Consider the following 115,343-nt stretch of genomic DNA (forward strand, 5'->3'; position numbering starts at 1 on the left):
GTATATAACTGTACTGTGGCAAAGGGGATCGGATTTCCATTCGGCAGCAGCACTGTCCCCTGCACGACACCAACGGAGGTGTTGGGTGAGGCTTGAAGTGCTAAATTGACACTCTCTTCTTCATGTCCATCTACGGTAACTGGAGCACTTGGTTGAAGTTTATACAAGTCGGAAATCGGCAAAACAACACCTCCTTTCACCAATCGTTCAACTCAATATATGCTTGGGCGTTTATAAGCGACTGGTCTATTGACGATACTCTTACTTTTTAAGCAGTTACTAACCTGAACAACGTCGAAAAAGCTTTCTGTCGATGATTTTGCCTCTTGCTTATGTATTTGGCATTCCGAATAAGCTGACTATCGTGTAGGAGAGCTTTCATGGGGACGGTAAATCGCCGCCCCCAAACCAAAGGGATGATCCATGAGTTTGACATGACATCACAACAGAGATGAATGAATTCTAAACAAATTTACAATGTTTTTCTTGCCGTTGTGTGATTAAATCCAAAAAGTTCCTAAGATAATAACCAAGAGAATAAATAAAACCAGGACAATACCTACTGTATTCCCATAGCCGTTGTAACAAGGTTTTTCGTAACCCACTGATATTTACCTCCTCGCATTTTGGAATAGTACAGTTTATGAGCATAGACGCCCTTAGACTGGACATTTCGGTAATAATGTTCAGAATGTGCGAATGTATCATGGAGATAGATTTCTGATCAACCATTTAATTCATTTCACGAACTATCACGCCCCTGCAGGAAATAAAAAAACGCGGAATTGAACCCCCGACCTACGCATTACAAGTGCGACACCGTAGGTTTCGGAAAGGTTCTACAGGGTTCCGGAGGTCTATTAGTTATGGGCTTTTATGCGCCTAAATCCGTTTAAGGTTCTCGAAGTATTTCTTGGCCGTTAGAAGATTTGTTAGAAGTTCTGTTAGAAGACTGAAGCCCGTGAGCTAATACTTCGGGGATTTTTAATGGGTATTCGGATTTTATAGTTGAAATCAATGATATAGCATCAGCAATGTAAATCGGGATATATGGTTGAATCGTCTAAGCTAACGTTGTATTCGGTCGGGCTGTGCCACATTAGCAATCCATGAGAAACCGGGCATGCCGTTGGATGATAAAATTTTAGACATAGAGGAGGCTGCATATGGAACGTGTAATCCTGATGATGAATGTGCAAGAAAAACAGGGAGGAGAGTCAATCACATGGCAAAAATCGTTTTCGCGTTGAATCAGTCTCTGGACGGGTTCGTCGACCACATGGCACTTCAGCGCGACCCCATGCTATTCCTTCATTTCATCGAAGACGTGCGCGGTCTGACGGGTATGCTGTACGGGCGCCGTATGTATGAGACTATGCGATATTGGGACGAAGACCCTTTTGAATGGGATGCGCAGGAACGGGAATACGCAGCTGCGTGGCAAAGCAAACCGAAGTGGGTGGTGTCGAGGACGTTAAAGTCCGTCGGACCGAACGCTTCTCTGATCGAGGGCGACCTCTCAGCGGCCATACGGGGGCTGAAGGCTCAGCATGAAGGGGACATTGAAGTTGCCGGGCCGGAGTTGGCGCACAGTCTAACGGAGCTCGGTCTCGTTGATGAGTATCGACTCTATCTCCATCCCGTCGTGCTGGGTCACGGCAAGCCGTTCTTCGCCGGACCGCGTCCGCCCCTGCGCCTCGTGGCAAGCGATCGCATTGGCGAGCAGGTGATCAGGTTGACCTACGTTCCAGTTTAGTTTTGCGGTTGGTCCAGCGACCTAAGGGGACGATAGTTCGATAAACAGCGGCGGTCTATGACTTTATTTTTTCATTCTTGGCTACCGCTGTTTAGGTTACTGTGTGTTAGTCTAGAACTTATTTTTCAAAAGGATATTGAATCCCTAATTGATGGCGAAAAACCCACTTCAATTGACTAAAAGGGTAGAAAAATGGTAAAAGATCGGCCAAAAACACGAAAAAGACGCCGTCTCCGAAAACTCGGAAAACCGCGCCGTTATTGACTTTCTAAGGATGCTGGTGAAGGGAATTGAACCCCCGACCTACGCATTACGAGTGCGTTGCTCTACCCCTGAGCTACACCAGCGAATTTGTTGAAGTTATCATTCGTTTTTGGAACAACAAAATATATTATATTCCTTCGGCGGGAAAATGCAAGCCCCTCATTAATGGAAAAAACACCCTATAGGAGGGGTTGCATTACCCGCCTAATTTCTCCTGCACCGATTGGATCTTCTGCTTGCTTGAGGATGCCCGGTCGCGCCGGTCGTCGATTTTGACAGAGGTGGATACCCGCTTGGCACCCGACAAGAACGGCGCCTCGTGCAACGCCTCGATCGCACGCCAAATCATAGGGAGCTCCCCTTCAATAATCGTGCTCATCGAAGTCAATTCGTACGTAATTCCCTCCTGTTGCTTCAATATACGCTGCATTTCCGCCACATATGAGCTTAAGCTGGTCGTTGCCGTTCCGATCGGAATGACCGTTACTTCTGCAATTGCCATCACAATAACCTCCCTCGAAGCATTCCATTCATCCACAACGTGGTTGAATCCGATATAGATATCATATCAATTCCGGGGCGTCTTTTCAAAATTTCGCAAAGTCGTCAACACACAATATCTTGTATGTCCAAGATCAAATTTTTATATGGGTCATACGATCCGTTGTCAAAACGCAACCGATGCGGAATCCGCGCAAAAACCGTCGCATTTGGTCACAATCCATGGAATCTTGAGCAGTTTTGACGGTTGGCCAACTAGCATATTACCTGTCCGTTTGCTATAATTCTCCTTGCGTTTATTTTTAAGAAATCGGTTTACAGATACAAGATATTGGGTTACATTAGATTAACGACAACCAAATATAGTGTATACAGGTGCCGCGCTAGCCTATCAGGCAGCCCGGCTTAATAGGGAAGCATGGTGAAAATCCATCACGGACCCGCCACTGTAAAGGCCTCGGGGCTGTTATGCATATGCATATGCAGCTGCCGGCAGTTTGGCAATACGTCACTGAAGTTCCCCGAAAGCGAACTTTGGGAAGACGCCGAATATGTACGGCCTAAGTCAGGAGACCTGCCTGTATACTTCAGACACCGACCTACGGGGTTATAGGGATGTGTTCGTGAAACTTGCGTCTGTACATAACATCATGCCCGAATATGGGCTTATGTCAGCTTTATTCAAACCATCCACAGCGCACGGACATTTTCAAGCCTGCCCTTAGGTTTTAGAAAATGTTTTTTTCATGTTCTTTTTTCAATTTCCCCCAAAGAAAGCGAGGATTTTTTGTATGCCCCAGCTCGTAGTTAAACCAAACAACCGTCAGCTTGCCTTTGATGAAATTCGCCTCTCCGTCTATGCCGACCGGATCCTGAAGGGATTGGACATGCTAGACAAGGAGCGCCTGCTTCGAGGCGTGAATTCCAAACTCCGCGGTGAGCAAGTTACCGGCGAGGAAATCAGCAATGCCTTTACGATGTCCGCGCTTGAGCTCGTATCCAAGGAAGAGCCTGACTGGAAATTTGCGGCGGCTCGTTCATTCCTGACATCTTTATATAAAAAAGCGGCCCACAACCGCCGCTACAAAGCCTATCCGGAAGAGCCTTACGGCGCTTTCTATCCGCTCATTACGGAGCTCGTCCAGAAGGGCATCTATCGTGAAGACCTTCTGACCTGCTACACGAAGGAGCAAATCGAGGAGCTTGGCGAGTGCATTGATCCAAGCCGCGACCTGCTGTTCGATTACATCGGTCTCTTGACGCTGGCCGAGCGTTACCTTGCAACGGATTTCGACGGGCGCGTGATGGAGCTCCCGCAGGAGCGCTACATGGTCATTGCCATGTTCCTCATGCACCAGGAGCCTGAAGACAAACGCCTCGAGCTTGTTAAGGAAGCGTACTGGGCAATGAGCAATCTGTACATGACGGCCGCAACGCCAACGATGTCCAACGCCGGCAAGAAGGTCGCAGGCCAGCTCTCCAGCTGCTTCATCGACACCGTTGACGATTCCCTGGAAGGCATCTTCGATTCCAACACCGACGTAGCCCGTCTTAGCAAAATGGGCGGCGGCATCGGCGTCTACCTCGGCAAGGTCCGCGCACGCGGCTCCGATATCCGCGGCCACAAGAACACCAGCTCCGGCGTCATCCCTTGGATCCGCCAGCTGAACAACACGGCGGTGAGCGTTGACCAGCTCGGCACACGCAAAGGCGCCATTGCGGTCTATCTGGACGTGTTCCACAAGGACATTTTGTCCTTCCTTGATCTGAAGCTGAACAACGGCGATGAGCGCATGAGAGCCCATGACGTGTTCCACGGCGTATGTCTGCCTGACCTGTTCATGGAGGCTGTTGAAGCCCGTGAAGAATGGAGCCTGTTCTGCCCGCATGAAGTGAAGAAGATCATGGGCTGGAAAGATGAGAACGGCCGCCCGCTCGGTCTTGAGGACTTCTACGATCAAACGCCGGGTCAAGGCGCGTTCCGCGAGAAATATGCGGAGGCCTTGGCGAATCCGAACCTGCCGCGCATTACCGTACAAGCGATCGATATTATGAAGCGGATCATGAAATCCCAGCTGGAGACCGGAACTCCGTACATGTTCTACCGCGATACGGTAAACCGTGCGAACCCGAACTCCGCACACGGCATGATCTACTCTTCGAACCTGTGCACGGAAATCATGCAGAACCAGTCGCCAACCGTGGTTGAGCAAGAAGAGCTCGTCACCAAAGACGGCCAAACCCGGATCGTGATTTCGAAAATCCCTGGCGATTTCGTTGTCTGCAACCTGAACTCCATTCACTTGGCGCGTGCAGTGCCTGCCGGCGTGTTGGAGCGGCTCGTACCGATCCAGGTTCGCATGCTGGACAACGTAATCGACATCAACAATATCGAAGTGCTGCAAGCTCAATATACGAACAGCCAGTACCGCGCTGTCGGACTCGGCACCTTCGGCCTGCATCATCTGCTGGCTCTCGAAGGCATCCGCTGGGAATCCGACGAAGCGGTTGAATACAATGATAATCTGTACGAACACATCAATTACCTGCTCGTGAAGTCCAGCATGGAGCTGGCCAAGGAAAAAGGCCACTATCCGAAATTCAAAGGCTCTGCCTGGGAAAGCGGCGAATACTTTACGTTCCGCGGTTACACCGACGGCGAGCATGAAGGCAAATTCGTAACGACCGAGCAGTGGCGCGAGCTGCAGAAGGAAGTTCAAGAAAATGGCGTCCGCAACGCGTGGATGTTCGCGATCGCACCGAACGGCTCCACGTCGATCATTGCCGGTTCTACGGCAAGCATCGACCCGCTGTATGAGCTGCTGTCTTATGAAGAAAAGACGACATATAAAGTAGCCAACCCGGCTCCGGATCTGTCTGAAAAAACAATCTGGTATTACAAAACAGCCTTCCTGATCGACCAGCATTGGTCCATTAAAATGGCTGCTGCCCGTCAACGTCATGTGGACCAGGCGCAAAGCTTCAACCTGTATGTTCGTCCTGACATCCGGGCATCGGAATTCCTGGACCTGCACCTGCATGCCTGGAAAGCCGGCATCAAGACAACGTACTATGTGCGCAGCCGTGCGCTGACGATTGAAGAATGCGAAAGCTGTGCTAGCTAACGAACCCACCCAAACCCTCCCTTCCAAGGGAGGGCCCCAAGGGCTCTGCCCTCTGGACACCCGCAAGCTTGTGAAATGAGACGGATGCGGCGCTTCTTCCAGGTACTTTGGTGCTAGGAGCGCTTTCTCCCTGCGGGAACGCTGGAATGTTGGTGCAGGGACGAATGATTTCATGCGTGCTTTGATGGTGCGACTTCCTGCAAGGATCGCTCTCCCTTTGGGATTCGCTGCTCATGCGGCGCGAACACAATGAGCGGGCTGCTTGCGTGTTTGGTGCGACTTCCTGCGGGGATCGCTCTCCCTTCGGGATTCGCTGCTCATGCGGCGCGAACATAATGAGCGGGCTGCTTGCTTGTTTGGTGCAACTTCCTGCAAGGATCGCTCTCCCTTCGGGATTTGCTGCTCATGCGGCGCGAACACAATGAGCGGGCTGCTTGCGTGTTTGGTGCAACTTCCTGCAAGGATCGCTCTCCCTTTGGGATTCGCTGCTCATGTGGCGCGAATACAATGAGCGGCTGCTTGCGTGTTTGGTTCAACTTCCTGCAAGGATCGCTCTCCCTTTGGGATTCGCTGCTCATGTGGCGCAAACACAATGAGCGGGCTGCTTGCGTTTAGTCGAGCGCGAAGCGAACATCCGTTGAGTAAGCAATAAAAAAGACTACAAGGGTAAGGGTATCCAATCGGAGGAGTTTACGTCCGCCTTTGGGAGCCCTTTGCACCCTTCACAATACATTCAGGCAAAGGGCGGACAACAGCGGCCGGAGAGTGGATACCCGTCCTGTTGATACCCGCCCTACTATAAATGCAAGGAGAGAATGGTTATGCAAATGCAAAAAATATTCAATACCGAAGCACCTAACCGCTCCACACGGATCATTGAGGGCGAATGCTCAGGGATCCTCAACTGGAACGATATTCGGATGCCTCATATGTACAAGCTGTACAAGGTGCTGCTGCTGAACCACTGGATCGCGGACGAAATCCCGATGTCCAAGGATGCGCAGCAATTCCCGCACCTTGATCCGGAGGAGCAGCGCACCTTCAAGATCAACATCTCCCTGCTGGCTGTGCTGGACTCCATGCAGACGATGTTTGTCAGCGACGTGAAGCGCTATTTCACCGACTCCTCGCTTGAGGCCATCTCGGCCATTATCGGGCAGCAGGAAGTCGTTCATAACCAATCCTACTCCTATGTGCTCTCCTCGATCGTTACGGAGCAGGAGCAAAAGGAAATTTTCGAATACTGGAAGCATGATCCGGTTCTGCTGGAGCGCAATCAGTTCATCTCGAACATTTACCAGAGCTTCCGGGACAATCCGTCGCCGCAATCCTTCTTTGAAGCGATGGTCGCCGACCTGATTCTCGAGGGCATTTTCTTCTATAGTACGTTCGCCTTCTTCTATAACCTGGCCCGTGATCAGAAGATGATGGCAACGAGCCAAATGATCTCCTACATTCAGCGTGACGAGAACCAGCATTGCTACTTCTTCGCTGAAGTGTTCAAGCAGCTGCTCAAGGACTTCCCTGAGCTGAACACGAAGGAGAACATCGATTACGTGTACCGCACGATCGATCGCGCGGTCGAGCTGGAGACGAACTGGGCGCATTACACGCTGAGCAATGTGCGCGGCATTGATCTGAACGAGCTGTCCGATTACATCAAATACATCGCCAACCGCCGCATCACCATGATGGGACTGGAGAAAGCGTACGAAGGCGTGGACGTGAACTGCATGCCATGGATCAAGCCGTTCTCCGACGAAGCGCTGAATGCAACGAAGACTGACTTCTTCGAAGCGAAGTCCCGCAACTACGGGAAAGTCGGCGACGACAACGGGTTTGACGATCTGTAAGCTGTACTCGCAGGTAAGCCCGGATCTGCCAAGCTTTTATCTCTCATAGACAAAACCTCCGCTATCCCTGCAAAGGGATGGACGGAGGTTTTTTACATGGATGACAGGGTGGATGATGAATTTACTTCGATGACATGATGGATGCCATCATGATTTTACTTGGGCGGATGAACTGTTGAATATATTTGGATGGGCTATATGGATGAATTACTTGGACGGGTTACATGAATGAATTCCCTCTGGACGCGATCCCTCTTCCTGCCCGCCTTTTCTTATCCGGCAGCCGCCCATACCTCGATCTCGACCTTCAGCTCCGGCATCGCAAGCCCCGGCACATAAGCCATCGTCATCGCCGGCGGCCGACCGCCATGGAACTTCGCCCACACCTCATGGAAATGGCTCCAATCGACCTCTTCCACTGCCCAAATATTGATTTTGACGATATGGTCCGCCGTGAGCGATTCGGCTTCCAGCAACCGCTGAATATTCGCAAGCGTATGCTCCACCTGCTGCTTCATGTCATCCGGCAGCTTCCCTTCCGGATCGGTTCCGACTTGGCCGGAGAAGACCAGCAGCGCGGCTCCATGCGGCACCTTGGTGACATGGGTGTACGGACCGAGCGGCGGCGCAATGACGGGCGGGTTGCAACGTTCAATTCCGGACCGCTTCTCCTCATCGGCTTCGTTTAGGATCGCCAGCGTTTGATGGTCCTCCCACCGTCCGTTGATGTTGACGTTTTTACGGGCGATGCCTTCCTTATGGAACCCGGCCTTCAACAGCACGTTCATCGAGCCGAGATTATGCGGCATGACTCCCGCCTCGATCCGGTGGAACCGCAGCTCCTCGAAGGCATGGCGGACGACCAGCCGTACGGCTTCCGTCATGTACCCCTGCCCATTGAATGACTTATCCAGAAAATAGCCGATCCAGCAGCTCTGCAAATTCCCACGCACCGGCTCGGTCAGCATGACTTCACCGATGATCTGCCCGGTGTCCCGCAATACAATGGCATACAGATAGCCTTGATCCGTTTCCCGATCGTCCACCGCCTTCCGGATCCGTTCGATCTGTCCCTCCTTGGTAAAAAAATGCTCGTCCCGCTTGCCAGTAAACCGCTGAAAAAACTCCCGATTCTCCTTCTCCAGCTTCAGCAGAGCCTCGGCATCCGAAAGCTCCACCGGCTTCACAACAATACGTTCCCCTTGCAGCTGCATGCAAATCTCTCCTTTTTCGATAGGATGATATGGCCGCATCTCCTATGCGGCAAAACAAAAAAACACCATAGGTTATACCTGTGGCGTACGCTGCCGATCCATGCACCACAGGTAAGCGACCTGTGGCGTTTATTCCACTGTATCCTTACATGATCATGAGGCCGATCGCAGGATAACGGTCGCGTTCAGTTTCCAATTGTGGACACACTTCTCCCGTGATTGGCCAAGATCAAAGAAAACAGCGGTGGAGTATCCGATGCCGGGGGACAACGAAACAAGCGATCTCTTCTTCATCCGAATACTCCTCCTCTTCGTTAAAAAATGAACTTTCCTAACCTGCCGTACGTTCTTAATCCCCCATAGAATACATCATTTCAAAACGGTTGGCAAATCGCCGCCGCATCCCCTTACCATCCCGATTCTACCTGGACTGAAGGTCTAATCGCAGCTATGGATTTATGACGACAGGAATATTCCATAACAACAATAAATTAATATTAATCAATATTAATTTATTGATAAACGATAAAAGTCGTGTTATTATGATGAACAATAAATAAGCGAGGTGCATGTTATGAAACAAGGAACAACACTCTTTTTAAGAATCGCGGTTATTCTGATTGGAATTCCGGTTCTTGCTTTGTGCATATTTGTGGTGCCTAATATCGCGAGTTTCGCGGCTGAATTGTATCCGGACCATGTTTATCTAAAATATCTCGTTTCCATCGATTTGTATGCATCGGCGATCCCCTTTTACTTAGCTCTGTATCAGGCTTTTAAGCTGTTAAACTACATCGACCAGAATAAAGCCTTCTCCGAATTGTCCGTGAAGGCATTAAAGAGTATTAGGAACTGCGCCATTACGATCAGCATTTTGTATGCGGCCGGCATGCCGCTCTTCTATCTCCTGGCGGAGAAAGATGATGCCCCGGGGATCATCGTGCTCGGACTGGTCATTATTTTTGCTTCATCCGTGATCGCCGTCTTTGCCGCTGTTCTCCAAAGACTTTTACAAGAAGCGATTCATATCAAATCCGAAAATGATTTAACGGTCTGAGGTGAAAACAATGGCAATTATAATCAACATTGATGTGATGCTGGCCAAACGGAAAATGAGTGTTACCGAGCTGTCGGAGAGGGTAGGAATCACCATGGCAAACCTGTCGATATTGAAGAACGGAAAGGCCAAAGCGATTCGCTTCTCAACGTTAGAAGCCATTTGCAAGGCTTTGGACTGCCAGCCCGGAGATATTTTAGAATACCGCGATGAAGACGTCCAGGTTAAACGGGATTCATCAGGGAGTTAGTTCAATGAATCCATTCCAGAAGGGGAGCTTGCTCATGGACCATTCAAAAATGGAGACGCGCAGCATGAGGGCACTACGACAGCTCGTTCGTTTTGGTTGGGAGCAGGCCTTATCGTGCTTGTTTCCGGTCGTTATTTTTGCCTCATTGGCCTTTACGAAATTCGTGCCGCTTCCCTTCCTTCCGCGCTACGACTGGCTTCTCATTATCTGCCTGCTGATGCAGTGGTGGATGGTGCGTTCCGGGCTTGAAACACGGGATGAACTCAAAGTGATCACGTTGTTCCACCTGATCGGACTCGCTCTTGAAATTTTCAAGGTTCACATGGGCTCTTGGTCATACCCGGAGGAGGGATATTTTAAAATCTTTGGCGTGCCTCTGTATAGCGGATTCATGTACGCAAGCGTAGCAAGTTATCTGTGCCAGGCTTGGAGGCGGCTGAAGGTTGAACTGGTGAAATGGCCTCCTTTCTCGCTCGTTGTAACGCTGGCAGCCGCGATTTATTTAAATTTCTTCACGCACCACTATTGGATCGACGTTCGATGGTGGTTATCCGGACTCGTCATCCTCGTCTTTTGGCCATCCTGGGTCACCTACGAGGTGAACGGGACTCGTTATCGGATGCCGCTTGCCCTTTCTTTTGTACTTATCGGATTTTTTATATGGGTTGCCGAAAATATCGCAACATTCTTTGGCGCGTGGAAATATCCAAACCAGGCCGAAGCCTGGAGTCTCGTTCATCTGGGGAAGGTGAGCTCATGGCTCTTATTGGTGATTGTCAGCTTTCTGATCGTGGCAACGTTAAAGCTGGTCAAAGGAAAGGGAAAGCATTCCGACAGGAAAGATCACTGGTATAACGGTTAGGGACCCTGCTATTAAAAAAGTCGAATCCTTACATGGTAAGGTTCGACTTTTTTAGTGCAGCGTTCTGCTGAAACACGGGTTTTACGAATAAAATCACGCTATTCCTCATCGTCCGCAAACAGTTCGCGCAGCATCGCTCCCCGGTTGTTTACGAATTCCTTGGTGATCATATAATGGTCCGTCTCCTCCAGGCTGGACTCCTCTACGCCCTCAGGGGTCAGCTTATAAATGACCGAGTCCGGGTAAGCCATGACAATCGGGGAGTGCGTCGAAATAATGAACTGCGAATCCTCCTGAACCAGATCATGGATTCTCCGAAGCAGCGCCATTTGGCGAAACGGGGACAGCGCCGCTTCCGGCTCATCCATAATGTACAGCCCGCTCCCGCGGAACCGGTGCAAAAAGGTGGCAAAGAAGGATTCCCCGTGCGACTGCGCATGCAAGGATTTTCCTCCGTAGGAATCGTACAGCCCGGGAATCTCCCGCTCCATCGCATCCACCTCGGACGCAACGTTGTAGTAGCTCTCCGCCCGGAAGAAGAAGCCGTCCCGCGGTTTGCGGACGCCCCGGACCGTTCGGATGTATTCATACAGCCTCGAATGGGTTTCCTCGGTAGCGAACGAGAAATTCATCGTTCCCCCTTCCGGATTGAAGCCGAGTGCCGCCGCAATCGCCTCCAGCAGCGTCGATTTGCCCATTCCGTTCTCCCCAACGATGTAGGTGACCTTCGGATGGAACGTCAAGCCGTCCATCGCGTTTACAGCCGGCAGATTGAAAGGATATTCCCGAAATGAAGGTATCCGGTCTCTCATAAGCACAACGCTTCGTAAATAAGCCAGCATGGCAGAGCTCTCCAAGGGCCTTCCCTCCTTGCGTCCTATGATTAAAATCTACGATTCGGCGGGTTACATAATGCTCGGCACCTGCTTATCCTGCATCTCCCTATACGACAAGCGCGCATGACGGCTTCATGAAGATAGCCTGCCATGCGCGCAGCATAAGCTTCGTGGTGAACGAAAAGCCGGTCCTTTTGCCAAAAAGGGGGGCCTTTCTATTCCTGCACGATGAATTGGTACAGCTCGTCCACCTTATCCTCGGTAAGATCACCGCTGTTGTCGAATACTTTGATCGACGTCTGCGGAATGTCCCAATTCACTTCCGGCACGAAATCCACCCGCTTCTTGAAGTCATCCCAATGGTCCAGCTTCCACTGGTCCCGCTCCGTTTGGCGATCGATAATCCGCTCCTTCTGCAGATCCATATCCTTTAACGTCACCACGATCACCTTCACGTCCACATCGCTCTTCGTCAGGCCAGCGGCCGTGATGACCTCCTTGATCCACTCGCGGTTCTTGAGCTCGGCGGTAAACGGCGAAATCATGAATACGTTCTGCCCCGCATTCAAATTCTCGATGCAGATATCCTTCGTTGTATCATATTCGAGGTCGCGCAGATTTTCCTTATAGAAGGAAGAGTCCCGGTCATTCGGATCCAGTCCGTTGCTTTCCAGGAATTTTTCAACAAAACGGCCGCCTACCGTATCGCGGTCAAGAAAAGCGGCCGGTATACGTACCGCAAGCTTCTTGGCAACGGTGGTTTTCCCCGTCCCTGCGACTCCGACAAAAAACACTAGCTTCTGCAATTGCTATCCCTCCACGGTTTGATGTATATAGGTTTGATGTATATAGGTTCAAAGTATCTTGGTTCCATCTATCAAGTGGCCAGCAGCGGCAAGCGGTTAACCGCGCCCGGTCCGGTAACGAGTCTCCTCGATCAGCTCCTCTATCGCTTGAGCCAGGCGCTCTTGAAGCACCTCCGCTACATCAAAGCCGCCATCCTCCGTACGAGCCACCTGGGCGTCCACCGCATACACGCCGCCGAGAATATGGCGGGCTCCGATTGAGGAGAGCACGGGCTTCAGTGAATAATCAATCGCCAGCAAATGTGCCAATGAACCGCCGATAAAGAGCGGAAGCACGATTTTCCCGGCCAGGCCCTTCTGCGGAATCAAATCCAGAAACGTCTTAAGCACCCCCGTATAGGAAGCCTTATATACCGGACTCGCTACAATGACGGCATCGGCCTCGGCGACGAGGCCGTTCGCTTTGACGATATGCTCGCTCTCGAATTTGGTATGGATCAGATCCTCAGGCGGAAGTGAAGCAACATCAATCCGGCTCACCTCGAAATTCGCGGCAGTCAGCGCCTGCTCGGCATATTCCATAATCGCATTCAAGCGGGAGCCTGCTGTCGGACTCCCGTTAATGATGACAGCTTTCGCCATTTTTCTCACCTCGGTTATTTTCATAATGTTTCCGTCATCCCCTCCCGGACGCCCTCGCTAATGTCCCCCGTCGGGAAAGATCGGACGGTATGTATGCTCCACTTCCATATACCAAGGCTTTACATAAACGCACCCGCAAAGTCTTCGTTCATCAATAAGGGCCGTCAGCCCTCCCGGAACGTTACGGAATGTCAAATCAGAGCAAATTAGTCAGAATTATTATCATCGTATCAATGTGTCTGCGTCTTTGTCAATGGACGCCTACGACATATAACGCTCTGCAGGCAGTGCATGAACATGGACGATTCATCAGCCGGTAAAAATGGTTGCTTTCTCTGTGTTCTCTGCTGTCTGTGCTGCTTGTGCTTTCCCTGTGTTCTCTGCTGTCTGTGCTGCTTGTGCTTTCTCTGTACTCTCTGTGTCCTCTGCGTTCTGGGCAAGCAGGGGAGAATACATCATAAGCGCATGATTCTCCGTAATCCATTCATCGTCAAGCAGCTCGCCTTCCCGGCTGAACACCTTCCGGCCGATCACGTTATGCCGCGCATATCCGCCCCACGCTTCCTGCGTGATGCGGTGCTCCCGCTCATACACCTGATAGCGGTACAGCGGCTGAGCCGTACAGCGCCACTCCCCGATCAGCTCCTCGTCTGATACATATACCGACAGCTGATAAATATCCTCCGTCGGATTATAAATCTGTAGATCCAAATAATTGTAAGCACAGGTCGCTCCGCTGCCGAACGGCTGGGTGCGGCCAGAATCCGGAAACACGTCGTAGCTGTGGCGATGACGCTCTGTCACCTGAAGCGGCGTATGCAGCGTCATCCAGTATATCAAATTCGAGAGCTGGCACAGGCCTCCGCCGATGCCTGCCCTAAAGCCGCCGTAAAAGAGCACCATGCCATCCACATAACCTTTGCGCCGGGTAGGACGGCCGATCATTTTCCAATAGGACATGGTTTCGCCGGGACGGATGAGAAGGCCGTCCAGACGTCGCACCGCAAGGCGCAGATTGATTACTTTATTATGCTGGTACCACATGTCGACATCCTTCAGCCGGCGCATCAGCGGCGTCCGATGCTTGAAGACGGGATAGTGCAGCGGCTCGGAAGACCTTATCCGTGCCATGCCTCTTCTGCCTTGCTTCAGCCATTCCCAATAGCGCCGGCAGGTAAAATACTGTTTTCCCGCCCAAAGCCTTAGTTTAGAGCGTTTCACCGGTTTCATGACTTCCCATTCTCCCCTCGCGGACCATTCCCGTTAATCCCAACACTTCCATCAATTTGGAAACAGTTTAACACACTATTTGCAGGATGTTGTGAATATCTTGTAATGAGGCCGCACCCCGAACTGGGCGAATGCATAGAGATAAAACATCACCGTGGATGCAATGTCATCTATGCCCGAGGAGGATTGTCATGAATGCTGAGCAGCCCATCCCTTATATCGGCTTCAAAACGGTATGCAAGGAGCAGCCTATTGCGTTCCCGCCGCAGCATCAACCCGTTCAGCCCGGTCTTGAAAGCTTGATGAAGCCGGTTCCCATTACGGAAGACCCGGCTTATCGCGGCAGCGGCAAGCTGGAAGGCAAAGTCGCCATCGTGACCGGAGGAGACAGCGGAATCGGCAAGGCGGCAGCCATTGCTTTTGCCAAGGAAGGCGCCGATCTGGTCATCCCCTACTTATATGAGACATCGGATGCGGAAGTCACCAAAGCCCGAATCGAACAGCTTGGGCAGCGCTGCATCCCGATTAAAATCGATTTGCGCTACAAAAAAAATTGCGAGGCTGTCATCCGGCAAACCCTTGCCGAGTTCGGCAGGCTGGACGTGCTCGTTAACAATCATGGCGTCCAATATGTCCAGCAGAGTATTTTGGACATTACGGAGGAGCAGCTGTACCAGACCTACCAGACGAATATTTTCCCGTTCTTCTTTATGATTCAGGCCGCTCTGCCGCATCTGAAAGCCGGCGCTTCGATCATTAATACGGCATCGATTACCGCCTACGCGGGCTTCAAGGAGCTGATCGATTATTCCTCCACTAAGGGGGCGATCGTCTCGCTTACCCGGTCACTGGCCCTCTCGCTGGTCGATCAAGGCATACGCGTCAACACGGTTGCGCCCGGCTCGGTCTGGACGCCGCTTATTCCTTCCAGCTTCCCGGCCGAGGAAGTCGCCGTATTCGGCACCGATTCGCCCATGAAGCGGGCGGCACAGCCCTATGAGCTTGCTCCGGCTTATGTATACCTGGCCTCCTCCATCGATTCATCGTTTGTGACCGGTCAAGCAATCCATGTAAACGGAGGTCAGATGGTGACCAGCTAATCCGGGGCCGCTAACTTCAGAAGCTCCATAGCTTCAAAACTTTGTCATCATATACAGAGGATGTGTCGGTATGAACAATGGAAATGCCAAATGGTCCAGTGGACGGATGGACGTCGGACTCTACGCATTAAACAAGCTGGCCAGCGCCGGCGTCGTACTGTTGCTGCTCACGGTAATCGGTCAGGTATGGCCCGCCGGGACGGAGAAGCCGGCCGAGCTGCTCGGACTTTCCATGGAGCAGAAGGAATGGGTCTACGGCTATGCGCTGATTGCCTCGCTGGTTGCCGATGCCCTGCTGTCCCTTCTGCCCAAGCGCGCCAAAAGCCTGCAAATCGGGCTGTATGCGGCGGCCGGATTTGGCTTCTTCGCCTTGTTCAACGGCGGAAGCCCGGACCAGTTGTGGATCCGGGCCGCCTTGGGAGCAGTGACGCTGCTGCTGTTTCTATGGGGGAAGCATGCCTTCCCTGCCCATTCTTTGATCACGCCGATCTTTGCCATTGCCGTACCGCTGCTGTGCTGGGCGATCTAAACGCCCGTGCCGTTGGAAGCGTATGTTTTAGAGGGCATCGATGACGTCGCCGGCAAGGATGGAAGCCGGGTGCCCGCGGCGTCTGGCCGCCTCTTCGCCGGCGCGCCCGTGCAGCCACACGCCGAGCGCAGCGGCACCGGGACCGGAATATCCTTGCGCCAGCAGGCCGGCGATGATGCCGGTCAGCACATCCCCGGTTCCGCCGGTCGCCATGCCGGAGGTGCCGGTTGTGTTGATATAGGCGCTGCCGTCCGGTGAGGCGACAATGGTACGCGCGCCCTTGAGGACGAGCGTAACCCCGTACCGGTCCGCATATTCGGTAGCGACGCCGATTCGGTCCCGCTGCACCTCGGCCGTAGAGATGCCGAGCAGCCTGGACATCTCGCCGGGATGCGGAGTGAGCACCGTTGCCGCCGGACGAACCTTCCAGGCGTCAACGACGTCTGCCGATGACAGCATGTTCAGCGCATCGGCATCCACGACCATCGGCCCGTCCCAGCCTTCCCACAGCTTGCGCAGCCATCCGGTGTCCCCCTCGAAGCGGCCAAGCCCGGGACCTACTGCCAGTACGTCCCGCGTCTTGGCCAGCTCCAGCACCCGCTCGGCGGAAGCTTCGTCCCAATAGCCTCCGCTCTCCTCGCCTGTAGCGGGGGCGAGCATGACCTCCGGGGCCGCACCGCTTAGCGGCAGCACCAGGCTTGCGGGCAAGGCCCAGGTCACGAGACCGCAGCCCGCGCGCAGGGCCGCCCGGGAAGCGAGCAGGCCTGCACCGCTCATCGTGCGGCTGCCTCCTACAGTAAGCACGTGCCCGTAGGTGCCCTTATGCCCTTCCGGAGAGCGGGGGCGGGCAACATCGGCATCAAGGACCGTCCGCAGAACATGCGGCGTCAGCAGGTAGGTGCCGATGCCAAGGTCCCGGCAGAGGGAGGCGGGAATGCCGATGGATCGCACGACCACACGACCCGCGGCCCCGGCGCCGGGATATTGCACCAGTCCCCGCTTCAGAAAGGCGAGGCACACCGTCACCTCGGCCGAGATGCACGGCTCGTGCAGCGCGCCGGTGTCGGCGTCCAGTCCGCTCGGAATGTCCGCGGCCACGATCGGAAGGCCGCTCGCATTGGCGGCCTGGATCAATTCGGCGTAAGCCCCGCGGGGGGCGCCCGCCGATCCCGTGCCCAGCAGCGCGTCCACGATCCCGGTGAACGCGCGGAAGTCCACGGCATCTCTGCCGTGGACCAGGACCTGGATGCCGAGCGCAGCTGCGGCATCCCGCTGCAGTGCCGCCTCGCCGGCAAGCGTCGACGGCTCGGCGGCGTAAAGCAGCGTGACGCGCATGCCGGCGTCACGCAAATAGCGGGCGGCGGCTGCGCCGTCGCCGCCGTTGTTGCCCTTGCCCGCCAGGATGAGCCAGTGCTCCTGCCCGGCCGCTTCGGCCGGCAGAAGCTCATCCACCGCCACAGGCGGCGGGCAGGCAGGGCCCAAGCCCCGAAGCGGCGCTGACGCGCCCGCTTCGGATGCGCCGGCGGGCGTACAGGCGCCCCGCCGCGCAGCACCATCCGCAGCGCCGCATTGCGGCGCAGCATCATTCGCCGCCGGGCCATGCCAGGCTTCCGCCATCCATCCGCTTCCGGCTCTCTTGTGCAGGCATAGCTTCAGCACTTCCTCTGCGATCACCCTGCCCGCATTCTCCATCAACGCTGCCGCCGGAATGCCGATCTTCTCGATCGTATGGCGGTCGAGCAGCCTCATCTGCTCCGATGTTACAACATACATCCAAGCTCTCCCCTTCGCTTCGATATATTCCTGTGCTTCGGTTCTGGCACAATCGCCCTGTGGTTCGCTTGTTCGCTGGATCGAACCATCACCGATTGAAACATGCCTCCAAAGGATCAAGGATTCCAAAACCTTGGGCTGCTTTTATTGAAGCTTGTTCGACACAAATTCAGCTACAGCAGAAGGCTCAGGCGTATCTAGTACGCTACCGTGAAGCGGGCCCGGATAAACTGCGGATCCTCCAGCTCGTCGATCATGGCTACCGCATAATCCTCCGCGGATATGCGGCTTGCACCGCTCTCGTCCGTCACCAGCCGGTCCATCCCGATGCGGAACTGGCCCGTGCGTTTCCCCGGCTCTATGATCGCCGCCGGGCTGACATATGTCCATTCAAGACCGCTCTGCGCGTACAGATCGTAAGCATCCGCATGGGCACGCGCGAGCGTCCGGATCTCCTCAGGAAATTCGGGCGTCTCCATGAGCGGAACGCCGCTGTCCGTGATCAGGCTGCCCGCGCCGCCGACGATGAGCAGACGGGATACGCCGCCGCGTCTTGTCCCTTCCACGATCGTGCGGGCCGCAGCGACCAGCTCTTCCTCCTGTCCGAATGACGGGCCGAAGGCGGAAATCACCGCCTCATGACCTCGAATGGCCTCTTCCAGCGAGGCAGGGTCCATGACATCCGCCTTTTGCTTTTTCAGCCGCTCATGCTCGGTGTCAAGCCCTTCCGGGTTGCGCATAATCGCCGTCACCTCATGGCCGCGCCGCAAAGCCTCCTCTGCAATTCGCCGCCCGATCGTACCGCTTGCTCCTATCAATGCTATGTTCATCATTCATCGCTCCTTCTGTTCACAATTATAGTACATTTCAGTCGATCGAATATGGAACAATCCATTCACCACCAAGCTTCTTTTGGCAGGCTGACGAAAGACGCAAGACGCGCCTTCTATTTACTTATCCCCAGTCTGCGGGGTTCAAACTCCCACAATTTCATTTTTTCTCCAAACATAGAGACTATAGACCTATATAAAGCATGATGTACATTTCCGATAGTAAACGTAAGTGCATAATTACGAAATCCGATTGCATATAAAATCGATCATCCGCCCTGACAACGTTTCTTCGATTGTCGAATTATGCTAGGTATACCCGATTTTTTATTAAAGGAGCCATTCAACAATGAAAAAGCACGCCCTTCGCTTCCTGACGCTCTGTCTCGCTTGCGGATTGCTGATGCTGACCGGCATGTCCGTCCACCCCGGGCCTGCGAAGGCACAGTCCCATCTCAAAGCCACCTGGTTATGGCACACCTCGATGATCCAAAGCTCGGCGGATGATATTATCGGCTTCGCTTCCCGTCAAGGCGTCAATCTCATCTATCTCCAAATGAATCAAGATGTACGTCCCGAGCATTACCGCAAATTCATCCGGCTTGCCGGGGAGAACGGAATTCAGGTTCATGTGCTCGGCGGCGCGTCGAATTGGGCATTGGAGTCGGAGCGGCACCGGATCGATACGTTCCTCAACTGGACCGCCGAATATCAGGCTGATGCCGCTCCGGAAGAACGCTTTACCGGCATTCATGTCGATATCGAGCCGCATACGCTGCCCCAATGGAAAACGGACCGCGACTGGCTCGTTGAGCAGTGGCAATCCAATGTCCGCTATCTGGTCAGCCGGGCCCACTGCCTGGACCTGCCGGTCGGCGCGGATATTACGTTCTGGCTGCATACGTATAGCCTTCCTGATCAATCGATGACGATCAGCCGCTGGATGATCGGCCAGTTCGATCAAATCGCGATTATGGCTTACCGCGACACGGCTGCGAATATCTATAACCTGGCGGCTGCGGAGCTTAAAGAAGCAGATGCCCTCGGAAAAGAAGCGCTGATCGCCGTCGAAACGAAATCCAGCAATGAAGGGGAGTTTATCACCTTCTACGAGGAGGGCGTCTCCTTTATGGAAGAGCAGTTGCTCAAGGTCGACGCCATGGCGGGCTCACATTCCTCCTTCTCCGGTGTTGCGATCCATGAATACCGAAGCTGGAGAGCGCTGTACGAATCCGGCCGATAAGAGGGTCAGCCCCTTGCCTGTAAATTGCCGATAAGCTTAGATTTCTGCAATGTCAGCAGACAACATAAAAAAGATGGCGTATTCAAGAGGCTGTTCCTCTGACGCCATCTTTTTTGCTGGCTTCCCAATTCGTCCATTCCGCCGTGCATCTCGCCCGGTCCGATCTCAAACGGTTAACAAGAGAAGCAAGACATATCCCACCGTCATCTTCGCGCGGCAAAACGGCGCTTTTTTCACCTGCATTTCCATGATCCCGCCCCTCCCTCTCTTCCCTGCAAGCAGTGATGATTTAGTTCAATATATGCGGCTCGCCCCCTTTTGTTTCCCTGAGGAAACACTGTTTATTTGGGGCAATACCAAAAACCTAAAAGTAATGCGTTTCACCTTTACAGGTCGTCAGGATAGCGCTTCAAGACTTCTTGCAAATATTCCTCGGCCTCTATGATCAGGCGGCGCTCTCCGGCATTCCATCGGTCTCGATTATGGTCGACCGACGTAAAGGCGGAGAGAATCCGTTCGTCACCCTGTGTCGCGTGGCGGACCATTCCCTGCCATTCCTTCGCCAAGGTTCTGGCTAATTCGGACTCGACGGGAACGCCGGATGCGTTATACGCTGCCGCTTGGAGCGATATTTTTCGGAACCTATTGTAAAAATCCAGGGCCGCCTGCTCCGAATCAAAAACTTCCTGAAACAAACGCAAGTCTTCTTCCGAATATTCGTACTCTCTCCACGTCGACATATCGACCTCGTCCAGGGATCGCATAAGATGGGATAACAGCTCCCAAGGAACCTCGTAACCTTCGCTCATCAATTCCTTGGCCACATGCAAGCCGTCAAGCTTGGCCTGTATGCTCTCTTTTTGCGAATACAGCACCGATGCCTGATAATCCAGAATACGCTCGATATCTTTGACCTCAGTGCCTACGATCAATTGTTCTTTGATCTTGCTTAATGAAAAGCCGATCGCCCGAAAGAACATGATCTGTTCCAGCAAATATAGTTGTTTTTCATAATAAACCCGATGCCCCGACTCGTCCCGTTCCGCCTTCAGTATCCCTTCATTGTCGTAATACTGAACGGTTCGCGGCGTGACTCCCGACAATTGGCTGATTTCTTTTACGGAATATTTTTTTCCCATAATCCCATCCCTTACTCGAGTTTATCTAAGAAGGCTTCTATCGTTTCAGACAACGCATCGGGATATTCCCCGTTAATGGCATGAGAGGCATCTTCAAAAAGCACCATCTTGCTCAAAGGGTCTCTCAAGGAATTCACGCCGGCCTCATAAGACTTCTTCGAATCGTGCATCGTTGACTTTCCGGCCAATATACCGAGCACCGGCATCTTCAATTCGGTTAATTGTTCCGGCTTGATGGTTTCCGGCATGGGCAGCTTGCTCTTAAACGTCCGCATCCCGGTTTCGATTAATTTGGCGGTCGGGTCGCTATCATCCACTTCGGCTCCGCCGGAGATATAACTGAGCATCTTCTCCCGGATCGGTTTGGGTACAATGGGAACGGTCGCAGGAATGGATGCTAAGATCATTTTAAAGGGAATCGGGCCGAACACATAGACCGGATCCACCAAGATGAGCGACTGAATGTTACCGGGATGCTTGAGTGCCGCATTAGCCGCGCTCCACCCGCCGAACGACAGTCCCAGCAAATGGAGTTCCGATTCCGGCAGCTGGTCCAACACTTGCTGCAGCCAGGCGGCTTGATCAGCAGCCGTACGAATGCGGCTTGTTTCCGTGCTCAATCCAGGCTCTCCGATCAAATCAAGCGTATATACGGGGCGATGCTCAAGGAAATCGTTCAGGTTGGCTTCCCACATGGGGGTTGCGGATCCCTTTCCAGGAAGCAGCAGCAGCGGCGTTTTATCCGGCGTGTCACCGTTTTGGAACTTGTAGACCTGCACCTCTCCGAAATCCGTACGGATCTTCAGGGATTCCGCCGGTTTCGGCAAGTAACCCATCGCCTCTCGATAAGCCGTCATATATTCCTTCCGCCCTTCCGCAGTAACAAAGCCGCTCATCGAACCATCATCTCTGAATAGAAAACCGATTAGCGTCAGTATAGCCAGGATTGCAAAGAGAATGCTGCCCAGGACGATCCATCTTTTTTTCCGTTTCATTTCATATCCCCTCCTGAGGCCACTATAGTCTATAACGTAACGTTATAGGCAACCCCCGCTGAACTCTTGCCTACTCGCGTTCTCCCCTTCCAGGGTTAATCATAATTATGTCGTTTGCGTTTATGTCCCCTAATCTGTCCCTATCGATCTTCGAATCGGCTTGAAATCATTTCCTTCTTATGCAATAGTGAAAATAGAATAATGAAGGAGGGATCCGCTTGTCCCTTACGGATTGGATTTATGATCTGTTCGGCTCGCTGAACGGGCTGCTGGCGGTATTGCTTGCTGCTGCCGTATTTTCGGGCCTATACATATATAGCGCATCACGCCTGCTGGGAGCGCGCAAGGACTCGCTCTCCCGCATCCGGCAATCCCTATCGCTCTATACGAAGCTGGCAGGCCCGCTTAGCACCCTGATTGATCATCCGGGCCGAAGCACTGTTCCCGAGGAGCAGCTGATCCGGCTGCTGCAGGAATGCAAAACCGCGGATCGGCTGACACACGAGCTTCACGGGCAGATCGATATCTTTCTGAGCGATCGCGATGAGTCGAGGCTCATGATGCTGTATAAGCAGCTGAACCGCGAGATCAATCAATTGGTGCAGGAGCGCGACGAGCTTGTAAAACGGCTGGAGCAGCCTGGCTGGGGCATGGGACTGTGGCTGCTGCTGAAGCCGGCCATACCGGCTTTATCCCTGGCGGCGGCTATTGTGTGGACCGCAAACCTTGTCCAGGGACTACAGGAGCACCAAGGCTGGACCAACCCTTATGTATGGTGCTTATGGCTGTCGAATATGATTGCTACCGTTTCTTTTTACCGGCTGCTCATGGACTCCCGCAAGAAATCCCACGGGCTGATCTACATCCTGCTTCATCTGCTGATTGCCGCTTTAGCCTTGCTCAATCTGGTATGGGCCGAAGCCTCGCCCTATGTACTGACTACCCAGATTCTCCTGTACATTGCCGGATTTCGCTTCACGGTGACGCGCAGAAGACGGGAGCGTCCGTATGCGGGGCATCCGGAGCTGCTTGATCAGTTCGTGCAGCAGCCGGGCACCGCTCAGACTGGCGGCGATCCGGATCCGGCATCCCCGGACGAAGAAGGCGGACGCTAAAGCAGCCGCAGACTTCCGTGCTTATGCCGCAGGCTGGTGCGCGTTCATACCATGTGCGCGACCTGCCGACGGTACCCGGCCAACCAGGTTATAATGGATACAAAAAAAAGCACCTCCGCTTCGTAAGTTAGCTTACGATACGCGGAAGTGCTCTTTTTCTCTATGTCACTTGTACTTCACGTTGACAATCCGGTTCTGCCGGCCCCAACGATTATTTCACGTTGGCACTCCGGTTCTGCTGACCCGAACCCCGGGACTGCCCTGCCGATTTGGCCGCTCCGGAGGCCGTATTCTCAAACCGCTTACGCTCCGTTCGTTCCATCTGAACGATTTGTCCCTCATGCACCACAATTTGCAGCGAACCAAATTCCATGTCGTTTAGCAGACCTGCAATGCGTTCAAGCCACTTTTCATCTACTTTAAGAGGTTTAGCCATGGATACGCCTCCTTAACGGGCAGGGCCCAAAATATGTGAATATGCGGATGCTTGATCTGTTTATGCTTGCGGGGGTACAAGATAACATTCCTGCATCCAAAGGTTTATTCTTTCTTTTCCAACCCGTATACTATGAATTAACTTTACATTAGCACGGGATGGAAACGACTGTCAATGGACATTTTTCCGAGTAAGCCAATTTTTAAATAATAAGGTGATTAGCGCCAAAAGCAGGAGCAGAGAGGCTGCGGCAAACGATGCCGAGAACTGGTATTCATTGTATAAAATCTCGACATGCAGCGGCAGCGTATTGGTCTCTCCGCGGATATGACCAGAAACGACCGAGACTGCGCCGAACTCGCCCATGGCTCTCGCGTTGCACAGAACGATACCGTACAGTAGGCCCCACTTGATGTTGGGCAGCGTCACCCGCGTGAAGATTTGCCAGCCCTTCGCGCCGAGCGTCACGGCCGCCTCCTCTTCCTTCGTGCCCTGTTCTTCCATGAGCGGAATGAGCTCCTTGGCCACGAACGGGAATGTCACGAACAGCGTTGCCAGCACGATGCCGGGAACGGCAAATATGATTTTGATATCATGGCTCGCAAGCCATGGGCCAAACCAGCCCTGACGTCCGAAGACCAGCACGAAGATCAGCCCGCCGATCACCGGCGATACGGCAAAAGGAAGATCGATCAGCGTAACGAGCAGCTGCTTGCCCTTGAAGCTGAACTTCGTAATCGTCCAGGCTGCGATGACGCCAAAGATCGTATTGAGCGGCACCGCAATGGCGGCCACCAGCAAGGTGAGCCGAAGCGCGGATAGCGCATCCGGGTCGGACAAAGCCGCGATATACACATCCCAGCCCTTCTTAAGCGCCTCCGTCAGCACCGTGACGAGCGGCAGGACGATCAGCCACAGCAGCACGAGTCCGCCCAGGCTGATCAACGTCCACTTCACCCAGCGCTTCTCCTCGGCCGCCGGGGACGCCGAGGCCCCCTTCTTCACGGATGCCGCCGCAGGAACAATTCCAGCCATCGTCATTCCCTCCTTCCAAGGTCAGCGCGCGGTCTTCCGCGTCCAATGCTGCAGGATGTTAATGCCGAGCAAGAGCACAAAGGAGATGAGCAGAAGCAGCAAAGCCACTGCCGTTGCCCCGGCGTAATCAAACTGCTCCAGCTTCGACATGATCAGGAGCGGCGCGATCTCCGTCTTCATCGGCATATTGCCCGAGATAAAGACGACGGAGCCGTATTCCCCGATGCCGCGGGCGAAAGCAAGGGCGAAGCCCGTCAGCAGGGGCGGGATCAGCGTCGGAAGGATAATCGTGCGGAAGGTCCGCCATCTCCCCGCGCCAAGCGTTGCAGCCGCTTCTTCGGTATCCCGCTCCGCGTCCTCAAGCACCGGCTGCACCGTTCGCACGACGAACGGAATGCCGATGAACATCAGAGCCAGCGTAATGCCTAGCGGCGAGAACGCGGCTTTGATCCCGAGAGGTTCAAGCAGCGACCCGATCCAGCCATTGGCGGAATAGATCGCCGTCAGCGCGACGCCGGCCACCGCCGTCGGCAGGGCGAACGGCAGGTCGATCAGCGCATCCCACAGCTTTTTGCCAGGAAAGTCATAGCGGACCAGCACCCATGCCAGCAGCAAGCCCAGCACGGTATCCGCGAGAGCCGCCAATGCGGCCGTCGTCAGGCTGACCCGATAGGATGCCAGTACCCGCGGGTCGGCTGCGACCGACCAGAACTTCTCCCAGGTCAGCCCCGTCTGATTCAGCAGCAAAGCCGACATCGGCACCAGCACGATCAAGCTCATGTAAAATACCGTAACTCCCATGCCGACCCCGAATCCGGGAAGCACGCTGCGGTTGCCGCTCCGTTTCTGTCGCTTAAGCACAGCCATTATCTCACTCATTCCTTTCCGCCTTCGGCCTTTTAGGCCGATCAGCTGCCCGGCACGTAAATTTGATTGAAGATTCCGCCGTCATTGAAATGCTTCGTCTGCGTTTCCTCCCATGTTCCGAAGACGTCCTTCAGCGTAAACAGCTCGATCTCCGGAAACTTGTCCTTATACTTCTCGCTTACGCTAGCCAGCGTCGGCCGGTAGTAATTATCAGCCGCAATCGTCTGTCCTTCCTCGCTGTACAGGTACTTCAGATAGGCTTCAGCGACCTCCCGTGTGCCGCGCTTGTCGACATTCTTATCCACGACGGCGACCGGCGGCTCGGCCAAGATGCTGACGGACGGATTGACGATTTCGAATTTGTCGGGACCGAGCTCGTTGATGGACAGGTAGGCTTCATTCTCCCATGCAAGAAGCACATCGCCGATGCCCCGCTCCACGAAGGTGGTAGTCGCTCCGCGCGCCCCGCTGTCGAGCACCGGTACATGCTTGAACAGTTCCTTCACGAATTCCTGCGCCTTCGCTTCATTGTTGTTGTTCGCCTTGAGGGCATAGCCCCATGCCGCGAGATAGTTCCAGCGTGCTCCGCCGGAGGTTTGCGGGTTCGGGGTGATAACCTCGACGCCCTCCTTGATCAGATCCGGCCAATCGTTGATCCCCTTCGGATTGCCTTTGCGAACGAGAAACACGATCGTAGACGTGTACGGGGAGCTGTTATGCTCGAACTTGCTCTCCCAGCCTTCTTCGATTAGCCCGGCCTGGCGGATTGCATCGATATCATAGCCGAGCGCCAGCGTTACAACATCGGCCTCCAGGCCGTCGATAACCGATCGGCTCTGCTTGCCCGAGCCGCCGTGCGACTGCTTAAACGTAACCTTCTGCCCCTTCTCCTTCTCCCAATACGCGGCAAATGCCTTATTGTACTGATCGTAGAGCTCTCTCGTTGGATCATAGGACACGTTCAGCAGCTCTACGCTCTCCTTGGCGCCCTCTGGTGCGGGCTCCGAAGCTTTAGGTGCATTTCCTTCCGCCGCATTCTTGCCCTCTCCCTGCGTACCCGATCCGCACGCCGTGAGCATGACGGCGAGCAGCATCGTTAATCCTGACAGAACCCCTAATTTCAACGCTTTGTTCATACCAGACCACTTCCCTTATTTTTCTCTACTAAACAGGCCGCAGGATCATCAGTCCAAAAAAAAGACAGAGGAAGGCTCGGCAGCATGAAATGAGCGTGGGACCCGGCCTGTTAAAGCTTAGGACCCTGCTTCATGCTTGGGAGCGTTCCTCCGTCCGTACGGTGAGAACGATATATAATAATTCCTACCTGTTTAGTGTGTTATTTGTAATTGTAATGAGTCACGGTGCTGCTGTCAAACCTTTTTTTTGAATAAAATCCAGTAAATTTATGCTCGGTCCAAAGCACCATTTTTCATGGAAAATCCCCCGCCGTTACGCGATTTTCCATATCCTGATGGTTGTATGCAGCCGCTTCCGTCCTTATAATTCAACCCGAAAGGAGATGATCATCATACGAACGAAATTGCGGAAAAACATTTCTGCTCTTATCTTAAGCTTTCTTCTGTTTATCCCCGTATTCGCGCAGCCGGTACAGGCAGCAGCCACATTAAAGCCCGGAAGCGCCAGCGGAGATGTATGGGATCTTCAGTATCGCTTGAAAACGCTTGATTTCTATACCCAGCCGCTCGATGGTAAATACGGACCGAACACCAAAGCAGCCGTCCTGCGTTTCCAAAAAGAGTACGGCGTGCCTGCCGACGGCATCACGGGTCCGCAAACCTGGAGACAGCTGAAAAAATATACGCTGAACCAGTCCGAAATGGACATTATGGCCAAAATCATCTACAGCGAAGCCCGCGGCGAGCCCTATAAAGGTCAGGTCGCGGTCGGAGCCGTTGTCATGAACCGTATCCAGTCGAGCGAATTCCCGAATGACATTAGGGGAGTCGTATTCCAGCCGCGGGCCTTCACAGCCGTGGATGACGGCCAGTATTGGCTGACGCCGAACCGAACCGCCTATAGGGCGGCACTTGATGCGGTGCGGGGTTGGGATCCGACCTACGAGTCGCTCTATTATTTCAATCCGGTCACGGCGACCAGCACCTGGATCTGGTCCAGACCGCAGACGGTGCAGATCGGCAAGCATATATTCGCCCGATAACCTCCGGCTGGCCGAGGTCTGCTCCGGGCATACTGTGACCGGGAATTACAACTACGTTAATGGGTATACAGCAAGGGGCAGCGGCACCGTCAGGCGGTGATCGCTGCCCCTTTATCTATGCGCGGGAGAAGCCTCTGTTCTCGGCCGTCTTCCTTCAATATGCTACCCCCTAATCACTTTCGCTTTCGCCTTTTCCACCGGGCAGATGCATACCGGACGTGTAACCTCCAGCGTATAGCCGGTCGATACCAGGTTTCCGTTGTCCGGATCGATCCGGTAGCTCGCGATCAAACTGCTGTCCTGATTCGCCGCAAGCAGAAATCCTCCCGGGAGAATATTGAAGTGGCGCGGGGTTTTTCCACCGGAAGAAACCCAATTCACGGCTCTCAGCATACCGGTATCCTGGTCGATGACATACTGGACGATGCTGTCATGCCCCCGGTTGGAAGCGTACAGCCAGCGGCCGCATGGGGAGACCAGCAGATGGGAGGACGTGTTGTTGTCCATCACGACATCCTCCGGCAGCGTGGACGCATGCTGAAGAATTTTCAAATCCCCGAACGTTGCATCATATGCATAAGCCGTTACGGTGCTGTTCAGCTCATTGGTGCCGTACACCCATTTCCCGCTCGGATGGAAGGCTACATGGCGCGGACCTGAACCCGGCGGCAGGCTGATTTCGCGGTGCGTCACCAATTTGCCTTCATCCAGGCGGTATAAATTGACGTCATCCATGCCAAGATCGCTCACGACGATATATTTATGCTGCGGGTCTTCAAACACCGAGTGAGGGTGCGCCTCGGATTGGCGGTCATCGCGAAGCCCGCGTCCGCTGTGCTTAATCTTGGAGACGATTTCGCCAACTTTGCCGTCCTTCTCCAAAGCCAGCACGGAAATATGTCCGTCGCTGTACCCCGTCGTAAGCAGATATTTCCCGTCGGACGTGCGCGACACATGACAAGCACCGGACGAGCCGGTAGGCTGGACGTTCAATATGGTCAATTCACCGGTTACGAGATTCGCAGAATACGCAGCCACCTTGCTCTCGCCGATCTCGCTGGCGGCATACAGCACCGAGATGGACTCGTCAAAATCCAAATAGGTCGGATTTTCGATGCCGGCGGTACCGCCAAGCAGCCTCAGCTCCCCGGTATTCCGATCCATCGCTCCCCAATGAATGGCATTCTCTTTCTCGGAATTATACGTTCCTATGTAAAATATCAGTTCCTGTCCTGCTGTCATGTGATCCACTCCTTTATCATTGGATAGAAAAGCCAATCCACCAGCGTTTGTCTTCGCTTACTATGTATTACCCAGCATCGCCCCGGTCTTACCGTTACTTGAGCAAAAAACGGGCAAGCGTAGACCGCAGGGCATTCCATATATTAGTCCCATAGAAAAGTATTGCCGGAGCTGGTTTTATCATGTACGATTACCACGATTACTACTCTATTCTATCATTAGATGAGGGAGATGACAGTAACTTGTACAAAAAAATCAGCCTTCTCGCCATTGCCTTCCTTCTGCTGTTCGGCGGTGCTGCCCAGGCCGCGCAGGCGAAGGAACAAAGCCGTATCCGCGTGTACCTGGACGGCCAGGAAATCAAGTTCCAGGCCCCGCCGATCATGAAGAACGGGGTAACCTACGTCCAATTCCGGCCGCTGTTTCAGGCACTGAACTACACGGTTGGATGGGATGGAGCCAAGAAGCAAATTACGGGGACATACATCGACCAAAAGCTGCAGATGACGCTCGGCCAGTCCGTGGCATATGTCAACAGCGTGAAGAGCAAGCTTCCGGGCGCTCCGTTTTCGCAAAGAGGCAACACGCTCGTTCCGCTGCGGTTCGTCGCGGAAGCGACCGGCCTGCCGGTCAAATGGGATGCCAAGGCGCGCACGATCAAGATCGACCGCCAAGGGCCGACCGCAAAGGCGAAAGCCGATATCGAGAAGCTGTACCGCACGCTGGATGCGGCCGAGAATGCCAAGGATCTCGCCAAGGCCAAAACGGTATACCATCCGCAATCCCCGCTTCTGGCAGGACTCGACGAATATTATAAGGATCAATTCCAATTTGACCTTAACGTATCCAGCGAGGTATCGGACGTCATGCTTGCGGGCACAACGGCTGAAGCGTTCGTCGCCACGACCGTCCAGCGCGTCTCGGGGCCCTTCACTTGGGACACTACGATCTACAGCTATAACTACTTCAAGAAGGATGCCTCCGGCGTCTGGAAGCTCGCGTTCCCGGGGGAGTACGAGCAGGAATATAACGTCTCCGACGAATTTCTTGCCTCCCGGGCCAACGTGCCTGAAGCGGAGCTGAAGGCGATTCAGGATGTGATCGATACCCAGTACAAGGGCTTTAACACGGAGAATGGCCCGCTGCTGATGTCCGTCATTCACCCGAACTCCGAATATTATGAGCTGTTCCAGAGCAGCATCGCAGACGGCATCTTCGATGAGCTGAACTTCAACCTGAAGGCCGAGGTGACCCATCCTCTCTTCTACGACGGGGAGGACGCGGTCTTGTATATCGAGGAAAGCGATGATGCCGACGGCGATATGATATCTACCACCTATCTATACTGGCTGACGAAGTCGGAAGGCAAGTGGATGATCTACGATGTGCTCGAGTTGGAATAATAGAATTCTTATTAAACCTGCTGGCCCGGCCTATGAACCGGACACATGCTTAACCGGCGGTTCCCTAGTGGAGCCGCCGGTTTTCTATTTTGGATAGATAAATCCCGCCTTCCTTCGGTTCTACTTCACCGCAGCGGACATATATCATAGTAGTTATCCATGAAGGGGGCCTATTATGGGAATCAAACTCATCAAAATTGCAGCCGTCTATTTCGTCATCGGTGTCCTGCTCGGCATGTATATGTCGATCTCCCACAGCTATACCTACAGCTCGATTCACGCGCACATCAACCTGCTCGGCTGGGCATCTTTGGCTCTGGCAGGGATCGTTTACTATCTGTTCCCCGCCGCAGGGGAGTCAGCCGCAGGGAAGGTTCATTTCTGGCTCCATAACATCGGCCTGCCCATCATGATGATCGGTCTGTTCCTGCTGATGAGCGGAACCGAATCGGTCGAGCCGGTCGTCGCAGTAGGCGGAGTCCTGGTCACGCTTGGTATTCTGGCTTTCCTGTACAACGTGTTGGCAAATGTCCGGGAAGGTGCAAGACGATAGGAGTTGTTCTTGGCCGAGCGAAGAGCTGTACGGGCCATCCAAGGAATGCGGCTTCAACGCAGAATGCCCCTTGGATGACCCGTTTTTTCGTGCCGGGCGGGCAGCCTGTCATGGTCCGTGTGGGTCACCTCCTCCAAGTTTTGGGTAAGGATAGGTACCGTTCTCTTCGAAGGAGGCATCCAAGACATGTTGACCAATACTGAAGTACGCGTCACCTTCCGCTGCCGCAAGTGCGGCTGCGAAGTAGAGACCCATTTCCATGAGGAACCGTTCACCACGGTTCACTGTCCGCGCTGCGAGCACAGCTACTCCCTCATGCGGCCGACCATTGGGGAAGAAATACTGCTCGATTGGGAGAAGGAGGCCGTCTTCCATAAGGTTCGGGCCGACCAGTCCGAACGGGACAAGCTCGAGCTTACGCTCCTGGTGATTAAAGTCGCCGAGCTGCTGACCTGGAAGGACGAGGGGAACGGCCACGTCCGGGCTATTGAAACGCTGCGGCAGTGGCTGCTGCTGAACGGCGTGCCGAAACCGCTCATCGAGCTGTTCGACGCCAAGCGCCCGGAAGGAAGCTCGCCGACCGAGCGCAGGAAGTAGTTCGGTTGAGATAACGATACAAAAAGCCCCCCGGAAAATCCCGGAGGGGCTTCGTCATTTTGGGGGCGGGAAAAAGGCAGGCCGCATGCACTGGCAGCAGAACAGGGGCTTGCGACTGCACCGGCAGTAGAGCGTGGGCAGAGACTGCATCGTCCGCATCGTGAAGCTTCCAAGCTGCACCGAACGCACTTCTGGCGGCCCGGACTTAAATTGCCGCTTGAAGCCCGTTACTGGATCGGCACTTCGATCGCCTGCTCGATCACGCCGGGAAAACTGCTAACGTCAAAGGTCAACGGCTGCGGGTAATCCTCGGGCTCCAGATACAGGTACATCGTCGTACTCCAGTATCCGTCCACTCCGGTCGATTCCGAACTGGACCGGGAGCCTTCCTGCTCTTTAAATACATGCCGCTTTCCTTCCCCATCCGTAAAGCCTAGGGAGTCGATGGAGACTGCTCCATGATTGAAATCGCGTTCTTCATATTTTAGCGATAGCGTATATTTGTCCTTGCTCTTCGTATAGTCTCCGAACTGAATACGATCCTCCGGCGAGCTCAGCACCTTCTTCTGCTTAACGTCCACGACGATCTGCATATCGTCCCGGTCTACGGCATGCATCCCTCCAGCTTTCAAAACGAGTGTGTCCGGATGATCGAGTGCATCGCTCTCAAAGAAATACGTCATGTCTCCCTGGGCACCCGGCAACCACGTCAGGGAATTGCCGAGCTGCACGGCAGCGGAATCGTCCTTGCGGGATTCGATATAGGGTTGGAACAGTCCGGACACCTTCATCGAATTTTCATTTGGAATATTTGCCTTCACTGTGATGCCCGCCGGCGACAGCACGGCTTCCTTAAACGTCATGGTCTGCCCCTGGACTTCAATCGTTTGGTTTAACGACACGGTGCTCGTAAACCGTCTCATCGTTTCCAGATCAAGCTTCAGGTCCATCTCCATGACCTCTTCGTTCGGGGACTCCGAGCTGTGCACCGTACTTGTGGAATACGGAGCCACCGCAATGTCGAGGGTGACTGTTTCGGGGATTGGCGTACTCTCCTCAAAATAAAAATTCACCTGCCTCGCCCACTTTCCCTTCTCCAGAAGCGGATCCCCGCCTGTGCTGGAGGCGTAGGACAGCTCCTTTCCGGTGTCCGGCTGCTTCAGTTTTTCTCGCAGTACCGTTGCCTTACGGCCAGAGTGATTCTCTATCGTGTAGAAGACCTGCAGCCGCTGAGGCCCCGTTAGTACACCTTGAACAGTGACTGTGTACTCGCCTGATGACTTGGATTGGTTCACCGGCTGGATCAAGCCGTGTCGGTTCGCCGTACGAGCCGTAATATCGTCTGCGATATCGAATCCTGTCAGCGGCGGATACGGCCCTTGGGCGAGCTGCGGCGAGGGTCCCGGCGTGCTGCCGCCTCCCCAAAGGGTCAGCAGCAGCACGGCGGCGGCAGCGATGACCACTGAGGAAGCAGCGCGAAGTCGATACCGCTTCTTCCCTCTCCGCTCCCCTGCTCGAATCCCGCTCCGAATCGCCGAATCCAGCGCCTCATCGGGCACCATCATGGATTCCTTCTCCGTTTCATGCTTCATTTCAGCCAGCAGCCGCTCTTCCTTCTCAAACATGGAATAAGGCACCTCCCGGTTCCCCGATTTTCTGCCGCAGCAGCTTTAGTCCCTGATGGATCCGCGTCTTAACCGTGCCCTCAGGGCAGTCCAGAATGTCGGCGATTTCGGGTACGGTCATGTCTTGATAGTATTTAAGAATCAGCACATGCCGGTATTTGGGCTTCATCCGGCTTAACGCACGCTCCAAATCCAGCTTGCTGTCATGGATCATCTCGAACATCGTCCCGGATTCCAGCACATGCTCCATCGGCACCGTTCGCGCTTTTCGCTTTTGCTCATCGATGCAGCAATGAATCAAGATCCGAATCAGCCACGGAACGAACGCTTCCGGCTGCTTAAGCTTCCGGCGCTTCATCCATGCCCGGCACACCGTCTCCTGTAGCGCCTCCAGCGCATCAATCTCATTATGCAGATAGCTGTACGCGATCCCGTATAACCGTCTCCGGTGCTTTGCGACAAGCGTGTAAAACGCTTCCTCATCCCCCCGGCATGCAGCCAGCGCAAGCTCTTTCTCGTCCATCCGCCGCTCCTTCCCCCCATGAATCCTGCAGCTTTTGTATAAAGTGCCACATTTGCAAAATTCGATTCCGGCCGCTCTCAGGTACAATAAATTACGAACTCAACCGTTCGCTCGATTTATTGCTCTGTTGGAAAGTTGTCCTTTAAATTCTTGCAAAATCCTCACTATAGTAAAGACCGTGCAGCATCGGGAATCGTTTTATTATTTTGAAAAAGACAGCAAAAAAGCCTGTCCGGCGGTCGGACAGGCGAATACGGCCATCTGCTAGCTTCTTCTGCGGCCCTTATATAAATAATGATAGCCTAAGTAAGCAATTCCGCACAGCAATAGCAAGAGCGCCGAGAACCAGATGACAGGAAGCAGATACGGCGCATGCTCGCTGGCCACGTACAGCAGCACTGCCGAGAAGGTATACATCAGCATCAACAGAACGATACGCTTGAAAAAGTCCATCTCGTCCGCCCTCTCACCCTTTGCATAAATGTTTAAAAATAATCTACATTTTTTTCCGTAATACCTATTCTTTATGGTAACGTATACGCTATAAAATTGCACTCAAATTTTGGTAAAATTATAAATTTTTTAGTGTCGCATCTTGCATATTCAAGAAATATTTAAAATCAGGCTTGCTAAAACTAATGATATTAGTTAATATGCTAACATAATTAGTTTTGAGCGAGAGGGGATTGATTTCCATGTTAACCCGCACGATCGAACAGGTGACCCAAGTTTCGTTTCTGCCCAGCCTATTTCCCGTTAATGTCTATCTCGTTGAAGAAAGTGACGGCTTGACGCTGATTGATGCCGGCATGCCGTTTTCCGAGAAAGGCATCCTCGAAGCCGCAGCGGCGATCGGAAAGCCGATTACGCGCATCCTGTTAACCCATGCCCACGATGACCATATCGGCGCCCTCGACGGGCTGAAGAAGGCGCTGCCTCAAGCCGCCGTGTATATCTCCAGGCGGGATGCGCAGCTGCTCGCAGGCAATCGGGATCTGATCCCGGGCGAGCCGCAAACCGCGATCCGCGGCGGCGTGCCTAAGCCTAAAGCGGTAAAGGCGGTGCCGGATGTGCTGCTTGAGGACGGCGACAGCGTCGGCTCGCTTAAAGCGCTCGCGTCGCCTGGCCACACGCCGGGACATATGGCGTTTCTGGACCAGCGCAGCGGCATTCTGATCGCCGGGGACGCCTGGCAGACCCGCGGCGGGCTGGCAGTCTCCGGCGTGCTCCGCCCGTGGTTCCCTTTCCCGGCAATGGCAACCTGGAGCAAGGAGCTGGCTCTGTCGACCGCAATTGCCCATGCAGCGCTTCAGCCGGCCGTGCTGGCCGTCGGGCATGGTCCGATGATTACACAGCCGGAGGCGCGCATGCAGCGTGCAATTGAAGAGGCGCAAAGACGCATCGGGAGGGCTGCACGATGAGTCCAAGACCCGGCATTGATCGCCACCAGCTCCTGCAGGCCGCGGCGGAGCTCGCCGACCAGGGCGGCTTCCATTCCGTTACGCTGGCCGCGCTGGCCGGGCGGCTAGGCGTCAGATCCCCGTCGCTGTATAACCATGTCGATGGGCTTCCCGGCCTGCATGCCGCTTTAACGCAGTATGGCCTCCAGATTCTGCATGAGCGGCTGCTGAAGGCTGTCGCCGGCCGTTCCGGCGAGGAGGCTCTTCGACACGTTTGCATCGCCTATGTCGAGTTCGCCAGAACGCACCCCGGCCTATATGAGGCCGCTCTTCAGCCGATCCAACCGGACCACGCGGACACGAAGCAGATCGGCGATGACATTGTCGGGCTGCTGCTGCAGGTGCTCGCCCACTACGGACTTGAAGAAGCCGAGGCGCTGCACTCGGTCCGGACGCTCCGAAGCCTGTGCCACGGCTTTTCCTCCCTGGAACGCGGCGGCCAGTTTGCCATGGATCTGTCCCTGGACGAAAGCCTCGCGTACATGATCCAGATATTCATCCAGGGACTGAACGCACAGCGCAGAGACTGAACGTTCATTGCAGACTCCACTTCCTCTCCGTGTGCCTGTCCAGGCGGCGCAATGATAGCTCCCGCCCGATGTCTCGCGAACCGGTGTACGGACAACTAAGCTTGCGACAGCTTCTTTCGCCGAAAAACAGCTTCTCTCGCCCCTGATTTTGCCTGTCATGAGAATATGCTATAATCAAGGAACAGAATATAGCCATCTCATCTTACTTAGGGAAAGAGGTTCTGAATTGTGGTTGATTTCAATTCCCCAATTCTTCAAATAGGCTCCACGGTCGCGATGCTCGTCATGGCCTTAACGGTGATTTTCATTCGGATGAAGGCCAGCCACCGGCCGGTAACCGTTAGGAAGATCATTATTCCGCCGCTCGCGATGAGCACAGGATTTCTGATGTTCGTGGAGAAGCAGGTGCGAATCCCGATATGGTGGGGGATCATCGCATTTCTTGTCGGCTGGTTTATCTTCTCCTATCCGCTCATTCGGAGCACCCGGTTCGAGAAGGTGGACGGGCAGATCTTCATGCAGAAGTCTCGCAGCTTTGTCTACATCCTGCTTGGGCTTCTGGCCTTCAGGCTTCTGCTGCACGGGTATATTGAGCAGCATATTTCCATTCCGCAGACCGCGGCGCTGTTCTTTCTGCTCGCCTACGGAATGATCGTACACTGGCGCATCTCCATGTACCGCCAGTATCAGCAAATCACGGGCCCCGAAGCGGCCATGTGAGCCAGGGCGTGTCACGAAAAAAAGAGTGCCGATCCGCACGGTGCAAGGGCTCCTTTGAGCCAAGCCTTTGTGCGGTCGCCACTCTTTTTTCTATTTGCCGGATGCCCGAATCCAATGGGTCAATTCTGCTCCTCGCTTACCTTCACCAGCTGTTTTCCGAGATTCTCCCCGCTGAACAGCCCCAGGAACGCCTCCGGCGTATTCTCGAAGCCTTCGATGATATTCTCGGCATACTTAATCTTTCCGTCCCGCAGCCACTCGGCCAGCTCGTGAAGCGCTTCATTGTACCGGCTCTGATAATCGCCGACGAGAAATCCCTTCATCAAGGCCGTATTGGTCAGCAGCAGGCTTTGAATCCGCGGACCCGTGTCCGGCTTCTCCAGATTGTACAGCGCAATTTGTCCGCAAATCGGAATGCGCGCATTTTTGTTAATCAGACGCAGCACCGCATCGGAGACTTCCCCGCCGACGTTATCGAAGTAAATGTCCACGCCGTCGGGACAAGCCTCCCGAAGCTCATCCTCAAACGTCTCCGAGCGATAATTCAGAGCCGCGTCAAAACCCAGCTCCTCCGTTAAATACCTTATCTTCTCATCCGATCCGGCAATGCCGATCACCCGGGTTCCCTTAATCTTGGCGATCTGTCCAACGATCATGCCGACGGCCCCGGCGGCCCCGGATATAACGACGGTCTCGCCAGCCTGGGGCTGGCCGATGTCGAGGAGCCCGAAGTACGCCGTCAAGCCGGTCATCCCGAGCACGCCCAGTGCGGTCGATACGGGAGCCAGCTCCGGATTGATCTTGCGCAGTGTGGATGAGCTCACAACCGCGTATCTCCGCCAGCCCCAATTGCCTGCAACGAAATCGCCTTCCCGAAATCCCGGGTGCGTGGATTCCATGACCTGGCCGACCGCGCCGCCCTGAATGACCTCGCCCACCTCATAAGGCTTGACGTAGCTTTTCGCTTCGCTCATTCTTCCCCGCATATACGGGTCAACCGAAAGATACACCGTCCGCACCAGCACTTCGCCGGCCTGCGGAACAGGCATGGGCTGTTCCTCGAACGCAAAATCCGCCTGATTCGGCATCCCTTGCGGACGCTTGGCCAGAATAATTTGCTCATTGACAGACATCTGAGTACCCTCCTTTAAGAAGTCATTACATTTATTTACCCATTTTGTCCGATCCTGATCCATTTCATGAACCACTCGCAGCAAATTAACATTTAAGACACAGTGCCCCCCGCTTCTCCCCTTCTCACCGCTTGGGATTGCCGGGAGGCCTACCTGCTCTTGACGAGGAGGTTCACCGCTTCTTGCACGAGCTTCTCGGTATTCTCGCCGTCCAACTCGGCCTTGCGCACGCAATCCACCAGATTGGCGCTGACCACGACACCAATCGTGCGGTCGATCGCCGTTCGGGCAGCCGTTAATTGCGTAATGACCTCCCGGCAATCCTTCGCCTCCTCCATCATTTTCAATATCCCCCGAAGCTGTCCCTCAATCCGCTTCACGCGGTTCTTCACCTGATCATCGTAATGCATTCTTTGTCATCCCCTTTATCGTTTATCCGTCCAGGCTTGTCCCTCTTCTTCTAATTATAGCATCATTCATGCCCCTGAAACCCGCAATCATACCCGTACTGGCACAGGCACGGTACTATGATTGGCTGCTGAAACTTGATTGTTCCCGGCTTAGGGCTTGTATCGTCGCAGACCGCATGGTATATTTTTAGCAGAGTCATCAAATTCATAATTTAAAGGCAATGTTATCTTACTTGAGGTTTTGCACAAATCCATAGTTCAATCATCAATATAGAGATCGAAACGGTTTAATTCGTCTGTATATTGTGGCCCTGAAGCGGCTGGAATCGGATTTTGCAAAATCCCCTACTTACAAAAGGTACAACCTCGGCTATTTTTTAGTCCTGGGTGTGCCTTTTTTTAATTTTATCAATCAAGGGAGGAATTTATCGATGTTCTTGGAAGCCATTTATCATCGCCCGCGCAAAAACTGGTCCTACGCCTATGACGGAACGACCGTCCACCTCAGAATCCGTACGAAAAAGGATGATCTCACCGAAGTCTACGCGCTTGCCGGCGATAAATACATGTGGGATCAGACGATGGAATACATTCCGATGACCAAGCTGGCCACGGATGAGCTGTTCGACTATTGGGAGTGCGAGGCTACGCCGCCATACCGCCGCCTGAAATACGGCTTCCTGCTCCAGAAGGGGCAGGAGAAGCGCTGGATGACGGAATATGACTTCCTGACGGAGCCGCCGGCTAATCCGGATCGTCTGTTCGAGTACCCGTTCATTAACCCGGATGACGTATTCCAGCCGCCGGCTTGGGTGAAGGACGCCGTATTCTATCAGATTTTCCCTGAGCGTTTCGCAAACGGCGACCCGGGCAACGATCCGGAAGGCGCACTGCCATGGGGAAGCGCAGAGCCGACGCCGAACAACTTCTTCGGCGGTGACCTCCAAGGGGTGATCGATCATTTGGATCATCTGAGCGAGCTTGGCGTCAACGCGATCTATTTCACGCCGCTGTTTAAGGCAACGACCAACCATAAATACGATACGGAAGACTATTTGGAAATCGACCCTCAGTTCGGGGATAAAGATACGCTGAAGAAGCTGGTGGACCTGTGCCACGCGCGGGGGATCCGCGTCCTGCTGGATGCGGTCTTCAACCATTCCGGCAGAACGTTCGCGCCATTCGTGGACGTGCAGAAGAACGGTGAAAAATCGAAATACAAGGACTGGTTCTATATCCGTTCCCTGCCGCTTGAAGTGGTGGACGGCATCCCGACATACGATACCTTCGCCTTCGAGCCGCTCATGCCGAAGCTGAACACGGAGAATCCGGAGGTGCGGGCTTACCTCCTGAAGGCTGCCGAATACTGGATCAAAGAGACAGGCATCGACGGCTGGCGCCTGGACGTTGCCAACGAGGTCGGACACAGCTTCTGGCGCGAATTCCGTCAGGTCGTGAAAAAAGCCAATCCTGACGCCTACATCCTGGGTGAAGTATGGCACGAGTCCTCCATCTGGCTCGAAGGGGACCAGTTCGACGCCGTCATGAACTATCCGTTCACGAATGCGGTGCTGGACTTCTTCATTAACCGCACTGCGGATGCGGAGAAGTTCTCCTTCATGCTGGGCAAGCAGCTTGCGGGCTACCCGAGACAGGCAAGCGAAGTGATGTTCAATCTGCTGGACAGCCACGATACCGCGAGACTGCTGACACAGGCCGGCGGCGACAAGCGCCTGATGAAGCTTGCGGCCATGTTCCAGTTCACTTATTTCGGCACCCCTTGCATTTACTATGGCGACGAAATCGGCATGGACGGCGGACACGATCCGGGCTGCCGCAAATGCATGGAGTGGGATGAGACCAAGCACGACAAGGATCTGTTCACGTTCTACCAGACCCTCATCAAGCTGCGTAAGTCCCATCCGGCGCTGCGCACAGGCTCCTTCAAGTTCCTGCAGGCGGAGAAGAACGGCGGCAAGCTTGCCTACCTGCGGGAGGACGACAACGAAACGATCATCGTGGCGGTCAACAACGATAGAGCCGGCAATACCATTTCCTTGCCTGTGCAGCACCAGCAATGGACCAACCTGTGGAACGGTCAATCGCTTAGCGCGAAGCAAGGGCAGCTGACCGTGAAGCTGCCTGCGTACGGGTTTGCGATTTTGAAGGCCCAGCAATAATTCATATTCTACAATAAGAGATGCAGCTCCCTTCGAGCGCCGTGCTTACGGCTCGGGGGGGAGCTTTTTGAATGCCGGCGCCCGTGGTTTCGGTGTCAATTTTTCGTTGATAGGTGATCGTATTCCTCTGTTTTTTCTATTGACTAACCGGTCAACCAATAATAAAATAAACGCATCGGCCGATCCATATTTCGGAAAATGAATGGAGGGTGTTCACATGGATTTGTATTACGAGATTCACGGCAAGGGGAAGCCGATCTTGATGATTCACAGCGGCGGCGCCGATTCGCGGGACTGGAGCCTCATCACGCCGTTGCTCCAAGATCGATTTCAAGTGATTGCGATGGACGGTAGAGGAATCGGCAACTCCCCTTCTCCTGTCGGGCAGCCCAACTATATTCTTGATGTACTGTCCCTGCTCGACCACCTTAACCTTCCGCAGGCCGCCATCGTCGGCCACTCCATGGGCGGCCAGATTGCCACCGAATTCGCGATCCATTATCCTGAAAGAGTATCGGAGTTAGTCCTGATCGCACCTGCCTTATCCGGCTATCCGTATTCCGATGAATTCCAGGACTATATGAAACACGTGGGCGAAGCCGCTCCGGACGTAGAGCTGATGATTGAGCGTTCGATCGGCGCCCCGTCCTATGAGGTGGCCAGGAACAGCCCCCAGCGGGAGCTCATGGTTGACATGCTGCGCCGCCATTTCTTGCGTACTTTTACGTGGCCTGCCGCCGCCTTTGCGCCGATCTGGCCGACGCCGCCTGCCTACGAGCGGCTCGAAGAGATTCAGACCAGAACGCTATTCATCATCGGAGACCAGGAACTTCCTGATAACCTGCTGGTCGCCGAAAGCTTTCAGAGAGTTCCGGATATCCGATTCGTCAGGATAACAGGGGCCGATCATATGGTCACGCTGACTCATCCTGAAGCTGTATCTCAGCATATTACCGATTTTGTGGAGGACTGAAGGATTCATGCCGCGGACACCTAGCGAGAACGAACGCATTCGACAAATGGCGAAAGCCAACATTTTGGAGGCCGCGATGGACTTGTTTATCCGCCAAGGCTACCACGCCACCTCCATCAGCGATGTAGCCCGCCATGCCGGGATATCCAAAGGCCTTATGTATAATTACTTTCAAGGCAAGGAGGAGCTGCTCGCCACGATGGTAACGGAACGCATCGGGGCCATCGCGCAAGTCATGCAGGATGCAGCTGCGCTCACCGAACCTATTGAGCAGCTGAAGTTCATTATCGGGCACGCGATCGACAGCGTCTACCAAAAGCCGGAGGAGCACCGGTTCTATCTCCATCTCCAGACTCAGCCCGAAGCTGATCAGGAGCTGATCAAGTACAGCAGGCTCCTCGTAGAGGAAGCGGCGCGGCAGTTCGAGCTCCAGTGCAGGATATTCGAGCGGCTCGGCGTCGCCGAACCGCGCAAGCGCTCGCTTTATTTTTCCTCTACGCTCCAAGGCATCATGCTCATGATCTCCACCTATCCCCAGCAATTTCCGATCGAGGAGATCAAGGCGCAGATGCTGGACGAATTCCGCCGCTAGCAACCCTATTGCCGCCATACCGCTCTGTGCTGAAATGCAGTGGGCATGCTTCATCCATTGAAATGCCTGTGTTGTTTTCATGCTTTTGTGGTATACTTTGGTTAAAGATGCGTAAACTTAAAAAGCCGCGATGCTGGACACATCGCGACTTCTAACAAAGGCCGGTGGGCGACCACGGCGAGGATTTCACAATTCAATGAAAAGCCACCGGATAGCTAGGCGCCAACCTATTCCCGGTGGCTTTTCTTGTTTGGCCGCGATCGTTTCCGGGAGGCGTTAACTAAAGCATTCAGGCCAGTAATAATGCCGACCAGCTTTAGCATTCCGTCCAGGAGCTTGAGCGTCAATTCAAGAAGGGACACGGCGTCACCCCCTTTCGGGTTAGCTTCGCCGCGTCACTCCCACCGGTTACTTTGTCTCTTCAATTATACCATAATTCCCCTGGTAGAACTTTTATTTCCGTCGCTTGAACGCATAGGACCGTTTGTCGCTCATATCTTACCTGATTGATACTATATTTCCCTCTTCCTTCATGCCATGAATGCGTTATGCTATGAATAGTATATAGGATGAAAAACTATCAAATTCAGCGAAGATATCTTTCAGGAGGACAACGAGATGGCCATTCACTGGATCAAGCCCGATATTGCCGAATGCACCCGCCGGGGCATCGCCTACTTTACGTCGGAGCTGGAGATGATCAGCGGCCTGCCGTGCAAAATATACCGGATTACCGAGGAATTCGGCAGCCTGTCGGACCATATGCACGACTACTTCCAAATCTGGTACATCAGCCGGGGAGAGTTCGACCACACCCTGTTCGGCCAGAAATACCGGATGACCCAGGGCAGCATATTCGTCCTTCCTCCCTACAGCGTGCACAGGGTTGAAATGCTTCCAGGAAAAGAGCTTGAAGTGCTCGGCTGCGAGTTTATGCCCGAGTTCATTAACGAGCATCTGCATGCCCGCACGGAAGAATCCGGCGGGTTCGACCAAGCCTTTATCGAGTCGTTCATGGTACCTGAAGACAAAATCCCGCTCAAAATCATGCTCTCCAGCAGCAGTGATCTTGCCGTCAGGGAGCTGATGACCGAGATGCTTGCCGAATTCGGACGGCGAGGCCCCCGCTTTGAGCTGCTGCTTAAGGCGAATCTGCTCAAGCTGCTTGGCATCCTGAGCCGGGAGCTGGAGGAGAACGGGGCCGCCGGATTGACGGGTCCCAACAACCAGTATCGCGAGCCCATTATGAAGTCCATCGAGTTTATCCATAACCATTACGATAAGCCCCTCAGCCTGCAGGAGCTGTGTGCCGTCACGATGATGTCCCGGACGAACTTCTGCCGGCATTTCAAAGAGGTGACCGGCCGTACCTTCAGCCAGTATGTGACCAACTTCCGGGTCCGCATGGCGATGAGACTGCTCGCGCAGCCCGAGCTGACCGTCACGGAGGTATGCTATAAGGTGGGATTTAACGAGCTACCCTACTTTTGCCGCGTTTTCAAGAAATATACCGGCACCACCCCGGCTTACTATAAGAAGAACGCCTATTAGATGGCAAGGGTTGTTTTCCTAACCTGAACAATAATCCAATAAATAAACACAATAGTGAAATCCGAATGCATGCAGCCCATGATATACTCTGTGCAAGAAATGAATGAAAGTTCAACTCGGCGTCATGATTATGCATGCCTTACCAAATCCACGATTTTGGAGGAGAACCGATGAACAAAATTACAATTGCCGTCATTGGCTGCGGCACGATTGCCAACAGCGCTCATATTCCCGCCTACATAGCCAACGAAGATGCTGAAATCAAATACTTCTGTGACATTGCCCTGGACCGGGCGGAGGCTGCCGCTTCCAAATATGAATGCGGCCAAGCTGTTTCGGATTACCGTCAAGTGCTGAACGATCCGGAGGTTGACGCTGTATCCATCTGCACACCGAATGATGTTCATGCCTCGATCGCCATCGACTGCCTGCGGGCCGGCAAGCACGTATTATGCGAAAAGCCTGCAGCACGGACCTATGCCGAAGCACTCGAGATGCAGAAGGTTCAGCACGAGACCGGCAAGACGCTCAATATCGGGGTTGTGAACCGTTATAATGAAAGCGTTAACCGTATCAAGAACATGATCCAAAACGGCGAGCTCGGCGAGCTGTACCATGTCTATGCCAGCTTCCGTGCCCACCGCTCCATCCCGGGTCTCGGCGGCGCATTTACGACGAAGGCGATCGCCGGCGGCGGCGCGCTGATCGACTGGGGCGTTCATTTCCTGGATGTCGTCATGTACTGCACCGGCGATCCGAAGCCGCAAACCGTTTCCGGCCAGGCTTACTGCAAGCTCGGTAAGGATATGGAGGACTACACCTTCCTCAAGATGTGGGCAGGCCCGCCGAAATACGATGGCACATATGACGTCGACGATTTCGTTACGGCCCTCATTCGGACGGAAGGTCCTACGATCTCCTTAAACGGAGCGTGGGCGCAAAATATCGGAGCCGAAGAAATGTTCATCGACTTCCTGGGCGACAAAGGCGGCATCCGTCTGAAATACGGGGCCGAGTTCACCTTCTATACCGCGAAGGACGGCGCGCTGCTTGAAACGACGCCGAAATTCAATATCGGCAACATGTTCCAGAACGAGATCGATGGCTTTATCCGCTCCATCCAGACCGGGGAGAAGCAGCCATCGCATATCGATACGGTCATTCTGTCCTCTCAGATCATCCAGGCGATCTATGATTCGTCCGACAAGGGAGCAGAGGTATCGCTTCAGCCCGTAGCCCAGAGCAGCAACTAACCCAGTTCGAAACGTCAGGGAGGCATAGGTTTTATGAAAAAAATCGGATTTGTCGATCTGCATCTCGACCAGTTCCATGCGAATAAATATCCCGGTTGGATTGAGCAGGCAAGCAACGGAACCATGAAAGTCGTCTGCGCCTACGGCAAACAGGACAAAGAAGGCGGCCTCACCAATGAAGCTTGGTGCAAGGAGAACGGGATCGAGCAGGTGCATTCCATCGAGGAGGTCGTTGAACGAAGCGACTATCTGATCGTTCTGTCCCCGGACCATCCCGAGTACCATGAGGAGCTGTCGCAGCTGCCGCTGGCTTCCGGGAAGCCTACGTATATCGACAAAACGTTTGCGCCTGATCGCGAGACGGCCATCCGTCTGTTCGAGCTGGCCGCGAAGCATGGAACGCCGATGTACTCGACCTCGGCGCTTCGCTTCGCCAGCGAGTATGCCGAGCTTGAACCCGCAGGGATTCAAACGATCAGCAGCTGGGGACCCGGTGCTTTCTCGAATTATTCCATCCATCAGATCGAGCCGATCGTCCAGCTGATGGGCTCGAATCCGAAACGCGTCATGTTCACCGGAACCGAGGCGTCTCCCGCCCTGCTGATCGACTTCGGCGAAGGACGCCAGGCTGCAGTGAACCACCTCGGGGACAATTGCCCATTTACGCTAGGTGTTCGTTACGACTCCGGCAGCTTCAAGCAGGCAACGGCGAACTCCAACTTCTTCGGGGCGTTCATCGAAAATCTGGTGCACTTCTTCGAGACAGGCAAGCCTGCGGTCGATCCCGCCGAGACGATTGCCGTCATTACGATCATCGAGTACGGGCTGAAGGCATCCACAACGCCGTATGTTTGGGTAGAGCTGCCGGTATTCGCGAACAACTTGCAGTAAAGCTTAACAGAATTTTGCATAGTTCATAGGGTTCATTTCCATCATGGAAAAACAAGAGCTGTTCTTAGGACGCGTCCTCAAGAACAGCTCTTTTCATGTCGAGCAAGATTCCGTTTTGCGCAATTTCGGTCGGTTGGAGAGTCCTCCACGAGCTATATTTCCTTCCGCTGAAAATAGATAAGACCCGCGATAAAGAACAGCAGGAACCCGCCGACCACCACCATCATCAGGCTTTCGAACGGCAGATTGAACGCTCCGAAGCCGGCCTGTCCCTGGGGCATCATGGCCAAAAACGGCTGAGCCCATGGATAATACGGCGCATAGGTTTCCGAATTCGCCACGAGCATATTCGGAATCGTAAACACCACGTTCAGTGCCAGCGGAGCGGCAAAGCTGCTCCAAGCCGTGGACACGCCAAGCTGTAAGGCTGCGAGCGGCAGGCAGGCCACCCAGCCGCCAAGCAGGCTGCGTCCCATCATGTCCCACGGAATCGAAGCGTCGATCCCCTTGATCATCCCTGCTCCCAGCACCGCTGCGAGGAACAGTGCCTGCACGACTGCGAGCAGCAGGCTGACTACGGTAAACTTCGCAAAATAAACCGCGCTGCGCGAGACAGGCAGCACCAGCAGCTGCTTCCAGCCTCCGCCCGAATGCTCATACCGGCACACCATTGCGCTGAAAATCCCCGTCATGATGGGCAGAAAGAGCATCGCATGCAGGATGCTCATTATGCCGACCAGCGCTTCCCAAGGCGCGATCGGATTCGATGAGCCTTCCACAATGCCAAGCAGCATAACCAGGGCCGCGCACATAAGAATCTGCACCCATAGTCTTGACTTCGATAATTTTAGCCACTCGCAGGACACCGCTCTTGTATAGGCCGTCATCTCAATCCACATCCTTCCGGTTAAAATGAATCAGCCCGGCGCAAGCAATGACAACGCCCAGCAGCAGGCCCGCACCGATTACTTTCGCTTCGCCCGGCCCCATATACGCTAGCAGCGGCCACTTGAGCGGCATCCAATTCGGAAATTGGAAGGCGAACATGGACACGACCGATGCCGTAATGCCGATGCTTACCGGCAAGCCCTGATTCTTCAGCGTCAGCGACAGCCACAGCTGGAGCGCAAGCATCGGTAGTGCGGCGAACAACTGGACAAAGCCGATCCGCAGCAGATCCAGATACGGCATCTGCTCGACGCCCATCCCCAGCAGCAGCCCCAAGCCAGCCGTACCTAATGTCAGCAAAATGCAGGACACGCACAGAATCAGGAACGCCTGCACGAATTTCGCGCTGAACACGGCCGTTCGTGAAATCGGCAATGCCAGCAGCTGCTTCCAGGAGCTGAGCTGGTGCTCGACGTTTGCCATGAGGGAGCAGACCAGCGTGATGCCAAGGAACAGCGCGATCGGCACGAAGAACAGTACGTTCTCCAGCAAGCCGCCCCACGGATCATCCGCATAGGACTTCATCAAGTAGTCATACCGCAGTCCGAAGTTTAGGCCCTGCATCGCCACCAGCCCGATCGGTCCCAGCGCGGCGAGAAACCAAATGCCTTTGCCCCGGATTTTCAGCCAATCGGCTGACAGTGCTCGGACCATCATGGGCGGCTCCCCTCCCCTACGATTTGCATGAAGATATCCTCGAGCGACTTCCGCTTCTCCTCGACCCGATATACCGCATGCCGATTCTCGACCAGCCGCTTGACGAGCAGCGCCACCTTGGCATCCTGCATTGATTCCAGCTCGAGCACATGGTTTCTGAGCGTGCCTTCGCAGCCAAGATCCAGCGCGAGCTGCAGAGCGTCCTCCGGCTCCGACACCGCCAGGCGGAAGCCGCTGGAAGCCGTCCGGATCAGGTTATCGATCGAATCCTGGAATACCATTCGGCCCTCACGGATGATGCCAACCTTGTCGGCCATCTGCTCAACCTCGCCCAACAGATGACTGGAGACCAGAACGGTGATGCCGTATTGGCGCGGCATGTTTTTGATCAGCTCCCGGATTTCATGAATCCCGGACGGGTCCAATCCGTTGGTCGGTTCATCAAGAATCAGCAGCTCCGGATTGTTCAGCAGGGCAGCCGCAATCCCGAGTCGCTGCTTCATGCCGAGGGAATATCCCTTCACCGGGCGCTTCGCCTCTTTCGTCAGAGAGACGATTTCCAGCACTTCCGCAATGCGGGATTTCGGGCTGCCGGTGATCCGGCGGATGGCCTCCAAATTTTCCACCGCCGTCAAATGTCCATAATACGACGGATATTCTACAAGCGAGCCGGTACGGCGCAAGATGTCCATTTTCTCGCTCTTCAAATCCTTGCCGAATAGATGAATGGCTCCGCGCGTCGGCTGGATCAGCCCGAGCAGCATCCGGATCGTCGTTGTCTTTCCGGCCCCGTTCGGCCCGAGAAAGCCGTAAATGTCACCGCGCGCGATCTCCAGATTCAAGTCCTCGACTGCTGCGCGTTTTTTGTATGTTTTATAAAGTCCCTTTGTTTGAATGACGAGTTCCGTCACGTTCATCACCTCGTAAACCATCGTACTTGGTCAAGGTTAAACGGCGGTCGGGGGCAAGTTTAAATTTTCTTTAAAAAAGCGAATCAGGGTAGAGCGCGCTCCTAGCTTCGTGCAACTATGGCGCTTCGGTGGCGGTCATAAACTCTTCCTGTATCTAAGGCCGCTACGGTGGCGGATCGTTCTTCCGATCGCTGTTAAATCCGGGAAACCGGAATGATCCTAAACGAGGTTGTTTCCCGGATTTAAAGGCGAGCGCTTCGCTTCTCCAGACCGATTCCTCCCCCTCCGCTGGTGCGTGAATATCAAGATATGCCCACCAATGTTTCTATGAGCTGGCACTCAAACTCTCATACAGTTGCTCGCTCTGCCCTTGATCGCAGTGCGGGGGATGGGTAGGACAACCACCACCGCTTCGAGTGGTGGTCATAAACTCTTCCTGCAACGATGGCCGCTTCGGTGGCGGATCGTTCTTCCGATCGCTGTTAAATCCGAGAAACCGGAATGATCCTAAACGAGGTTGTTTCCCGGATTTAAAGGCGAACGCTCCGCTTCTCCAGACCGATTCCTCCCCCTCCGCTGGTGCGACGGGTATGAGATATGTGCTATCCGAGGTTTCTAAGTTTCCATGCCTCTGCTCGCTGTCAGCGCACATCGCTCCTTCTATAAGGCACTCAGACTTCTCATGCAGCTACCTAATGCCATACTACTCGCCTTACCCATGATCGCAGTGCTGGGGGATGGGTAGGACAACCACCACCGCTTCGAGTGGTGGTGATAAAACCCCCGTGCAACAAGGCCGCTTCGGTGACGGTCATAAACTCCTCCTGCAACTAAGGCCGCTTCGGTGGTGGTCATAAACTCTTCCTGCAACGATGGCCGCTTCGGTGGCGGATCGTTCTTCCGATCGCTGTTAAATCCGGGAAACCGGAATGATCCCAAACAAGGTTGTTTCCCGGATTTAAAGGCGAACGCTACGCTTCTCCAGACCGATTCCTCCCCCTCCGCTGGTGCGACGGGTATGAGATTATGCAGTACAGGGCTTCATTCCCTAATAATTGGTACGTCGATTGATGATGATCTAAAATTTACTGAAACTTCCAATCCCTCATTACGTATGGTCACTTAGGGCTTAATCACTGAATGCGTGCTAGCTGACGCTGGCCAACAGGATAAGGGCATGTTACAGCCTAAGGTCCGAGCTGTGCTTGTTTCTGGTAGTGGTGCTGCTTCTATAGGCACTGTCGGCTGGCTATCGTCCCCCGTTCATGGATATATGCCCGACAATTCAATTCGAAATGAGGTCATTCGCATGAAAAAGGTAACCTGGCCTGGAAGAACCAAGCTAGACAACTTCTCCAATTACGTGACTTTGATCCTGGATGTGATCTTGTATATCCCACGTTGGATTATGAGATTGTTTTAAATAAAGGGAGGATTAGCCTTCCCCTAGGTAAATGCCGCAGTTAAGGCGGCAAACAGCACAAAAAAAGGACCCGGAAACGTCCGGCTCCTTCATTCGCACCTCAATGATTTGTCTTGTTCACGGCGCTGCGCGTCATCACGATCATCAACTTCCGAGTGAGCTTTACAGGCCGTCGCGGCTTATTACATATCGTCCACTTCAAACCGGACCTGCTTCCCTCCGGGATTAAGCTCCTGCCCTGGGTAAACGCCGCCGCTTCCCGGCTTCCAGATGGTGATTCTCGTTCCTTCGCCGGAGCTCTCAACCTCGCATTTTAACCCCATTTCCTTCGCTAGGAAATCCACGACCGCAAGCCCGATGCCTGCGCCCTTGTTATGGGACTCGCTGCCGAATCCCGGGCCGCGATCCGAGATGATCAGCGCTCCGGTCTCTTCACCGCCTTCGACTTGGCGTTCCTCGGTATAAATGCCGATATACTTACCGGATTGGGCATGGCGCACGACATTTTGAAACAAATTGTCGAGCAGCCGCCGGAACCATAACACATCGACATTCCAGATCAGCGGCTCTTCGCGCAGAGCAATGTCGGGCTCGATGCCTGCTTTTTCCCATACCGGATACCATGCGGCCGCACTCTCTTTGACCAGTCTCAAAACGTCCTTCGCATCAAGGTTTAGCTGCACCTTGCCGCTCGTGAGCAGATTATAGGATAGCAGGTTATCAATTAATCCCCCCAAATCGCCGATTTTGGCCTCGATGAGGGAGAGCGATTCCTTGCCCCTCCCGCTGAGCGGCTCCCGCTCCAAAGAGAAAATATGGCTTCGTATAACCGTCAATGGCGTCCTCAAGTCATGCGACAAGCTCGCAATGAGCGACTTGCGCAGCTCCTCCTCCTCGCGCTGGCGGCGCTGGCCCTCTTCCAGCTGGCTCACCATATCGTTGTAGCCCTCTTCCAGCTGCCCGATCTCATCCAGCTTGGTCAACGTGACCGGCTGCGGGATGCCTGTTGCTTCATTCGGGGATGTCATTGCGTTCCGGAGGCGCAGCAGCCGCTTGCGGATGCGTACGAAGAACAGCCAGGACACCAGGATGAAGAGGCCGGACATGGTCGCCATGAATAAACCGTACAGGGTCGTCTCGCTGGCGATCGGATCCTGTACGCTGATATATTTTCTCGGAATCCGCATCACCATGAAGCCCTCGTCCGCTCCCTCATCCCCGATAAAAGCGACCACCGTGAACGGATCGGCCCCGACGGAATTTTTCATAAATTGTACGGTATGCTGGGCGCTCCATAACGCGGGCATATCCTCCTGCACAGGGAGCTCGATCCGCTTTCGACTATCGCTGTCCACCCACAGCATCTGAACTTCAGGATAAGCCTGCCGCAGCGATTTCAGCCTCTGCTCGATCTCCTCCGGCGATGCGCCTTCTAATTGGGTTGCTTCCTTATGCCACATTTTCTCCAATACGGTCCCATTCTCATATTTTTTGTCGGGAAGCGGCGGCACGTCCATGAATGTGTTGGCAACGAACCAGTAGAACACGGAGGCGAGCGGGAACAGAATCGGCATGAAAATCATGGCCACCGAAATAAGCAGCAGATACCGATTCGTCAGGGATTTGCGAAACCGCCCCTTCGCTCTCCACCCTTTCATGCTTTCACCCGGTAGCCGAGCCCGCGGACCGTCTCGATAATTTCCGGGGACGCCGGGTCCCGCTCCAGCTTCTCGCGCAGGTAACGGATATGAACCATCAACGTCTTGTCCCCCTCGATATAAGACTCACCCCATACCGATTCATAGATCTGCTCCTTGGTCATGACGCGGCCCTGATGCTGAAGCAGGTACATAAAAATCTGATACTGCTTGCCGGTCAGCAAAATTTCCTCTCCGGTATCCTCATTGACGATCCGGTTCTCGCCCTCATAAACCGTCAAATGCTTGACCCTCACCGGTTCGGCGGATTGTACGGCAGAACGGCGCAGCAGCACCTCGACCCTTGCCGCCAGCTCGTCCGGGTGGAAAGGCTTGGTCAAGTAATCGTCCGCGAATTCCAGACCCTGGAGTTTGTCGTCGATGGACGTTCTGGCCGACAGCATCAGAATCGGCAATCCGGGGTACGCCTTCTTCAGCCGCTGTCCGACCGTAAACCCGTCGAGCCCGGGGAGCATGACGTCCAAGACGACAACCGCGCATTGGGCAGCTTCTTCCACTGCCTTTTCTCCGCTCTGGAGCCATTTCACCCCATAGCCCTTTTCCTTCAAAAAATCACTCACCCATCCGCCGATATCGCGGTCATCCTCGATATATAAAATGCTTGCGCTCATGGATATCTCCCTTTCCACCACCAAAATGTCGGCAATGCTTCTTCCAGCCGCTAACGCAAGGTGCGGGTCAGCGATTCGTTCCTCCGGCACCTGTCTTTTGTCATTGTAACATGTAAAAAAGGAAGAGCTACACCTCTGCAGCCCACTCACAACCGTCCCTGATCATAGTGGGCGATGAGCCGCCTTGCCTTATCCCGGATCAAATCCACAATCTCCTGAGGCTCGATGATCTTCGCTTCCGTTCCAAGCCTGAGAAACACATCGGCTATGTATTCAAAATCGCTGCGGTCTACCGTCACGTCGACAACGCCGCGATGCTCTTCAAGCATAACCACCTCATCCTCCAGCCAAGGGATGCTCGCGCATTGCCGGGCCCCTTCTCTTGTGAGCTCCGCATACAGGCGGACCGGCTGCCGGATCGGGTATTCCTGAAGCCATTCCTCCAGCGTCATATCAAGCTCCCACGACCGGTCCGTCGGGGTCCAGGACTCGATCCGGTCAGCCCGAAACAAGCGCGGCTCCTCCGTCTCCCCCTCGGCGGCCAGCATGTACCACAGACCGTCGCGGGCATACACGCCGATCGGCTGAATTTCCCGGTCGCTCGTACGGTTCTTTGAGCGGTACCCGATCCTCACAACGCGCTGGTATAGGGCTGCTTCGATCATTTCTTTCAGAAAAGGGGAACCTGCCGTTCGGCGCGGACTCCAAAAGGCCAGCACGGATTCCAAGCGGCTGATCATCGCTTTGGCATCCTCGGGAAACCCCGCCAGCAATTTCCGTGCGGCCGAATCCATGTTCAGCTCAAACGGCAGTGACCGGTAGCGCTTCAAAGACTGGAAGGCAAAGAAGATCGCAAACACCTCATCCTCATCAAACAGCACCGGCGGAAGAACACGGCTGCTGAGCGTACGGTAGCCCCCATGACGTCCTTGCTCGGTATATAAGGGAACGCCCATATCGCTGATTTCGGTCAAATATCGGTGCGCAGTGCGCACCGAAACGCCAAATTCATCGGCGACCTCCTGGGCGGTAAAGCTTCGTTTGGCATTGACGAACAGAATCACATCCATCAACAGCTTGGCTTTGGACACCGCTTGCTCCTCCTTTTCGGTCTTGCCAATAAGTAGACAATTATTGTCATGTTTATAAGATATGCTATTCCCGTAAGCAGGTCAAAGACTGGAACCGGAAAGGAGAATGAATCATGAGCTCAGACATGAACTCGGGCAAAAAATCAGACATGAACTCGAACACGAAATCGAGCATGAGTCCAGGCTTGATTTCGGACAAGAGCAACGCTTCAAATCCGAACAATGTCATTCGCGTTATCGGCGCCAAGAATAAAAATTTGCGCAGCGTCAGTCTCGATATCCCCAAAAAGCGAATTACGGTATTCACCGGCGTATCCGGCTCCGGCAAGTCCGCCCTCGTCTTCGATACGATCGCCGCCGAGTCACAGCGCCAGATGAATGAGACCTATTCCAGCTTTATTCGGCACCGCCTTCCCGGATACGGGGAACCGGATGTCGAATCGATCGAGCATCTATCCGCAGCGATCCTGATCAACCAAAAGCGGATCGGCGGCAACGCAAGGTCCACCGTCGGAACGGCTACGGATATCCATGCTTTGCTGCGGCTGTTGTTTTCACGGATCGGTCAGCCTTTTGTCGGGCACTCGGACGTCTTCTCCTTCAACAATCCGCAGGGCATGTGTCCGCGCTGCGAGGGGCTTGGCAAAGTCAACGTCATCCGGATCGATCGCCTGATCGACAAGGAAAAATCACTGAATGAAGGAGCGATCCGATTCCCGACCTTTCGTCCCGGTGATTTCCGCTGGAAGCGGTATACGGTCACTGGATTATTCGACAATGACCGGAAGCTGAAGGATTATAGTCCGGAAGAGTGGGACCTGCTCCTGTACCAATCCGGGTTCAAGCCGCCAAACCCGACGCCGGAATGGCCGCCGACCTCTTATTATGAAGGCGTCATTCCGCGAATCGAGCGGTCATTTCTAAGCAAGGATTCCCGAGATGCGCAGCTGTACAGGGAAGCGATCAACGATGTAGCCCCCCGCTCGGTGTGCCCTGAATGTCAAGGGGGCAGGCTCAATCAAGAGACGCTGTCCTGCAAAATCAACGGCTATTCCATCGCCGACTGCTCACGGATGCCGGCGGATGAGCTGATTGCATTTTTGCGGAGGATTCGCGAGTCGGAGGCTGCACCGATCGCAAGCGCCTGCATAACCCGGCTGGAACAGCTGAAGCTGGTCGGAATCGGGTACCTGTCCATGGATCGCGAGACCGCAACATTGTCGGGCGGAGAGTCGCAGCGCATCAAAATGGTCCGGCAGCTCGGAAGCAGCTTGACCGATCTCACCTACATTTTCGACGAGCCGAGCACCGGTCTTCACCCTCATGATGTCCATAACATGAACAAGCTGCTGCTCCAGCTTCGCGACAAGGGCAATACGCTCCTGATCGTGGAGCATGATCCGGATGTCATCCGGTTGGCCGATCATATCGTCGACATGGGCCCCGGGTCCGGCGTTGCCGGCGGCACGATCGTTTACGAAGGCGATTACGAAGGACTTCTGGAGTCCGGCACCTTGACCGGCAAGCATCTTCAGCAGCGGGCACGGTTAAAGGAACAGGTGCGGGAACCTTCCGGGTGGCTGACGATTTCGAACGCCGCCTTACACAATCTGCGCGATGTCACGGTTCGCATCCCCACCGGGGTGCTGACGGTTGTCACCGGCGTCGCCGGATCAGGCAAAAGCACGCTGATCAACCACGTGCTCCCTCAGTGCTATCCGGAAACGGTGATCGTCGACCAGGATGCCATCCATGCCTCAAACCGCTCCAACATCGCCACATATACCGGCATCTTCGATCCGATTCGGAAGCTGTGCCGCTGCTAACCATGTCAGCGCATCCCTGTTCAGCTTTAATGCCAAGGGCGCTTGCCCGGCCTGCAGCGGTGCCGGAACGATCGCGACCGATCTCGCCTTCATGGATCAGCTGGTCACCGTCTGCGAAGCATGCCGGGGCCGCCGTTTCCGCGATGACGTTCTGCGGTACCGCCTTCGCGGCAAAGACATCAGCGAGGTGCTGGCGATGTCGGTTGACGAGGCGATGTCCTTCTTCCCGGAGAAGGACATCCGCCCCGCTTTGCAGCGCCTGCACGATACCGGCCTCGGTTATATGACGCTGGGCCAGCCGCTCAGCACACTGTCGGGCGGCGAGCGGCAGCGAGTCAAGCTGGCGGCGGAACTGGACAAGCACGGCGAGATCTATGTGCTCGATGAACCATCGACGGGGCTGCATCTGTCCGACTGCGAGAAGCTCGTATCGGTCATCGAGCGGCTGGTGGAGCAAGGCAGCACCGTCATTGTCATCGAGCATAATCTCGATATCATCCGCCAGGCGGATTGGATCATCGATCTTGGCCCCGGCGCGGGCATGGACGGCGGGCAGCTGCTTTTCTCTGGCAAGCCGAGGGAGCTGTTAGAATGCAAAGACTCCTTAACGGCAAGATACCTAGAAGCGTACCGGTAATTGCAAGTCATGAAGGTATCCCGAAATTGCAAGCATAAAAAAAGACCCCCGTGCCCTCATATACGAAGGCTCGGGGGTCTTGCTGCAACTGTAGCCGCTTCCCTTACGGACGCTACTCCAATACGGCGGTAGTATACGGCGGCAGCGTTAAGCTTGACCCGTTTAATGCCGCTCGGTCATCCGTCGTTTTGGCCAGCGCCTTGAACGGATCGCCGCCGCTCGTTCCCGCCAGCTCCACACGCTGCTCCTTGCCGGACAGATTGTGGACGACTAGCGCTTTACTGTCGTTCGTCCGACGAACGTAAGCCATCACGCTCTCGTTGCCGGAGGCAAACGATTCGATCGTTCCCCGATTTAGCGCAAGCATTTCATGGCGCCATGCGATCAAGGTACGGTAGCGGGACAACAGGGAATCGGGATCGCCCGTCTGCTGCAGCACACCTTCGACCTGATCGCCCCGGTTATGCTTGAGCGGCTCCCAAGTGGTCTGTCCCTTGTCGCTGCCTGTATTGGACCAGATCATCGGCTCGCGGATCTGTTCATCCGGCTTCGCTCCCCGCATACCGATTTCCTCACCGTAGTAAATAAACGGGTTGCCCGGCATGGTGAGCAGAATGCCCGCAGCCATCTTGGCATGATCCAAATTGCCGTTCAGCTGGGTCATTACACGATTCATGTCGTGGTTGGTAAGGAACGCCGCATCCGAAAATGAGCCTCCCGACACCTTGCTGAACAAGCCGTATGTCCGCTCCAGCGTGAAGGCCAGATTGTTATCCTTCTCATTCGTCACGGCCCCGATCATGCTTTCGCCGAGACCGAAATTGAAGCCCGAATCAAATGCCTTATCCAGGTACGGGGCAATAACAGCTGCCGAGTTGTCCCAGATCTCCCCTACGATGTAGGCATCGGGGTTCACCTCGTTCATGCGGCTGCGGAACTCCTGCCACCAAGCGGTATTTTTGGCTGTCGTGGCCTCGCCCTTGTCGGACATCAGATCCTCATAAATATGCTTGGCCGCATCGATGCGGAAGCCGTCTACTCCCATCTCCAGCCAGTAGGCTCCAATATCCTTCATCTCTTCCCTGACCTTGGGATTGTCGAAGTTCAGGTCCGGCATGCCGCCCCAGAACGTCCCCATGTAATGGGCTCCGTTTAACTCATGCCAAGGGGTGCCGCTGCCGGCTGCGCTCGAGCCCGTCGGCTTCTTGCCTTGGTCCTCGGCCCATACATACCAATCCCGGGTCGGCGATTTCGAGTCGGCGGCTGCCTCCTTGAACCATGGATGCTCCGTGCTTGTATGGTTGACGACCAGGTCCATGATGACCTTGATTCCGCGCTTCTCCGCCTCGGCCAGCAGCGCTTTGAAATCCTCCAGCGTTCCGTAGTCAGGATGAATCGCCCGGTAGTCGGTCACATCATATCCGTGATAGCTGGGTGATGGATTAATCGGCATGAGCCAGATGCCGGTGACCCCCAGATCATCGGTCGTGTCCGGATTGCCGTCGTTTAAGTAATCGAGCTTCTCGATAACTCCCCGCAAATCGCCGACACCGTCTCCATCAGAATCATAGAAGGATCGCACGAAAATTTCGTAGTATACATCGGACGGCTGTTCATCCACCTCCGCCTGCGCGGACTCAGATGAGCTCGTATCGCCTCCTTGCCCCGGCTCTTGGGCAGTCTCCGCCTTGCCGGGGTTCTGTCCCTGCTCCTGCCCGATTCCCGCCTTCGACCCGGCTTCTTCCTGCGCCGAAGTCCCTCCGCTGCCGCTGCACCCGGCAAGCAGAACACTTACAAGCGCCACGCAGCTAAACCAGACGGCCCAAGATCGCCTGCTGCCCCATTGCTTCATCATCTTCACTTCCTCCTGTTTGTCTTATTCTTAAATTTTGCCTTAATCTTAAAGTTAGAGCGGTTTTGCCTACAGCTCATAACAACGCGCAAACGTTTGAATTCATTTTCCTAACATCTACCAATAAAACGGTTACAATTCTTAAATCAACATACCGGATTTCCTTTTACAGCCTGGTCCAACTGCCCATGCTATGCTTATGATCATTTTGTAAAATACTCGAACTTCTCCTATCATACATCACTTCACAAAATTGTTAAATCGTTTGCACAAGTCCGTATTGTGTTGTTTTCAGCAGTTTTCCAAAAATAATATAGGGTTTTCTCTCGATATCTGTAAATATCTTCGTTTTTGTTGCGTTTGTGAATAATTGCGCTCGGCGGATCCGGATACGTATTTACAAGCATTTCGATTAACGTTAATATTACAGTGTGAAACCGTTTAAAGTATCGCATGAATACGGCTTATTATCAGCTTGAACCTTGTATAATTGGGGCCTTACAGACCCAACATGGAAATGAAGAGGAGCACCGCGGCTCGCGCAAGAGCTATTGATTCTGTTCTAAAAACAGCGGCTGCCCTTTTCTTGTTTTCAAAAAAACGCAAACGGTTCCACTGGAGGTCCTATTATGTCTGTGACGATTAAAGATGTCGCTAAACGAGCGGGCGTATCCCCCTCTACCGTCTCTAGGGTGCTGTCAAATCACCCGAGAATCAGCCGCGAAACCTCGCGGAAGGTCAGAGACATTATGGAGGAAATGGGCTACCACCCCAATATTATGGCAAAAAGCCTTGTTTCCAAAACAACGGAAAGCATATGTGTCATTCTTCCCAAACCGGCTGAAGAGCTGTTTCTCAACCTGTTCTTCATGGAGCTGATCCGCGGGATCGTCGCCCAAGCCAACCGCTCCGGGTACGATGTCCTGATCAGCTCGGGCGGCAATGAGAAGGAGGAGGTCGAAGCGGTATCACGGCTGCTGAACGGCCGCCGCGTCGATGGCGCGATTCTGCTGTATTCCCGGCAGGATGATGCCGTTGTCGATTTCCTGAAATCCAACGATTATCCGTTCGTCCTGGTCGGACGCAGCGAGAAGTATCCGGACCTGCTATCGGTCGATACGGATAACGTCCAGGCGGCGTATGATGCGACGAAGCATCTGATCTCCCTGGGCCATAAACGGATCGGCTTTGTCAGCGGGCCGCCTAACCTGATCGTATCCCAGGACCGGATGAAGGGCTATGGCAAGGCGCTTGCCGATGCCGGGCTCGACATGCGGAAGGAGTGGGTTGTCGAAGGCGAGTTTCTCCAGGAAAGCGGCTATCGTGCCATGTCCTTCTTCATGAATCTGCCGGAGCGCCCTACCGCGCTCGTTATCGTCGACGATATCGTGGCGTTCGGCGTGCTTCGGGGCCTGCACGAGCTTGGATACAAGGTTCCCGAGGACGTGTCGATCATCAGCTTTAACAACATTTCGTTGACCGAGCTGTCGACACCGCCGCTGAGCAGCGTGGACATCGGGATTTACAACCTTGGCTACACCGCCTCCCAGGCGCTGATCCAGTCAATCCGCCACGATGGCGAGACGGTCTTGCCCCATCGCTATATTATCCCGCATCGCTTGATGATCCGGGAGTCATCGATGTACTCGATGCCGAAATCATAAGCTTGGCGGCTATTGCCGTCAGGCCACCAACAATTTTTGTAAAATAAAGAAGCCACCTAGTGCTTCCTTTATTTTTGATGTTTGGTTCAAACGTTTGCACTAATTCGCATTTCAACGATTTTATGCAAGAGGAGGAATTGTATGTCACCGATCACCGCATGCTTATTCGACCTGGACGGCGTCTTGGTTGATACGGCCAAATACCACTATATCGCATGGAAGCGACTTGCCGAAGAGCTGGGATTTGAGTTCACGGAGCAGGACAATGAGCGACTGAAGGGCGTAAGCCGGATGGCTTCCTTGGACATCCTGCTTGAGATTGGCGGGCTTGCCCCCGATGAGGAGACCAAGCTGGATCTTGCCGCGAAAAAGAACGCCTGGTACGTGGAGTATATCTCCACCATGGACGCCTCGGAAATTTTGCCCGGCGCGCTGGAGTTCATTCAGTCGCTGAAGGAGCGCGGCATAAAGGTCGCGCTCGGGTCCGCCAGCAAGAACGCGATGCTGATTCTGAACAACACGGGGCTAACTCCCTACTTCGATGCCATTATCGACGGCACGAAAACCCAGCAGGCTAAGCCGGACCCGGAGGTCTTCACGCTCGGTGCCCGGGAGCTTGGCGTACCGACTGAGAGCTGCGTCGTATTCGAGGATGCCGAGGCTGGAATCGAGGCCGCCACCCGGGCCGGCATGCGCTGTGTCGGCATCGGATCGCCGGAAACGTTGGGGCGCGCCAATCTGGTAATCTCCTCACTCGAAGGCTTTACGGTGGACCGTCTGCTCGGATTGCAGGAGAAGTAAAGCAGTTCTCCCGCCGTTTCCGGCAGCGATCATCCATATATTTTTTGCATTAGCAACCATTTTCCTAAAATCAAAGGAGCCGATGATTGTGAAACAATATTTAAAGCTTGATGAATGGTCAATTATTGAAGAAGGCTTTGACCCGCATACGCATGAAATTTCAGAAAGTATTTTCAGTATCGGCAACGGCTTTATGGGCCAGCGCGCCAACTTCGAGGAGTCCTACAGCGGCCCCTCCCTGCAGGGCAGCTACATGGCCGGTGTGTATTACCCGGATAAGACCCGCGTGGGCTGGTGGAAGAACGGATATCCCGAATATTTTGCCAAAGTGCTGAACAGTACGAACTGGATCGGGATCGGCATTGAAGTTGACGGCACGCCGCTCGATCTGGCCAAGTGCACGGTGAAGGACTTCGTCCGCGAGCTGAACATGAAGGAAGGCTACCTCGCCCGTCGCTTTACCGCGCGTATGGAGGATGGCAAGGAATTGAAGGTGGAAGCGATCCGTTTCGTAAGCATCGTGCGTCATGAGATCGGGGCCATCCGCTACAAAGTAACGCCTCTGAATTTCAGCGGTGAGCTGACGATCACCCCATACCTCGATGGGGATGTGAAGAACAAGGATGCCAACTATGACGAGAAATTTTGGCTGGAAGTGTTCAAGGAAGCTTCTCAGGGCTCTGCCGCGCTGACGGTCAAAACCAAAAAGCTCGATTTCCACGTCACCTCCGCCATGTCCTACGATATTGTGAAAAACGGCGAGAAGCTGAGCCTGCAAGCGGAATTGGTAGAGAAGGAAAAGTATGCGGCGAACCGACTGCGCGTTCAGATCGCTCAGGATGACGAAATCACCGTCTATAAATACGTGGCTAACGTGACTTCCCGCAACCACGGGCTCGGTGAGCTGCTTGACGCAGCCCGTTCCGTGCTGGCGCCTGCGGTCCAGACCGGGTTCGAGCAATTGCTCAAGGAGCAGGCTGACGCCTGGGGCGATAAATGGAAAGAGAGCGATATCGTCATTGAAGGCGATGTGGCGGCACAGCAGGCGATCCGCTTCAACATTTTCCAATTGAACCAGACATACAGCGGCGAGGATGACCGCCTGAATATCGGTCCGAAGGGCTTCACTGGAGAAAAATACGGCGGCAGCACATACTGGGATACCGAGGCTTATTGCCTGCCGTTCTATCTGAGCACGGCCGATGCAAGCATCTCCCGGAATCTGCTCATCTACCGTTACAAGCATCTGGAAAAAGCGAAGGAAAACGCCAAGAAGCTCGGCTTCACGAAGGGCGCCCTCTATCCGATGGTCACTATGAACGGCGAAGAGTGCCACAACGAATGGGAAATTACGTTTGAAGAGATTCACCGCAACGGCGCGATTGCCTATGCGATCTATAACTATGTCAACTACACCGGCGACCTCTCGTACCTGGGCCAATACGGGCTTGAGGTTCTCGTGGAAATTTCCCGTTTCTGGGAGGAGCGCGTCAATTACGTGCCTGCGAAGGACCGTTATATGATCCTGGGCGTCACCGGCCCGAACGAGTATGAGAACAACGTGAACAACAACTGGTACACGAACCGGATCGCCAGCTGGACGCTGGAGTATACGCTGGACGTTCTGGCCTACGTCAAGGAGAACGAAGCCTCCCGCTATGCCGAGCTGATCGATAAATTGGAGCTCGAGGGCAGCGAAACCTCCAAGTGGCAGGACATCATCAGCAAAATGTACTATCCGGAGGATCCGGAACGCGGTATTTTCCTGCAGCAGGACGGATTCCTGGATAAGGAGCTGGTACCGGTCAAGGAGCTTGATCCTGCGCACCTGCCGCTGAATCAGAATTGGTCCTGGGACCGGATCCTGCGTTCCGTATATATCAAGCAAGCCGATGTGCTGCAAGGTCTGTTCTTCCTGGGCGATCGGTACGATCTAGAGACAAAGCGGCGCAATTTCGACTTCTACGAGCCGTTCACCGTACACGAGTCCTCCCTCTCCCCTTGCGTGCATGCGATACTTGCCTGCGAGCTCGGGTATCAGGAGAAGGCTTATGAGATGTATTTACGCACAGCTCGCCTTGATCTCGACAACTATAACAACGATACGGAAGACGGCTGCCATACGACCAGCATGGCAGGCACATGGATGTCCGTCGTGCATGGCTTCGGCGGCCTGCGCGTGAGAGACGGCGTCCTCCACCTGAATCCGTTCATTCCGGGCCACTGGTCCTCCTTCTCGTTCAAGGTGATGTTCCGCGGATCCCGCCTGAAGGTTCAGGTGACCGACAAGGAAACCATCATCGTTAACGAGACCGACACGCCTGCCGTGCTGAACGTCAGCGGTAAGGAATACGGCATCGCCGGCCGTGGCGAGGTAAAAGCACCGCGAGCTTGATCGGTTTATTCGGGCAGACCCAAGCAGCCCGGGCTTCATGTAGGACCGACTGATTGTAGGATTGAGGGCTTGTAGAAACGAATAATGCTCGGGACGGTCTGAGGATTTACTTCACCGTTCTCTGCCCTATCACGAAAAGGAAGAAGCTCCGTCACCTGTGTGCGGAGCTTCTTCCTTTATATAAACGGATATTCCGCTTGCCGTTGGCACGCTAGGACAGGACCCGTATCTTCACTAAGGCTATAATAATACTGTGATGATCAGGCTAAGCCGCCGGGCTAGCTTTGGTTAAATGAGCTGCGGCTCCGGACCGCATGGGGGTCGCTGGGACGGTTTTCCGAACAGATATCCTTGCGACAGCTCGATTCCGATTTCCCGGCAGAAATGGAATTCCTCCCGTCTTTCAATCCCTTCGGCAAGCACCATCGCCCCGAACTCGTGAGCCATATGGGTAATGGTCACAAGCTGCCTTTGCTGGGTTGGATTCTGATCACAGCCGTCGATCAGGCTTCGGTCTATTTTGACATAATCCGGTTTCAGCTTGATCATTTGCTCCAAGGTGGAGTAGCCTGCCCCTACGTCATCCATCGCTACCGAGATCCCGTGGCTGCGATAGGCCTCGAAGATCGATTGCAGGTGCCCGACATCATCGACCTTCTCGGTTTCCACCACCTCGAATACGAAATCCCCGGGATCGAGCCCGAGTCGTTCAATCGTATGGAAGGTATGGTTCAGGCACATCTGGGCGTCGTAGATCGAAGATGGCAGGAAATTCACGAAGCGCTTCACGCCCTTCGGAAGCCATTGTGCGCTGGTTTCAATCGCAGACGTTCTGGCCGCTTGATCCAGAAAAACCTGCAAACCGGTCTTGCGTGCCGTTTCGAACAGCTCATGGGGCTTAAACGGGATCCCGCCTTTGAGCGGACGCAGCAGAAATTCATAGGCAACAATATGCTCGGACGGATCCACGATCGGCTGCATATAGCTCGTAAATTCTTTATGTAATATAACGTTCACCATATCATAGTGCTCCATCTGCAGCTCAAACCTCTGCATCGGCGTCCAAATATGCCGGGTCTTCGGAGCTTCCCCTCCAGTGACACAGAAGGACAGCTCATCACATAGATTTCGCGGAAGGGATTGCAGACACTCCATAATGGAGATCAGATCGGAACGTTCCTTATAGTTCACAGCACAACTCTCATTGTGTTCCTGCACCGTGTAGCCGTTCTGTGCAAGCAAGCGCACAAGCTCTTGCCGAGCAGGCTTCATATGAACGGTTCTTCCTTGGTCCTCAATCGCTTCAAAGGTGCTGCAATTGTCGCAAATCATGTTCGTCCTCCTTGGCAAGCAAGCTCTCACTATGCTTTATCGGCATTTAGAATATGATTTCTTTGCATTTTATGGATTTCTATCAAACTTATGACCTAATTTTACTGCAAATGCGTAATATCTATGTTAAAGCGACTCTTGATATAGCAAAAATCGACAAGAATTGCCGATAACAACTGACTTTCGACGATCCGACAAAGGAATCGCACCTTTTAATCCGCTTTCTTATGAAGAAGCTGCAGCAGCATGGTCTGCTCTACGTCAAAATGCCACCGGGCATGCCGCTCCTTCGCCGCATACATCGCCGTATCCGCACGGCCGATCAGCTCCTGGTCATCCTTGGCATGATCGGGGTAAACCGCAATCCCGATGCTCGGCGAGGTGTAAATTTCGGTTCCTTCCAGCTCATAGGGCTCGCTCAGCAGCGTCCAGATATCCTCCGCCATCCAGATCAGCTCCTGATCCTCTCCGGCCGGATACAGCATAACCGTAAATTCATCGCCGCCGAGCCGGGATACGATTACGCCCTTTGACTCCAGCGAATGGAGGCGCTGCGCCACCTTCTGGATCAGCAAATCCCCCGCACGGTGCCCATACTTGTCATTCACGCGCTTAAAACGGTTCAAGTCCATATACAGCAGTCCGACACGGAAACCGGCCCGATCTGCTTCGCCCAAAGCTTCCGAAAGCCTGGCGTTAAAATAACGACGGTTATACAGGCCCGTCAAATCGTCGCGGTGCGCGAGCGATTCACTCTTCTGCAGGCTGACATGCAGCCTTTCGAACAAGCGGTCATTCTCGACCTGAATCAGGATTTGCCTGATCAAAATGAGAATGAAGCAGAGGGTCAAGCCGGTAAATAGACCGCTCCATCCCCCGAACCGATGGGCCATCAGGGCAAACATTCCGCCAAGGACGCTGTAGGGCAGCAAATATCGTACGATCAAGGTTCCTGCCGGCCACGGCTTCTTCTCGGATAGGGATCTCCTCCCCCTTCGAGGCAGCGTTTGTCCACCCGCAAAGCCGATAAAGCATGCAGAGAGGGTGTGCAGCGGATATACATATAGGCCAGCTCCGATGTTCATGAAACTATCAAGAAAGATCCGAAGGACATCCCCGAGCGCAAATGCGCTTCCACCAAGGCACAGGAAGATGACCGCCCGCTTGTGCAGCTGCTTAGTGTTAAAATACACGACCAGCGTAAAGAACATCAGTACGATTCCGCACAGCGGATAGAGCATCGCTCCTCCGGCCGACCTCCAGACGGTATCCGTCCCGCTCTCCATCTCCGGCTTAATGAGATACTCCCACCCCACCGTCATCAAGGTAATCGCAACAATGATGATGTCCAGGGTAAACCGAGCGCCCCGCAGCGGACCCTGCACTCGTCTGAACAGGTAAATCAGGGCACCGGCGAACAATAGAGCTTCCAAGCTCCAGAACAGTTCCGCCAGCCGGATGGATCCGCCAAACACCCCTCCAATCCATTCATCACCCGCATACAGGATGCGCCCTATTGCATCGCCGGCCAATCCGGCTGCAATCAGAAGCCAAAATCTGCGAAGATGGCCTTGCTCATACCGACTGCCAATCACCCCGATCAAATACGCGAATGCGGCTATCGGAGCCATAATGGCTAAGATGCGGTGAAGCAATAAAGCGTCCGGCATCCACAGGGCCAATATCCATTGGATCAATGCGTATCCAATCGCGAGCCGAATATATATGGAATCGGATGGACCCGGGCTCATTCATATCCCTCCCTGAAACAAAAGGTAGGCTTGGTCATTCATGATGAATAGGTCTTTCGAATTAAAGCGTTTCCATATCCAATCATACTTTTAGCCCGAGGAAAAGTAAAGAAAGAAGCGCCCAACAACTGGATATTTATAGGCATATAGGCCGCGTAGAATCGTTATTTGCGGAATTGTCCCGGGATTGTAGTCACTCAATCCCCACTTGACACATGGGGTTTATGTAGTATTATTCTTTCATATCAACGTATCTTTGGTTTTATATCCTAGCATAGTTTCATGGAAGGGGTTCTTGTAAAATGGGACAAAGACGATTGGACCATGTAGGCATTGTCGTAAGGGATCTGGAAGCAACGATCGCTTTCTATACGAAGGTGGTCGGCCTTGAGCTCAAGGACCGTCTGACGCACACGAACGGTGTCATCCAGCTGGCTTTCCTCGGCTTTAACGGCAGCGATGAAACCGAGGTCGAGCTGATTCAAGGATACAGCGACTCCCTTCCTGCGGAGGGAACGGTGCATCACTTTGCCGTCAGCACGGACGACATTGAAGCGGAATATGCACGGGTGAAGGAGCTGGACGTTCCGCATCTGGATGAGGAAATCGTCACGCTGCCCAACGGCTACCGCTATTTCTTCGTGCACGGTCCGGAAGGCGAATGGATTGAATTTTTCCAGCGCTAACAGGCCAGGTCTAAGGTTGCCCGCCCGCATATAGAGACTCCTATGGGTCGCCTGGATCATTCGGGTCTTCCATGCCTGGACAGCCACTCAACCTATACGAACGTAGAAAATCGCCTTCAGGCATGGGGCGTTCCCGTACTGGACAGGTGCTTCCGGTAGGTCTATAATAACGGAAGTATAACCCGTAACTTCATAAATACCGGGGGAGCTGGAATCGGCCGGCTGAGAGTGTATCCCATAGAGATACTGACCCTTATACCTGATCTGGGTAATGCCAGCGTAGGAAGCCATAAGATTGCGGCTGTTCATAAGCCGTAGTATATACTTACGCCGTCATGCGCTCCGATACGATCGGGGCGTTTTTTGTTGTTGTTATGAAGTTAATACGGAAAATGGAAGACATATAAGGAGAGGAGAAACACGATGAAACAACGTACATGGCTCTCTCTGCTGCTCGCCTGCGTCCTGCTTCTGGTCGCTTCCGCCTGCGGGGCAAGCGGCCAGAACGGCGGAAGCGCGCCCGGCAAGCAAGAGACTGCCGGAGAAGGAGAACAGCCGGCCAAGCTCCGCGATGTCCAATTGATGCTGGACTGGTCGGCGAACACGAACCACACCGGATTATATGCAGCCAAGGAGCTCGGATATTATGAGGAGGAAGGGCTGAACGTGCAAATCGTACAGCCGGGCTCCGGGGGAACCGATGCGATGGTCGCTTCCGGCAACGTACCGTTCGGCATCAGCTATCAGGAGGGCGTAACGCTCGCCCGGACACAGGGGCTGCCGCTGGTTTCGATCGCAGCCATCATTCAGCATAATACGTCCGGATTCGCTGCACCGAAGGATCGGGGCATCCAGAAGGCCTCCGATTTTGAAGGAAAATCCTACGGAGGCTGGGGCTCTCCGATTGAGGAAGCCGTCATGAAATCGATCATGGAGATCGATGGAGCCGATGTGAACAAGGTCAACATCGTGAACATCGGAGACGCCGATTATTTTACGGCGGTTAAGCGGGATATTGATTTCGCCTGGATCTACTATGCCTGGACAGGCATTGAAGCCCAGCTTCGCGGCGAGCCGCTGGACATGATCTACGTGAAGGATTATTCCGAACAGCTGGATTATTATACGCCGGTCATCGTAACGAACGAGAAGCTGATCGCGGATGACCCGGAGCTTGTCAAAGCGTTCATGCGCGCAACGTCCAAAGGCTATCAATATGCGATAGACCATCCGGAAGATGCCGCGGCACTGCTGTCGAAGGCAGTTCCCGACCTGGATGCCGAGCTGGTGCTGGAAAGCCAGAAGTGGCTCAGCCCGCGCTATCAAGATGACTCGCCGCGCTGGGGCGAGCAGAAGGCCGAGGTTTGGTCCGGATATGCCGACTGGATGTTTGAGCGCAAGCTGCTGGAGAAGGAATTGGACGCGGAGCGCGCGTTTACGAATGAGTTTTTGCCTGACAAATAGGAGAAGCACTCCCCGCAGCATTGCAATGCTGCTTCGCGGCTCATCGGCATGAGGCTTAACGGCCGTGCAAATGAGAACCCATATACGAAAGGACGATTGACTCATGGCGAATACACTGCTGAGCATTCAAGTCATTCCGCGTACGCCGGACGGCGGAGACAGCATCCCTTATGTGGATGAAGCCATTAAGGTAATCCAGGATTCCGGCGTCAAATACGAGGTCCATGCTTTGGAAACAACGATGGAAGGCGAGCTGTCCGAGCTGCTCCGCATCGTGGAGCGAATGCATGATGCGCTGGTGAAAGCCGGGAGTCCGAGCATCATCTCCCAAGTCAAAATCGCACATCATCCGCAGGGCATCAGCATGGATAAGCTCACGGAGAAATACCGTCCATGAAAAGCTGGTGGAGCTCGATATGGCCGCCCGTCGTGGCGGTCCTCTTCTTTTTGATCGTGTGGCAGGCTGCGGTCTGGATGTTCGATATCGAGAAATTCATTCTGCCTGCGCCGACGGCTATCGGGCATGAAGCCATCACCGGGGCGTCGGGACTTATGGAACACACTTGGGCTACCCTAAAGTTAACCGTGATCGGATTTGCCATCGGAACCGGTATCGGACTCCTGCTCTCTTTGGCTCTGCACAGGGTACCTTTTCTCAAAACAGCCCTTTATCCGCTTCTCATCTTAAGCCAGAACGTGCCGACCATCGCCTTGGCCCCGCTCCTCATGATCTGGTTCGGGTTCGGCATGCTGCCGAAGGTCATCGTCATTACGCTCGTTTGCTTCTTCCCCGTAGCCGTAGCGGCCCTCGACGGGCTGGCACGGACCGACCGCACGATGATGAATTATATGCAGATGACGGGAGCCACGCCGTGGCAAATCTTCACCAAGCTGGAGCTTCCGCACGCGCTGCCATCCATCTTCTCCGGGATTCGGATCGCGGCCACGTATTCGGTCATGGGGGCGGTCATCGGGGAATGGATCGGGTCTGACCGGGGAATCGGCTATTATATGATGCTGCAAAAATCCGGGTACCGGACCGATCGCGTATTTGTGGCCATTCTGGTTATCGTGCTGCTCAGCCTGCTCATGGTAGGCGTTATTACCCTGCTGGAGAAACGGCTGATCCGCTGGAACCGGAAGCATTGATTGGCATGGCTTGGCCATATAGATGCTCTCTGCTTCATAAGTTGAACGATTGGACCGGGATTCGGGGCAAATACATGCAGAGTTCCTCTAAGCATCGCGGCTGCTCCCCAGATTTAAATGGTTCTTTCAAATCCAGGTTACAGATAAGGTTGAAATCAGGGATCTTAATAAAGAAGGGAGGCTGCCCATATGACGCAGCGAGCGACTGATTCCGTCTTGAATTCAACCGGCGGCGCAGCCGCCGCCCCCGCTCCTGCCCTGGAGGTCCGGGGGATTCGCAAGGTGTTCCGCGAGCGGCGCAGTGAAGTGCATGTGCTGGAGGAGCTGTCGCTTAGGGTGCTTCCAGGGGAATTCGTATCGATCATCGGCCCTTCCGGCAGCGGAAAAAGCACGCTCTTTCACATCATCGGCGGATTGATTGCGCCTGATGCCGGCCAGGTCCTCATGGAGGGGCGGGAGGTCACCGGGGAGAAGGGGCGCATCGCTTATATGCCGCAGCAGCCGGCCTTGTTCCCGTGGCGGACGATTGAGGACAACGTCCTGCTGCCGGAGGAGCTCCGGGGGACCTCTAAAGCTTCCGCTCGCGCCCATGCCCGCGCTTGGATGGAACGGGCCGGGCTTGGCGGCTTCGAGCAGGCATATCCGCATACCCTATCAGGCGGGATGCAGCAGCGCGCGGCATTTCTGCGGGCGCTCATGAGCCCGCAGGAGGTCATGTGCCTCGATGAGCCGTTCAGCGCGCTCGATGCCCTGACCCGAAGCGACATGCAGCGCTGGCTGCTCGATATATGGGAGGACACCCGGCGCTCGGTGCTGATGATCACCCATCATATTGAGGAGGCGCTGCTGCTCTCGGACAGCATCTATATTCTGTCCGCGCGTCCCGGCTCGGTTCTGAAACGGGTCGAGGCTCCGTTCACCCGTCCTCGCCGGGAGGATCTGCTGCTGGATCCGTCCTTCATCGAGCTGAAATCCGAGATTTCAGCCGTGCTGCGGCAGGAGCAGCAGAAGCGCAATTGACTAGCAGGGACTGGTTTCAGGACGCTGACTTGCTATGCTTCCGGCTGCATTCAAGATGCTGACTTGTTATGTTCCAGCCGCTGTCAGGTGCAGATTTGTTATGCTTCAGCCGATTGTAGGAGATGTTAACTTGCCATTCCTCGGAAGCTTCGGTATGCGTGCTATACCAACTTCATTTGATGCGGATTCAGATCCCATTCCTCAGACGGAACAGCCGGCTGCATGCATAAGCAAGCGGCCGGCTGTTATAGGTTCCGGCACGGAGCCGGATATGTAAAGAATAGCTTTCTATATAATATATGTAGAGACAAACTGTAAGAACATTGGAAACGAAAGGAGGGCTCATTATGGCATCCGGAACAGCTTCAACCTCATTGCCGCTTGAAACGTATGATCGCGCGGATATCCCGCTCATCGATACGCATATCCATCTCGACAGCTATTCGCTTGCCGATCAGGAGAGCATCGCCTCGGCGCTCGCGATGGGAAACGTCCAATACATCATCACCGTGTCCATGAATCTGCCCTCTTGCAAGCGCAATCTGGAGCTGTCGCGAATCTACGGGGACTCCATTAAGCCTGCTTTCGGCTATCACCCGGAGCAGCCTCTTCCCTCTCCGGACGAAACCGAAGAGCTGCTTCGCTGGATGGAGAACCATGTCCAAGACATGGTGGCGGTCGGGGAGGTCGGCCTCCCCTATTATGCAAGACTGGAGGCGGAGTCAGCAGGACATTCGTGGGACAACGCGCCTTATATCGAGCTGCTCGAAAGATTCGTCGCCTTTGCGAAGAAGCACGATAAACCGATCATTCTGCACGCCGTGTATGAGGATGCGGATACCGCATGCGATCTGCTCGAAGCCTACGGGATCGCCCGCGCTCATTTTCATTGGTTCAAGGGCTCACGCGATACGTTAGACCGGATGGCCGCAAGCGGCTATCATATCTCCTTTACGCCGGATATCCTTTATGAAGAAGAGATCCGCGATATTGCGAGAATGTATCCTCCGCAGCTGGTCATGACCGAGACGGATGGTCCTTGGCCGTTCGAGGGTCCCCTTCAAGGGCAGACGACCCGACCGGAAATGACCGCCCTTGCCGCTGCCGCTTGGGCCGAGCTGCAGGGGATTTCCGAACAGGAAGCGCGCAGACAGCTGTATCGAAATGCCGCACGGCTGTACGGATTATAAAAGCGAACGGTACATGCTGGCCGAAGGCAGCTTTTCGTTGGTTCGACGGTTGATATACTATCCTTGGTTCGCGGAGTAATGTGAAATCGGAATCTATGAATCTTGCGTTTCGGTAAACCGCTTCAAGTCAATCTTTATGCAATCGGCTTGTCCTCCCGAAGGAAGCGGTTATACTGATTAATCAGCTCGTCCAGCACCGCCGATTGCTCGAGGACCTTGGGATGATTAAAATCACGATATCGCTGCTTCATCTTATGAAGCTTATTTCTCTCTCGCTCGATATCAAATTTCATGCCGTCCTTCGTTTTCATGATTTATGCCTCCCTTATGTAATATTTTATACTTTAATGTAAAATTCTAGAATGTTTGATGTTAGACATCAGGGAGGCATCACATGGGGACTCAAAGCTTGCTATGATGCGGAAATAATCTCCGTAAGGGCTTGAAACAGCTGCCTCTTCATACAAAAACAAGGCCGCCCATGAGCAGATGCTTCTCTGCCCGGACGGCCACTTTCATATATAAATGCGAGTTCAAAAAGCCGGTATTTCAGCACCGAAATTTGAACAGCCTTTATAGATTATTTCAGGTACTTCTCCTGATACGCCTTAGTCATTTCTTCCGTAATTTCCGCCATCTTCGGATCATTCTTGATCGTTTCGATCAATTGATCATACGCTTCAATCGGCTCCTTGCCCGTAATGACCATGACGCGCATGTCTTCCACTTTCTTGGAGATTTCAGGATAATATTTATTATACGCCTCCGAATACAGCTCTGCCGAAGGATTCGGCACCTTGACCGTCTTGCGCTCCGTTACGATCTCCACGTTGCGCTGATATACCTCATCCGGCATCCCCACGGCGCTGATCGCCATATCGTCGCTCACCAGATGAATCATATTGTTCAGGTTTCCGTCTCCCGTCTTATCGATTGCCGCTTGCGGCGTTGCCACCTTCTTGCCGTTCTCTACCTTGTAATGAACGCCCTCGAGGCCGTACGTCAGCATCTCGTTGCCTTCCACGCTGTAGCCGTAGTCAAAGAACTCCAGAATTTTCTTCACCTTGGCTTCCGGAACCTTCTTCGGGATCAGATATACGCCATAATACGGTGAGCCTGAAGGAGTATATTTCACCCCATTCGCATTTTCCAAATAAGCCAGCGGCATCAGGTCCGCCTTCGGATCAACCTCCTTCACCGGTTGACCGGTTACCCAGGCATGGTTCATGGACATGCCCCCGACTCCGGCCTTGGCGCTGCGCATCGTATCCATGACCTGCGAGAACTTCATGATGGCGAAGTCCTTAGGGAACAGGCCATCGTCATAAGCCTTTTTGATCCACAGCATAGCCTCCCTCGACGCATCCGACGTGATGATCGGAGATAGCGTATTATCCGGCTCCAGCTTCCAGCCCCCTTGCGTCTCGTTGAAAATATTATAAATATAAGCAAGCGCGCCCGGGTTGGCCGCGTACGGAATTTCATCCGCTTGGCCGTTCCCGTTCGGATCTTTCTCCTTAAAGGCCTTTAGCACGTTATAGAATTCGTCGAGCGTCTTGGGCGTTTCCAGTCCCAGCGCATCCAGCCAATCCTTGCGGATCATCGGGAACACGCCGCCGCCATAGCTCGGATAGTAGCGCGGAATAACCATGTTCTTGCCGTCTACCTTCGTGATCTCCCACATTTCCTTCAGCTCTTCGCGGTTTAAATTCGGATAATCCTTAAGGAACGGGGTCAAGTCCCAGAACACCCCTTGCTTCAGCATTTTCTGCAGCTGCGGGTTCTGCATCGATTCGACGAACGTTACTTCCGGCAGGTCGCCGGACGCAAGCATGACGTTAATTTTCTCCTCCGCCGTGGAAGGGGACAGCCAGGTGATGTTCAGCTTGGTGTTGGTTCGCTTCTCCAGCTCCTTCCAGAGAGGATTCGTGTTATCGATGAATTCAGTCGCGTAGTTCAGGGTCTGAATCGTAATGCTTGTCGGCTCTCCGCCATCCTTTCCGCCTCCGCTGCCGCTGGCGGTGCCTCCCGAGCCGCCACCGCATGCACTGAGCAGGAGCGAGCTGGCCAAGATCAGTAAGCTGGCCGTCTTAACAAGCGATTTTCCAGGCTTGAGCTTCATTGTTTTCATAAAATGGACCTCCCTTTATCATTGGATTGGCTTCTGTCTGAACCTGATGGATAATGGATGTTGTATCCATGTGTAACCATATATCGAATCATTCCTTGACGGAGCCTACCATCGCCCCTTTGGCGAAGTGCTTCTGCAGGAATGGGTACACCAGCATGATCGGCACGGTTGCAATAACGACCGCCGCCATTTTCAATGTTTCGGTCGGAACCTGCCGGTTCACTTGGAACGCAAACCCTCCGCCATTGCCTGATCCCATCGTTGTCGGATCGACGAGCATATTTTGCAGCAGCACCTGCAGCGGCCACATCTTCTGGTCGTTAATGAACATCAAGGCGTTAAAGTACGTATTCCAATAGCCGACCGCGAAGAACAATCCGAAGGCAACGAGGGCAGGCAATGACAATGGCAGAATGATGCGCCAGAACACGCCGATATCATTGGAGCCGTCGATCATGGCGGCTTCCTCCAGGCTGACCGGAATGCTGTCGAAGAAGCCCTTCATGAGCAGGACATACCATGCACTGGTCAAGCTCGGCAATATAAGCGACCAGACGCTGTCGATCAGTCCCAGATTGCGGACGACCAGGTAGAGCGGAACGAGCCCCGGCGTGAAGAGAAACGTGAGCAGCACCATAATCATCATCGCTTTGCGGAACCGCAGGCGTTTACGGGACAATGCATACGCCATCCCGCCCGTAACGAGCAGGCTGAGGAGCGTGCCGATCGTCGCCAGGAACACGCTCACCGATATCGAGCTGACAAATAATCCGTTCGACAGCAAATGCTTGTACGCATCCAGGGTCCAGACCCGCGGCCATAAAATCAGGCTTCGTTGATAATACTCCACCGGATCCGTAAACGAAAGAATCACGGTATAGTAAATGGGAAATATCGTTGCCAGACCGACGACCAGCAGCAGCCCGTTATTTACGAGGCTAAAGAGCCGCGTCTTCCAACCTTTCTCATGCATGCTTCCATCCTCCTTGTCTTCGTCGATGTTCTAGTACAAGCTTTCCTGGCCGTATCGTCTGGCCAACCGGTTGGCGGTAACGACCATAATGACGCCGACGATCGATTTAAACAATCCGATAGCCGTGCTGTAGCTGAACTCTCCCTGCCGGATCCCCACCCTGTAAACATAAGTGTCGAACACTTCGGCCACCTGGGTGACAGGCGCATTCATCATCAGATAAATCTGCTCGAATCCCGTATCGAGGATCGTTCCCAGGCGGAGTATGAGCAGGATCATAATCACATTGCGCATGGCCGGCAGCGTAACATGCCACATTCGTCTAAAGCGCCCCGCGCCGTCCATGACGGCCGCTTCATACAATTGAGGATCAACGCCGGCGATGGCCGCAAGGAATATAATCGTTCCCCACCCGACCTCTTTCCAAATGGACTGTGCCGTAAGCATGGCCCAGAAGTAGTTCGGATTGGAGAGAATATCGACCGTCTCCCAATTCATGGACATGAACCACTTGTTGACCAAGCCCTCGGATTGCGAGAACATCAGATAAGTCAAGCCATAGATCAGCACCCATGACAAAAAGTGCGGAATATACACTAACGATTGGATCGTTCGTTTATAAAGGGAGCTTCGAACCTCATTCAGCATCAGAGCCAGTATGATCGGCGCCGGAAAAAAGAAAATCAAGCTCAGGAAGCTAATCGCAAGCGTATTGCGCAGCAGCATCCAGAAATCATTGTTGGAGAAAAAGCGGATGAAATGCTCAAAGCCTACCCAAGGGCTCCCCAGCACCCCGAAGTACGGCGAATACTCCTGGAAGGCAATGACGAGATTCGTAATCGGAACGTATTTGAAAATGATAAAAAAGATAAGGCCCGGCAAGGCCAGGACATACAAATATTTATCGCGCGCTACATCCGCCCATAGCCGTCCCCACTTCGTTTTGGACTTCCCGGAAGTGGAAGCTTTCCTGCTTGCTCCCCTGTTCTTCGGTTCGATCTGAACGGTCTCCAGTTCTTTCATCGTTAATCCCTCGCTTTCAGCCTCGTCATCTCGTTTCGATCTGCCGTTCATTTGGAACGCATTCTAAATGTAAACGGTTCCAACATTCCCTGCAATTTCACTTTTTTTCCGTCGGCCCTCCCCCTCGTTCCAATCGATGCAGCATCCGCGCAAAGCTTGATACGTCAAGTGGTTTGGCTTGTCCATTTCCTTCTCTTGCACTTTTTTTCCTGGAGGTGATTTAGGCAGATACGACCTTTTCACTGCACCGCTCATTCGTTATGATAATACTTAATCCATCCCGGCTTACTTCGACCAAGCCTTTGATTTCGTTTATAACCAACCAGGGGGTTCATGCAATGAGGGCAAGAAATCTTGAAACCGATTTCAAAGGAATTATGTATTGGAGAAGCATAGCGCTTGCCGTGCTCTTAACATGCCTTCCCATCTCGGCCATAACGGCCGTTTATCTGTATGTAGGGAATCAGCATATGATCAATCAATATCAACAGCGGAACGAGGAAACCTTGGTCGACGCTGCGAGGCAAGTGGACGAGCAGTTCACGCAGCTGGTCCAATATGCGCTCAATATGGTGGTGAAGCCCCACTTTAAGCCTTCCTTGTCAGATATGGATTTTGTATCGAATATTGAAGAGACGGACGAGCTGTTCAATACGTTGAACCTGGTGGAGAATGCCGATCCTCTTGTCGACCAGGTATACCTCTATATCAAAAAGCAAAATAAAATCATGGAGCCTGATCTCGGCCTCCGATCGCTTGACCGGGAAAAGGATGCGGCCAGCTTCAAGAGTCTGATGGACGGGGATGCCGATATGTTCTGGGTGCATGATCTTGAGCGTCCTTTCAACAAAGGGGGCTCCACCCATGCGCTCGTGATGAGGCTTCCGTTCAACGGCCATACGCCGTACGGGGCCATCGTCATTTACATTGACCCATCGAAGCTGCACGTTATCCGCAATAGCGAGAATGTATCCTTCCTGCTGGATGACCAGGGCCATGTGATCGGGGAGTCCGGGATGAGCAGCCAAATGCCGGAGGCGATGCAAGCGATCCGGGAGCAGCTGATGCTGCGCGGACGCGAAGACGTCCAGACCTCCAATCAGCTGCGGATGAAGGTTCGGATCCCACAGGATGTATTGCTTGTAAATACCGTTCAATTTGAAAAGATGCAGCGGCAATGGACCTATGTATCCGGTACGCCGCAATCGGCAATCATCGCACCGACAAAACCGTACACGCATATCATTCTGATCTGCTTTGCTTTTGCGCTCGCGGCTTCCTTGGCAATAAGCTGGTATGCGTCCAAGAGCATGTACCGTCCGATCCGGAAAATGCTCCATATGATCGGCAGCGATAAAGCCAAGCCCGGCGCAAGGTATAATGAGCTCGATTACATAGAAAATGAGTGGAAGCAGTACCGGTTCTCCCATTCCACGATGCAGAGCCAGTGGAGCCAATCGCTGCCGGCGATTCGCGAGGCTTATATCAATCAATTTCTGAGCGGACAGGCTGCCCATCTGACCGAGAGTGAATACGCGGCAAAGCTGCAGGAAATGGAGCTCGATATTACCGGCAAGCAGTTTGCGGCCATTGTCCTTCAGCAGCATACGCACGGGGAAGACCGGACACCGTTAACGGAAAATGATGAGCATCTCCTTACTTACGCCGCCCTGAATGTCATTCAAGAGCTGGCGGAGGATTTGAAGGCCTACGTTCATCCGATCAACTTCTTTGACGGCTCCTTCGGCGTCATCCTGATCGTCCCGGCCTCCTCCGATGCAGATGACGGGCGTGCCGACATCATCAAATCATTGTGCGATCAGATCATGCGCGCCCTGCGGGATACGCTGCGCATGACGGCAACCCTTGTGCTTGGGGGGCCGAGCCGGAAATGGACCGATGTTCCCCATCTGCTGGAGCAGGCCAAGCGGGCGCTGCATTACCGCTCCTTCGATGCCGGCAGTCAGGTGCTTGAGGCCGAAACGGTGCTGTCCCAGAAAAATGACTGGGTCGACTTTCCGCTGGAGCTGGAGCAGGAGTTCATTCATGCCTTGAATCTGGGGCTGCACGACAATGCACGGCGGTCCCTAAGCCGGTTCGTCACGGCCCTTCAGGCGGGAGGCGGCTCGGAATGGCATGTCCATCATGGGCTGATGCGGCTGCTTACCAGCGTTCATCGCTCCATGCTGCAGGCCGGACTGAACCCTTACCAGGTGTACGACTTCTCCAATCTGCAGGAGCAGCTGTCCCTGCTCCGCGATTCCAAAGCTTGCGTGGACTGGTTCCAAAGGGAGATTATCGAGCCCTATCTCGATCAGCTGAAGAAGAATTTCAACAGCTCCATGAAATCCCTGGTGGAACACGTGCTTGAGCAAATCGAACAGAACGGGATGCAGGATCTGTCCCTGGATACGATCGCCATGGAAGCCGGCGTCAGCGTATCTCAGCTAAGCAAGGCGTTTAAGCAGATGACGGGCACGAACTATGTGGACTATCTGACAACCGTGCGCATGAACCGCTGTAAAGAGCTGCTGCTCACGACCGACCTGCGGATTCATGAAATCGCGGAGGCCGCGGGGTACCAGCCCTCGTACTTCAACCGAATGTTCAAGAAGCTCGAAGGCGTGACGCCAGGCCAATACCGCCAGCAGGGCTCCGCCGATTAGTGTAATTGTACGAGAACCCCCTCCTCGATTGGAGCAGAATGAAAAAGCCGCAGGTTGGCTGCAACAGCAATCCACCTGCGGCTTGATTTCGTCTTGATAAATAGGTTTTTCCTATTGGATATTGGAAGGACAAGCGGACGAAAACTCTCCCTTTATCCGGGCTCCTCGCGGCTGTATCGTCCAGTTATGCCTGGCCCTCATTCTGCCGCTCGCCTACCGCTTCATGAAGCCCTTCCCCTCCAGGAATTCCTTCATATGCAGTCTCACCGGCTCGGCGAGGCGCTTGCCCATCAGCTCCGACCAAGGCGTGCGATTCTTGCCGTTCGTCCGCTTGGACAGGTATTCGGCGGAGATTTGGTCATATCGCTTCGCTTCTTCAATTGTCGCCCGGTCGTAGCTTTCCCGGTGCAGCACCGCTTCCACGGGGAGACGCGGGCGGAGGCCCGGCTGCTGGTCCGGATGGCCGAGACACATGCCGAATACGGGATAGACCAGCTCCGGCAAATCGAGCGCTTCGGCAAATTCGGCAATCCTGTTGCGGATCCCGCCGATATAAACGATGCCGAGTCCGAGCGATTCCGCGGCGATGGCGGCATTCTGCGCAGAGAGCGCAGCGTCTACCGTCGCAACGATGAAGTTTTCGGTCGAATCCTCATACGTCGGCTGGTCGCCGACATGGGGCTCAGTTATTTTTTTCAGCCGGTACAGATCCGCGCACCATACGAGAAATACGGGACATTCCACAATATACGCCTGATTTCCCGCTAATTCCGCCAATCTTCTCTTCTTCTCCGAATCGGTAATCGCGATAATGCTGTAAGCCTGGACATTGCTGGACGTGGATGCCATCTGCCCGGCCGCCACAATCGTCTTCAGCTGCTCCTCCGTCACAGGCTCGTCCGTGAACTTCCGAATCGATCGATGATTCATTAACAAGGACAACGTATCGTTCATCATCTATTCTCACTCCTAGGTATTTGTAATATGGGTTATACTATCCTCCCGGCAAATGCTCCAACCATGATGGCGCACCCGCACGAAAGCTGATCGCTCGGACCGACTTGCCATGCATAGTTGTACCAAAAGTCATTATCCCCTTGCGTGGTACTTTCAATCTATTATGTAACTTTGGACTTGGAGCCGCAAGCTTCCGCGCCCCGCCAGCATACGAAGGGAAGCACCGCAAAAAAACCGGCGTGCTATGGCGAGATAGCAGCCGGTTTCTATTCAGCCCGAAGCTGACAGCCTACGGATTATTCCATTGCCTTCCCTTAAGAAACGACGTCGTATCCCTGATCTTCGATGGCTTCCTTCAGCGCGTCAAGGCTTACCTTGGAATCATCATATTCAATGCTTACGGTGCCTGATGCAAGATCTACGGTTCCCGAAGCTCCGGCATTCTTCAGCGCGCCTTCAACCGAATTTACGCAATGATTGCAGGACATGCCTTCTACGGTTAATGTCACTTGTTTCATGATGCTCCTCCTCCTATCGATCGTTTCATCTTACACATCTTCACTGTACTATACCCCCGGTAGGTATGTAAAGTCCATGATTACGCATGTTTCTGCAATAAAAACACGAAAAAAGTAGGAAGATTTATCCTTTAATTTTGCTATAATGAAAACAATATCAACGCTTTAATTGCAATTCATACAATTTCGGACAACATCTCCCCAGCATCCTCAAAATTTTTTCCATAAAATTTGAATATTGTTGCAGGAATTACCAATCGAGTGTCGAACTCTCTTATTACGGAAGTAATGAATGATGAAAGTAGGAATTCGATCATGGTATTTGACGGTATTATATTAGGGATACTTGTCGGACTGATTCGGGGCGGTTTCCGTCACGGACTGCAGCAATTCAGCAAGATTCGCCTGAAGGGCGGCCTTATATTCCCGATCCTCCTGATTGTGCAGCTGCTCATATTCCGCTTTCAAGAGAATATCGGTTGGTTGGCAGACGCGAGCGGATATATATTTATGCTCATCTACGTTGCAGGCATGATTTTCCTATGGATGAACCGGGATCAGAAGGGCTTCGGCAGCATACTGGCAGGGGTGTTCCTTAACTTCCTCGTCATGGCCGTCAACGGCGGCAGAATGCCGGTGTCAATGAGCGCCGCATCTGTCCTGGATCCTGTCTATGTGGACATGCTCATGGATGCGACGGCGACAACCAAGCATTACTTGATGGATGCATCAACGCGTCTTGCATTCCTCGGCGACATCATTCCATTATCTCCGCCATATCCGAGAACACAGGTTATCAGCATCGGCGATATTATCATGAATATCGGAATATTCTTCTACATCGTTCATCTCATGACTTCCGGTAAGAATACCGCCGTTAAGAACATCATGCGCAAGCAAGGCAAGCCTGAACATGTGGAACCGCAAAATTAATCATACATCAAACTACCTGGAAAGGAGGGAGAACTATGAAGAAAACTGATAAAATCAAGTATTCCCGCATCGTGCTGAATGCGATCATCGTTGCTTCCGTTGTTGTCGCCCTGACTTCCGGTTACAGATTGGGATAATAAGCATCTCACAAAAAACAGGCTGGAATTTTCAGCCTGTTTTTTTACATCTTTTTCGTTGTTTTGCCCTGCAATATATCTTAAAATGTGTAGAAAACAACATGCTTTATTGAGGAGAAACCATTATGTCCCTATTCAAGCGCGCTCAGATCTCCAGAGAGCTATCAGGACAGCTGTACTTTGTGTTTATTTCACTGATGGGCTGTATAACCTTTATGATCGTACATCAAGGAGAATTTTTAAATTACGCTCCTTCGCAGTGGGTATGGGTTTATGCCATGTTAGGCGCCGCGCTGATATTGAATTATTTCACCTTCCAGCTCCCTCCTGAAGGCAACTTGCAATCAATGGATTCCTCCGTTTATTTGGCGTGCATATTTATTTATGGCGCTCCGTTCGCTCTCTCTGTCATCCTGTTTAATACAATCGCAATCGCTCTCTATGACAGGAAGGTGCCGTTCTGGAAGCATTTTGTTAACTTCTGCATATACACCCTTATGATCGTCGGCTCCTCTTTGGTGTTCAAAGCCGCCGGAGGGCAGACAGGGCCTATTCTCAACAATCATTTCGGCGCTTATCTGGCAGCCCTTCTCATCTATTTCATCATTAATGTGCTTCTGCTCGGATTCTATTATTATTTACTGTACAGAGGCTCTCTATATGATATTCTCAAATCCTTTATCAAGGATACGCTGCTGGTCTACTTGAGCACACTGATCCTTTCCCTGGTTCTATCCGTTCTGATCGTACATAACGGCGTCTTCGGGCTCACGCTGTTCATCGGGCTCAGCGTCATGCTCTCGTATTCCTTCAAGCAGCTGTTCCTGATGTACAACGAGGTTCAGGAGAAGGCCATCAAGGACCAGCGGACAGGATTGTATAACCACAGCTATTTCGAGAGCCTGCTCGAAGACGAGATCAAAAAAGCGAAGGCCAGTCAATCTCCTTTGTCTTTGGCGATGATCGATATTGATGATTTCAAGAAATACAATGATCAGTTCGGACATTTGAAGGGCGACATGCTGCTCGGCTTTCTCGGAAATTATCTGAAGGTTGAGGCCCAGGCGGCCGGAGTTGTGGCGTCCCGGTTCGGCGGCGAGGAGTTTACGCTGCTTATGCCAGGGTATGACGAAAGCAAAGCCGAGGTATTCATCAACAGGCTCCGCAAAAAATTGAATGATTCGTATTTCGACGGCGTGGAAATCTTCCCGTCCGGCTGCCTCTCCTTTTCCTCCGGGATCGCTCCATACCGGATGGATATCCACGATAAATCGCAGCTGGTCGAGCAGGCCGATCAGGCACTGTATTACGCCAAAAAACAGGGCAAGAACAATGTCCATGTGTACGGAAGCGGCGAGAAGAAGGAATTCGAGATCGACTTTGCGGAGGATGCGCGGGATATCGAGCAGCAGTTGAAGCTGTTTCTTTACAAGGATGTGGATACGTTCAAGCACTCGAAACGGGTATTCCGCTACGCGATGGATATGAGCGAGGTGCTTGGCCTCGACAGTGTCGAGCGCCGCAATTTCGTGCTTGGAGCGCTCATCCACGATATCGGTAAGCTCGAAATTCCATGGGGAATCCTCAATAAACGGGACAAGCTTACGGCAAGTGAGTGGGAAACCGTGAAAAGGCATGTCAGCTGGGGCAAGCGCATCGCCGAAACGAACGAGAAATTCAAGGAGCTCGTTCCGTATATAGAGCTGCATCACGAACGGTATGACGGCGGCGGTTACCCGCACGGATTCAAGGGAAGCCAAATTCCGAAGCTGTGCCGGATGCTTACCATTATCGATTCCTTCGATGCGATGACAACGGAACGGCCCTATCAAAAAACCAAAACGTTCGAGGAGGGTATTGACGAACTCCGCCGCTGCGCCGGAACGCAATTCGACCCCGATCTTGTTGAAGTTTTCATCCTCTACATTGTGGACAAGATCGCAGGGCAGCAGCAGCCCGCTGCAGGTCTGGAAACCAATTAACATAACGACGGACAAGGCGACTCTTTAGCTTGATTCTCCCTGATTTGATGTTTGATATGCCTTGAAAAATGGTAAAAGGTAGTATCCCAACAAAGAATGAGGTGAGTTTCATGGCTGATCGCAAAAAGGAGCTTCCCCTTGATCACGGTCCGGGCCATATGGACCATCCTGAGCAATATCCGACGGAAGAAGAGAGCTTGTTCGACAAGTTCGAAAGCGAGCGTCATGTCGATCCGATTCCGATGGAGGATGCTGCATTGGAGCGCCGGGAGGAGAAACGGCGGGACGGCACATCCAAGGACCAATCCTCCAGTCCAGGCAAGTATCACAGCGGCTTTTAGGCCGGTAAACGAACCATCGTCTTCCCCCTCTCTCCCTTAACATGCGGGCTCCGTTCTGGCGGAGCCTTTTTATTTCCGTCTTTTTTCTTTAATATAGAGGAGGATAGATTATTGGCAAACGCCCTAGAGATTATAAAAGAGTGGAGTTGGACCTGTTGTTTTCCATCTGGACATTGAACCGCCTGACGCGGAGGATGCTGCTGTCACTGATCGGAGCCGTTCTGGCCCTTTCATGCCTGCTGGTGATAGCCGGCGGCCATGAAGCCTCTCAAGGCATTACCGCCGCCATCGAACAGAAATATATCGACAGTGCGGCCTTGATCAGCGATCCGGGGCCTGCCCCCGAGGAGGCTTCGGGCGTCATGCCCGGCGTACCGCTTATGATGGCCGGACTGATCGGGCTGCTCGGAAGCATGGATGCGGCGCTAATCATTTATCAGCTTCTCCAGTGCATCTTCCATGCGTTCTCTGTCTATCTGGTGTTCGTGCTGTCACGGTATATGTTTAATCCGCGGATCGCTTTTCTGTGCTGCTTCATCTATGCCCTATTCTGGCCGGCTTACGGGGCCGTACGGCTGATCCTGCCGGATACGACGATGCAGATGCTGATGCTGCTTCTCGTCTGTGCCGTCATCGGCGCGCTCGAGCTGAAGCAGGCCGGCTGGTACGCCGCTGCAGGGGCGCTCACAGCGATTATGGCGTGCTACAATCTTCAGGCGCTGCTGTATCCGCTCCTATTCATTCCGTTCTGGATCAAGTACCGCAGCCCGGCAAGCATCATCGCCGGCGGAACCCTGCTCGTTATGGCTGGTTATTTGCTGATCCTCTCGCCGTGGTGGCTTAACATCCCCCTCTTCAACCGGCTGGCGACCTACCTGCCGGGCCCGTGGAATCTAGCATCCTTATGGCTGGACTCCAGATACATCGAGGGCAACCCGCTGGTGCATCTGTACCGGAGCATATTCGAAGGCCGGACCTCCAAATATGCCGCCGCACTCGGCAACGAAGAGGCACGCAGAGTCGTGCAGTCCGCCCTCGACGCCGTCCGGCTGGTGCTTCTCTACGCCGGGGTAAGCGGCGTAATCTGGTCGGTATGGAAATACCGGCTGAAGCGGCAGCTTCCCGTGCTGCTTACGCTCCTGTATTTCATTACGGCGGAATGGCTCGTCCCAAGCCTCGACGGCACCGGCTTCCCATATGCGGTGTTCCTGCTGCTGTATGTCGGGTTTCTGGCGGACAAAGCCATTATATACGCGCATAAGACCCGCCTACTGCGGTCGTAGAACATACGGCCGTAAGACAGATGATCCGCCGGATCGTCCCCGCCCCGCATCCGGCAGGCAAGGACCTATAAATATTTCATACTCAGCCTGAAAGCACGGATGATAATCGACAAGTGCCTTCAGGCTTTTTTATGTGCGGGTACAATTTCCCTTACATTTTCTTCTAAAAGAGTAATTTTCTCGATAACCTTTTGTCGGCTTTAAACGTCTATAAAGGTAAAGACAATCTGACGATCTGACGACTACTTATAAAGGAGGATGGTCTTCTATGAAATTACAACGAAAATCCATGATGCTCCTCGGCATTGCTGCTGCCTGCGTGCTTATCGTCAGCCTGATTCTTTACTTTGGCGATCGCTCGAATCCTGCGGAGCTGCGAGGGCGTGGAGCTGTGGAGAATGCTTCCGGACAACCGCTGGTTCAGATCGGGCCCGTTTTCATTACGGAGGCTGATCTCATCCGATATAAAGAACATATGCAGTTTACTTCGGCTACCCCGGCTGATGACCCCACGCTTGTGAAAGAGCTTGCCATCGACCAGTTGATGCTGTATTTGGCTGATGCACAAGGGCTGACTGCAACCCGTGAGGAAGGGGTTCGGGAGGCTGAGCGGATGCGGAAGACACTACAGGAGCAGCCGTCCGATGTGCAGGAGCAGCATGCTAAGTTTATCGATGAGCTGAAGGTTAACGAGGAAACATACTGGGAGGAATACGCCGCACCGTTTTATCAAGAGCAATTATCCAAAGAGAAATTGGTGAGCGCGCTGGTCGCCAAGCAGAAGGAGGACGGACGGGACGTGATCGCCACCGGCCAGGCGCTTCGAAACGAGCTGCTGGAAGCCGCCTTGAAGGATGGTACGGTGAAAGTGCTGGATCCGGACATGCAGTGGTAACATCTATCATTTGACGGAGAACGCCCTACCCTTACTGCAGCTCGTTTTCCGAAGCCAACTGCTCCATCCGCTGCTTCCTCTCCCGCTCTTCTCTCGCTTTGCGATCCCGCTCCAGTGCTTCCGCGATATAATCGCGAGGCTTAAGCTTGCCATTCATATTCAGTAGTATAGCAATCATGACAAGCTGAAGGATGACGATAATAGCCAGCACAACATCACCCCCTAACGTTAAAGTATGGTTCACCCAAAGCTGCCTTTAATAAATAAAACACCTTGTTCCTACGGTTGGTTTGGAGCTTTGCCAGATTTCCGCGAATCCGGTAAACTGGATAGGCATGTTTTTTAACTCCGATTGCTGAATCGGACCCCAAATATCGGATGACGAAATGATTGGTGAAGCTTATGACAACCTCAACCGTTAGCATACCTTTTTATAAACGCCCGTTCGGCACGAACCGCTTGGATGTTCCCTTGGCAAAGCTGGCCACCTTGGAAAACAGCCGGGATCTGGTGGCCCACGATGCGCCGGACGCGGCTTTTTTTCGCGGATTGGAATCGCAGGGTCTATTCTTGAACCGCGCCCAGATCCAGGCCGTACGGCATACGCAGGGCCCGCTGCTTACCCTTGCCGGAGCAGGCTCCGGCAAGACGTCCGTGCTGGTCAGCCGCACCGGCTACCTGATCGCCTGCCGCAGGGCCGCCCCGGCCTCCATCCTGCTCGTTACGTTCTCATCCAAGGCCGCGGCCGAGATGAAGGAACGCATCATGGCGCTTCCCGGGCTGAGAGCCGGAGAAGCGGCCAAAGTGACGGCAAGAACATTCCACTCCTTCTTCCTGTATCTGCTCCGCACGCGAGGGTATCGCCAGGAAATTCTGGGAAACGCAAGGCATCAGCAATTCATCATCAAGCGCATACTCCGGGAAATGGGACTGCAGGACCGCTATGAGGCTGAAACGCTGCTCTCGCTATGGTCCGCTTACCGGATGAACATGACCGGGATGAATGAGCTGCCCGGCAGCACGCCGGCGGAAGTGGAGCAGCGCGAAATCTTCGCCCGCTACGAGGCGTGGAAGGAAGCGCACGACCAGATGGATTTTGACGATATCCTGGTGCTGTCGCATCGTCTGCTTACAACCGAGCCGGCATTGCTGGCCTCGCTGCAAAGGCGTTACCGGTATGTCATGGTCGATGAATTTCAAGACACCGGGCTGCTGCCGTATGAGCTTCTGAAGCTAATCGTCGCCCCGCACCGCAACCTCATGGTGGTCGGCGATGACGATCAGACGATCTACGGCTTCAATGGCGCCCGAAACGAGTTTATTCTTGAATTCGATCAGACCTACCCCGATGCGAAAATCATCACCCTGGATATCAATTACCGCTCCCTCTCCTCGATCGTCGGGCTCGGCAATGAAATCATCCGGGTCAACCAGCGGCGCCGTCCCAAGCAGCTGCGATCCACCCGCAAGAGCGGCAGCGTGCCGCTGTACTTGCGTCCCGGCGACCCTGACCAAGAAGCCGAGCTGCTGCTGAACCATATTACGGAAGAGATCCGGGAGCGCGGCAGGTCCTATCGGGATTATGCGATTTTATACCGGACCGCCAGCAATAGCAGAGCCATATTTGAACAGCTGGTGATGCGGGAAATTCCGTTCATTCATTATGAAAATGGCGAGCTGTTCTACGAGCAATGGGTCGTCAAGCCGGTGATGGACCATCTGCGCCTGTCGCTGGACCGCCGCAATTTTAACGCTATGGAGGGAATGCTCCATACCTTGTATGTGAACCGGGACAAAGGCATGGCCTTTATCCGGGAGAAGGATGCGCCCCGTCCCAAGAAGGGACCTCTTGCCCATCTGCTGAGCTATCCCGGCCTGAAAGACTTTCAGGTCGAGCAAATCCGGGAACGCTCCAAGCTGATTAAAGGGCTGCAGGCCATGGAGCCGGTATCGGCCATTCAAGAGATCCGGCGGCGCTTCTATGACAAGTTCCTGGAGGCGGATGAGCGGCAGGAGCTGACGCTGCATAAGGAGCTGATTCAGGAAGGGCTTGATGAGCTGGAGGCCTCAGCCAAGCGGTTCAAAGAGGTTGCCGAGTTCGTCGGCTTCGTGGACCGTCTCATTGATATCCATCGGGAGATGGCGGCAATGAAGCGGGACGAGGAAGCGGATGCGATCCGGCTGATGACGATTCATAAATCGAAGGGGCTGGAATTCCCTTCGGTCTGCCTGATCGGGGCAAGCGAGGGCATTTTACCCCATTCCTCTTCGCTCCTCGCCGAGCATTTGGACGATCACCATCCGTTGTCGGACAAGGAAGATAAGGCACTGGATGCGCTGGAGGAGGAGCGCCGGCTGGCTTACGTGGCGATCACCAGAGCCCGGGATGAGCTCATCATAAGCTCACCGGCTTACTATCGCGGGCGTAAAACCGACGTGTCGCGCTTCTTCCGGGACGTCTTCCTTACGGAAGAGCAGCGCGAACAAGCACGCGGGAACGCTTCGGAAGCGGCCGAAGCCCGGAGAACCCGCGGAAATGGCTTTGAGACAGCCCGCAGGCCGGCATCTTCGGGACGGCCCGTGTCAACGCGGACGGCAGGCGGCGGCTCCGACAGAGCATCACGGGAGCATAAGCGGAAGCCGATTCCGGTAACAGTTCCCGGTACGGTTAACCCGGAGCGACGGGAGCCCCAGCCGCCCGTTGAAATGGAAACCGTCAACGTATGGCTGTGCACGGGAGCGGGCTGCAAGGGCTGGCAGCGGATCCAGCCTGCCGGGCAAGCTCCTGTCCGCGGCTCCCGGGGTTCTGAGGGCAAGGCATGCCCGCTATGCCAAGCGCCGATGAAGCAGGGCCGTAAAGAGGTGCCTGTCCCGAAGCGTGTGCGAAGGTCGTAATTGCAAGGCTTCCCGGTGAATCGAACCATGGAGGCCGTAAGGGCCATGCCTACAACATCCGAAAATTTCGACACCATTCGATGTTTCCTTATATAATAACGAAAGATTCAAAAGAGCCTCCTCTCTCGCATGCTGGAATCCGAGAGAGGAGGCTCTTTGGTCTGTTTATCCGGCATTTTTCGTCCCGGTGACGCTTTAGGTCGTTCCGTAAGTTTCGTGCATTTCCGCTCCGGTGAGCTTTAGGTCATTCGCAAGCGCCGTACATTATCGCTTGATCCTGCTTACGCACGGGGAGATGACGTGGAATCGCGCTCAATCAGCGTCGTAGGCAGCAGCAGCTCCATATACGGGGCCTCCGGCTGCTCCATCCGCCAGAACAGCTGCCGGATCGCGGTCTGACCGAATAGCGCCAGATCGACGGCCATCGTAGTCGTTTTCGGCGTTGCGAGCCTGGACAGCTGCCCGTTATCGAAGCTGACGATGGATATATCCGTCGGAACCTGATAACCCATATTCTGAACGGTCGAATTCACGATGAAGCCGAGACCGTCATTGACGCAAAACCAAGCGGTCGGCTGTTCCCCCATCGCCCCGATCCGCTTCTCCAAGAACTCCGGGTCCTCCAGCGCGTCCGAAACGATCCACTCCGGATTCACGATCAGCCCAAGCTCATGGTGGGCAAGATGGAAGCCCTCGAGCCGCTCGTAATAACTCGGCGAAAAGGAGGTGTTTCCGATAAAGCCCATTCGGGAATGCCCCAGCTCAGACAGGTACTTCACGGCCCGGTAAGCGCTAAAGCGGTTGTTCGTCAAAATGGCGTCCGCGTGCACGTCGGGATGATGATGATCGATCAGCACCGTAGGAATGCCGGTGTCTACCAGCTTATTCATATAGTCGGTGCTCAAGTGGGAGAGGATGAGAATGCCGTCGACTTCCCGTTGTTCAATGAAGGCCGGCAGCGCCTCTTCGTCCATCATTTGCTTGGATATCGATTGAATCTGCAAGCTTTTGCCCCTCTTCTGCACTTCCTTCTCGATCGTCAAGTAGATTTCCCCGAAGAAACCTCTCATGGAAAAGGCAAAGTCCGTCGCAACAAGCGCAATGCTGCCGGTTCCTCCCGTCTGTTCCGCCTGACCTGCGCTCCGCTTCCGGCTCCCCGTATACACGTAACCCAGTTCATCCGCCGTCCGGAAGATCAGCCTGCGCGTTTCCTCGCTTACCCCCGCCTTGCCGGACAAGGCCTGGGAAACTGAATTTTTCGAGATATTCAACCGGTCTGCGATATCCTGCATCGTAATTTTTGGCTTCGTCAAGGATAACGTTCCTTTCTCTTATATGAAGAATAGTAGCATCGCATCGAAATATTGGATTCTCATCCTACTATACCGAAAACCGATAGAGATTTGAAAGATTCGCCCAATAACATTACAATTAATATTGTAACGTTACAATAAATCATTGTAAAGCAAAACCGTTCTACACCTTCCGTCAATAAACGCACGAAATCTGATAATTTTCACAACTATATCGTTGACAAACCGAGTTTAAATCCATAATAATGTGGATATAGCGCTTTCAGTCATGTTATTAATCGAATTAAGTAACGTTACAAATCAATTTATTGTCATTCTCCCATTGGAAGTCATACGTAAATTAGGAGGACAGGTCAACATGAGGAAAAAGAGAATCGCCATGCTTCTTGCCATGACATTGGTAGGCGGCGCTGTGCTCACCGCTTGCGGAGGCGGCGGGAAAGCCGCTGACGGGACGACCACCGTAGAATTCTGGGCTGCCCCGAACCCGCCGCAGCAGGCCTTCTGGCAGGAGATGGCCAAGGAATACGAGAGCGTTAAGCCGGACGTGAAGATCAACGTCAGCCCGATCAAGGAATCGCCAAGCTCGGAAGCAAGCATCCAGGCAGCCATCGCAGGCGGCAATGCGCCGACGGTAGCCGAAAACATCAACCGCGGCTTCGCGGCCCAGCTGTCGAACAGCAAAGCGCTCATTCCTCTTGACGAGCTGCCCCAATTCCAAGAGATCGTCAGCTCCCGCAACATGAAGGGGACGATCAAGCCCTGGGTATTCGCCGACGGTCATCAGTACGTGCTGCCGATCTATTCCAATCCGATGCTGATCGGATGGCGCACCGACCTGCTCCGCGAAATCGGCTACAACGAGCCTCCCCGTACGTATGGCGAGATTTTGGATGCCACGAGCAAGCTGAAGGAGAAGCATCCGGATAAATTCATGTGGACGAAGGGCGCCGACCTGGCGGATCCGACCGCATGGAAGCGCTGGTTTGACTTCTTCCTGCTGTATAATGCAGCCTCGGACGGCAACAAGTTCGTCGAAGGAACCAGCCTGGTTGCGGATGACAAAGCCGGCGTCGAAGTGCTGAGCTTCGTCGATGAGCTGCGCCAAGCGGGCGGCATTTTGTCCCAGAACGCGACCGACCCGTTCGAGACCGGAGCCGGCGTATTCACCGATATCGGCCCTTGGACCTTCGATATGTGGAAGACGAAGTATCCGGAGCTTAAGTACGGCGAGAATTATGAATTGACGCTGCCTCCTGTTCCGGACGGCATGGACCCTGCGGATGCGAAGACTTATGCGGACGCCAAGGGCCTCGTCATCTTTCGGGGAGCACCGGAAGCATCCCGGCAAGCGGCAGCCGAGTTCCTGAAATGGGTGTATTCCAAGGAAGAGCATGACGTCAAATGGTTCGAGCAGACCAATCTGCCGCCTGCACGCGATGATTTGACGGAGCTGGAAGGCTTCAAGCAGATTCTCGCGGAGAAGCCGGAGCTTGCTCCTTACGCCGAAGCGGTGTCCAAGGGCGTGCCGGCGATGGACAATCCGAAGTTCAACGAGATTCAGACGCTCATCGGTCAAGAGGCGTTCAATAAAATCATCCGGGGTGAAACCGATCCGCAAACCGGCTGGGACAACATGAAGAAAGCGATTGAAGGTGAGCTTCAATCATGATCGATAAGCGAAATGATAAATTGGGCTGGATATTCTCCAGCCCCTACCTTATTTTCGGACTGGTGTTCTTCCTGGGGCCGCTCGTTTGGTCCCTCTATCTGTCCTTCACGGATTGGGATCTCATCGCTCCCGAATACGATTATGTAGGCCTCGACAACTTCCTGAAAGCCATGGCAACGCCGGGGGTTCAGGCTGCCTTCTGGGTCACCTACAAATTCATGATCATCTTCGTTCCTTTGGTCACGGCCATGTCGCTGGCCGTCGCCGTCGTCATCCAAGGCTTGCCCCGGTTCAAAAGCGTATACCTGATCGGGTTCTTCCTGCCGTATCTGTCCTCGGGGGTCGTCGCATCACTGATCGTGCAGGGCTTCCTGTCCTATAACAGTCCGGTCAACGAATTTCTGAGAGGGACGTTCGGCATCCAGATCGACTGGCTCGGCTCTCCTCTCTCGGCGCTGTTTATCGTCGGTTTGATTTTGGCTTGGAAATTTACGGGCTACTATGCGCTGATCCTGACGTCGGGGCTGGAAAGCATCGATCAGGAAATCTATGAAGCTGCGGCGATTGACGGGGTCTCGGACAGACAGCGGTTCTGGAAAATCACGCTGCCGCTCCTGTATCCTGCGCTGTATACGACGCTTATTCTCTCGTTCGGCGTTACCTTAGGCATCTTCACCGAGGTGTACCAGCTAACGGGCGGCGGTCCGAACTTCGCGACGAACACCTGGCAGATGGAAATTTTTAATCAAGCCTTTACGAATCTGCAAGCGGGATATGCTTCGGCGATCGCCATTCTGGCATCCCTGGTAACCTTCATCTCCATCTTCGCAATTCGCAAAGTGCTGGAAATGTGGGGGAAACGCAATGGTTGGGTCTAATAAAAATAACAAGCGGCGTCTTGCGGTCCGTTATGTCTTGGCAACCCTGCTGCTCCTGGTCATGGTCTATCCGTATCTGTACATGGTGCTCAATTCGTTCGCCGATTGGTCACAGGTGGACCGCCAGCTGCTTCCGAGCCAATACTCGCTTCAATCCTATGAATGGCTGCTGACCGGGGGCGAGGTCGGCATTGCCAGACCGTGGACGAACGCATTCCTGAACAGCGTAATCGTATCAGTCGCCTCCACCTTCTTGATGATGCTCTTCGGGATCATGGTGGCTTATGCCCTGTCCAAGATGAAGTTCCGAGGCCGGGACACCGTCAACAACTTCGTGCTCTTTCATATGTTCTTCCCGGCCATCATCCTGCTGATCCCCAACTTCCTGATTATTCAGAAGCTGGGGCTGTACGACACGTATTGGGCGATGATCATACCGAAGGCGGTCAGCCTGTGGGCCATCTTCATGTACACGAATTTCTTCAAGGCGATCCCGGATGCGTTCATCGAGGCGGCCAAGCTGGACGGCGCTTCAGACTTTAAAATTTTGTATAAAATCATGGTACCGATGTCCAAGTCCATTACCGCGGTCATCTTCCTGTTCCTGCTGATGGAACGGTGGACGGAGCTGCTCTGGGATATGATTGTTGCGCGCAGCGACAACATGCTGACGCTGAACGTGCTCCTGTCCCAGATGTTCGGGCCGTACGGCAGCTATCCCGGACCGCTGTATGCGGCATCCGTGCTGCTGACCGCGCCGATCATCATCCTGTTCATCATTTTCGGCAAGAAGTTCAAGGAAGGCATGCAGTTCAGCCTGAAATAAGGCCACTTGCTGCGGCCAAAACCCATCATTACGTTTACTGTCCAAGGAGGCATACTGCATTGACTATGAACCGTTCAACTATAAAAACATGCGAGATCCTGCTGCGCGAATACCAGGATAAGCCGAAAGGCGTCAATAACCCGGTGAAGCTGTCCTTCACCGGCGTTGGCGGCAAGGATGTGTATAACATTACGGCGCCGTTCACGCTGGGCGGGAAGACCATCCTCGCCGGCCGGGTGGAATCCCGGGACAGCGAGCGTTCGGAAATCCGCTTCTTTACCGAGCGCCCGGACAGCAGCTGGGCGCCTCTAAGCGGCGCTCCCGTCTTTATGCTGCAGGATCCGTTCTTCACCTTCATTCAAGGGGAGCTGATCCTCGGCGGTGTCGAAGTCTTCCCGCATCCCCTCAAGGCGGATGCGCCGCTGTGGCGGACGGTATTGTACAAGGGAAAAACGCTCCATGAGCTGACTCCGTTCTTCACCGGCCCCGACGCCATGAAGGATCTGCGCATCGCCGAGCTGCCCGGCGGGGAGATCGCGGTCTTTACCCGGCCGCAAGGAGCGAAAGGCGGCCGGGGCAAAATCGGGTACGCCGTCGCCTCCTCGCTGCGCGACCTGACCGTAGAGCTGGTCAACGAGGCCCCGCTGCTCGCGGACCAGTTCATCGACGCGGAATGGGGCGGTGCCAACGAGTTGCACCTGCTCAAGAACGGGCGGATCGGCGTACTCGGACACGTCGCCTGCTTCGATGACGCCGGAGACCGGCACTACTACCCGATGGTGTTCGCGCTCGACCCGGCTACGGGTGAGCATTCCGACATGGCCCTAATCGCAGTCCGGGCCGATTTCCTGCCGGGCGAAGCCAAACGTCCCGATCTCGCCGATGTCGTGTTTAGCGGCGGGCTCATGCGCAAGCCGGACGGAACGGCGGACCTCTACGCGGGAATCAGCGATGCCGAGGCGCAGCGAATCAGCATGCCCGATCCTTTCCTGCGATTTGAGTCCTGATGCCGTTGCTTTTTGACTGATGCTCGATTCCCGAAACAGCTGTTTTTCGGATCGCTACCCGAACTTGGACATGATTCATCTTCTTAATTATAAATCTGCTTAATGATTGGGGTTGCAGCTATGAATATATATCGTTATGAGGAGAACCCTCTGATCACGCCGGCCGACGTAAAGCCGTACCACGAGGGCTTCGAGGTGATTGGCGCCTTCAATGCAGGCGTTGCCGAATACAACGGTGAAGTGCTGCTGCTGCTGCGCATTGCGGAGCGTCCGGTGAGCAGCGACCCTCGCATCGTGAAGGCTCCCGTATACAACACCCGAACCCGGGAGCTCGACATTCTGGAATTCCGCACAGACGATGAACGCTATGATTTCTCCGATCCCCGGGTCATCCGCAACGTCCATCAAAGCGCATCGTTCGAGTATTTGACCTCTCTGTCTTATATTCGGCTGGCGCGCAGCAAGGACGGCCACCGCTTTACGATCGAGGATCAGCCGCTCGTGTATCCGGCCCAATGCCTTGAGACGTTCGGCATCGAGGACCCGCGGGTAACCCAGATCGAGGACACTTACTATATCTACTTCTCCGCCGTCTCCCCCGTCGGGATCGGGGAATCGATGGTGTCCACCAAGGACTTTGTCACCTTCACCCATCACGGCATGATTTTCGGGCCGGACAACAAGGACGTGCTGATCTTCCCGGAGAAAATCGGCGGCAAATACTATGCGCTTCATCGGCCGACCACCAAAAGCACCGGCAATCCGGAAATGTGGATTGCCGAATCCGACAATCTTGTGTATTGGGGCAACCACAAGCATCTTGCCGGACTCCGCGAAGGCATGTGGGACAGCGGCCGCATCGGCGGCGGGGCCGTTCCCATCCGTACGGAGAAGGGCTGGCTGGAGCTCTACCACGGCGCTACCAAGGAGCACCGCTATTGCATGGGCGCCTTGCTGCTGGATCCGAACGATCCGTCGAAAGTGATTGCCCGCTCGAGCCGCCCGATCATGGAGCCTGAAGCAGACTATGAGAAGAACGGATTTTTCGGCGACGTTGTGTTCTCCTGCGGTGCCCTTGTCCATGGGGACGTCGTGAAGATGTATTACGGCGTTGCCGATACGTCCATGGCTTGCGCCGAGCTGAGCCTTAGCGAGATTTTGGACAGCCTTGCCTATGAGTAATGCGCCGGCTCACCTATGAGTAACGCGCCGGATGACTGATGCACATGAAGCCGAGACCCGCTGAAGGTGGGGGCTCGGCTATTTTTTTACGGGATAAACCCTCTCCATAGAACCGGCAGATTCATCCTAAAAAATGACTATGGAAGCGCATTCGAATTGCGTTACAATAGAAGGCAAATGAATTCCATTTTGACGCTCCAGGTGCGCATGTGAACCCTTTCTATGAAATGCTCCCTGGAACCCTAAGGAGGAATCGACGGCATGATTCAAGGCATTGCCCATTTGGCTTTCGATGTGGCCGACATGGAGAAATCCCTGCACTTCTACTGCGGCATTCTCGGATTCACCCGCGCGTTCGATATTCCGGACGATCAGGGCCGGCCATGGATTGAGTACATTAAGGTCAGGGACGGACAATTCATCGAATTGTTCTACGGCGGCCGGAACAAGCCGGAGCGCGTGCAGCAGCCGATCGGCTTCTCGCATCTCTGCCTGGAGGTGCGGGATATCCATGAAATCGCCGAGCATCTCCGCAAGCATGGCGTCCCTCTCGACGTGGAGCCTGTGCAGGGCAAGGATCACAACTGGCAGTGCTGGGCCAAGGATCCTGACGGGAACCGGATCGAATTCATGCAGCTGGATCCGAAATCGCCTCAGATGAACTGCTAATGAATTTTTTTACAAAAGAGAACTCATTCCATGAGCCGGCATAGTGACGTACCGTCCTAGCAGTTGGCATAAACATCCGGAATCATCGACTCAATTAGAGCTCTTCCGCGGGAGTACGTTCCCTGCTGAACAGCTCTTTTTTTCTCCGCATAAATCCGGCTGTTCCCCTCCCTCCTAACCTCTTGCCAACTTCTGTTAATCCGGCTACAATAGAACCACCGTATTATTCAAATTTGAATAATATGAATCAATTTGCATATAAAAAAAGGAGCATACATATCATGAATGCACAGCAAAGCAACATCAAACTCGTTGTGGCCGGGCTGCTGCTCGGGATCTTCATGTCCGCAATCGATAATACGATTGTCGCCACGGCGTTATCCACCATCATTCGCGATCTGCAAGGATTCGATCAAGTGGTGTGGGTAACCTCGGTGTATATGGTTGCCGTCATGGCCGGTACGCCGATCTTCGGCAAGCTGTCCGACATGTATGGACGCAAGCGGTTCTTCATTTTCGGGCTTGTCGTCTTCCTTATCGGATCCGCCTTATGCGGAATGGCCGGAAGCATGACCCAGCTCATTATTTACCGGGCCATTCAGGGCATCGGGGGCGGCGCCCTCATGCCGATCGCCTTTACGATCGTGTTCGACCTGTTCCCGCCGGAGAAACGGGGGAAAATGACGGGTCTGCTCGGCGCCGTCTTCGGGACCTCGAGCATCATGGGGCCGCTTCTTGGCGCCTTCATCACCGACAGCATCGGCTGGGAATGGATTTTCTATGTCAACGTTCCGATCGGGATCGTATCCTTCATCTTCATTATGACGGCATACAAGGAATCCCCTGGGCACACCAAGCAGAAGATCGACTGGACGGGAGCGGCTACGCTCGTCGGCGCCATCATCTGCCTTATGTTCGGCCTCGAGCTCGGCGGCCAGACCTATCCTTGGGGCTCCCCGCAAATTCTGGGACTGTTCGCAGGCTTCCTCGTCCTATTCATCGTGTTTCTGTTTGCGGAGACCCGAGCAGCCGAGCCGATTATCTCGTTCAAGATGTTCCGCAAGCGTCTGTTCGCTTCAAGCAATCTCGTCGCCCTGTTCTATGGCGCAACCTTCATCGTGGCGACCATCTACATTCCGATCTTTGTCAGCGGCGTATACGGCGGCAGCGCCACCAATTCCGGGCTGATCCTGATGCCGATGATGCTTGGCAGCGTAGTCGGGAGCCAGCTGGGCGGCATGCTGACGACCCGTGCCGCATTCCGGAACATTATGATTCTGTCCGCGGTATGCTTTATCGCCGGGATCTTCTGCCTCAGCACCATCGGCCCGGATACCCCGCGTTATTTGCTGACGGTTTATATGGTATTGACGGGCTTTGGCGTCGGATTCTCCTTCTCCGTGCTCAGTATGGCCTCCATCCATAACTTTGACGCACGGCAGCGGGGCGCCGCCACGTCTACGAACTCCTTCCTCCGCTCCTTCGGAATGACGGTAGGGATTACGATATTCGGCATCATTCAGCGTAACGGCCTGAATAATCGTCTTGCCGATCTGGGCGGAAACGCCCCTGCCGGCGCCGACCTGAGCGCCGATGCCATTCTGTCGCCTGAGGTAATGAACCAGATGCCTCCTCAGGTGCGGGAGCAGATCATCGGCTCGCTGGCGGATTCCGTTGCAAGGACCTTTATGTGGGCCTTGGTGCCGGCCGTCCTCGCTCTTGTCTTCGTGCTCATGATGGGCAAAGAGCGGGTCATCGTACCTGGCAAGAAGGCCAAGAATGCGTAAGAGGGCATAAGCCTATGTCGATGAAGCTGGCCATTCTCGGACTGCTGCTGGAGGGCAACTACCACCCTTACGAAATCCACAGCATCATGAAGGACCGCGGCATGGACCAATACACCAAGCTCCAATTGGGCTCCCTATACTATGCCGTGGACCGGCTGGCCGAGGAGGGCTATATCGAAGCGGTAGAAACGATTCAGAGCGACAACCGGCCGGACAAAACCATTTACCGGATCACGAATGCCGGCCGCAAGCATTTTGAGCAGCTGCTGCTGAAGAAGTTCAGGGATATAGAGCCGGTGCATCACCCGCTCTATATCGCGCTCCCCTTCTCCCGACATGCGGATCCCGAAACCCTCGGCCCGATCCTTCAGGCCCGGATTCGGGATGCCGAGCATCGGGTCAATCAGGCGTATCAGTTGTATGTGGAGCACCGCGGCTTCGTTCCCCGAAGCACCCAGCATCTGATGGTCGGAATGTATGAGCACGCGAAGACTGATCTCAACTGGCTGAAACGGCTATATGCGGATGTGATCGATGGACGGCTCGGCATAAAGGGAGAGCCGCTGCCGCTTGATGAGGATGAACGATGATCGGACATTGAACGGATGTTAAAAATGACAAAGAGCGAGACGCCCCTGCCGGGCGGTCTCGCTCTTTTTTGTTTATTTTCAAATTTAGAACAGGAACTCGTCCGGATTGGAGCCAAAGCGCTTGTTCTCGTTCAAGCCGTCGATAGCTGCCATATCCTCGGAAGACAGCTCGAAATCGAAGATGTTGGCATTTTCGCGGATACGATGCTCTTTGATTGACTTCGGTATGACGATCACGCCGTTCTGAATATCCCAGCGCAGAATGACCTGCGCCGTCGTCTTGCCGTATTTCTCGGCGATCTGCGCCAGCACCGGATGATCCAGATTGCCCTGCATCAGCGGGCTCCAGGCTTCGAGCACGATGTTGTTCTCACGCGCATAGGCAAGCAGCTCCTTCTGGGAGAGCAGCGGATGCAGCTCGACCTGGTTCACGACCGGAACGACGCCCGTTTCCTCGATAATATGCTTCAGATGGCGGATTTGGAAGTTACTCACACCGATCGAGCGGACAAGCCCCTCTTTTTGCAGGTGAATAAGTGCCTTCCATGTCTCCAGATACTTATCTCTACCCGGCCAGTGAACCAGGTACAAATCCACGACTTCCAGACCCAGTTTCTTGCGGCTCGTTTCGAAAGCCTGCAGCGTCTTCTCGTAGCCCTGATCGTCGTTCCACACCTTGGTTGTAATGAACAGCTCGTCCCGAGAAACTCCGGATTCGCGAATGGCTTGTCCTACACCCTCTTCATTGCCGTAGATCGCAGCTGTATCGATCATGCGGTATCCGGCGGCAATGGCGGATTTTACGGACTGAATAACCTCTTCGCCTTCTTTGGTCTTCCATACGCCGAGGCCCAGCCAAGGCATCTTGACGCCGTCATTCAAAGTAGGTCCATCGGTAAAAACTTGATTGGCCATTCTGAAATCCCTCCTGATTATGTAATGTCATGCGGTTAGCGGCCGCTTCCTCCAGTATATCAAATTCCAAGTATCCCGCTCAACGTTAGTCGTTAACCGCCTCGGCCTAAGTGATTTCTAAACTTGCTTTAAACGGGATTTAAACTTGGACATGTACAATAGAGACAGCTAAGAACACAGGGAGGAATGCCGGATGGAAAAAATAACGCTGGTCATCGCGCTTGCTGCCCTTGCGGTTGCCGCGATCCTTTTTATAGGCAACATCTGGAACAACGGAATTGCATCCGCCTTTTCCATGAATGCCCGCGCCAAAAAATACGCCGTAGCGTCATTATGCATCTACGCCGTTTCCATCAGCTGCTTCGTGCTTCTCAGGAATATCTGACTTGGATAGGTCCTGGAGCTGAACGCGAAAAGGGCTGATCTCAAGGCAAATAGAAAATATGCCCCAAAGACCAGCCCCCGCTTTTGGATGAACACGCTGCCCAAACCCGTCAGTCAATATTTACGCATGAAGATGCCGAATGTCAGCAGGCCGCAAGCAACCATGAACAGATACGGACCTGCTGCAGCGCCCCGGATCGTTTCCCCTAAGAATTCGATCGTCCTGGACGACACGTACATGATGGTGAACAGCACGGCCAGCAGCGCGAAGCTGTATGCGATAATCTTGTTCATCCGCTTTTCTCGTACTACCTTCACGAACGGATAAATATAGCACACGATAAAAAACACCCCGCCCTGAAGAAACCCGTTCTCCGCGTCGATACCGATATCCAGCCAGTTGAAAAAGAAAGAGGCCAGCGCGAGGCAGGTGGCGATAAAAATGATTTTGCCGCCCAAATCCCATTCCATAAACCGAAGCTTCATTCATTACACTCCCCTAGCCCGCGTCCATCGCCGCAAAAGGGCGGATGAACCGTGGACTTCAACAAAGTCAGGGATAATTATACCGGATTTTGACCGGGGACGGTAGAGAAACTACACGTCCTTAGAGCTGTTCAGCCAAACGGTCTTGTCGGCTGCCGGCTGCCGCTTGCCTTGCTTCGGCTCCATATCCGGATATCCGATGTACAGGAAGCCGAGCATTTTCCCATTCGGGCTCAAGCCGAATGCTTCATTCATCAGGGCGTGGAAGCACGGCTCTCCCGTTCTCCATACAGCACCCAGACCAAGACCATGAATCTCAAGGAGCATGTTCTGAATGGCGGCGAATACCGCGCCGTACTCCTCAACCTCAATCACTTTAGGATCCGTTGAGGGCTCGACAGCAACCCCGATCACGACCGGGGCACGGTATGCCTTCGTGCGTCCCGACTCACGGGCGGCGGCGATCCCTTCTTCGCTGGTGTCGCCTGCACCTGCAGCTTGAATGTCGCCAAGAGCGTTACCGAGTATATCCCGGCCCTCGCCCTGCATCACAAAAAATCGCCAAGGCTCCGTCATTTTATGGTTCGGCGCCCAGGTGCCCGCCTCAATAATTCGTTCCAGCAGCTCCTGCGGCACGGCGTCAGGCTTTACTTTGCCGATACTGCGGCGCGTGCGGATCGCTTCACTTACGTTCATATCCTGTATCCTCCTAAGCATATTATCGATATTAGGCCTTCCTATGCGGCCGCATAGTAAGCAGATTCATTTCTCTTCAGAATCGGCTTACGCCGACTCCTAGTTCAGATTTTGCAAAATTCGATTTCAGCCGCTTCCGGGTACATTATATAGATGAACTAAACCATTTCGTTCTATATATTGCTAATTGAAAGTCGCTCTTTGGATTTTTGCAATATCCTCAATTGAGAGTCTATCTCAATTATACCAAAAAGAGAAGAGGCTCACGAATTGCCTGGGACGCTCCCGAGACGCATCCGGGTCAGGGCCGGAATGCGCAGGTAAAACGAGGATAAATTGACCGTCTGATAATTAATAGAGTGAATTCAACCTTAGCAGGAGGCAGCTCCCCCTTCATTTCTGTCATATATTCCTGATATCTTCGGTTTTGCATGAAAATTACCAGGTTAATTCTCTCGATTTTCATCTAGTAATTCATGCCATTATCTGGGATAATGAGCATTAATATATACTAGAATTGGAGGATGATTTATGACTGCAAAGAGACGGATGACCCCTGAGGATCTGTACCGGATGAGCTGGGTGAACGACCCGGTCGTATCTCCTGCCAGCGGCGCTATTGCCTATGTACATAAGACCGTTAATGAGAAAAAGGATGGCTACCGCACCCATATCCGGCTGTTTCCAGCCGGCGCGGATCGGGACATTCCGTTCACCGCGGGCGAAACGGATGGCGCCCCGGCTTGGTCGCCGGACGGTCAACAGCTTGCTTTCCTACGGAAAAAGGATGACAAGCCTCAAGTATGGACGATGCCGGCAAGCGGCGGCGAAGCTCGCCCCGTTACCGATTTGAAATATGGCGTCAGCGCCTTTAAGTGGTCGCCGGACAGCAAGATGCTGCTCGTGCGAAGCGAAGTGGCGGATGCCGCGCAAGAGAGCGGAGAAGAAGAATCGCAGGAGCAAGGCGGGAAGGATAAGCTGCCGGAAGAGAAAATCTACAACCGTATCCGATATAAAGCCGATGGCGCGGGATTGTGGAACGGACGCCGGTCTCATCTGCACCTCGTGGATCTTGCGGCCGAAGAAACCAAGCAGCTTACGGATGGCGAGTTCGATGTGCAGTCCTTTGCCTGGTCGCCGGACGGCACACGTATCGCTTATAGTGCCAGCACCGCTTCCGAGGCTTTTCCCGATCCGGACTTCCGACTGACGAACGATGTATTCGTAGCCGAGGCATCCGGCTCCAACGCCCGCCAAATTACGGATGGGTCGCTATCCATCGGAACGATCGCTTTCACGCCGGACGGCCGTCACATTCTCCTGCTCGCCAGTGATCTGTCCTGCGGATTCGCCACCCTCTCCAAGATTCATCTGGTTCCGCTAGCGGGTGGAGAATCCCGTATGCTCTTCCCGGACATGGATATCCAGCTGGGCCATGCGGCAGTCAGCGATATGCGTGCCGGCGCCGGCACGCCGCCGCTGTTCAGCAGAGACGGCCAATCGGTATATCTCCAGCTCAGCCAGGACGGCGGCGTGTACATCGGCCGTTTTGCACTGGACGGCTCCTCCTACGAGCTGGTCGTATCCGGGGAACGCGAGGTTTATCAATTCGCCCTGACTCCGGAAGAGAACATCGTATTCGCCGCAGCCGATTCCCTGCAGCCGGGCGATTTGTTCCTCTACTCGTCAGACAACGGCAGGGAGAAGCAGCTTACGGAGTGCAACAAGGAGCTGTGGGATGAGCTTGACCTCAGCAAGCCGGAGGTATTCACGTTCCGCACCTCCGACGGTTGGTCGATCCAAGGCTGGATCATGAAGCCGGTTGATTTCAGGGAAGGCTCGAAGGTTCCGGCGGTGCTTGAGATTCACGGGGGACCGCAGGCGATGTACGCGCACACGTTCATGCATGAATTCCAGCTGCTGGCTGCTGCCGGTTATGCGGTATTCTACACCAATCCCCGCGGCGGTCATGGATACGGTCAGGTTCACGTCAACACCGTCCGGGGAGACTATGGCGGCCGGGACTACCAGGACCTCATGGAAGCCGTGGATTATGTCCTGAATACCTATGATTACGTGGACGGCTCCCGTCTCGGCGTAACCGGCGGCAGCTACGGAGGCTTCATGACCAACTGGATCGTCGGCCATACCGACCGGTTCCAGGCGGCGGTCACGCAGCGCTCAATCTCGAACTGGATCTCCTTCTACGGCGTCAGCGATATCGGGTATACGTTCACGCATGACCAGATCTGGGGCAACCCGTGGGACGATCTGGAGAAGCTGTGGAAGCATTCCCCGCTCGCCTACGTGAAGAACGTGAATACCCCGCTCTTGATTCTGCATGGGGAGCAGGATCTTCGCTGTCCGATCGAGCAGGGCGAGCAGCTGTTTATCGCCTTGAAGAAGCTCGGCAGAAAGACACAGCTCATCCGCTTCCCTGGCGCTGACCATAATCTGTCCCGGAGCGGCCATCCGCATCTGCGGGTAAGACGTTTGAGCCACATCGTTCGCTGGTTTGAGGAGCATATCGAGCGTTAAGATCGATATCATCGGCTGCTTCGCCCCTAACTTCACAATGCCCCTTGCAATGTTCATTGGAATGCATCGCTTGCAAATGAACATTGCAGGGGCGTTTTTTTGTGTTCAAACAAAAAAAGTCCGCCAGGGATGCCCTGGCGGCAAGTGTATAAAATGGTGGAAGGAACTTCATAAGTTCAGTAGGATGACCGAGCCAACAGACAACAACGCGTTTACACTTCAGGCGTACCGTACGTTTCGAACCAGCCCTTGATCGTATTGAAATCGTCGGTAAAGGACAGGGAGAGCAGCAGCAGGATCCGTGCTTGCTGCGGGCTTAGGTTGTCGCCCGAAATAATGCCTTCTCCCCCGCCGTAGACGCTTCCCGAACCGGTGCGGGTGGTCGTTACGAACACAACGCCTTTCTCAATCGCCTCCTTTCGTGCGGCGCTCATCTCACGGGAGATGCCGCCGGCTCCGGTGCCTGCCGTGACGATGCCCTTCGCGCCGTCGGCGACAAAGCCCTTAATCGCGCCGCCCCCAGCTTGCTGGTAAGAGACCGCGATCTCCACCTTGGCGAGATCGGCTTTCGAAATTTTGCTCAGATCGAACACCGGCTTGCCCTCGCCGTCCGCCTTCGTTGCCCGAAGCGGTGCGCGGTAAATGCGGATATTCTCCTCATCAATGTAGCCGACGGCCCCGAGCATCGGCGTCTCGAACGTGTCCGTACGATAGTCGTTGGTTTTCGTGACGCCACGGGCCAGATGTATCGTGTCGTTCAGCATCAGCACCGTCCCGAACGAGGCGGTGCGTCCGCTGCCCGCCAGCTTGATGGCATTGTACAGGTTGGCCTGGGCATCGGAACCGATCACCGTCCACGGCCTCATCGCTCCTGTAATGACGACCGGCTTGTCGCTCTGCACGGTCAGATCAAGGAAATACGCGATTTCCTCCATCGTGTCCGTCCCGGTGGTTACCACCACGCTGTCATACGTCTCAAGCGCTTTGTCCACCGTCAGGGACAGGTCGTATAAGTCTTCCATCGTATAGGCGCTGGAGCCGGAGTTGCCGAACTGGAGCGCCGTTACATCGGCAACTTTATCCTTGTTCGGCAGCTCGCCGACCATATCCTCAATCGCCAGCGTTCCTGCTCTGTAGGACTGGAAGCTGGTCGCATCCGTCGACTGCCCGGCAATCGTGCCGCCTGTTCCGATGACGAGCACATTCGGACGCGTCGACTGTTTAGAAGCCTCGGACAACGGCGGAACCGTCGTATTCCGTCCCGGCGCCGCAGCTGTCGATGCAGATGCAGGCGTACTAACCGTCCCTTTGACCTCCGTTACCGTCTGGGCATATGCCGCATAGCTGCCGACCGGGGTTAACGAAATGACTAGTGCGGTTAAAGCTGCCGTGCTCCAGACGGCTATAGGGTGATTGGTTCTGGACTTCATGATCGCACGCTCCTCTGATGTCATATTTCCTAACTCAATACTATGTATTTATTGAGTTCATTCTATTTTATGTTAATTAATATCACAAACGATAAATTCCTTCAATTAAGCGATTACATCTAGTTAATTCATGGTTTATTTCCGATTTATCGGCTTTTATCTTTAAATTTCGATTTGCGGACACCATATCTGTAACTACATAATCCTACTTTATATGTGATAATAAATAACATCAATGACGTATGTTATTTTCACAACATAAAAAAGCCCGCCACTAGGCGAGCCGCTTTTATATGCTTGTTTGAATTTTCAAATTTTGTACATTGTACATCACTCGTTCTGTTGGTCCCGTATCTTATTCAACTGAACCCCCGCCGCCCATTGTCCCGTCAGATCAATCTCAATCTCTCCCGGCAGGCTCCTCAACGGCTCCGTCTTCCGTTACCCGATACTCCATAATCTCCCCATCCGCCATATAGTACAGCGAGGCAGACTGCACGGTCCCGTCCTCCCCGAATGTCACAAAGAGCTGTTCCTTCATGCTGCCGTTCGACAAGCCTTGGACATCGACCGATACGGCCTTCTCCGGGTACCGGTAGCCCTCCTTGGCGAAGTCGTACTGTCATGTTGCGGTGCCGCCGGCTTTGCCCGTCGTCTTAGGCTCCCCCAGCTGCGCCCGGATGTCGTCATTGTCTTGCCGACGAACGGAACATCCTTAACGAAGCGTCGGGGGCGCTCTCATCCAGCACCAAGCTGAAATTTCTCATCTCTTTATTCTCCTTCTCCCGCCTGTTTTTCCCCGGCATTCGTCGTAATATGGAACTCCTTCATCATATTGTGGAAACGCGCCCCGTAGCCTTCAGCCGCTTCAAGGAAATACTGCTGCTTCACCACAAAGCTTCCGCCCTGTCCGTTATCGAAAATATAGTAGCGCACGATCGGATCATTCCATTCCTTGCCGCCCGTCCCGCCTACCGCCCGGACTTCGAAGCCGTTAACCGGCTCCTGAATGGCTTCCGCCTCTACCTTCGGCTGATCCGACAGCTCGGCTTCCAGCCGTTCGGATACCACCTTCGGTGCTTCTTGGTCCTGCGAGATCTCCATGTACACTTCCGGATAGCGGTCATCCTCCGGCTTATGAACCGGCTCGATCCGATCCACGCCTTCGCCTTGAATCATCTTGAACCGGCTTTCGTCAATATAGATGACATAATCGGCGCTCTCATGCAGGGAATCCACGCTCGTCTCCGGCGACCCTTCCAGCTCCTGCTCCACCGTCTTCTGGGGAGCGAACCACTCTTTCACCTGGTCGATAAATGCTTGCACCGGCGGCGTCTGAACGCTTAATGCCAGCACAATCACCGCCGCAGCGGCCGTTCCGACCATCCAGCTGGCCGTCTTTCTTCCCGAACGGCGCGCCTTCGTCTTCCGCGGGGCGAACGGCACCGCGGCCGGCTCCGAAGACTGCGATGCGCGCTCGCTGTCAATCCGCTTCTTAATCGACGCCCATATTTCATCCTGCTGCTTCATCGCGTCCTCCGTCCCTTTTTCCAGGCCGTCCTTCAACTCTTTCTCCCATGGCTCACGTCCCATGCTGACTCCCTCCTTGTCTCTGCAGCATCCATTCCTTCAGCTTCTTCCGCGCCTTGAACAATCTTGATTTCACCGTATTGACGTTCAGCTCCATCATGTCCGCGATATCCTTCTCCGCCAGATCATTCAAGTATTTCAGCACGATGGGGATCCGATGCTCGTCATCCAGCCGCTGCACCATCTCATAAACATCGCCGTGGCGGTCAAATTCGTAAGTGTCCGTCTCAGGTGGAAGGTCCGTCTCCTCCGAAATTTCCGAAGGTACCATCCTCGCATGCTTCTTCAAATAACGGTTGCATTCGTTATAGAGAATCCGGTGAAACCAAGGGTCAAACGGTCTGCTCAGATCATACATCCCCAAATTGCGGTATACCCGGATAAAGGTCTCCTGGACGACATCCGCGGCGCTCGCCGCGCTGCCGGTGATCGCCGTTGCCGTTCGGATCGCCCGATCCGCATACAGCCGGTATAGCTGTTCGAACAGCTCGTCACTATATTCCTGTTGTAATCGTTGTATCAGGTCGTGTACCAACCGCGCCTGCCTCCTTTCCAATTGGCCAATCACTTAAGATACCCCGGCATGGTTGCGCAAAGTTTTCGATTTATAATTTTTTCTCATGACAAAAAAAGGATACCATGCTGCAGTGCAGTCACAGTACCCTTTTCGTGTTTGTTATTTCGCTTCCGTCTTCAAGTCGTCCAGCATTTTATCGTTAAAGCCGAACATCCAGGTCAGCACGAAGGTAATCGCCATCGCCGTCAGGTTGCACAAAATGTAGAGCGGCAGCTGGCTGTTCAGATACAGGAGCGTCCCCGGAATAACTGTAATCGCCATGCCGGTTGCCTTCAAGTGGAAGATCGAAGCCATGAAGCCTCCAATGCCCCCGCCGATCAGACCCATGATAAAAGGCTTCACATATCGCAGGTTCACCCCGAATATGGCCGGCTCCGAAATGCCGAGAAATGCCGAGAACGAAGATGGCAGGGAAAGTGCCTTCAGCTTCTTGTTCTTCGTCTTCATGCCGACGGCAAGGCAGGCTGCGCCTTGAGCCGCCATCGCGCTGGTAACGATCGCGTTGAACGGATTGCTTCCCGTCTGCTCCAGCAGCTGGATTTCCAGGAAGTTAAAGATGTGATGAACCCCCGTCACGACGATGATCTGATTGAAGAAGCCGATCAACAGTCCGGCGATGCCAAACGGAAGATCCAGCAGATACGTGACCGCGCTCAGGATGACGTCTTCAAGCGAGTGGAAGATCGGGCCGATCGCAAACAGGCCGAGAATGATCATCACCAGCAGCGTGACGAATGGCGTCACGATCAAATCGATCGCTTCAGGAATGCGCTTCCGCAGATAACGCTCGAACTTCGCCCCAAGCAGCCCCATGAAAAATGCCGGCAGAACCGATCCCTGATAGCCAACCACCGGGATAAAACCAAACATAATAAGTGCTTCCTCGGACCCGTTAGCCACGCTATAAGCGTTAGGTAGAGCCGGGTTGACGAGCATCAATCCCAGCACGATGCCGAGCACCGGGCTTCCGCCGAATACTCTAAAGGTCGACCAAGCGACAAGGGCAGGCAAAAACGCAAACGCCGTATCGGTCAGCACCTGGGTGAACATCAGGAAATTAGCCGAAATATCGTCAGGCGCCATCCCGAACCAGGCAAGCACCGTCTCCTGGGTCAAGAGGCCCCGCAGCCCCATGAACAGTCCCGTAGCGACCAATACCGGGATGATCGGAACGAATACATCGCCAAATGTGCGGATCGCGCGCTGAAGCGCATTGCCCGATTTTTTCGCTTCGGATTTCAGCTCTTCTTTGCTTGTGCTCTCCAGCCCAAGGTTCTCAACTTCTTCAAAGATTTGGTTGACGGTACCGGTGCCGAAGATGATCTGATACTGGCCGGAGTTGAAAAATGCACCTTTCACCTTGTCGATATTCTCGACCTTCTTCTGGTCGATCTTCTGCTGATCATGAACCATAATGCGAAGCCGGGTGGCGCAATGGGCAAAGGAAGCGATGTTCTCCCTGCCGCCGATGGCTTCAACGACCTGCTTAGCAATCTCGCGGTTATTAGCTGCCATGCTCATTCATTCCCTTCCATATCATTTACGGCTTGCGCCAAATCCCATTTGGCTACCTTCAAGCCGGCACTGCCGTTATTGGCGAAAAACCGAATGCCCGTGCTGTCGGGGTGTGGAAAAATACGACTAGTAAACACTTCTTCCCCGTCGTTGATAAAACACTCCACCGAGGAAGTGTCCACAAACAAATGAAGCTTGAGGGACTTCGTCTGCACTCTGCATGACCGGGTCGAGCCGTACTTGCTGTTGATCCTCTCGCCGGCCTCCGAGCGATCAAACGTCAGGATTTGCCGCTCGAAGTCATAATGAATGACGGTACGCTCCGTTTCACCGGCCCGAAATTCGATGCCTACGGATTCGGCGTTCACATCGGCAAATTCGCAGATCAGCTCGAATGCGGTTCCGCTCACGCCTGCATATGACTTTTTCTCATTCGTTAGGGTGTCCTGTACCTCGCGGCGCTCTCTTCTCAGCTTCTCCAGCTCCCGCACCGGCTGCTGCACCAGCTTGCCGTCCCGAAGCTCCAGCGTCCTCGGCAGCGTCAGGCAGTGCGCCCAGCCGTGCGAATCCGTCGGGTAGCCGATCTCCGCCTGCCCCATCCAGGCGACCAAGATCCGGCGCCCCTGATCATCCTCCATCGTCTGCGGCGCATAGAAATCAAAGCCTCTGTCCAGCTCATGAAAGGCGCCGTGTTCAAAATCCAGCGTCTCCCGGTTCAGCGGCTTGCCGACCAGGTAACCGGATTGGTAAACATTCCGGAAGCGATCTCCTTGCGGCTCTATCCCTTGGGGACAGAAGAGAAGAACCCCCTGGCCATCGAGCTCAAAATAATCGGGGCATTCCCACATGTAGCCGAAATGCTTCAGCCCGGTCTTGATCTCCCCGGCGAAGCGCCAATTGAGCAAATCCGAAGACTCATACATGACGGCGGTCCCGGTGGCATCCTCTCTCTGGGCGCCGATGACGCAGCGGTACAGATCGGGATCCTTCCACACCTTCGGATCGCGAAAGTGCTCGGTATATCCTTCCGGCACATGATCGATGAGAGGCTCGGGAAGCTTGGTGACAGCTCCCGCTGCATCCATGACGGCCATGCACTGGAAGGAGCGTCTGTTCCAGTCACGATCCCTGGTATTTCCCGTGTACATCAAGTGCAGCTTGCCGTCCTTCACGATACCGCTCCCCGAGTAGGCGCCATACCAATCATGCGGATCCCGCGGCTCGATCGCGATTCCGGCATTGCGCCAAAAGACCAAATCCTTCGATGCCGTGTGGTACCAATATTTGAGCCCGTGGTAGGTTCCGAGCGGAAACCACTGATAGAACAGGTGATACTCACCTGCAAAATAAGCAAACCCGTTCGGATCGTTCAAAAGGCCGGTGATCGGCTGAATGTGATACGTCTGCCTCCAGCCGCTATCCTCCACCTTCTTCCTCAAGGCGGACATTTCTTCGGGAGAAGCCTGTTCCAGGCGGCGGTATTTCTGTTCTCTGTTCATATCCTTCTCCTTACTGGTCTGTTCTTAACAACATCACAACAGCGACATTGTAGTGGAACCGGTTCCAACCCGAGGTAAAAATAAAGGACGCAGTTCCAAAGTGTTTCAACGCTTTGGAACCGGTTCCGATGCTTTGAGTATAATCGATTCTATTCGATATTGTCAACGCTTTCGCGCTCGATAAATTCATAATCCAGTACCGTCAGGGTGTCGACGGATTCCTCTTGGACAAGCTTCATGACTTGACGCGCGGCCAGACGTCCCCCCGCTGCGTAGCCATATTTAACCGTTGTGAGGCCCGGATGAATCACTTCAGTCACATCGTAGCCCCCAAAGCCGGTAACCGAAATATCCTCCGGAATCCGGATTCCCCGCATATGCGCCGCCTTCATCACTCCAAGCGCAATATTGTCCGTTGCGCATACGATGGCCGTCGGACGCCGGTCCCGGTTATCCAGGATACGGGAAGCCGCTTCTACCGCTACCGACATCCTAAACCCGCTCTCATAAAAATCGGCCGAGGCGCCGGCCTGCTCCTTCAGCGCTTGCTGGAACCCATGCTTGCGCCGCACTCCAACGGCCACATCCTTCTCGGTTACCCCCAAATAAGCGATATCCCGGTGTCCTTTGGCTAAAATATACCGGCCGATCTCATACCCCGCCGTGTAATCGTCATAAATAATGCTGTGGACATCCTCATGCTGCTGACCGAGAAAAATGACCGGGATCCCGATTTCCTCGATCGCCGTCAAATGGGATTCCGTAATCTGCGTAGCGAACAGGACGATCCCCGATATTTTTTGCCTTGCCAGGTCATACAGGGCCTCGATCTCCCGCGATAGATTCTGGCTTGTATTGATAATCAGCAGCTGGTAGCCGTTCTCCCTCAGCTCCTCATCCATGCCCGTCACCGTCTGAGATGCGGCGAAGGAATCCAGCCGGGGTACGATCGCGCCGATCATGCTCGTCTTCTTGGCCTTCAAGCTTTGGGCGAAGGAGTTTGGAATGTAGCCCGTTTCCTTGATGACATGCTCGATTTTCCGCCGGGTAGCCTCGCTGACGGAACCGCCGTTCAGGTAACGGGACACCGTGCTCTTGGCCACGCCTGCGATTTTGGCGATATCTGAAATGGTAGTGTTCATTCTTGTCCTCCACCCATGACGTCAACGGCCTGTCCAGCCCCGAGAATGGTTGCGATATGTCTGTACACAGTATTCTCTCCTTCATCCTCTGTTTCCCCTAAATATAACATGCAGGCAGGGATGCGGGAAACTAAGGGGGCTTGGCGGCAAAAACTTAGCTGTAACGGGAGTTACCTTGAATTTTATTTGAGCTTCAAAACCAAATTCCTTGAGCGCGCTCTCAATGCGGCTTCCCTCTCTCTTCCCTGCCCCATTCTCCAACTTTGTAACTGTTCATACCAAGGATGGATCGAAACACGGTCTATTAGAATGGAAATTTTTACTCCAAGGATGTAACATTGATCAATTTCAAACTGTTATGTAAGTTAGATGGAAAAAGAGGAACTCGTATGCTGCTGTACCTTTCTAGGTAATGATAGCATCCGGTTCTTAACCCAGATACCGCCAAAACAGATGCTGATCATGATCCACCTCATCTTTTAAATAGGAGGCAGCTATGTGTTATTTTATGCATATTGTAATAGATCGTAATATCCCAGATTCTATTATCGGGAAATTCATCGACATGAATATCTATATTAGGGACATTACACAGGGTGTGGAACATAAACATCCAGAGAAGTACTATTATGATATTACCAACCAATGCTCCTGCGATTTTGTCTCTTCTGACCCAAAAAGAAATCAGGCTAATGAAATAAAAGAGTTATTTCAAGCATTACATTTATGTACGGATATTACCTTCTGCATTATCTTAGATAACAATAAATATACCAACTTACAATTGGAAATACAGGACATTATCTCTTCACTACCAAATGAAGAATTGGATTTTAACACTTTTATGGATTTATATCCTGACCAATTGGAAAAGGATAGAGCTTATCTAATTCGTTGAAACGATGGTTTATGTAGAGATGAAGATTTAAATTGTATAAAAGAAAAAGCCCGCCTGATGCAATCGCCTCTCTAAAAAAAGTGTGTCCCAAAGTCTTCACGATGACTTTGGGACACTTTTTTGGCCAACCCCCGCCAACTAAAACAATTGCAATCTTCTTTCTACCTCTACGCTTGCAGCACAATGATTTATACGCTACACTCCGGCGGCTGCCACCGATTCCCCTGGCATTTTCACGGAATCCGCAGGTGCCTGCGATTCCGCTTTGCGCAGACACTTCTGTCCCCGCCAGCGGAAATAGGATAAGACGCCCCGCAAGTATTCATCGGCAATCATGCAGGAGTAAATGCCGATGAGTCCCCATCCCATATAGATCCCCAGTACGTAGGACAGGACCGTTGCGACGATCCACATCGAGCCGAGGGAGATATACATCGTAAACCGCGTATCGCCCACTGCATTTAGCGAGTTGCCGAGCGCCATATTGAGCATTTTGCCTGGCTGAAGGATCAGGTTCATGCCGAGCAGCGACGCGCCGATCGCAATGATCGTCTTGTCATCCGTAAACAGTCCGAGCAGCTGCTTGCCGAACACATACAGCACGAACGCATTCACGATCACGTATATCGCGCCGATGCCGAGCGCACGGTATGCGCTCCGGTACGCCTCCCGGGTCCGGCCGGCCCCGTACAAATGCGCGATCTGGATCTGGGCCGCCATCGCAATGGAGGAGCCGAGCAGGAAGCAGAACGATTCCAGCGTATTCATGTACGTACGCGCCGCCAGCTCCGCTGCCCCTAGCTGCGCGATGAACGAGTAGATGACCAGCTGCGAGAATACCCAGCAGGACATATTGATGCCGAGCGGCCAGCCGATCTTCAAAATCTCGCCGAACAGCGGACGGTCAAACACCCGGAACTCCTTCCACTTGATCTTGTATTCGAACGCGCGCAGGAACATGTACAGCAGCATCAGCACCGCGAGCAGCCGGCTGGCCACAGTTGAAATCGCCACCCCGGTCAAGCCCCACTGCGGGAAGCCGAAGGCGCCGAAAATAAAGCCGTAGTTCATGATGACATGAATAACGTTCATGCCGATCGCCACGTACATCGGTCCGCGGGTATTGCCCGTGTTGCGAATGACGGTGCTCATCGTTGCCATCATTGCGATCAGCACCATGCCCCCGCCGACAATCGAGATATAGGTTCCGGCAAGCGGCAGCAGCCGGTCCGGCAGCTGAAGCATGGAAGCAATCGCCTCAGGCATGGCGAACAGAATCACGCTGCACACCAGGCCGATCAGGGTCGTGACGCTCACCGCCATGATGCCGATCGTCCGGGCATCACCCGTTTTGTATGAGCCGATCTTCTGCGCGATCAGAATCCCCGCCCCGCTCGCCACCGTCATGAATAGCGTCGTCATCGCCTGGAACAGCTGGTTCGAGAAGCCGACCACCGCTACCGCGTCATCGGAAATGCGGCTGACCATCAATGTATCCACCGCTCCCAGCAAAAACTGCAGGAACAGTTCTATAAATATGGGCCATGCCAGAACCCATAGCGTAAATTTTTTCGTATCTTTATCCAACATTCCAACCTCCACCCATGATGTAAGGGTTACACGCCAATTCGCTTCAAACGGCGATAACCTTTTCAAATTATAGATGGTATACTAGGGTTATAATATCAGTATCCGAACGTAAATTATAAAAAATCCAACCTCACTCATCACGAAAGGGCTTTTCTTTATGACGATCCTGAATTTTACCGTTCCGCCGCTGCCGGTCTATATTCATAGCGGACTCACCCGTGCCCCCGTGAATGGAGGGCATCCGAACCGTAAAAACATCGGCATCTTCGACCTGCTCGTCGTCGTCAAGGGGCAGCTTGACGTGACCGAGAACGGCCATCCCTATGAAATCAGGCAGGGCATGTTCCTTATTCTGCGTCCCGACACCCATCACTTCGGTACAAGAGGCTGCACGGAGGAAACCGATTATTACTGGCTGCACTTTCAGTCGTCGGGGCCATGGAGCGCGGAGGAATCCGGCGATGCTACGAGAAGAGAAGACATCGTTGAGCTGAAGGCGATGACGCCGAACTATTTTTCCGTCAAAATCCCGCAATTCGGAAGCCTCCCGCAGCCGGAGAAGGCGGCAGAGCTGCTGGCCACGCTAAACGCCTTGGTCCAGCATGGGCAGCAGGCCAAATTCCTATGGCGGCAGCAGGTCGTCTTTCAGGAGCTGATCGAACAGCTTGCCGCCGCCCTGGATGCACCGGTCTCCACGCCTTCCTCCGCCTGCGCCGAACGGGCCGCCGCTTATTTGCGGAAGCACTACAAGGAGGAATTCAAGGTGCAGCAGCTAGGGGACCGGATCAATTTCCATCCGGTGTATATCGCACGCTGCATGCAGAAGGAATACGGCTGCTCTCCCGTCGAATATTTGCAGCGCTACCGGATCGAGCAGTCGAAGCTGCTGCTGCTTCAGACGGACCTGAGCATCAGCCGCATCGCCGAAGAGGTGGGGTTTAACCATGCGGCCTACTTCACCTCCTGCTTCACCAAGCAGGAAGGGATCTCGCCTCGAAAGTACAGGCAGCGTTTCTTTATGAGTTAATGTTTTTTTGATGCCGGATAGGAAAATCACTTGCAATTACGCGGGAAGTCTTTATAATAAACATTAGTTACATGATAATGATTATCATTACCGGACAAGTGAGAATGAGCTGAGAATGGACGCAGCGGCCGCCTGGCTGCTGTAGCGGTGGATGCAAGCAGTTAGTTCTATAGGGCAATAAGCGCGGAGGGCTCAGACAGACATCCGTGCGGGTCTGGAACATCCGCTGCTGGCAAGACCGCCTCCATGACCGCCATTCCTGCTTGAAGAATTGAATTATAAAGGAGAGCCGATGGTCTTATGAAAACGACTTCCCGCCGTTGTTCACTGCAGATTGACGATTACCTGGATCTGCTGAATCTTGCCATCCAGCTTGGCGATGTGAAATGGCAGAGAGAAATTACCCGCAAGATGGAAATGACGCTGTCCTCTCTGGAAACGACCTCGAAATAATCACATCCATGCATTTAAGGATTATGGCCACATGATCCCATATATACGAAAGACACCTGGACGTCTGTGCCCCGGAAAGTACCGTGGCCGTGAAGAGCGTTTAAGGTGTCTTTTTTTGACGTTAAGTGACGAGATGCTTTGAATCCTCAGCATGGCAAGGGACGGAGCGACTCCACTTCTCTATCCCCGCCCCAGCTCCGCGTCAGCCTGCAGCTTCATGCGGTATTCATGCGGCGATATGCCTTCCAGCTCCTTGAACACGCGCGAGAATTGCTTCGTGTTCTCGAATCCGACCGCCTTGCCGATATCGGCCAGCTTCATCGCCCCGTCCTGAAGCAATGCCTTGGCCCGCGAGATCCGCAGCTTCTTCAAATAAGCGACAAAGTTTTCGCCCGTATGGGCTTTGAATGCCTCGCTGAAATACGAATAATTAAGCGACACGTGATTGCTGACCATCGCCATGTTCAGCGGTCGGTGATAGTTCTCTTCCATATAAGCGATGGCTGCCTTCATCTCGGAATGCTCGCTATGAGCGGACCGGATGCCTTGAATATATTCGTCCACACTCAGCAGCAGATGCTCGAGACTGCGGTAATACGCATGAAAATGACGGTAATTATCCATCGTCCCTACCCTCCGGTAGAGCTTGAGCACCTCGACCATCGACTCCCCGTATACGCGGAACACTTCATCGAGCACCTGCTCATTGATCTGCTTGCCGACACGCTCCAGATAAGCGATATCGACATGCGGCATATCCCCGATATGAAAAATATCCAGCAGCAGCGTCTTGATCTCCCGGTCGCGCCCGGTGCCCAGCATATTGCCAAGCTTGCGGATATCCTCCTCCGGCATCGGATAGCTGCGCAGCTCACCGTTTATGTCCTCATGATTCATCAGCCTGATGTTCGGTTGAATGAAGGTGTAGCTGAGCGCGTGGAGCGCCTGACTATAGCAGATCCGGACATCCTCGATCCGGGAGCCTTCCCGGCTGATGCCGACGAATAATCCGTCCATCTCCCGCTCCGCAAACTGCCGCGCCAGCTTCTCGAACTGTCCATCGGGACTGCCGACCAGCACGAGCCTCCCCCGGCCGTCCAAAACGCTGGCGCTGATCCGCCCCTCGACGGATTCCATCATTTTCTCCACGAGCTGCTTCAGCTCATCCTTGTTCATCGTGTTGCCGTCTTCGTACTTATATTTCATGACAGCCACCCGAAACGGCTTGACGTACGCTTCGAAGCCGATCGATTCGGCTGCTGCCGCCAAATCAATGTCGGTATCCTCCGGCTGCTCCAGCAGCTCCTTGAGACGGTGAGACTGCAGCTGCTGCAGATACACGTCGGTGGCGGCCATGCGGCTGTCCACTTCGGCCTGCCGAATCAGCGCTTCCTCCGTCTTGCGAAGGGCGGCGAAGAGCTCCTCGCGCCGGATCGGCTTCAGGAGATATTCCTTCACCTGATACCGGATCGCTGCCTTTGCGTATTCGAAGTCCTCATAGCCGCTCAGGATCAGCACGACCGGCTTGGCTGCCCCCGTTCCTTCC

102 protein-coding genes, 1 tRNA gene, 2 pseudogenes and 2 riboswitches (2 of these 107 only partly in view) are annotated in these 115,343 nt (G+C 53.9%); of the genes and pseudogenes, 53 read left to right on the forward strand and 52 right to left on the reverse strand.

What is annotated here, in order from left to right:
* Nucleotides 1-182, reverse strand: partial view of a carboxypeptidase-like regulatory domain-containing protein gene (locus J2Z18_RS03745; RefSeq protein ID WP_210094202.1) — the beginning only. 682 nt of this gene lie to the left of the window's left edge; 182 of the gene's 864 nt are visible here — the first part of the coding sequence; it begins with the start codon at nucleotides 180-182; the stop codon falls past the left edge of the window.
* 1,043 nt (nucleotides 183-1,225) lie between these two features.
* Between J2Z18_RS03745 and J2Z18_RS03750 the strand changes: the two genes are divergently transcribed.
* Nucleotides 1,226-1,756, forward strand: coding sequence for a dihydrofolate reductase family protein (locus tag J2Z18_RS03750; RefSeq protein ID WP_210094203.1), 531 nt, complete (start codon nucleotides 1,226-1,228; stop codon nucleotides 1,754-1,756).
* A 275-nt stretch (nucleotides 1,757-2,031) separates the two neighbouring features.
* Here J2Z18_RS03750 and J2Z18_RS03755 read toward each other — a convergent pair.
* Together J2Z18_RS03755 and J2Z18_RS03760 are read right to left on the reverse strand one after the other, a co-directional pair.
* A tRNA-Thr gene (locus tag J2Z18_RS03755) sits at nucleotides 2,032-2,103 on the reverse strand.
* A 113-nt stretch (nucleotides 2,104-2,216) separates the two neighbouring features.
* The gene (locus tag J2Z18_RS03760; RefSeq protein WP_007130466.1) at nucleotides 2,217-2,522 is read right to left on the reverse strand and encodes an MTH1187 family thiamine-binding protein; all 306 of its coding nucleotides are present in this window, start codon (nucleotides 2,520-2,522) and stop codon (nucleotides 2,217-2,219) included.
* A gap of 355 nt (nucleotides 2,523-2,877) precedes the next feature.
* A riboswitch (cobalamin riboswitch) is annotated at nucleotides 2,878-3,117 on the forward strand.
* A 195-nt stretch (nucleotides 3,118-3,312) separates the two neighbouring features.
* On the opposite strand from J2Z18_RS03760, the gene J2Z18_RS03765 reads away from it, so the two are divergent.
* Nucleotides 3,313-5,646 carry a ribonucleoside-diphosphate reductase subunit alpha gene (locus J2Z18_RS03765; RefSeq protein ID WP_007130467.1) on the forward strand — a complete coding sequence of 778 codons (2,334 nt, stop codon included), beginning with the start codon at nucleotides 3,313-3,315 and terminating at the stop codon, nucleotides 5,644-5,646.
* Nucleotides 5,647-6,467: 821 nt separating this feature from the next.
* A complete protein-coding gene (locus J2Z18_RS03770) occupies nucleotides 6,468-7,499 on the forward strand; it encodes a ribonucleotide-diphosphate reductase subunit beta (protein ID WP_210094204.1) in 1,032 nt (343 codons plus the stop codon).
* 272 nt (nucleotides 7,500-7,771) lie between these two features.
* On the opposite strand, the gene J2Z18_RS03775 is transcribed toward J2Z18_RS03770, so the two are convergent.
* On the reverse strand, nucleotides 7,772-8,713 hold the full coding sequence (locus J2Z18_RS03775; RefSeq protein ID WP_210094205.1) for a GNAT family N-acetyltransferase: 942 nt from the start codon (nucleotides 8,711-8,713) through the stop codon (nucleotides 7,772-7,774).
* A 153-nt stretch (nucleotides 8,714-8,866) separates the two neighbouring features.
* Nucleotides 8,867-9,007 (reverse strand): hypothetical protein, encoded by a 141-nt coding sequence (locus J2Z18_RS03780; protein ID WP_007130470.1) that lies wholly within the window; start codon nucleotides 9,005-9,007, stop codon nucleotides 8,867-8,869.
* A 280-nt stretch (nucleotides 9,008-9,287) separates the two neighbouring features.
* Between J2Z18_RS03780 and J2Z18_RS03785 the strand changes: the two genes are divergently transcribed.
* The 3 genes from J2Z18_RS03785 (at nucleotide 9,288) to J2Z18_RS03795 (ending at nucleotide 10,882) form a co-directional block, all read left to right on the forward strand.
* On the forward strand, nucleotides 9,288-9,770 hold the full coding sequence (locus tag J2Z18_RS03785; RefSeq protein ID WP_007130471.1) for a DUF2975 domain-containing protein: 483 nt from the start codon (nucleotides 9,288-9,290) through the stop codon (nucleotides 9,768-9,770).
* A gap of 10 nt (nucleotides 9,771-9,780) precedes the next feature.
* Nucleotides 9,781-10,020, forward strand: a complete 240-nt coding sequence (locus J2Z18_RS03790; RefSeq protein WP_210094206.1) for a helix-turn-helix domain-containing protein — start codon at nucleotides 9,781-9,783, stop codon at nucleotides 10,018-10,020.
* A gap of 64 nt (nucleotides 10,021-10,084) precedes the next feature.
* Nucleotides 10,085-10,882 (forward strand): DUF817 domain-containing protein, encoded by a 798-nt coding sequence (locus tag J2Z18_RS03795; protein WP_050954042.1) that lies wholly within the window; start codon nucleotides 10,085-10,087, stop codon nucleotides 10,880-10,882.
* A gap of 98 nt (nucleotides 10,883-10,980) precedes the next feature.
* Here the strand turns inward: J2Z18_RS03795 and J2Z18_RS03800 are convergent, their stop codons facing one another.
* The 4 genes and pseudogenes from J2Z18_RS03800 to J2Z18_RS03815 all read right to left on the reverse strand — a co-directional run.
* Complete coding sequence (locus J2Z18_RS03800; protein WP_007130474.1) at nucleotides 10,981-11,739, reverse strand: AAA family ATPase; 759 nt, start codon at nucleotides 11,737-11,739, stop codon at nucleotides 10,981-10,983.
* A gap of 194 nt (nucleotides 11,740-11,933) precedes the next feature.
* Complete coding sequence (locus J2Z18_RS03805) at nucleotides 11,934-12,524, reverse strand: P-loop nucleotide/nucleoside kinase family protein (protein ID WP_210094207.1); 591 nt, start codon at nucleotides 12,522-12,524, stop codon at nucleotides 11,934-11,936.
* A gap of 96 nt (nucleotides 12,525-12,620) precedes the next feature.
* Complete coding sequence (gene ssuE, locus J2Z18_RS03810) at nucleotides 12,621-13,166, reverse strand: NADPH-dependent FMN reductase (RefSeq protein ID WP_210094350.1); 546 nt, start codon at nucleotides 13,164-13,166, stop codon at nucleotides 12,621-12,623.
* Between the two features lie 414 nt (nucleotides 13,167-13,580).
* Nucleotides 13,581-14,396: pseudogene (locus tag J2Z18_RS03815) on the reverse strand (VanW family protein); the annotation flags it as partial.
* A gap of 191 nt (nucleotides 14,397-14,587) precedes the next feature.
* Here J2Z18_RS03815 and J2Z18_RS03820 point away from each other — a divergent pair.
* Both J2Z18_RS03820 and J2Z18_RS03825 read left to right on the forward strand, forming a co-directional pair.
* Nucleotides 14,588-15,496 (forward strand): SDR family oxidoreductase, encoded by a 909-nt coding sequence (locus tag J2Z18_RS03820; protein WP_028404765.1) that lies wholly within the window; start codon nucleotides 14,588-14,590, stop codon nucleotides 15,494-15,496.
* 70 nt (nucleotides 15,497-15,566) lie between these two features.
* Nucleotides 15,567-16,025 (forward strand): hypothetical protein, encoded by a 459-nt coding sequence (locus J2Z18_RS03825; protein WP_007130480.1) that lies wholly within the window; start codon nucleotides 15,567-15,569, stop codon nucleotides 16,023-16,025.
* Between the two features lie 27 nt (nucleotides 16,026-16,052).
* Here the strand turns inward: J2Z18_RS03825 and J2Z18_RS03830 are convergent, their stop codons facing one another.
* Nucleotides 16,053-17,798 (reverse strand): NAD(P)H-hydrate dehydratase, encoded by a 1,746-nt coding sequence (locus J2Z18_RS03830; protein WP_144867169.1) that lies wholly within the window; start codon nucleotides 17,796-17,798, stop codon nucleotides 16,053-16,055.
* A gap of 197 nt (nucleotides 17,799-17,995) precedes the next feature.
* Complete coding sequence (locus tag J2Z18_RS03835) at nucleotides 17,996-18,628, reverse strand: NAD(P)-dependent oxidoreductase (protein WP_007130482.1); 633 nt, start codon at nucleotides 18,626-18,628, stop codon at nucleotides 17,996-17,998.
* Nucleotides 18,629-18,977: 349 nt separating this feature from the next.
* Here J2Z18_RS03835 and J2Z18_RS03840 point away from each other — a divergent pair, with 349 nt between their 5' ends.
* Nucleotides 18,978-19,871 (forward strand): hypothetical protein, encoded by an 894-nt coding sequence (locus tag J2Z18_RS03840; protein ID WP_210094209.1) that lies wholly within the window; start codon nucleotides 18,978-18,980, stop codon nucleotides 19,869-19,871.
* Nucleotides 19,872-20,257: 386 nt separating this feature from the next.
* On the opposite strand, the gene J2Z18_RS03845 is transcribed toward J2Z18_RS03840, so the two are convergent.
* Nucleotides 20,258-21,010 (reverse strand): MerR family transcriptional regulator, encoded by a 753-nt coding sequence (locus J2Z18_RS03845; protein ID WP_007130484.1) that lies wholly within the window; start codon nucleotides 21,008-21,010, stop codon nucleotides 20,258-20,260.
* 11 nt (nucleotides 21,011-21,021) lie between these two features.
* Complete coding sequence (locus tag J2Z18_RS03850) at nucleotides 21,022-22,005, reverse strand: alpha/beta fold hydrolase (protein WP_210094210.1); 984 nt, start codon at nucleotides 22,003-22,005, stop codon at nucleotides 21,022-21,024.
* A 218-nt stretch (nucleotides 22,006-22,223) separates the two neighbouring features.
* Here J2Z18_RS03850 and J2Z18_RS03855 point away from each other — a divergent pair, with 218 nt between their 5' ends.
* Nucleotides 22,224-23,120 carry a hypothetical protein gene (locus tag J2Z18_RS03855; RefSeq protein WP_210094211.1) on the forward strand — a complete coding sequence of 299 codons (897 nt, stop codon included), beginning with the start codon at nucleotides 22,224-22,226 and terminating at the stop codon, nucleotides 23,118-23,120.
* A 211-nt stretch (nucleotides 23,121-23,331) separates the two neighbouring features.
* Here the strand turns inward: J2Z18_RS03855 and J2Z18_RS03860 are convergent, their stop codons facing one another.
* The 4 genes from J2Z18_RS03860 to J2Z18_RS03875 all read right to left on the reverse strand — a co-directional run bounded on the left by J2Z18_RS03860 (nucleotide 23,332) and on the right by J2Z18_RS03875 (nucleotide 26,594).
* Complete coding sequence (locus J2Z18_RS03860; protein ID WP_007130487.1) at nucleotides 23,332-23,556, reverse strand: YezD family protein; 225 nt, start codon at nucleotides 23,554-23,556, stop codon at nucleotides 23,332-23,334.
* Nucleotides 23,557-23,727: 171 nt separating this feature from the next.
* Nucleotides 23,728-24,591 (reverse strand): sulfate ABC transporter permease subunit CysW, encoded by an 864-nt coding sequence (cysW, locus tag J2Z18_RS03865; RefSeq protein ID WP_210094212.1) that lies wholly within the window; start codon nucleotides 24,589-24,591, stop codon nucleotides 23,728-23,730.
* A 21-nt stretch (nucleotides 24,592-24,612) separates the two neighbouring features.
* A complete protein-coding gene (gene cysT, locus J2Z18_RS03870; protein WP_007130489.1) occupies nucleotides 24,613-25,470 on the reverse strand; it encodes a sulfate ABC transporter permease subunit CysT in 858 nt (285 codons plus the stop codon).
* Nucleotides 25,471-25,499: 29 nt separating this feature from the next.
* A complete protein-coding gene (locus J2Z18_RS03875) occupies nucleotides 25,500-26,594 on the reverse strand; it encodes a sulfate ABC transporter substrate-binding protein (RefSeq protein WP_210094213.1) in 1,095 nt (364 codons plus the stop codon).
* Nucleotides 26,595-26,977: 383 nt separating this feature from the next.
* On the opposite strand from J2Z18_RS03875, the gene sleB reads away from it, so the two are divergent.
* Entirely contained in the window at nucleotides 26,978-27,637 is a 660-nt protein-coding gene (gene sleB, locus J2Z18_RS03880) for a spore cortex-lytic enzyme (RefSeq protein ID WP_028404758.1), read from the forward strand.
* Nucleotides 27,638-27,799: 162 nt separating this feature from the next.
* On the opposite strand, the gene J2Z18_RS03885 is transcribed toward sleB, so the two are convergent.
* Nucleotides 27,800-28,879, reverse strand: coding sequence for a lactonase family protein (locus J2Z18_RS03885; protein ID WP_028404757.1), 1,080 nt, complete (start codon nucleotides 28,877-28,879; stop codon nucleotides 27,800-27,802).
* Nucleotides 28,880-29,121: 242 nt separating this feature from the next.
* Here J2Z18_RS03885 and J2Z18_RS03890 point away from each other — a divergent pair, with 242 nt between their 5' ends.
* The 3 genes from J2Z18_RS03890 (at nucleotide 29,122) to J2Z18_RS03900 (ending at nucleotide 31,432) form a co-directional block, all read left to right on the forward strand.
* Nucleotides 29,122-30,282, forward strand: a complete 1,161-nt coding sequence (locus tag J2Z18_RS03890) for a copper amine oxidase N-terminal domain-containing protein (RefSeq protein WP_028404756.1) — start codon at nucleotides 29,122-29,124, stop codon at nucleotides 30,280-30,282.
* Between the two features lie 175 nt (nucleotides 30,283-30,457).
* Nucleotides 30,458-30,835, forward strand: a complete 378-nt coding sequence (locus J2Z18_RS03895) for a hypothetical protein (protein WP_007130494.1) — start codon at nucleotides 30,458-30,460, stop codon at nucleotides 30,833-30,835.
* Between the two features lie 186 nt (nucleotides 30,836-31,021).
* On the forward strand, nucleotides 31,022-31,432 hold the full coding sequence (locus J2Z18_RS03900) for an SIR2 family protein (protein WP_007130495.1): 411 nt from the start codon (nucleotides 31,022-31,024) through the stop codon (nucleotides 31,430-31,432).
* A gap of 227 nt (nucleotides 31,433-31,659) precedes the next feature.
* Here J2Z18_RS03900 and J2Z18_RS03905 read toward each other — a convergent pair whose 3' ends face one another.
* The 3 genes from J2Z18_RS03905 to J2Z18_RS03915 all read right to left on the reverse strand — a co-directional run bounded on the left by J2Z18_RS03905 (nucleotide 31,660) and on the right by J2Z18_RS03915 (nucleotide 34,033).
* Entirely contained in the window at nucleotides 31,660-33,057 is a 1,398-nt protein-coding gene (locus J2Z18_RS03905) for a DUF4179 domain-containing protein (protein ID WP_210094214.1), read from the reverse strand.
* Nucleotides 33,050-33,580, reverse strand: coding sequence for a sigma-70 family RNA polymerase sigma factor (locus J2Z18_RS03910; protein WP_007130497.1), 531 nt, complete (start codon nucleotides 33,578-33,580; stop codon nucleotides 33,050-33,052). Before J2Z18_RS03910 ends, J2Z18_RS03905 begins: the two co-directional genes overlap by 8 nt.
* 264 nt (nucleotides 33,581-33,844) lie before the next feature.
* Complete coding sequence (locus tag J2Z18_RS03915) at nucleotides 33,845-34,033, reverse strand: hypothetical protein (protein ID WP_007130498.1); 189 nt, start codon at nucleotides 34,031-34,033, stop codon at nucleotides 33,845-33,847.
* 242 nt (nucleotides 34,034-34,275) lie between these two features.
* On the opposite strand from J2Z18_RS03915, the gene J2Z18_RS03920 reads away from it, so the two are divergent.
* The 3 genes from J2Z18_RS03920 (at nucleotide 34,276) to J2Z18_RS03930 (ending at nucleotide 36,290) form a co-directional block, all read left to right on the forward strand.
* A complete protein-coding gene (locus J2Z18_RS03920; RefSeq protein WP_210094215.1) occupies nucleotides 34,276-35,001 on the forward strand; it encodes an MBL fold metallo-hydrolase in 726 nt (241 codons plus the stop codon).
* Nucleotides 34,998-35,570: a TetR/AcrR family transcriptional regulator gene (locus J2Z18_RS03925; RefSeq protein WP_007130500.1), complete on the forward strand. Its 573-nt coding sequence runs from the start codon at nucleotides 34,998-35,000 to the stop codon at nucleotides 35,568-35,570. Before J2Z18_RS03920 ends, J2Z18_RS03925 begins: the two co-directional genes overlap by 4 nt.
* Before the next feature lie 228 nt (nucleotides 35,571-35,798).
* Entirely contained in the window at nucleotides 35,799-36,290 is a 492-nt protein-coding gene (locus J2Z18_RS03930) for a CcdC family protein (protein ID WP_007130501.1), read from the forward strand.
* 119 nt (nucleotides 36,291-36,409) lie between these two features.
* On the opposite strand, the gene curA is transcribed toward J2Z18_RS03930, so the two are convergent.
* Both curA and J2Z18_RS03940 read right to left on the reverse strand, forming a co-directional pair.
* Nucleotides 36,410-37,423, reverse strand: a complete 1,014-nt coding sequence (gene curA / locus J2Z18_RS03935; RefSeq protein ID WP_007130502.1) for an NADPH-dependent curcumin/dihydrocurcumin reductase — start codon at nucleotides 37,421-37,423, stop codon at nucleotides 36,410-36,412.
* 149 nt (nucleotides 37,424-37,572) lie between these two features.
* Nucleotides 37,573-37,833: a metal-sensitive transcriptional regulator gene (locus tag J2Z18_RS03940; protein WP_007130503.1), complete on the reverse strand. Its 261-nt coding sequence runs from the start codon at nucleotides 37,831-37,833 to the stop codon at nucleotides 37,573-37,575.
* A gap of 431 nt (nucleotides 37,834-38,264) precedes the next feature.
* On the opposite strand from J2Z18_RS03940, the gene J2Z18_RS03945 reads away from it, so the two are divergent.
* The 3 genes from J2Z18_RS03945 (at nucleotide 38,265) to J2Z18_RS03955 (ending at nucleotide 41,578) form a co-directional block, all read left to right on the forward strand.
* The gene (locus J2Z18_RS03945; protein ID WP_007130504.1) at nucleotides 38,265-40,013 is read left to right on the forward strand and encodes an alpha-glycosidase; all 1,749 of its coding nucleotides are present in this window, start codon (nucleotides 38,265-38,267) and stop codon (nucleotides 40,011-40,013) included.
* Nucleotides 40,014-40,230: 217 nt separating this feature from the next.
* Nucleotides 40,231-40,986: an alpha/beta fold hydrolase gene (locus J2Z18_RS03950; protein WP_007130505.1), complete on the forward strand. Its 756-nt coding sequence runs from the start codon at nucleotides 40,231-40,233 to the stop codon at nucleotides 40,984-40,986.
* A 7-nt stretch (nucleotides 40,987-40,993) separates the two neighbouring features.
* Nucleotides 40,994-41,578, forward strand: coding sequence for a TetR/AcrR family transcriptional regulator (locus tag J2Z18_RS03955; RefSeq protein ID WP_007130506.1), 585 nt, complete (start codon nucleotides 40,994-40,996; stop codon nucleotides 41,576-41,578).
* Nucleotides 41,579-41,805: 227 nt separating this feature from the next.
* On the opposite strand, the gene J2Z18_RS30750 is transcribed toward J2Z18_RS03955, so the two are convergent.
* On the reverse strand, nucleotides 41,806-41,940 hold the full coding sequence (locus tag J2Z18_RS30750) for a hypothetical protein (protein ID WP_260842868.1): 135 nt from the start codon (nucleotides 41,938-41,940) through the stop codon (nucleotides 41,806-41,808).
* Between the two features lie 256 nt (nucleotides 41,941-42,196).
* On the opposite strand from J2Z18_RS30750, the gene J2Z18_RS03960 reads away from it, so the two are divergent.
* The 3 genes from J2Z18_RS03960 to J2Z18_RS03970 all read left to right on the forward strand — a co-directional run bounded on the left by J2Z18_RS03960 (nucleotide 42,197) and on the right by J2Z18_RS03970 (nucleotide 45,273).
* The gene (locus J2Z18_RS03960; protein WP_210094216.1) at nucleotides 42,197-43,129 is read left to right on the forward strand and encodes an AraC family transcriptional regulator; all 933 of its coding nucleotides are present in this window, start codon (nucleotides 42,197-42,199) and stop codon (nucleotides 43,127-43,129) included.
* 170 nt (nucleotides 43,130-43,299) lie between these two features.
* Entirely contained in the window at nucleotides 43,300-44,382 is a 1,083-nt protein-coding gene (locus J2Z18_RS03965) for a Gfo/Idh/MocA family protein (RefSeq protein WP_210094217.1), read from the forward strand.
* Nucleotides 44,383-44,415: 33 nt separating this feature from the next.
* Entirely contained in the window at nucleotides 44,416-45,273 is an 858-nt protein-coding gene (locus J2Z18_RS03970; protein ID WP_210094218.1) for a Gfo/Idh/MocA family oxidoreductase, read from the forward strand.
* A 152-nt stretch (nucleotides 45,274-45,425) separates the two neighbouring features.
* On the opposite strand, the gene J2Z18_RS03975 is transcribed toward J2Z18_RS03970, so the two are convergent.
* From J2Z18_RS03975 to J2Z18_RS04000, 6 genes are all read right to left on the reverse strand, one after another.
* Nucleotides 45,426-46,160: an ABC transporter permease gene (locus J2Z18_RS03975; RefSeq protein WP_007130510.1), complete on the reverse strand. Its 735-nt coding sequence runs from the start codon at nucleotides 46,158-46,160 to the stop codon at nucleotides 45,426-45,428.
* Between the two features lies 1 nt (nucleotide 46,161).
* Nucleotides 46,162-46,878 (reverse strand): ABC transporter permease, encoded by a 717-nt coding sequence (locus J2Z18_RS03980; RefSeq protein WP_007130511.1) that lies wholly within the window; start codon nucleotides 46,876-46,878, stop codon nucleotides 46,162-46,164.
* The gene (locus J2Z18_RS03985; RefSeq protein ID WP_245255843.1) at nucleotides 46,875-47,795 is read right to left on the reverse strand and encodes an ABC transporter ATP-binding protein; all 921 of its coding nucleotides are present in this window, start codon (nucleotides 47,793-47,795) and stop codon (nucleotides 46,875-46,877) included. The genes J2Z18_RS03980 and J2Z18_RS03985 overlap by 4 nt, the downstream gene beginning before the upstream one ends.
* A 1,599-nt stretch (nucleotides 47,796-49,394) precedes the next feature.
* Entirely contained in the window at nucleotides 49,395-50,870 is a 1,476-nt protein-coding gene (locus tag J2Z18_RS03990) for a sensor histidine kinase (protein WP_210094219.1), read from the reverse strand.
* The gene (locus tag J2Z18_RS03995; RefSeq protein ID WP_007130515.1) at nucleotides 50,867-51,541 is read right to left on the reverse strand and encodes a response regulator transcription factor; all 675 of its coding nucleotides are present in this window, start codon (nucleotides 51,539-51,541) and stop codon (nucleotides 50,867-50,869) included. Before J2Z18_RS03995 ends, J2Z18_RS03990 begins: the two co-directional genes overlap by 4 nt.
* Nucleotides 51,542-51,687: 146 nt before the next feature.
* Entirely contained in the window at nucleotides 51,688-52,632 is a 945-nt protein-coding gene (locus J2Z18_RS04000; protein WP_210094220.1) for a helix-turn-helix transcriptional regulator, read from the reverse strand.
* A gap of 173 nt (nucleotides 52,633-52,805) precedes the next feature.
* Between J2Z18_RS04000 and J2Z18_RS04005 the strand changes: the two are divergent.
* Nucleotides 52,806-55,095 (forward strand): annotated as a pseudogene (locus tag J2Z18_RS04005) (ATP-binding cassette domain-containing protein).
* A gap of 112 nt (nucleotides 55,096-55,207) precedes the next feature.
* Here the strand turns inward: J2Z18_RS04005 and J2Z18_RS04010 are convergent.
* The gene (locus J2Z18_RS04010) at nucleotides 55,208-56,950 is read right to left on the reverse strand and encodes an alpha-amylase family glycosyl hydrolase (RefSeq protein WP_028404743.1); all 1,743 of its coding nucleotides are present in this window, start codon (nucleotides 56,948-56,950) and stop codon (nucleotides 55,208-55,210) included.
* A 626-nt stretch (nucleotides 56,951-57,576) separates the two neighbouring features.
* Between J2Z18_RS04010 and J2Z18_RS04015 the strand changes: the two genes are divergently transcribed.
* From J2Z18_RS04015 to J2Z18_RS04025, 3 genes are all read left to right on the forward strand, one after another.
* Nucleotides 57,577-58,611, forward strand: a complete 1,035-nt coding sequence (locus J2Z18_RS04015) for a LacI family DNA-binding transcriptional regulator (protein WP_007130519.1) — start codon at nucleotides 57,577-57,579, stop codon at nucleotides 58,609-58,611.
* Nucleotides 58,612-58,752: 141 nt separating this feature from the next.
* On the forward strand, nucleotides 58,753-59,412 hold the full coding sequence (gene pgmB, locus J2Z18_RS04020; protein ID WP_210094221.1) for a beta-phosphoglucomutase: 660 nt from the start codon (nucleotides 58,753-58,755) through the stop codon (nucleotides 59,410-59,412).
* 88 nt (nucleotides 59,413-59,500) lie between these two features.
* On the forward strand, nucleotides 59,501-61,807 hold the full coding sequence (locus J2Z18_RS04025) for a glycoside hydrolase family 65 protein (RefSeq protein ID WP_144867131.1): 2,307 nt from the start codon (nucleotides 59,501-59,503) through the stop codon (nucleotides 61,805-61,807).
* 288 nt (nucleotides 61,808-62,095) lie between these two features.
* Here the strand turns inward: J2Z18_RS04025 and J2Z18_RS04030 are convergent, their stop codons facing one another.
* Together J2Z18_RS04030 and J2Z18_RS04035 are read right to left on the reverse strand one after the other, a co-directional pair.
* A complete protein-coding gene (locus J2Z18_RS04030; protein ID WP_028404740.1) occupies nucleotides 62,096-63,139 on the reverse strand; it encodes an EAL domain-containing protein in 1,044 nt (347 codons plus the stop codon).
* Nucleotides 63,140-63,351: 212 nt separating this feature from the next.
* Nucleotides 63,352-64,890 (reverse strand): GGDEF domain-containing protein, encoded by a 1,539-nt coding sequence (locus J2Z18_RS04035; RefSeq protein ID WP_210094222.1) that lies wholly within the window; start codon nucleotides 64,888-64,890, stop codon nucleotides 63,352-63,354.
* 302 nt (nucleotides 64,891-65,192) lie between these two features.
* On the opposite strand from J2Z18_RS04035, the gene J2Z18_RS04040 reads away from it, so the two are divergent.
* From J2Z18_RS04040 to J2Z18_RS04065, 6 genes are all read left to right on the forward strand, one after another.
* Complete coding sequence (locus tag J2Z18_RS04040; RefSeq protein ID WP_007130524.1) at nucleotides 65,193-65,576, forward strand: VOC family protein; 384 nt, start codon at nucleotides 65,193-65,195, stop codon at nucleotides 65,574-65,576.
* Nucleotides 65,577-65,767: 191 nt separating this feature from the next.
* Nucleotides 65,768-65,879, forward strand: a riboswitch (TPP riboswitch).
* A 120-nt stretch (nucleotides 65,880-65,999) separates the two neighbouring features.
* On the forward strand, nucleotides 66,000-67,040 hold the full coding sequence (locus J2Z18_RS04045) for an ABC transporter substrate-binding protein (RefSeq protein WP_028404739.1): 1,041 nt from the start codon (nucleotides 66,000-66,002) through the stop codon (nucleotides 67,038-67,040).
* A gap of 103 nt (nucleotides 67,041-67,143) precedes the next feature.
* Nucleotides 67,144-67,437 carry a thiamine-binding protein gene (locus J2Z18_RS04050; protein ID WP_007130526.1) on the forward strand — a complete coding sequence of 98 codons (294 nt, stop codon included), beginning with the start codon at nucleotides 67,144-67,146 and terminating at the stop codon, nucleotides 67,435-67,437.
* Nucleotides 67,434-68,189, forward strand: a complete 756-nt coding sequence (locus J2Z18_RS04055) for an ABC transporter permease (protein WP_007130527.1) — start codon at nucleotides 67,434-67,436, stop codon at nucleotides 68,187-68,189. The genes J2Z18_RS04050 and J2Z18_RS04055 overlap by 4 nt, the downstream gene beginning before the upstream one ends.
* Before the next feature lie 189 nt (nucleotides 68,190-68,378).
* The gene (locus J2Z18_RS04060) at nucleotides 68,379-69,209 is read left to right on the forward strand and encodes an ABC transporter ATP-binding protein (RefSeq protein ID WP_144867121.1); all 831 of its coding nucleotides are present in this window, start codon (nucleotides 68,379-68,381) and stop codon (nucleotides 69,207-69,209) included.
* Between the two features lie 347 nt (nucleotides 69,210-69,556).
* Nucleotides 69,557-70,399 carry a TatD family hydrolase gene (locus tag J2Z18_RS04065; RefSeq protein WP_007130529.1) on the forward strand — a complete coding sequence of 281 codons (843 nt, stop codon included), beginning with the start codon at nucleotides 69,557-69,559 and terminating at the stop codon, nucleotides 70,397-70,399.
* Between the two features lie 134 nt (nucleotides 70,400-70,533).
* Here the strand turns inward: J2Z18_RS04065 and J2Z18_RS04070 are convergent, their stop codons facing one another.
* The 4 genes from J2Z18_RS04070 to J2Z18_RS04085 form a co-directional block, all read right to left on the reverse strand.
* Nucleotides 70,534-70,710, reverse strand: a complete 177-nt coding sequence (locus J2Z18_RS04070; protein WP_028404736.1) for an aspartyl-phosphate phosphatase Spo0E family protein — start codon at nucleotides 70,708-70,710, stop codon at nucleotides 70,534-70,536.
* Nucleotides 70,711-70,979: 269 nt separating this feature from the next.
* Nucleotides 70,980-72,530 (reverse strand): extracellular solute-binding protein, encoded by a 1,551-nt coding sequence (locus tag J2Z18_RS04075; RefSeq protein ID WP_007130531.1) that lies wholly within the window; start codon nucleotides 72,528-72,530, stop codon nucleotides 70,980-70,982.
* A gap of 88 nt (nucleotides 72,531-72,618) precedes the next feature.
* Complete coding sequence (locus tag J2Z18_RS04080; protein ID WP_007130532.1) at nucleotides 72,619-73,503, reverse strand: carbohydrate ABC transporter permease; 885 nt, start codon at nucleotides 73,501-73,503, stop codon at nucleotides 72,619-72,621.
* Between the two features lie 30 nt (nucleotides 73,504-73,533).
* Entirely contained in the window at nucleotides 73,534-74,526 is a 993-nt protein-coding gene (locus J2Z18_RS04085; protein WP_007130533.1) for an ABC transporter permease, read from the reverse strand.
* A gap of 338 nt (nucleotides 74,527-74,864) precedes the next feature.
* Between J2Z18_RS04085 and J2Z18_RS04090 the strand changes: the two genes are divergently transcribed.
* Nucleotides 74,865-77,192 carry a helix-turn-helix domain-containing protein gene (locus J2Z18_RS04090; protein WP_210094223.1) on the forward strand — a complete coding sequence of 776 codons (2,328 nt, stop codon included), beginning with the start codon at nucleotides 74,865-74,867 and terminating at the stop codon, nucleotides 77,190-77,192.
* Nucleotides 77,193-77,405: 213 nt separating this feature from the next.
* Here J2Z18_RS04090 and nfsA read toward each other — a convergent pair whose 3' ends face one another.
* Nucleotides 77,406-78,146 carry an oxygen-insensitive NADPH nitroreductase gene (gene nfsA, locus J2Z18_RS04095; protein ID WP_210094351.1) on the reverse strand — a complete coding sequence of 247 codons (741 nt, stop codon included), beginning with the start codon at nucleotides 78,144-78,146 and terminating at the stop codon, nucleotides 77,406-77,408.
* 317 nt (nucleotides 78,147-78,463) lie between these two features.
* Nucleotides 78,464-78,667, reverse strand: coding sequence for a cation transporter (locus tag J2Z18_RS04100; protein ID WP_007130536.1), 204 nt, complete (start codon nucleotides 78,665-78,667; stop codon nucleotides 78,464-78,466).
* A 315-nt stretch (nucleotides 78,668-78,982) separates the two neighbouring features.
* Between J2Z18_RS04100 and J2Z18_RS04105 the strand changes: the two genes are divergently transcribed.
* The 5 genes from J2Z18_RS04105 (at nucleotide 78,983) to J2Z18_RS04125 (ending at nucleotide 84,238) form a co-directional block, all read left to right on the forward strand.
* Nucleotides 78,983-79,600 (forward strand): DUF5317 domain-containing protein, encoded by a 618-nt coding sequence (locus J2Z18_RS04105; protein WP_210094224.1) that lies wholly within the window; start codon nucleotides 78,983-78,985, stop codon nucleotides 79,598-79,600.
* 262 nt (nucleotides 79,601-79,862) lie between these two features.
* Nucleotides 79,863-81,719: a bifunctional diguanylate cyclase/phosphohydrolase gene (locus tag J2Z18_RS04110; RefSeq protein WP_144867119.1), complete on the forward strand. Its 1,857-nt coding sequence runs from the start codon at nucleotides 79,863-79,865 to the stop codon at nucleotides 81,717-81,719.
* A 110-nt stretch (nucleotides 81,720-81,829) separates the two neighbouring features.
* Nucleotides 81,830-82,060, forward strand: a complete 231-nt coding sequence (locus J2Z18_RS04115; RefSeq protein ID WP_007130540.1) for a YczO family protein — start codon at nucleotides 81,830-81,832, stop codon at nucleotides 82,058-82,060.
* 155 nt (nucleotides 82,061-82,215) lie between these two features.
* Nucleotides 82,216-83,343, forward strand: coding sequence for an ArnT family glycosyltransferase (locus tag J2Z18_RS04120; RefSeq protein WP_144867117.1), 1,128 nt, complete (start codon nucleotides 82,216-82,218; stop codon nucleotides 83,341-83,343).
* Nucleotides 83,344-83,611: 268 nt separating this feature from the next.
* A complete protein-coding gene (locus J2Z18_RS04125) occupies nucleotides 83,612-84,238 on the forward strand; it encodes a hypothetical protein (RefSeq protein ID WP_210094225.1) in 627 nt (208 codons plus the stop codon).
* A gap of 31 nt (nucleotides 84,239-84,269) precedes the next feature.
* Here the strand turns inward: J2Z18_RS04125 and J2Z18_RS04130 are convergent, their stop codons facing one another.
* Nucleotides 84,270-84,449 (reverse strand): hypothetical protein, encoded by a 180-nt coding sequence (locus J2Z18_RS04130; protein WP_210094226.1) that lies wholly within the window; start codon nucleotides 84,447-84,449, stop codon nucleotides 84,270-84,272.
* 191 nt (nucleotides 84,450-84,640) lie between these two features.
* Here J2Z18_RS04130 and J2Z18_RS04135 point away from each other — a divergent pair, with 191 nt between their 5' ends.
* A complete protein-coding gene (locus tag J2Z18_RS04135; RefSeq protein ID WP_210094227.1) occupies nucleotides 84,641-87,133 on the forward strand; it encodes a UvrD-helicase domain-containing protein in 2,493 nt (830 codons plus the stop codon).
* A 281-nt stretch (nucleotides 87,134-87,414) separates the two neighbouring features.
* Here the strand turns inward: J2Z18_RS04135 and J2Z18_RS04140 are convergent, their stop codons facing one another.
* Nucleotides 87,415-88,446, reverse strand: a complete 1,032-nt coding sequence (locus tag J2Z18_RS04140; protein ID WP_245255846.1) for a LacI family DNA-binding transcriptional regulator — start codon at nucleotides 88,444-88,446, stop codon at nucleotides 87,415-87,417.
* A 358-nt stretch (nucleotides 88,447-88,804) separates the two neighbouring features.
* Between J2Z18_RS04140 and J2Z18_RS04145 the strand changes: the two genes are divergently transcribed.
* The 8 genes from J2Z18_RS04145 to J2Z18_RS04180 all read left to right on the forward strand — a co-directional run bounded on the left by J2Z18_RS04145 (nucleotide 88,805) and on the right by J2Z18_RS04180 (nucleotide 97,057).
* Nucleotides 88,805-90,118, forward strand: a complete 1,314-nt coding sequence (locus J2Z18_RS04145; RefSeq protein ID WP_210094228.1) for an ABC transporter substrate-binding protein — start codon at nucleotides 88,805-88,807, stop codon at nucleotides 90,116-90,118.
* Entirely contained in the window at nucleotides 90,118-90,996 is an 879-nt protein-coding gene (locus J2Z18_RS04150) for a carbohydrate ABC transporter permease (protein ID WP_276824973.1), read from the forward strand. The genes J2Z18_RS04145 and J2Z18_RS04150 overlap by 1 nt, the downstream gene beginning before the upstream one ends.
* Nucleotides 90,983-91,822 carry a carbohydrate ABC transporter permease gene (locus J2Z18_RS04155; protein ID WP_210094230.1) on the forward strand — a complete coding sequence of 280 codons (840 nt, stop codon included), beginning with the start codon at nucleotides 90,983-90,985 and terminating at the stop codon, nucleotides 91,820-91,822. Before J2Z18_RS04150 ends, J2Z18_RS04155 begins: the two co-directional genes overlap by 14 nt.
* Before the next feature lie 59 nt (nucleotides 91,823-91,881).
* On the forward strand, nucleotides 91,882-92,829 hold the full coding sequence (locus J2Z18_RS04160; protein WP_007130549.1) for an MTP-1 family protein: 948 nt from the start codon (nucleotides 91,882-91,884) through the stop codon (nucleotides 92,827-92,829).
* Nucleotides 92,830-92,949: 120 nt separating this feature from the next.
* Nucleotides 92,950-94,011 carry a BtaManbiosPhlase gene (locus J2Z18_RS04165; RefSeq protein WP_007130550.1) on the forward strand — a complete coding sequence of 354 codons (1,062 nt, stop codon included), beginning with the start codon at nucleotides 92,950-92,952 and terminating at the stop codon, nucleotides 94,009-94,011.
* Between the two features lie 261 nt (nucleotides 94,012-94,272).
* Nucleotides 94,273-94,680: a VOC family protein gene (locus tag J2Z18_RS04170; RefSeq protein ID WP_007130551.1), complete on the forward strand. Its 408-nt coding sequence runs from the start codon at nucleotides 94,273-94,275 to the stop codon at nucleotides 94,678-94,680.
* Between the two features lie 281 nt (nucleotides 94,681-94,961).
* Nucleotides 94,962-96,467, forward strand: coding sequence for an MDR family MFS transporter (locus J2Z18_RS04175; RefSeq protein ID WP_007130552.1), 1,506 nt, complete (start codon nucleotides 94,962-94,964; stop codon nucleotides 96,465-96,467).
* 14 nt (nucleotides 96,468-96,481) lie between these two features.
* The gene (locus tag J2Z18_RS04180; RefSeq protein ID WP_028404724.1) at nucleotides 96,482-97,057 is read left to right on the forward strand and encodes a PadR family transcriptional regulator; all 576 of its coding nucleotides are present in this window, start codon (nucleotides 96,482-96,484) and stop codon (nucleotides 97,055-97,057) included.
* 84 nt (nucleotides 97,058-97,141) lie between these two features.
* Here the strand turns inward: J2Z18_RS04180 and J2Z18_RS04185 are convergent, their stop codons facing one another.
* The gene (locus J2Z18_RS04185) at nucleotides 97,142-97,972 is read right to left on the reverse strand and encodes an aldo/keto reductase (RefSeq protein ID WP_007130554.1); all 831 of its coding nucleotides are present in this window, start codon (nucleotides 97,970-97,972) and stop codon (nucleotides 97,142-97,144) included.
* 193 nt (nucleotides 97,973-98,165) lie between these two features.
* On the opposite strand from J2Z18_RS04185, the gene J2Z18_RS04190 reads away from it, so the two are divergent.
* Complete coding sequence (locus J2Z18_RS04190) at nucleotides 98,166-98,357, forward strand: hypothetical protein (RefSeq protein WP_028404723.1); 192 nt, start codon at nucleotides 98,166-98,168, stop codon at nucleotides 98,355-98,357.
* A 113-nt stretch (nucleotides 98,358-98,470) separates the two neighbouring features.
* On the opposite strand, the gene J2Z18_RS04195 is transcribed toward J2Z18_RS04190, so the two are convergent.
* The gene (locus tag J2Z18_RS04195) at nucleotides 98,471-98,842 is read right to left on the reverse strand and encodes a hypothetical protein (RefSeq protein WP_007130556.1); all 372 of its coding nucleotides are present in this window, start codon (nucleotides 98,840-98,842) and stop codon (nucleotides 98,471-98,473) included.
* A 111-nt stretch (nucleotides 98,843-98,953) separates the two neighbouring features.
* The gene (locus J2Z18_RS04200) at nucleotides 98,954-99,538 is read right to left on the reverse strand and encodes a nitroreductase family protein (RefSeq protein WP_007130557.1); all 585 of its coding nucleotides are present in this window, start codon (nucleotides 99,536-99,538) and stop codon (nucleotides 98,954-98,956) included.
* A gap of 531 nt (nucleotides 99,539-100,069) precedes the next feature.
* On the opposite strand from J2Z18_RS04200, the gene J2Z18_RS04205 reads away from it, so the two are divergent.
* Complete coding sequence (locus J2Z18_RS04205; RefSeq protein WP_028404722.1) at nucleotides 100,070-102,076, forward strand: S9 family peptidase; 2,007 nt, start codon at nucleotides 100,070-100,072, stop codon at nucleotides 102,074-102,076.
* A gap of 212 nt (nucleotides 102,077-102,288) precedes the next feature.
* On the opposite strand, the gene J2Z18_RS04210 is transcribed toward J2Z18_RS04205, so the two are convergent.
* The 6 genes from J2Z18_RS04210 to J2Z18_RS04235 all read right to left on the reverse strand — a co-directional run bounded on the left by J2Z18_RS04210 (nucleotide 102,289) and on the right by J2Z18_RS04235 (nucleotide 109,829).
* Entirely contained in the window at nucleotides 102,289-103,506 is a 1,218-nt protein-coding gene (locus tag J2Z18_RS04210; protein WP_007130559.1) for an asparaginase, read from the reverse strand.
* Between the two features lie 771 nt (nucleotides 103,507-104,277).
* Complete coding sequence (locus J2Z18_RS04215; protein WP_007130560.1) at nucleotides 104,278-105,099, reverse strand: hypothetical protein; 822 nt, start codon at nucleotides 105,097-105,099, stop codon at nucleotides 104,278-104,280.
* Nucleotides 105,089-105,631, reverse strand: a complete 543-nt coding sequence (locus J2Z18_RS04220; protein WP_007130561.1) for an RNA polymerase sigma factor — start codon at nucleotides 105,629-105,631, stop codon at nucleotides 105,089-105,091. The genes J2Z18_RS04215 and J2Z18_RS04220 overlap by 11 nt, the downstream gene beginning before the upstream one ends.
* A gap of 141 nt (nucleotides 105,632-105,772) precedes the next feature.
* Nucleotides 105,773-107,194 carry a sucrose-specific PTS transporter subunit IIBC gene (locus J2Z18_RS04225; protein ID WP_007130562.1) on the reverse strand — a complete coding sequence of 474 codons (1,422 nt, stop codon included), beginning with the start codon at nucleotides 107,192-107,194 and terminating at the stop codon, nucleotides 105,773-105,775.
* A complete protein-coding gene (locus tag J2Z18_RS04230) occupies nucleotides 107,191-108,687 on the reverse strand; it encodes a glycoside hydrolase family 32 protein (RefSeq protein WP_007130563.1) in 1,497 nt (498 codons plus the stop codon). The genes J2Z18_RS04225 and J2Z18_RS04230 overlap by 4 nt, the downstream gene beginning before the upstream one ends.
* Before the next feature lie 149 nt (nucleotides 108,688-108,836).
* A complete protein-coding gene (locus J2Z18_RS04235; protein ID WP_007130564.1) occupies nucleotides 108,837-109,829 on the reverse strand; it encodes a LacI family DNA-binding transcriptional regulator in 993 nt (330 codons plus the stop codon).
* 496 nt (nucleotides 109,830-110,325) lie between these two features.
* Here J2Z18_RS04235 and J2Z18_RS04240 point away from each other — a divergent pair, with 496 nt between their 5' ends.
* Nucleotides 110,326-110,727, forward strand: a complete 402-nt coding sequence (locus J2Z18_RS04240; RefSeq protein WP_007130565.1) for a hypothetical protein — start codon at nucleotides 110,326-110,328, stop codon at nucleotides 110,725-110,727.
* A 195-nt stretch (nucleotides 110,728-110,922) separates the two neighbouring features.
* On the opposite strand, the gene J2Z18_RS04245 is transcribed toward J2Z18_RS04240, so the two are convergent.
* Nucleotides 110,923-112,317 carry an MATE family efflux transporter gene (locus J2Z18_RS04245; RefSeq protein WP_007130566.1) on the reverse strand — a complete coding sequence of 465 codons (1,395 nt, stop codon included), beginning with the start codon at nucleotides 112,315-112,317 and terminating at the stop codon, nucleotides 110,923-110,925.
* 157 nt (nucleotides 112,318-112,474) lie between these two features.
* Here J2Z18_RS04245 and J2Z18_RS04250 point away from each other — a divergent pair, with 157 nt between their 5' ends.
* Nucleotides 112,475-113,344, forward strand: a complete 870-nt coding sequence (locus J2Z18_RS04250; RefSeq protein ID WP_007130567.1) for an AraC family transcriptional regulator — start codon at nucleotides 112,475-112,477, stop codon at nucleotides 113,342-113,344.
* A 300-nt stretch (nucleotides 113,345-113,644) separates the two neighbouring features.
* On the forward strand, nucleotides 113,645-113,797 hold the full coding sequence (locus tag J2Z18_RS04255; RefSeq protein ID WP_007130568.1) for a hypothetical protein: 153 nt from the start codon (nucleotides 113,645-113,647) through the stop codon (nucleotides 113,795-113,797).
* Between the two features lie 180 nt (nucleotides 113,798-113,977).
* On the opposite strand, the gene J2Z18_RS04260 is transcribed toward J2Z18_RS04255, so the two are convergent.
* Nucleotides 113,978-115,343 carry the 3' portion of a response regulator gene (locus tag J2Z18_RS04260; protein WP_007130569.1) on the reverse strand. The gene runs 218 nt beyond the window's last position, so only the last 1,366 of its 1,584 coding nucleotides appear in the window; the start codon falls outside the window, past its right edge; the stop codon is at nucleotides 113,978-113,980.

Origin of the sequence: Paenibacillus lactis, from assembly GCF_017873605.1 — a bacterium.
Classification (GTDB): Bacteria; Bacillota; Bacilli; order Paenibacillales; family Paenibacillaceae; genus Paenibacillus_AQ; species Paenibacillus_AQ lactis.

Bases quoted from the DNA above. Each gene is read 5' to 3' on its own strand.
- J2Z18_RS04040 (WP_007130524.1), top strand. From the start codon at position 65,193: ATGGGACAAAGACGATTGGACCATGTAGGCATTGTCGTAAGGGATCTG.
- J2Z18_RS04030 (WP_028404740.1), bottom strand. From the start codon at position 63,139: ATGATTTGCGACAATTGCAGCACCTTTGAAGCGATTGAGGACCAAGGA.
- J2Z18_RS03920 (WP_210094215.1), top strand. From the start codon at position 34,276: ATGTTAACCCGCACGATCGAACAGGTGACCCAAGTTTCGTTTCTGCCC.
- curA (WP_007130502.1), bottom strand. From the start codon at position 37,423: ATGTCTGTCAATGAGCAAATTATTCTGGCCAAGCGTCCGCAAGGGATG.
- J2Z18_RS03940 (WP_007130503.1), bottom strand. From the start codon at position 37,833: ATGCATTACGATGATCAGGTGAAGAACCGCGTGAAGCGGATTGAGGGA.
- J2Z18_RS03965 (WP_210094217.1), top strand. From the start codon at position 43,300: ATGAACAAAATTACAATTGCCGTCATTGGCTGCGGCACGATTGCCAAC.
- J2Z18_RS04185 (WP_007130554.1), bottom strand. From the start codon at position 97,972: ATGGCCAATCAAGTTTTTACCGATGGACCTACTTTGAATGACGGCGTC.
- J2Z18_RS03790 (WP_210094206.1), top strand. From the start codon at position 9,781: ATGGCAATTATAATCAACATTGATGTGATGCTGGCCAAACGGAAAATG.
- J2Z18_RS03795 (WP_050954042.1), top strand. From the start codon at position 10,085: ATGAGGGCACTACGACAGCTCGTTCGTTTTGGTTGGGAGCAGGCCTTA.
- J2Z18_RS03910 (WP_007130497.1), bottom strand. From the start codon at position 33,580: ATGGACGAGAAAGAGCTTGCGCTGGCTGCATGCCGGGGGGATGAGGAA.
- J2Z18_RS03840 (WP_210094209.1), top strand. From the start codon at position 18,978: ATGAAAAAGCACGCCCTTCGCTTCCTGACGCTCTGTCTCGCTTGCGGA.
- J2Z18_RS04135 (WP_210094227.1), top strand. From the start codon at position 84,641: ATGACAACCTCAACCGTTAGCATACCTTTTTATAAACGCCCGTTCGGC.
- J2Z18_RS04200 (WP_007130557.1), bottom strand. From the start codon at position 99,538: ATGAACGTAAGTGAAGCGATCCGCACGCGCCGCAGTATCGGCAAAGTA.
- J2Z18_RS04180 (WP_028404724.1), top strand. From the start codon at position 96,482: ATGTCGATGAAGCTGGCCATTCTCGGACTGCTGCTGGAGGGCAACTAC.
- J2Z18_RS03915 (WP_007130498.1), bottom strand. From the start codon at position 34,033: ATGGACTTTTTCAAGCGTATCGTTCTGTTGATGCTGATGTATACCTTC.
- J2Z18_RS04145 (WP_210094228.1), top strand. From the start codon at position 88,805: ATGAGGAAAAAGAGAATCGCCATGCTTCTTGCCATGACATTGGTAGGC.
- J2Z18_RS04055 (WP_007130527.1), top strand. From the start codon at position 67,434: ATGAAAAGCTGGTGGAGCTCGATATGGCCGCCCGTCGTGGCGGTCCTC.
- J2Z18_RS03785 (WP_007130471.1), top strand. From the start codon at position 9,288: ATGAAACAAGGAACAACACTCTTTTTAAGAATCGCGGTTATTCTGATT.
- J2Z18_RS04045 (WP_028404739.1), top strand. From the start codon at position 66,000: ATGAAACAACGTACATGGCTCTCTCTGCTGCTCGCCTGCGTCCTGCTT.
- J2Z18_RS04170 (WP_007130551.1), top strand. From the start codon at position 94,273: ATGATTCAAGGCATTGCCCATTTGGCTTTCGATGTGGCCGACATGGAG.
- J2Z18_RS04255 (WP_007130568.1), top strand. From the start codon at position 113,645: ATGAAAACGACTTCCCGCCGTTGTTCACTGCAGATTGACGATTACCTG.
- J2Z18_RS03875 (WP_210094213.1), bottom strand. From the start codon at position 26,594: ATGAACAAAGCGTTGAAATTAGGGGTTCTGTCAGGATTAACGATGCTG.
- J2Z18_RS04190 (WP_028404723.1), top strand. From the start codon at position 98,166: ATGGAAAAAATAACGCTGGTCATCGCGCTTGCTGCCCTTGCGGTTGCC.
- J2Z18_RS03990 (WP_210094219.1), bottom strand. From the start codon at position 50,870: ATGAAAGGGTGGAGAGCGAAGGGGCGGTTTCGCAAATCCCTGACGAAT.
- J2Z18_RS03950 (WP_007130505.1), top strand. From the start codon at position 40,231: ATGGATTTGTATTACGAGATTCACGGCAAGGGGAAGCCGATCTTGATG.
- J2Z18_RS03885 (WP_028404757.1), bottom strand. From the start codon at position 28,879: ATGACAGCAGGACAGGAACTGATATTTTACATAGGAACGTATAATTCC.
- J2Z18_RS04075 (WP_007130531.1), bottom strand. From the start codon at position 72,530: ATGAAAACAATGAAGCTCAAGCCTGGAAAATCGCTTGTTAAGACGGCC.
- J2Z18_RS04165 (WP_007130550.1), top strand. From the start codon at position 92,950: ATGAATATATATCGTTATGAGGAGAACCCTCTGATCACGCCGGCCGAC.
- J2Z18_RS04100 (WP_007130536.1), bottom strand. From the start codon at position 78,667: ATGAAACAAGTGACATTAACCGTAGAAGGCATGTCCTGCAATCATTGC.
- J2Z18_RS03765 (WP_007130467.1), top strand. From the start codon at position 3,313: ATGCCCCAGCTCGTAGTTAAACCAAACAACCGTCAGCTTGCCTTTGAT.
- J2Z18_RS04175 (WP_007130552.1), top strand. From the start codon at position 94,962: ATGAATGCACAGCAAAGCAACATCAAACTCGTTGTGGCCGGGCTGCTG.
- J2Z18_RS03770 (WP_210094204.1), top strand. From the start codon at position 6,468: ATGCAAATGCAAAAAATATTCAATACCGAAGCACCTAACCGCTCCACA.
- J2Z18_RS04215 (WP_007130560.1), bottom strand. From the start codon at position 105,099: ATGGGACGTGAGCCATGGGAGAAAGAGTTGAAGGACGGCCTGGAAAAA.
- J2Z18_RS04010 (WP_028404743.1), bottom strand. From the start codon at position 56,950: ATGATGAAGCAATGGGGCAGCAGGCGATCTTGGGCCGTCTGGTTTAGC.
- J2Z18_RS03750 (WP_210094203.1), top strand. From the start codon at position 1,226: ATGGCAAAAATCGTTTTCGCGTTGAATCAGTCTCTGGACGGGTTCGTC.
- J2Z18_RS04050 (WP_007130526.1), top strand. From the start codon at position 67,144: ATGGCGAATACACTGCTGAGCATTCAAGTCATTCCGCGTACGCCGGAC.
- J2Z18_RS04125 (WP_210094225.1), top strand. From the start codon at position 83,612: ATGAAATTACAACGAAAATCCATGATGCTCCTCGGCATTGCTGCTGCC.
- J2Z18_RS04070 (WP_028404736.1), bottom strand. From the start codon at position 70,710: ATGAAAACGAAGGACGGCATGAAATTTGATATCGAGCGAGAGAGAAAT.
- J2Z18_RS04240 (WP_007130565.1), top strand. From the start codon at position 110,326: ATGTGTTATTTTATGCATATTGTAATAGATCGTAATATCCCAGATTCT.
- J2Z18_RS04015 (WP_007130519.1), top strand. From the start codon at position 57,577: ATGTCTGTGACGATTAAAGATGTCGCTAAACGAGCGGGCGTATCCCCC.
- ssuE (WP_210094350.1), bottom strand. From the start codon at position 13,166: ATGGCGAAAGCTGTCATCATTAACGGGAGTCCGACAGCAGGCTCCCGC.
- sleB (WP_028404758.1), top strand. From the start codon at position 26,978: ATGATCATCATACGAACGAAATTGCGGAAAAACATTTCTGCTCTTATC.
- J2Z18_RS03995 (WP_007130515.1), bottom strand. From the start codon at position 51,541: ATGAGCGCAAGCATTTTATATATCGAGGATGACCGCGATATCGGCGGA.
- J2Z18_RS03975 (WP_007130510.1), bottom strand. From the start codon at position 46,160: ATGACGGCCTATACAAGAGCGGTGTCCTGCGAGTGGCTAAAATTATCG.
- J2Z18_RS04155 (WP_210094230.1), top strand. From the start codon at position 90,983: ATGGTTGGGTCTAATAAAAATAACAAGCGGCGTCTTGCGGTCCGTTAT.
- J2Z18_RS04235 (WP_007130564.1), bottom strand. From the start codon at position 109,829: ATGAACACTACCATTTCAGATATCGCCAAAATCGCAGGCGTGGCCAAG.
- J2Z18_RS03845 (WP_007130484.1), bottom strand. From the start codon at position 21,010: ATGGGAAAAAAATATTCCGTAAAAGAAATCAGCCAATTGTCGGGAGTC.
- J2Z18_RS03895 (WP_007130494.1), top strand. From the start codon at position 30,458: ATGGGAATCAAACTCATCAAAATTGCAGCCGTCTATTTCGTCATCGGT.
- J2Z18_RS04210 (WP_007130559.1), bottom strand. From the start codon at position 103,506: ATGAAGTCCAGAACCAATCACCCTATAGCCGTCTGGAGCACGGCAGCT.
- J2Z18_RS04060 (WP_144867121.1), top strand. From the start codon at position 68,379: ATGACGCAGCGAGCGACTGATTCCGTCTTGAATTCAACCGGCGGCGCA.
- J2Z18_RS04225 (WP_007130562.1), bottom strand. From the start codon at position 107,194: ATGAGCATGGCAGCTAATAACCGCGAGATTGCTAAGCAGGTCGTTGAA.
- J2Z18_RS04245 (WP_007130566.1), bottom strand. From the start codon at position 112,317: ATGTTGGATAAAGATACGAAAAAATTTACGCTATGGGTTCTGGCATGG.
- J2Z18_RS03820 (WP_028404765.1), top strand. From the start codon at position 14,588: ATGAATGCTGAGCAGCCCATCCCTTATATCGGCTTCAAAACGGTATGC.
- J2Z18_RS04230 (WP_007130563.1), bottom strand. From the start codon at position 108,687: ATGAACAGAGAACAGAAATACCGCCGCCTGGAACAGGCTTCTCCCGAA.
- J2Z18_RS03980 (WP_007130511.1), bottom strand. From the start codon at position 46,878: ATGATGGTCCGAGCACTGTCAGCCGATTGGCTGAAAATCCGGGGCAAA.
- J2Z18_RS03860 (WP_007130487.1), bottom strand. From the start codon at position 23,556: ATGGCTAAACCTCTTAAAGTAGATGAAAAGTGGCTTGAACGCATTGCA.
- J2Z18_RS03760 (WP_007130466.1), bottom strand. From the start codon at position 2,522: ATGGCAATTGCAGAAGTAACGGTCATTCCGATCGGAACGGCAACGACC.
- pgmB (WP_210094221.1), top strand. From the start codon at position 58,753: ATGTCACCGATCACCGCATGCTTATTCGACCTGGACGGCGTCTTGGTT.
- J2Z18_RS03850 (WP_210094210.1), bottom strand. From the start codon at position 22,005: ATGAAACGGAAAAAAAGATGGATCGTCCTGGGCAGCATTCTCTTTGCA.
- J2Z18_RS04090 (WP_210094223.1), top strand. From the start codon at position 74,865: ATGAGGGCAAGAAATCTTGAAACCGATTTCAAAGGAATTATGTATTGG.
- J2Z18_RS04115 (WP_007130540.1), top strand. From the start codon at position 81,830: ATGGCTGATCGCAAAAAGGAGCTTCCCCTTGATCACGGTCCGGGCCAT.
- J2Z18_RS04065 (WP_007130529.1), top strand. From the start codon at position 69,557: ATGGCATCCGGAACAGCTTCAACCTCATTGCCGCTTGAAACGTATGAT.
- J2Z18_RS03985 (WP_245255843.1), bottom strand. From the start codon at position 47,795: ATGAACGTGACGGAACTCGTCATTCAAACAAAGGGACTTTATAAAACA.
- nfsA (WP_210094351.1), bottom strand. From the start codon at position 78,146: ATGAACGATACGTTGTCCTTGTTAATGAATCATCGATCGATTCGGAAG.
- J2Z18_RS03905 (WP_210094214.1), bottom strand. From the start codon at position 33,057: ATGTTTGAGAAGGAAGAGCGGCTGCTGGCTGAAATGAAGCATGAAACG.
- J2Z18_RS03780 (WP_007130470.1), bottom strand. From the start codon at position 9,007: ATGAAGAAGAGATCGCTTGTTTCGTTGTCCCCCGGCATCGGATACTCC.
- J2Z18_RS03945 (WP_007130504.1), top strand. From the start codon at position 38,265: ATGTTCTTGGAAGCCATTTATCATCGCCCGCGCAAAAACTGGTCCTAC.
- J2Z18_RS04250 (WP_007130567.1), top strand. From the start codon at position 112,475: ATGACGATCCTGAATTTTACCGTTCCGCCGCTGCCGGTCTATATTCAT.
- J2Z18_RS03830 (WP_144867169.1), bottom strand. From the start codon at position 17,798: ATGTATGTTGTAACATCGGAGCAGATGAGGCTGCTCGACCGCCATACG.
- J2Z18_RS04105 (WP_210094224.1), top strand. From the start codon at position 78,983: ATGGTATTTGACGGTATTATATTAGGGATACTTGTCGGACTGATTCGG.
- J2Z18_RS03955 (WP_007130506.1), top strand. From the start codon at position 40,994: ATGCCGCGGACACCTAGCGAGAACGAACGCATTCGACAAATGGCGAAA.
- J2Z18_RS03775 (WP_210094205.1), bottom strand. From the start codon at position 8,713: ATGCAGCTGCAAGGGGAACGTATTGTTGTGAAGCCGGTGGAGCTTTCG.
- J2Z18_RS04195 (WP_007130556.1), bottom strand. From the start codon at position 98,842: ATGAAGCTTCGGTTTATGGAATGGGATTTGGGCGGCAAAATCATTTTT.
- J2Z18_RS03925 (WP_007130500.1), top strand. From the start codon at position 34,998: ATGAGTCCAAGACCCGGCATTGATCGCCACCAGCTCCTGCAGGCCGCG.
- J2Z18_RS03900 (WP_007130495.1), top strand. From the start codon at position 31,022: ATGTTGACCAATACTGAAGTACGCGTCACCTTCCGCTGCCGCAAGTGC.
- J2Z18_RS04110 (WP_144867119.1), top strand. From the start codon at position 79,863: ATGTCCCTATTCAAGCGCGCTCAGATCTCCAGAGAGCTATCAGGACAG.
- J2Z18_RS04085 (WP_007130533.1), bottom strand. From the start codon at position 74,526: ATGAAAGAACTGGAGACCGTTCAGATCGAACCGAAGAACAGGGGAGCA.
- J2Z18_RS03970 (WP_210094218.1), top strand. From the start codon at position 44,416: ATGAAAAAAATCGGATTTGTCGATCTGCATCTCGACCAGTTCCATGCG.
- cysW (WP_210094212.1), bottom strand. From the start codon at position 24,591: ATGGCTGGAATTGTTCCTGCGGCGGCATCCGTGAAGAAGGGGGCCTCG.
- J2Z18_RS04080 (WP_007130532.1), bottom strand. From the start codon at position 73,503: ATGCATGAGAAAGGTTGGAAGACGCGGCTCTTTAGCCTCGTAAATAAC.
- J2Z18_RS04035 (WP_210094222.1), bottom strand. From the start codon at position 64,890: ATGAGCCCGGGTCCATCCGATTCCATATATATTCGGCTCGCGATTGGA.
- cysT (WP_007130489.1), bottom strand. From the start codon at position 25,470: ATGAGTGAGATAATGGCTGTGCTTAAGCGACAGAAACGGAGCGGCAAC.
- J2Z18_RS03960 (WP_210094216.1), top strand. From the start codon at position 42,197: ATGGCCATTCACTGGATCAAGCCCGATATTGCCGAATGCACCCGCCGG.
- J2Z18_RS03825 (WP_007130480.1), top strand. From the start codon at position 15,567: ATGAACAATGGAAATGCCAAATGGTCCAGTGGACGGATGGACGTCGGA.
- J2Z18_RS04205 (WP_028404722.1), top strand. From the start codon at position 100,070: ATGACTGCAAAGAGACGGATGACCCCTGAGGATCTGTACCGGATGAGC.
- J2Z18_RS03835 (WP_007130482.1), bottom strand. From the start codon at position 18,628: ATGAACATAGCATTGATAGGAGCAAGCGGTACGATCGGGCGGCGAATT.